This window comes from Burkholderia sp. MSMB617WGS (assembly GCF_001532025.2).
Classification (GTDB): Bacteria; Pseudomonadota; Gammaproteobacteria; order Burkholderiales; family Burkholderiaceae; genus Burkholderia; species Burkholderia savannae.
This window is the reverse complement of record NZ_CP013457.1, coordinates 977,009-1,092,351: the sequence shown is the minus strand read 5'-3', so window position 1 is coordinate 1,092,351 and position 115,343 is coordinate 977,009. Positions and strand designations below refer to the sequence as shown.

The 115,343-nt window shown below is 67.4% G+C and carries 94 protein-coding genes, 3 pseudogenes and 1 riboswitch (1 of these 98 cut by a window edge); of the genes and pseudogenes, 36 read left to right on the top strand and 61 right to left on the bottom strand.

Features of this window, described 5'->3' with window-relative positions; genetic code table 11:
* Window positions 1–66: 66 nt before the first annotated feature.
* From WT60_RS05415 to WT60_RS05400, 4 genes are read right to left on the bottom strand one after another with little or no spacing between them, the layout of a single operon-like run.
* Window positions 67–1,974 carry a nucleoside-diphosphate sugar epimerase/dehydratase gene (locus WT60_RS05415; protein WP_038752905.1) on the bottom strand — a complete coding sequence of 636 codons (1,908 nt, stop codon included), beginning with the start codon at window positions 1,972–1,974 and terminating at the stop codon, window positions 67–69.
* 7 nt (window positions 1,975–1,981) lie between these two features.
* Window positions 1,982–2,995 (bottom strand): glycosyltransferase family 4 protein, encoded by a 1,014-nt coding sequence (locus WT60_RS05410; RefSeq protein WP_060355540.1) that lies wholly within the window; start codon window positions 2,993–2,995, stop codon window positions 1,982–1,984.
* 14 nt (window positions 2,996–3,009) lie between these two features.
* Complete coding sequence (locus WT60_RS05405) at window positions 3,010–3,972, bottom strand: SDR family oxidoreductase (protein ID WP_060355560.1); 963 nt, start codon at window positions 3,970–3,972, stop codon at window positions 3,010–3,012.
* Window positions 3,969–4,808 (bottom strand): glycosyltransferase family 2 protein, encoded by an 840-nt coding sequence (locus WT60_RS05400; RefSeq protein WP_060355561.1) that lies wholly within the window; start codon window positions 4,806–4,808, stop codon window positions 3,969–3,971. Before WT60_RS05400 ends, WT60_RS05405 begins: the two co-directional genes overlap by 4 nt.
* A gap of 326 nt (window positions 4,809–5,134) precedes the next feature.
* Between WT60_RS05400 and WT60_RS05395 the strand changes: the two genes are divergently transcribed.
* Window positions 5,135–6,514: a hypothetical protein gene (locus WT60_RS05395; RefSeq protein WP_145986735.1), complete on the top strand. Its 1,380-nt coding sequence runs from the start codon at window positions 5,135–5,137 to the stop codon at window positions 6,512–6,514.
* A 129-nt stretch (window positions 6,515–6,643) separates the two neighbouring features.
* Here the strand turns inward: WT60_RS05395 and WT60_RS05390 are convergent, their stop codons facing one another.
* The 6 genes from WT60_RS05390 to WT60_RS05365 all read right to left on the bottom strand — a co-directional run bounded on the left by WT60_RS05390 (window position 6,644) and on the right by WT60_RS05365 (window position 16,987).
* Window positions 6,644–9,358, bottom strand: a complete 2,715-nt coding sequence (locus WT60_RS05390; protein WP_081989987.1) for a glycoside hydrolase family 99-like domain-containing protein — start codon at window positions 9,356–9,358, stop codon at window positions 6,644–6,646.
* 80 nt (window positions 9,359–9,438) lie between these two features.
* Entirely contained in the window at window positions 9,439–10,572 is a 1,134-nt protein-coding gene (locus WT60_RS05385; protein ID WP_231752879.1) for an FkbM family methyltransferase, read from the bottom strand.
* Between the two features lie 300 nt (window positions 10,573–10,872).
* A complete protein-coding gene (rfaE1, locus tag WT60_RS05380) occupies window positions 10,873–11,817 on the bottom strand; it encodes a D-glycero-beta-D-manno-heptose-7-phosphate kinase (RefSeq protein ID WP_231752878.1) in 945 nt (314 codons plus the stop codon).
* A gap of 173 nt (window positions 11,818–11,990) precedes the next feature.
* Entirely contained in the window at window positions 11,991–14,882 is a 2,892-nt protein-coding gene (locus WT60_RS05375) for a glycosyltransferase (protein WP_060355537.1), read from the bottom strand.
* Window positions 14,883–14,898: 16 nt separating this feature from the next.
* Window positions 14,899–16,251: an ABC transporter ATP-binding protein gene (locus tag WT60_RS05370; protein WP_060355536.1), complete on the bottom strand. Its 1,353-nt coding sequence runs from the start codon at window positions 16,249–16,251 to the stop codon at window positions 14,899–14,901.
* A complete protein-coding gene (locus tag WT60_RS05365; RefSeq protein WP_231752847.1) occupies window positions 16,241–16,987 on the bottom strand; it encodes an ABC transporter permease in 747 nt (248 codons plus the stop codon). Before WT60_RS05365 ends, WT60_RS05370 begins: the two co-directional genes overlap by 11 nt.
* Before the next feature lie 965 nt (window positions 16,988–17,952).
* Between WT60_RS05365 and WT60_RS05360 the strand changes: the two genes are divergently transcribed.
* Window positions 17,953–18,885 carry a glycosyltransferase family 2 protein gene (locus WT60_RS05360; protein WP_081989989.1) on the top strand — a complete coding sequence of 311 codons (933 nt, stop codon included), beginning with the start codon at window positions 17,953–17,955 and terminating at the stop codon, window positions 18,883–18,885.
* A 7-nt stretch (window positions 18,886–18,892) separates the two neighbouring features.
* Here the strand turns inward: WT60_RS05360 and rfbD are convergent, their stop codons facing one another.
* Genes rfbD through rfbB form a run of 4 tightly spaced genes read right to left on the bottom strand, consistent with a single transcriptional unit; the run spans window position 18,893 to window position 22,301 of the window.
* Window positions 18,893–19,789 carry a dTDP-4-dehydrorhamnose reductase gene (gene rfbD / locus WT60_RS05355; RefSeq protein ID WP_038752918.1) on the bottom strand — a complete coding sequence of 299 codons (897 nt, stop codon included), beginning with the start codon at window positions 19,787–19,789 and terminating at the stop codon, window positions 18,893–18,895.
* Between the two features lie 9 nt (window positions 19,790–19,798).
* Window positions 19,799–20,350 (bottom strand): dTDP-4-dehydrorhamnose 3,5-epimerase, encoded by a 552-nt coding sequence (gene rfbC, locus WT60_RS05350; RefSeq protein WP_060355535.1) that lies wholly within the window; start codon window positions 20,348–20,350, stop codon window positions 19,799–19,801.
* A complete protein-coding gene (rfbA, locus tag WT60_RS05345; RefSeq protein ID WP_038752929.1) occupies window positions 20,335–21,228 on the bottom strand; it encodes a glucose-1-phosphate thymidylyltransferase RfbA in 894 nt (297 codons plus the stop codon). Before rfbA ends, rfbC begins: the two co-directional genes overlap by 16 nt.
* A gap of 11 nt (window positions 21,229–21,239) precedes the next feature.
* A complete protein-coding gene (gene rfbB, locus WT60_RS05340; RefSeq protein WP_059583572.1) occupies window positions 21,240–22,301 on the bottom strand; it encodes a dTDP-glucose 4,6-dehydratase in 1,062 nt (353 codons plus the stop codon).
* 377 nt (window positions 22,302–22,678) lie between these two features.
* Here rfbB and WT60_RS05335 point away from each other — a divergent pair, with 377 nt between their 5' ends.
* A complete protein-coding gene (locus tag WT60_RS05335; protein ID WP_059583570.1) occupies window positions 22,679–23,527 on the top strand; it encodes a symmetrical bis(5'-nucleosyl)-tetraphosphatase in 849 nt (282 codons plus the stop codon).
* An 82-nt stretch (window positions 23,528–23,609) separates the two neighbouring features.
* On the opposite strand, the gene WT60_RS05330 is transcribed toward WT60_RS05335, so the two are convergent.
* From WT60_RS05330 to WT60_RS05295, 8 genes are all read right to left on the bottom strand, one after another.
* Window positions 23,610–24,479: a lysophospholipid acyltransferase family protein gene (locus WT60_RS05330; protein ID WP_038752935.1), complete on the bottom strand. Its 870-nt coding sequence runs from the start codon at window positions 24,477–24,479 to the stop codon at window positions 23,610–23,612.
* 13 nt (window positions 24,480–24,492) lie between these two features.
* Entirely contained in the window at window positions 24,493–25,770 is a 1,278-nt protein-coding gene (locus WT60_RS05325) for a dihydroorotase (RefSeq protein WP_038752936.1), read from the bottom strand.
* Window positions 25,771–25,871: 101 nt separating this feature from the next.
* On the bottom strand, window positions 25,872–26,903 hold the full coding sequence (locus WT60_RS05320; protein ID WP_038752938.1) for an aspartate carbamoyltransferase catalytic subunit: 1,032 nt from the start codon (window positions 26,901–26,903) through the stop codon (window positions 25,872–25,874).
* A gap of 81 nt (window positions 26,904–26,984) precedes the next feature.
* Window positions 26,985–27,503 (bottom strand): bifunctional pyr operon transcriptional regulator/uracil phosphoribosyltransferase PyrR, encoded by a 519-nt coding sequence (gene pyrR / locus WT60_RS05315; RefSeq protein ID WP_038752940.1) that lies wholly within the window; start codon window positions 27,501–27,503, stop codon window positions 26,985–26,987.
* Window positions 27,490–27,930: a Holliday junction resolvase RuvX gene (ruvX, locus tag WT60_RS05310; RefSeq protein WP_038752943.1), complete on the bottom strand. Its 441-nt coding sequence runs from the start codon at window positions 27,928–27,930 to the stop codon at window positions 27,490–27,492. The genes pyrR and ruvX overlap by 14 nt, the downstream gene beginning before the upstream one ends.
* Window positions 27,927–28,505 carry a YqgE/AlgH family protein gene (locus WT60_RS05305; protein WP_038752945.1) on the bottom strand — a complete coding sequence of 193 codons (579 nt, stop codon included), beginning with the start codon at window positions 28,503–28,505 and terminating at the stop codon, window positions 27,927–27,929. Before WT60_RS05305 ends, ruvX begins: the two co-directional genes overlap by 4 nt.
* 195 nt (window positions 28,506–28,700) lie before the next feature.
* On the bottom strand, window positions 28,701–30,011 hold the full coding sequence (locus tag WT60_RS05300) for a hypothetical protein (protein WP_231752877.1): 1,311 nt from the start codon (window positions 30,009–30,011) through the stop codon (window positions 28,701–28,703).
* 119 nt (window positions 30,012–30,130) lie between these two features.
* A complete protein-coding gene (locus WT60_RS05295; protein ID WP_004186709.1) occupies window positions 30,131–30,301 on the bottom strand; it encodes a rubredoxin in 171 nt (56 codons plus the stop codon).
* 217 nt (window positions 30,302–30,518) lie between these two features.
* Here WT60_RS05295 and WT60_RS05290 point away from each other — a divergent pair, with 217 nt between their 5' ends.
* Entirely contained in the window at window positions 30,519–31,367 is an 849-nt protein-coding gene (locus tag WT60_RS05290) for a hydroxymethylpyrimidine/phosphomethylpyrimidine kinase (protein ID WP_038752949.1), read from the top strand.
* Between the two features lie 274 nt (window positions 31,368–31,641).
* Here the strand turns inward: WT60_RS05290 and groL are convergent, their stop codons facing one another.
* From groL to WT60_RS05275, 3 genes are all read right to left on the bottom strand, one after another.
* Window positions 31,642–33,282: a chaperonin GroEL gene (gene groL, locus WT60_RS05285; RefSeq protein WP_038744520.1), complete on the bottom strand. Its 1,641-nt coding sequence runs from the start codon at window positions 33,280–33,282 to the stop codon at window positions 31,642–31,644.
* 47 nt (window positions 33,283–33,329) lie between these two features.
* Window positions 33,330–33,623 carry a co-chaperone GroES gene (gene groES, locus WT60_RS05280; RefSeq protein WP_009889537.1) on the bottom strand — a complete coding sequence of 98 codons (294 nt, stop codon included), beginning with the start codon at window positions 33,621–33,623 and terminating at the stop codon, window positions 33,330–33,332.
* 642 nt (window positions 33,624–34,265) lie between these two features.
* Window positions 34,266–36,164 carry a hypothetical protein gene (locus WT60_RS05275; RefSeq protein ID WP_100185241.1) on the bottom strand — a complete coding sequence of 633 codons (1,899 nt, stop codon included), beginning with the start codon at window positions 36,162–36,164 and terminating at the stop codon, window positions 34,266–34,268.
* A gap of 829 nt (window positions 36,165–36,993) precedes the next feature.
* Between WT60_RS05275 and WT60_RS35070 the strand changes: the two are divergent.
* Window positions 36,994–37,146: pseudogene (locus WT60_RS35070) on the top strand (zinc-binding dehydrogenase); the annotation flags it as partial.
* A 40-nt stretch (window positions 37,147–37,186) separates the two neighbouring features.
* On the opposite strand, the gene WT60_RS05260 reads toward WT60_RS35070, so the two are convergent.
* From WT60_RS05260 to WT60_RS05230, 6 genes are all read right to left on the bottom strand, one after another.
* Complete coding sequence (locus WT60_RS05260) at window positions 37,187–38,203, bottom strand: hypothetical protein (protein ID WP_060355532.1); 1,017 nt, start codon at window positions 38,201–38,203, stop codon at window positions 37,187–37,189.
* A gap of 487 nt (window positions 38,204–38,690) precedes the next feature.
* Window positions 38,691–39,206 (bottom strand): hypothetical protein, encoded by a 516-nt coding sequence (locus WT60_RS05250; RefSeq protein WP_038751877.1) that lies wholly within the window; start codon window positions 39,204–39,206, stop codon window positions 38,691–38,693.
* Between the two features lie 115 nt (window positions 39,207–39,321).
* Window positions 39,322–40,146, bottom strand: a complete 825-nt coding sequence (locus WT60_RS05245; RefSeq protein ID WP_059583566.1) for an OmpW family outer membrane protein — start codon at window positions 40,144–40,146, stop codon at window positions 39,322–39,324.
* A 78-nt stretch (window positions 40,147–40,224) separates the two neighbouring features.
* Window positions 40,225–41,478: a DUF2957 domain-containing protein gene (locus WT60_RS05240; protein WP_060355559.1), complete on the bottom strand. Its 1,254-nt coding sequence runs from the start codon at window positions 41,476–41,478 to the stop codon at window positions 40,225–40,227.
* A 59-nt stretch (window positions 41,479–41,537) separates the two neighbouring features.
* Window positions 41,538–43,136, bottom strand: a complete 1,599-nt coding sequence (locus WT60_RS05235) for a DUF2957 domain-containing protein (protein WP_060355531.1) — start codon at window positions 43,134–43,136, stop codon at window positions 41,538–41,540.
* A 737-nt stretch (window positions 43,137–43,873) separates the two neighbouring features.
* Window positions 43,874–44,320 carry a helix-turn-helix domain-containing protein gene (locus tag WT60_RS05230; protein ID WP_059583564.1) on the bottom strand — a complete coding sequence of 149 codons (447 nt, stop codon included), beginning with the start codon at window positions 44,318–44,320 and terminating at the stop codon, window positions 43,874–43,876.
* Between the two features lie 282 nt (window positions 44,321–44,602).
* Here WT60_RS05230 and WT60_RS05225 point away from each other — a divergent pair, with 282 nt between their 5' ends.
* The 7 genes from WT60_RS05225 to WT60_RS05195 all read left to right on the top strand — a co-directional run bounded on the left by WT60_RS05225 (window position 44,603) and on the right by WT60_RS05195 (window position 52,390).
* The gene (locus tag WT60_RS05225; RefSeq protein ID WP_082717245.1) at window positions 44,603–45,835 is read left to right on the top strand and encodes an MBL fold metallo-hydrolase; all 1,233 of its coding nucleotides are present in this window, start codon (window positions 44,603–44,605) and stop codon (window positions 45,833–45,835) included.
* Window positions 45,836–46,060: 225 nt separating this feature from the next.
* Window positions 46,061–46,648: an XRE family transcriptional regulator gene (locus tag WT60_RS05220; RefSeq protein ID WP_038751867.1), complete on the top strand. Its 588-nt coding sequence runs from the start codon at window positions 46,061–46,063 to the stop codon at window positions 46,646–46,648.
* Entirely contained in the window at window positions 46,645–47,172 is a 528-nt protein-coding gene (locus tag WT60_RS05215) for a GNAT family N-acetyltransferase (RefSeq protein WP_059583560.1), read from the top strand. Before WT60_RS05220 ends, WT60_RS05215 begins: the two co-directional genes overlap by 4 nt.
* A gap of 283 nt (window positions 47,173–47,455) precedes the next feature.
* The gene (locus WT60_RS05210; RefSeq protein WP_038751861.1) at window positions 47,456–48,070 is read left to right on the top strand and encodes a LysE family translocator; all 615 of its coding nucleotides are present in this window, start codon (window positions 47,456–47,458) and stop codon (window positions 48,068–48,070) included.
* Between the two features lie 363 nt (window positions 48,071–48,433).
* Window positions 48,434–49,570, top strand: coding sequence for a glycerophosphodiester phosphodiesterase (locus tag WT60_RS05205; RefSeq protein WP_059583557.1), 1,137 nt, complete (start codon window positions 48,434–48,436; stop codon window positions 49,568–49,570).
* 127 nt (window positions 49,571–49,697) lie between these two features.
* Window positions 49,698–51,140: a DHA2 family efflux MFS transporter permease subunit gene (locus WT60_RS05200; RefSeq protein WP_060355530.1), complete on the top strand. Its 1,443-nt coding sequence runs from the start codon at window positions 49,698–49,700 to the stop codon at window positions 51,138–51,140.
* Window positions 51,141–51,595: 455 nt separating this feature from the next.
* Window positions 51,596–52,390, top strand: a complete 795-nt coding sequence (locus WT60_RS05195) for a sulfite exporter TauE/SafE family protein (RefSeq protein ID WP_038751855.1) — start codon at window positions 51,596–51,598, stop codon at window positions 52,388–52,390.
* A 363-nt stretch (window positions 52,391–52,753) separates the two neighbouring features.
* On the opposite strand, the gene WT60_RS05190 is transcribed toward WT60_RS05195, so the two are convergent.
* The 3 genes from WT60_RS05190 to WT60_RS05175 all read right to left on the bottom strand — a co-directional run bounded on the left by WT60_RS05190 (window position 52,754) and on the right by WT60_RS05175 (window position 57,794).
* Window positions 52,754–54,601 (bottom strand): peptidase S1, encoded by a 1,848-nt coding sequence (locus WT60_RS05190; protein WP_038751853.1) that lies wholly within the window; start codon window positions 54,599–54,601, stop codon window positions 52,754–52,756.
* 607 nt (window positions 54,602–55,208) lie between these two features.
* Complete coding sequence (locus tag WT60_RS05180) at window positions 55,209–57,308, bottom strand: D-(-)-3-hydroxybutyrate oligomer hydrolase (RefSeq protein WP_038751850.1); 2,100 nt, start codon at window positions 57,306–57,308, stop codon at window positions 55,209–55,211.
* A gap of 117 nt (window positions 57,309–57,425) precedes the next feature.
* Window positions 57,426–57,794 (bottom strand): BON domain-containing protein, encoded by a 369-nt coding sequence (locus WT60_RS05175; protein ID WP_059583674.1) that lies wholly within the window; start codon window positions 57,792–57,794, stop codon window positions 57,426–57,428.
* A gap of 438 nt (window positions 57,795–58,232) precedes the next feature.
* Here WT60_RS05175 and WT60_RS05170 point away from each other — a divergent pair, with 438 nt between their 5' ends.
* The 3 genes from WT60_RS05170 (at window position 58,233) to WT60_RS05160 (ending at window position 61,432) form a co-directional block, all read left to right on the top strand.
* Window positions 58,233–59,669 carry a TAXI family TRAP transporter solute-binding subunit gene (locus tag WT60_RS05170; protein ID WP_038751845.1) on the top strand — a complete coding sequence of 479 codons (1,437 nt, stop codon included), beginning with the start codon at window positions 58,233–58,235 and terminating at the stop codon, window positions 59,667–59,669.
* Between the two features lie 97 nt (window positions 59,670–59,766).
* A complete protein-coding gene (locus WT60_RS05165) occupies window positions 59,767–60,405 on the top strand; it encodes a 2-hydroxychromene-2-carboxylate isomerase (protein WP_038751842.1) in 639 nt (212 codons plus the stop codon).
* A gap of 79 nt (window positions 60,406–60,484) precedes the next feature.
* Window positions 60,485–61,432 carry a LysR family transcriptional regulator gene (locus WT60_RS05160; protein WP_060355529.1) on the top strand — a complete coding sequence of 316 codons (948 nt, stop codon included), beginning with the start codon at window positions 60,485–60,487 and terminating at the stop codon, window positions 61,430–61,432.
* 593 nt (window positions 61,433–62,025) lie between these two features.
* Here the strand turns inward: WT60_RS05160 and WT60_RS05155 are convergent.
* The 8 genes from WT60_RS05155 to xdhA form a co-directional block, all read right to left on the bottom strand.
* Window positions 62,026–63,105 carry an iron ABC transporter permease gene (locus WT60_RS05155; protein WP_038751837.1) on the bottom strand — a complete coding sequence of 360 codons (1,080 nt, stop codon included), beginning with the start codon at window positions 63,103–63,105 and terminating at the stop codon, window positions 62,026–62,028.
* Window positions 63,102–64,136 (bottom strand): ABC transporter substrate-binding protein, encoded by a 1,035-nt coding sequence (locus WT60_RS05150; protein WP_059583546.1) that lies wholly within the window; start codon window positions 64,134–64,136, stop codon window positions 63,102–63,104. The genes WT60_RS05155 and WT60_RS05150 overlap by 4 nt, the downstream gene beginning before the upstream one ends.
* Window positions 64,130–64,921: an ABC transporter ATP-binding protein gene (locus WT60_RS05145; RefSeq protein ID WP_038751832.1), complete on the bottom strand. Its 792-nt coding sequence runs from the start codon at window positions 64,919–64,921 to the stop codon at window positions 64,130–64,132. Before WT60_RS05145 ends, WT60_RS05150 begins: the two co-directional genes overlap by 7 nt.
* A gap of 39 nt (window positions 64,922–64,960) precedes the next feature.
* On the bottom strand, window positions 64,961–67,237 hold the full coding sequence (locus WT60_RS05140) for a TonB-dependent receptor (protein WP_060355528.1): 2,277 nt from the start codon (window positions 67,235–67,237) through the stop codon (window positions 64,961–64,963).
* A gap of 547 nt (window positions 67,238–67,784) precedes the next feature.
* Window positions 67,785–68,189 carry a nuclear transport factor 2 family protein gene (locus tag WT60_RS05135; protein ID WP_038751827.1) on the bottom strand — a complete coding sequence of 135 codons (405 nt, stop codon included), beginning with the start codon at window positions 68,187–68,189 and terminating at the stop codon, window positions 67,785–67,787.
* A gap of 596 nt (window positions 68,190–68,785) precedes the next feature.
* Window positions 68,786–69,571, bottom strand: coding sequence for a substrate-binding domain-containing protein (locus WT60_RS05130; RefSeq protein WP_038751888.1), 786 nt, complete (start codon window positions 69,569–69,571; stop codon window positions 68,786–68,788).
* Between the two features lie 305 nt (window positions 69,572–69,876).
* Window positions 69,877–72,240, bottom strand: coding sequence for a xanthine dehydrogenase molybdopterin binding subunit (gene xdhB / locus WT60_RS05125; RefSeq protein WP_060355527.1), 2,364 nt, complete (start codon window positions 72,238–72,240; stop codon window positions 69,877–69,879).
* Between the two features lie 30 nt (window positions 72,241–72,270).
* Window positions 72,271–73,788: a xanthine dehydrogenase small subunit gene (gene xdhA / locus WT60_RS05120; protein WP_060355526.1), complete on the bottom strand. Its 1,518-nt coding sequence runs from the start codon at window positions 73,786–73,788 to the stop codon at window positions 72,271–72,273.
* Between xdhA and WT60_RS35650 the strand changes: the two genes are divergently transcribed.
* Window positions 73,762–73,986 carry a hypothetical protein gene (locus WT60_RS35650; RefSeq protein WP_082759280.1) on the top strand — a complete coding sequence of 75 codons (225 nt, stop codon included), beginning with the start codon at window positions 73,762–73,764 and terminating at the stop codon, window positions 73,984–73,986. The genes xdhA and WT60_RS35650 overlap by 27 nt on opposite strands.
* 81 nt (window positions 73,987–74,067) lie before the next feature.
* Window positions 74,068–75,282, top strand: a complete 1,215-nt coding sequence (locus WT60_RS05110) for an MFS transporter (protein ID WP_059671255.1) — start codon at window positions 74,068–74,070, stop codon at window positions 75,280–75,282.
* Window positions 75,283–75,942: 660 nt separating this feature from the next.
* On the opposite strand, the gene WT60_RS05100 is transcribed toward WT60_RS05110, so the two are convergent.
* On the bottom strand, window positions 75,943–76,833 hold the full coding sequence (locus WT60_RS05100; protein WP_038753424.1) for an EamA family transporter: 891 nt from the start codon (window positions 76,831–76,833) through the stop codon (window positions 75,943–75,945).
* Window positions 76,834–76,979: 146 nt separating this feature from the next.
* On the opposite strand from WT60_RS05100, the gene WT60_RS05095 reads away from it, so the two are divergent.
* Window positions 76,980–77,927 carry an AraC family transcriptional regulator gene (locus tag WT60_RS05095; RefSeq protein WP_038753468.1) on the top strand — a complete coding sequence of 316 codons (948 nt, stop codon included), beginning with the start codon at window positions 76,980–76,982 and terminating at the stop codon, window positions 77,925–77,927.
* Between the two features lie 27 nt (window positions 77,928–77,954).
* Here WT60_RS05095 and WT60_RS05090 read toward each other — a convergent pair whose 3' ends face one another.
* Window positions 77,955–79,169 carry an alanine--glyoxylate aminotransferase family protein gene (locus tag WT60_RS05090; RefSeq protein ID WP_038753420.1) on the bottom strand — a complete coding sequence of 405 codons (1,215 nt, stop codon included), beginning with the start codon at window positions 79,167–79,169 and terminating at the stop codon, window positions 77,955–77,957.
* 934 nt (window positions 79,170–80,103) lie between these two features.
* Between WT60_RS05090 and WT60_RS05080 the strand changes: the two genes are divergently transcribed.
* From WT60_RS05080 to WT60_RS05055, 5 genes and pseudogenes are all read left to right on the top strand, one after another.
* Entirely contained in the window at window positions 80,104–81,084 is a 981-nt protein-coding gene (locus WT60_RS05080; protein WP_010105992.1) for a LysR family transcriptional regulator, read from the top strand.
* Window positions 81,085–81,131: 47 nt separating this feature from the next.
* Complete coding sequence (locus tag WT60_RS05075; RefSeq protein ID WP_038753417.1) at window positions 81,132–82,136, top strand: 2-hydroxyacid dehydrogenase; 1,005 nt, start codon at window positions 81,132–81,134, stop codon at window positions 82,134–82,136.
* 243 nt (window positions 82,137–82,379) lie between these two features.
* On the top strand, window positions 82,380–83,039 hold the full coding sequence (bluB, locus tag WT60_RS05070) for a 5,6-dimethylbenzimidazole synthase (protein WP_059671256.1): 660 nt from the start codon (window positions 82,380–82,382) through the stop codon (window positions 83,037–83,039).
* A gap of 180 nt (window positions 83,040–83,219) precedes the next feature.
* On the top strand, window positions 83,220–84,323 hold the full coding sequence (locus WT60_RS05065) for an MFS transporter (protein ID WP_236860861.1): 1,104 nt from the start codon (window positions 83,220–83,222) through the stop codon (window positions 84,321–84,323).
* Between the two features lie 809 nt (window positions 84,324–85,132).
* A pseudogene (locus WT60_RS05055) lies at window positions 85,133–85,966 on the top strand (MFS transporter); the annotation flags it as partial.
* Window positions 85,967–86,882: 916 nt separating this feature from the next.
* On the opposite strand, the pseudogene WT60_RS05050 reads toward WT60_RS05055, so the two are convergent.
* Window positions 86,883–87,973, bottom strand: a pseudogene (locus tag WT60_RS05050) (IS5 family transposase).
* Between the two features lie 162 nt (window positions 87,974–88,135).
* Here WT60_RS05050 and WT60_RS05045 point away from each other — a divergent pair.
* The 5 genes from WT60_RS05045 to WT60_RS05020 all read left to right on the top strand — a co-directional run bounded on the left by WT60_RS05045 (window position 88,136) and on the right by WT60_RS05020 (window position 94,333).
* Window positions 88,136–89,116: a LysR family transcriptional regulator gene (locus WT60_RS05045; RefSeq protein ID WP_010105992.1), complete on the top strand. Its 981-nt coding sequence runs from the start codon at window positions 88,136–88,138 to the stop codon at window positions 89,114–89,116.
* A 47-nt stretch (window positions 89,117–89,163) separates the two neighbouring features.
* Entirely contained in the window at window positions 89,164–90,168 is a 1,005-nt protein-coding gene (locus WT60_RS05040; RefSeq protein WP_038753417.1) for a 2-hydroxyacid dehydrogenase, read from the top strand.
* Window positions 90,169–90,411: 243 nt separating this feature from the next.
* Window positions 90,412–91,071 (top strand): 5,6-dimethylbenzimidazole synthase, encoded by a 660-nt coding sequence (gene bluB / locus WT60_RS05035; RefSeq protein WP_059671256.1) that lies wholly within the window; start codon window positions 90,412–90,414, stop codon window positions 91,069–91,071.
* Between the two features lie 115 nt (window positions 91,072–91,186).
* A complete protein-coding gene (locus WT60_RS05030) occupies window positions 91,187–92,356 on the top strand; it encodes an MFS transporter (RefSeq protein ID WP_059644424.1) in 1,170 nt (389 codons plus the stop codon).
* A gap of 795 nt (window positions 92,357–93,151) precedes the next feature.
* Window positions 93,152–94,333 (top strand): MFS transporter, encoded by a 1,182-nt coding sequence (locus WT60_RS05020; protein ID WP_348982044.1) that lies wholly within the window; start codon window positions 93,152–93,154, stop codon window positions 94,331–94,333.
* Between the two features lie 626 nt (window positions 94,334–94,959).
* On the opposite strand, the gene fahA is transcribed toward WT60_RS05020, so the two are convergent.
* From fahA to WT60_RS04985, 6 genes are read right to left on the bottom strand one after another with little or no spacing between them, the layout of a single operon-like run.
* A complete protein-coding gene (gene fahA, locus WT60_RS05010) occupies window positions 94,960–96,267 on the bottom strand; it encodes a fumarylacetoacetase (RefSeq protein ID WP_060355524.1) in 1,308 nt (435 codons plus the stop codon).
* Entirely contained in the window at window positions 96,264–97,598 is a 1,335-nt protein-coding gene (hmgA, locus tag WT60_RS05005) for a homogentisate 1,2-dioxygenase (RefSeq protein WP_038753466.1), read from the bottom strand. The genes fahA and hmgA overlap by 4 nt, the downstream gene beginning before the upstream one ends.
* An 18-nt stretch (window positions 97,599–97,616) precedes the next feature.
* Entirely contained in the window at window positions 97,617–98,969 is a 1,353-nt protein-coding gene (locus WT60_RS05000; protein ID WP_038753405.1) for an MFS transporter, read from the bottom strand.
* Window positions 98,966–99,196 (bottom strand): DUF2783 domain-containing protein, encoded by a 231-nt coding sequence (locus WT60_RS04995; RefSeq protein ID WP_038753403.1) that lies wholly within the window; start codon window positions 99,194–99,196, stop codon window positions 98,966–98,968. The genes WT60_RS05000 and WT60_RS04995 overlap by 4 nt, the downstream gene beginning before the upstream one ends.
* A gap of 36 nt (window positions 99,197–99,232) precedes the next feature.
* Window positions 99,233–100,894, bottom strand: a complete 1,662-nt coding sequence (locus WT60_RS04990; protein WP_038753464.1) for an FAD-dependent oxidoreductase — start codon at window positions 100,892–100,894, stop codon at window positions 99,233–99,235.
* Window positions 100,895–100,911: 17 nt separating this feature from the next.
* Window positions 100,912–101,868, bottom strand: coding sequence for an MBL fold metallo-hydrolase (locus WT60_RS04985; protein WP_038753401.1), 957 nt, complete (start codon window positions 101,866–101,868; stop codon window positions 100,912–100,914).
* 256 nt (window positions 101,869–102,124) lie between these two features.
* On the opposite strand from WT60_RS04985, the gene WT60_RS04980 reads away from it, so the two are divergent.
* Window positions 102,125–102,931 (top strand): EAL domain-containing protein, encoded by an 807-nt coding sequence (locus WT60_RS04980; protein WP_038753400.1) that lies wholly within the window; start codon window positions 102,125–102,127, stop codon window positions 102,929–102,931.
* Window positions 102,932–103,312: 381 nt separating this feature from the next.
* Here the strand turns inward: WT60_RS04980 and WT60_RS04975 are convergent, their stop codons facing one another.
* On the bottom strand, window positions 103,313–103,720 hold the full coding sequence (locus WT60_RS04975) for a GFA family protein (protein ID WP_038753461.1): 408 nt from the start codon (window positions 103,718–103,720) through the stop codon (window positions 103,313–103,315).
* Between the two features lie 220 nt (window positions 103,721–103,940).
* Window positions 103,941–104,732 carry an IclR family transcriptional regulator gene (locus WT60_RS04970; protein ID WP_059644410.1) on the bottom strand — a complete coding sequence of 264 codons (792 nt, stop codon included), beginning with the start codon at window positions 104,730–104,732 and terminating at the stop codon, window positions 103,941–103,943.
* A 76-nt stretch (window positions 104,733–104,808) separates the two neighbouring features.
* Between WT60_RS04970 and WT60_RS04965 the strand changes: the two genes are divergently transcribed.
* Complete coding sequence (locus tag WT60_RS04965) at window positions 104,809–105,996, top strand: acyl-CoA dehydrogenase (RefSeq protein WP_038753398.1); 1,188 nt, start codon at window positions 104,809–104,811, stop codon at window positions 105,994–105,996.
* 215 nt (window positions 105,997–106,211) lie between these two features.
* Here the strand turns inward: WT60_RS04965 and WT60_RS04955 are convergent, their stop codons facing one another.
* Window positions 106,212–106,850: a peroxiredoxin gene (locus WT60_RS04955; RefSeq protein ID WP_038753397.1), complete on the bottom strand. Its 639-nt coding sequence runs from the start codon at window positions 106,848–106,850 to the stop codon at window positions 106,212–106,214.
* 327 nt (window positions 106,851–107,177) lie between these two features.
* Between WT60_RS04955 and WT60_RS04950 the strand changes: the two genes are divergently transcribed.
* From WT60_RS04950 to WT60_RS04940, 3 genes are all read left to right on the top strand, one after another.
* Window positions 107,178–107,480, top strand: coding sequence for a YqjD family protein (locus WT60_RS04950; protein WP_038753396.1), 303 nt, complete (start codon window positions 107,178–107,180; stop codon window positions 107,478–107,480).
* A 115-nt stretch (window positions 107,481–107,595) separates the two neighbouring features.
* Entirely contained in the window at window positions 107,596–107,985 is a 390-nt protein-coding gene (locus WT60_RS04945) for a phage holin family protein (protein ID WP_038753395.1), read from the top strand.
* A gap of 115 nt (window positions 107,986–108,100) precedes the next feature.
* Window positions 108,101–108,517, top strand: coding sequence for a DUF3318 domain-containing protein (locus WT60_RS04940; protein WP_186448566.1), 417 nt, complete (start codon window positions 108,101–108,103; stop codon window positions 108,515–108,517).
* Window positions 108,518–108,550: 33 nt separating this feature from the next.
* Here the strand turns inward: WT60_RS04940 and WT60_RS04935 are convergent, their stop codons facing one another.
* The 7 genes from WT60_RS04935 to glyA form a co-directional block, all read right to left on the bottom strand.
* Window positions 108,551–109,003 carry a type IV pilin protein gene (locus tag WT60_RS04935; protein WP_060355522.1) on the bottom strand — a complete coding sequence of 151 codons (453 nt, stop codon included), beginning with the start codon at window positions 109,001–109,003 and terminating at the stop codon, window positions 108,551–108,553.
* Between the two features lie 18 nt (window positions 109,004–109,021).
* Window positions 109,022–109,621: a pilus assembly protein gene (locus WT60_RS04930; RefSeq protein WP_059671260.1), complete on the bottom strand. Its 600-nt coding sequence runs from the start codon at window positions 109,619–109,621 to the stop codon at window positions 109,022–109,024.
* Complete coding sequence (locus WT60_RS04925) at window positions 109,618–110,403, bottom strand: type IV pilus assembly protein (protein WP_059671261.1); 786 nt, start codon at window positions 110,401–110,403, stop codon at window positions 109,618–109,620. Before WT60_RS04925 ends, WT60_RS04930 begins: the two co-directional genes overlap by 4 nt.
* Window positions 110,400–110,810, bottom strand: a complete 411-nt coding sequence (locus WT60_RS34910; protein ID WP_081990026.1) for a hypothetical protein — start codon at window positions 110,808–110,810, stop codon at window positions 110,400–110,402. Before WT60_RS34910 ends, WT60_RS04925 begins: the two co-directional genes overlap by 4 nt.
* Window positions 110,807–111,367: a GspH/FimT family protein gene (locus WT60_RS04915; protein ID WP_038753390.1), complete on the bottom strand. Its 561-nt coding sequence runs from the start codon at window positions 111,365–111,367 to the stop codon at window positions 110,807–110,809. The genes WT60_RS34910 and WT60_RS04915 overlap by 4 nt, the downstream gene beginning before the upstream one ends.
* Before the next feature lie 185 nt (window positions 111,368–111,552).
* On the bottom strand, window positions 111,553–112,032 hold the full coding sequence (gene nrdR / locus WT60_RS04910) for a transcriptional regulator NrdR (protein WP_038753389.1): 480 nt from the start codon (window positions 112,030–112,032) through the stop codon (window positions 111,553–111,555).
* A 6-nt stretch (window positions 112,033–112,038) separates the two neighbouring features.
* A complete protein-coding gene (gene glyA / locus WT60_RS04905; protein WP_060355521.1) occupies window positions 112,039–113,286 on the bottom strand; it encodes a serine hydroxymethyltransferase in 1,248 nt (415 codons plus the stop codon).
* A 142-nt stretch (window positions 113,287–113,428) separates the two neighbouring features.
* Window positions 113,429–113,529: riboswitch (ZMP/ZTP riboswitch) on the bottom strand.
* A gap of 207 nt (window positions 113,530–113,736) precedes the next feature.
* Here glyA and WT60_RS04895 point away from each other — a divergent pair.
* From WT60_RS04895 to tolQ, 3 genes are all read left to right on the top strand, one after another.
* Entirely contained in the window at window positions 113,737–114,483 is a 747-nt protein-coding gene (locus WT60_RS04895; RefSeq protein ID WP_059644390.1) for an SDR family NAD(P)-dependent oxidoreductase, read from the top strand.
* A 102-nt stretch (window positions 114,484–114,585) separates the two neighbouring features.
* On the top strand, window positions 114,586–115,068 hold the full coding sequence (gene ybgC / locus WT60_RS04890) for a tol-pal system-associated acyl-CoA thioesterase (protein WP_038753385.1): 483 nt from the start codon (window positions 114,586–114,588) through the stop codon (window positions 115,066–115,068).
* A gap of 189 nt (window positions 115,069–115,257) precedes the next feature.
* Window positions 115,258–115,343 carry the beginning of a protein TolQ gene (gene tolQ, locus WT60_RS04885; protein WP_006025431.1) on the top strand. It continues 592 nt past the right edge of the window, so only the first 86 of its 678 coding nucleotides appear in the window; it begins with the start codon at window positions 115,258–115,260; the stop codon falls past the right edge of the window.

The following is a 115,343-nucleotide window of genomic DNA, read 5'->3' as shown; positions in this document are numbered from 1 at the left end:
GCACGTTCTCGGCCGGGCGCGCGCCTATACGCCGGCCCCGCCCGCGGCCCTGCTGCTCGGCCGGCGTCACGCCTCGCGGCCGATGCCGGCGACGAGCCCGTTGCCGGTCGGCACGCTCTGCAGCGTCGGCCCGGCAGCCGGCTGATACTCGGGCACCCAGCGCCGCAGATCGCGCCGCACTTCGTCGTCGCTCAGCACACGGTGCTGCATCAGCCACGGCAGCAGCTCGTCGAGCAGGTGATCGGGCACCTCGCGCGCGCGCGCGGTGCGCAGCTTCGGATGCGGCGTGCGGGTCGTCGTCTCGTCGTCGGCGAGCAGTTCCTCGTAGAGCTTCTCGCCCGGACGCAGCCCGCTGAACTCGATGCGGATGTGATCCTCGGTGAAGCCGTAGAGGCGGATCAGATCGCGCGCGAGATCGACGATCTTCACCGGCTCGCCCATGTCGAGGATGAAGATCTCGCCGCCCTGCCCCATGCTCGACGCCTGCAGCACGAGCTGCGACGCCTCGGGAATCGTCATGAAGAAACGCGTGATCTCCGGATGCGTGACCGTTACCGGGCCGCCCTTCGCGATCTGCTGCTGGAATTTCGGAATCACGCTGCCCGCACTGCCGAGCACGTTGCCGAAGCGCACCGTCTCGAACTGCGTGCGCGCGCTCGTCTGCTGCAGCGCCTGACAGGCCATCTCCGCGAGGCGCTTGCTCGCGCCCATCACGTTCGTCGGGTTCACGGCCTTGTCGGTCGAGATCAGCACGAAATGCCGGACGTCGTGGCGGATCGCCGCACGCGCGACGCGATACGTGCCGAGCACGTTGTTGCGCAACGCCTGCCACGCGTTGAGCTCCTCCATCAGCGGCACGTGCTTGTACGCGGCCGCGTGGAACACGATGTGCGGCGCATAGCGCGACATCACCTGATCGAGCAGCAGCGAATCCTTCGCATCCCCGATGATCGGCACGACGGGCAGATCGGGAAAGCGCTCGCGGAGCTCTTCGGTCAGGCGATACATCGCGTATTCGGACAAATCGAAGGCGATCAGTTGCGCGGGCTGGAATTTCAGGATCTGGCGGCAGAGCTCCGAGCCGATCGAGCCGCCCGCGCCCGTCACCATCACGACGCGGCCGCGCAGCAGCGCTTCGACGTGCGGCGTGTCGATCGTCACGGCCTCGCGGCCGAGCAGATCCTCGAGGTCGATCTGACGGATCTGCGACAGGAAGCCCTGGCCCGGCATCAGCGCGGTCAGCGACGGCAGCACCATCGCCTTGACGCCGGCGCGCACGCAGAGCGTGGCGACGCGGCGCTGCGCTTCGACCGAAGCGGACGGGATCGCGATGATCGCGTATTCGGCCTTCGCGGTCTCGGCCCAGTGCGCGACTTCGCTAATGGGGCCGAGCACCTTGTAGCCGTAGACTTCACGCCCGTGCTTCGCGGGATCGTCGTCGAGCAGGCCGGCGAGACGCCATTCGCCGGAGCGCGACAGCTCGCGCGCGAGGCTCGCGCCCGCGTTGCCCGCACCCAGGATCAGCACCGGCTTGCCTTGCCCGATCAACCCGCCGTACAGGTAGAACTCCTTCGTCGCGCGGTAAAGCGCGCGCGCGCCGCCCATTGCAAGGAACAGCAGCATCGGCGACAGCACGAGCACCGATCGCGGAATAATCGGAATCGGCTGCAGCATCACTGCGCCGATCATCACGATCAGGGAGCCGCCGATGACGGCCTTCGAGATGCGCAGCAGGTCCGGCAGGCTCGCGAACACCCAGAGGCCGCGGTACAGGCCGAAAATGTGAAACAGCAGGCCATACAACGGGACGATCCAGGTCAGCGCGAAGAAAGCGCCTCTCAGGAATTCGGGCGGCACCGAACCGTTGAAGCGGACCACGTATGCGATGAGCCATGCGCATACCACTGCCATCAGGTCGAACAGGAAGGCGCCCAGTGACAGCCATGAAGCCTTGGGGCGAAACGCTCGCGTCATATTGCGATTATTTTGATGTGAGTATTTGGAAGCGGTTCCAGCGAATGTCGATGGCCACGCCGATGAGAAATAGCATCAATCCCCAAATTGCGATGGCCACCCACTGGACCGCATCAGATCGCGCCAACACCGAAAGCGACACGACGGCGCCGATCAGCATGATCGCGTACCAGCATAGCGCCGTTAGCGCATGCCCGACGCCCAAGCGCACCATGCGCTGATAATAATGCTCCCGGTGCGCTTCCCAGAACTTTTCCCCTCGTAACAAACGTCGCAATAATGTTACAGATGCATCTGCAATAAAAGGGGCAAAAACGGCAACCGGAAACCACAGCGGCCAGACTCCATGGCGCCATCCCCAAAAGCCGAGGGCGCCGGCCAGAAAACCGAGCGAAATCGAGCCCGCATCGCCCAAGAAAAGCTTGGCCGGATGAAAGTTGAGCAGCAGGAACCCTGCCGCCGCGCCAGCGACGGCGGCACACGCCCACCCCAGCCCGACGGATGCGTGCGGCCCCGCCAGCGCCGCAAGCGCGTAGCTGCCGAAACCGAAAACGGCCATGCCGCCCGCGAGGCCGTCCGCACCGTCCATGAAGTTATACAAATTGATCAGCCAGGCGAGCGCGAAGACGAATATCGGCAGCCAGAACCACGCCAGCCCGCCCGAATACAAGACGACGGCCGCGATCGACGCGGCGAGGTGCGCAACGAACCGGACGCGCGCGGGCAATCCGCGTCGATCGTCGACATGCGAGACGGCCGCGAGGAACAGCATCGACGCGACGATCCCCCACAGGTGCGGCGCGGCGGTTCCGATCGCCACCGCGCCCACGGGCACGATGCCCCAGCCGCCCATGCGCGGCGTCGGCCGCGTGTGCATCGAGCGATCGTTCGGCACGTCGGTCGCGAGCCGCCACGCCCACCCGCTCGTGAGCAGCCATTTGAGAATCAGCGCGCAGGCGATCGCGGCGATTGCTGCGATTGCGGCCGCCGATTCCATCGGCGAATTCAACTGGAACGTCATGTCTCTTCCAATGCCTAGCGTCGCTCGAGTGACTTGAACCAGCGAGCGGTCTCGGCAAGCCCCTCTTCGCTCGTGTACGGCGGACGCCAGCCGAGCGCGCCGCGAATGTGCGCGGTGTCGAGCCGCAGATCGTTTGTCAGACGATCGATCTGCGCGGTGCGCCCCGTGAGCGCCCCGACCATGCGCAGCAGCCGCTCGGGCACGGGCAGCAGGCGCGCGGGCCGTCCGAGATGACGCCCGATGCCGTCGAGCAGTTCGGCAACCGTCGGCGCGCCGTCGTCTGCGACATGAAAGCACTCGCGCGCGGCAGCGGGGTCGGTCGCACAGCGCATCACCGCATCGGCAAGGTTGTCGACGTACACCATGCTGCGCCGCGCGCGAACCGATCCCAGCGGCAGCGGCAGCCCTCGCGACACCGCTCGCATCAGGCTCAGGAAATTCGCGCGAACCTCGGGACCATACACGAGCGGCGGCCGCACGATGACCGTGTCGAATCCAAGCTCGTCGCGCAATTGCACGAGCGCGCGTTCGGCTTCGAGCTTCGAGCGTCCGTAAGCGTCCTGCGGCGCGGGAAGCGCGTCTTCGCGCAACGGGACGCCGCCATCGGTCTCCGCAATCGCCTTGATGCTGCTCAGGAACACGAACCGCCGCGCGCGATGCCGCTGGGCGGCGCGAGCGACACGCAGCGTCGCCGCGACGTTCGATGCGCGAAATGCCGCATCGGGATCGAGCGCTCGGTCACGCATCACGTGGACGCGCGCGGCGAGATGCACGACGGCGTCCGCCTGCAGATCCGCCGGCCAGCGATCGGCGACGCCCTCGAAATCGTCCGCTTCGTGGACCCACTCCGATACGCCCTCGATGCAAACGCCTGCGCGGCGCACGAGCCCCGTGACGTCGTGCCCGGCCGCGAGCAGCGCGCGGCAGAGCGCGCGTCCGACGAAGCCGTTCGCCCCCGTGACGACGATCCTGCTCATCGCCACTTCCAGCCGAAGCGATTGTAGAACTTGAACGCGGACGCGACGAACATCCGGACGTGCGCGACGCCCTTGCGCGCCGCGCCGCCGCCGTGATGCAGTACGCGCACCATCGGGACATAGGCGACGCGAGCGAGCTCGTGCGTACGCAGGCTCAGATCGTAGTCCTCGAAATAGAGGAAGTAGCGGGCGTCGAAGCCACCAAGCCGTTTCAACAGCTCGGTGCGAAAGAACATGAAGCAGCCGGTGACGATGGGCGGATCCCATGCGACGTCGCGCTCGGTGATCTGATCGCGCATTTCGTAGCGGGCGAGGCGCACGGCGAATCGCCCGCGCATCGAGGCGGGCGCGAATCCACGCAGAAACAGGTCGAAGAGCGCCGGATAGCGGCGACAGAGATACTGCAGACGGCGCTCGTCGTCATCGACGCGCGGCGTCACGAGCCCGACGTCGGGATGCGTGTCGAAGAAATCGATCGCTTCGATCAATGCGTCGCGGCACATGTCGATGTCTGGATTCAGCACGAGATGATAGCGGCTGCGCGCCCGTTCGATCGCCAGGTTGTGCCCGCGGCCATAGCCCACGTTGCCGTGGCCTCCGATGGTCGTGCACGTGATGCCGCGTTCGCCGAGCGCGCGAAGCTCGGACGACAGATCGGGGGTTGCGCCGTTGTCGACGAGATAGAGCTGCGCGGTACATGCCGGACGGGCCGCGCGCAGTGCGATCCATGCGTTTTCGAAACTCGCGAGGGTACGCGAAAGCAGCGCACGATCCGGATGATAGGTGACGATCGAAACCGACAAATCGTCGATCCCGACATGAACGGCCGCATTCATCCGCGAAACCATCGCACGCAAGCTCGGACACCGCCGTCGGAGCGAATGCAGGCAAAAAGCGTCGTCGCGATTTCAGACTCGAGTCGGTCGATCAAGGGCAAAAGCTCCTAGCTATGTATGGATACTCCCAGGCATACGCCACCCTCGCCCCGGTGTCACCGTCCTTCAGCAGGCCGGTATTGTACCGAATCCGGATTGACGAACGCCGCAATTGCGCAGGCATGCGATCGCGTGCGCCCTCGGCCACGCGTGTGAGCGCCGGGGGCCGCTGAGTTCAGCGTACGAAGATTCAGTGGCCGAGCGAACGCGGTGCGACGCACCATCCGTTGCTGCGCCCGCTCGATTGCCGCCACGGCGCGCCCGCGGCTCCGCGCAGCGAGCGAGGCCTCATTGATCGATTATTCAGAATTGCTCACGCGTTCCCCGTCATCGCGCGCCGCGCGCATTCGCTTCGCGACGCCACAGTGTTACTTTGTAATATTCTGGTAATTTTAGTGCGGCACGCAAGCATTTACCATTCCTCGCATGAACGAAATACCCGGCATTCGATGGAAGATTTTTTTCGCATGATGCGCACCCGACATTGTTACCTGCATATCGGCACGCACAAGACCGGTACATCGTCCGTCCAGGACTCATTGACGCGTGCCCCACAGCAGCTGGAAGAGGCCGGATTCTACTTCCCCCGCACGGGACAGTGGGAATCCGGCTCGGGCCAGCACGGCCTTGCCGCGCAGGCGCGATCGAACGCCCACGACGCGCTGGTCGAAGCCCTGATTCGCGAAATCGAAACGATTCCGCATCACATCATCTTGTCGAGCGAAGAGTTCTCGCACATGCTCTGGCGCAACACGGCGGGCTTCCAGCATCTCGTCGACCGGCTGTCCGGCATCGCCGACAAGATCACCGTGATCCTATATTTGAGGCGCCAGCCGGACTTCATCGAAAGCAACTACCTCGAGCGGCTGAAAAGCCGCTTTCACCTCGGCTTTTCAACTTACGCGCACGCGCGCATGCATCACGATCTCGCCGAATTTCCGCTCGATTACCGCAAACTGATCGAGCGGCTCGATCACGTGCGCGGCATTCGCATCGAGGTGCGTGCATATGACTCGGCATCGAAGCCCGGCATACTGCAAGACTTTCTCGGCGTCATCGGCTGGCCGTCGAACGTTCCGCTTGCCGAGAGCCGCATCAACGGATCGCTTCCGCTCGTCGAATCGCTGAAGAATTTCTGCCGCGCGCAAGAGCAGCGCGAGTTGACGGAGTCCGAGGAACGGCTGATCGAATTGATCTCGCTCTCTCTCCCGCCTCGGCCTCGCATGAACGGCAGAACGCGCCGCGCGCTGGTGCAGCGCTATGCCGAATCCAATCGCGAACTCGCCGAGCGCTTCGGCCTGCCGTCGCTGATGGAGACGCCGGAATCCAACGACCCGCTCGACGCGGATGTGGAACTCGCGATCGACGACACGCTCGCGGCAATGCCCGATGCGAACGGCGCAACGCTCGATCATCTGTTTTCGAGCGTCTTTCTCGATATTGTCCGATCCGTTGCGGAACGCTTCGGCGCAACCCAGGCAGCGCTCGCGCAAACGCAATTGCTCGCGCTCGAGCGATATGCCGAGATCGAAGCGTTGCGTGCACGACTCGGACGGGCCGAAGCCGAATTGAACGCGCTGCGGTGCGCGTCGTTGCGTACCGAATGACCGGATGACGGACATCCCGCCGGGAAGCGGAATGCACCGCCCGCCGGCGCGTCGGCTCCGCCATCCGTGTCCGGGCTCGAATCTGACCGGCCGACGGCCGGCCGGCATCGATGCCGGCCCTTCGCGCGTTTATCGCCCTCGCGCCGCCCGCAGAATCTTCCGCGCGACGCGGTGCATCAGCGAAGCCGGCGGCGCGGCCTGCTGAACGTTGCCCGCCGCGAGTGCGGCGATTTCGGCATTCTGCACCCCCAGTTTGGCCTGCAGCGCATCCCGTTCGTGCCACAGCGCGGCCGTCCTCGCGTGTGCGGCCTGTAGAATGCGGAATGCGGCTTCGTCCTTGCTGCGTTGCCCTTGCTGCAGTTGCTGGATCGCCCTCGCGATCTCGGGCGTGCCGCCGATCGACAGCGCATTCGTCGCACTGTCGATCGCCTCGCGCGTCTGCCGCAGGTAGCTGCGGCCGAGCTTGCCGTCCGGCTCGAGATACGTGCCCTCGCACCACTCGTTCCAAGAATGCAGCAACACGATGCGCTCGTCGGCCGGGAAACGGTTGTACGTATCGATCATCGCCTGCGCGAGCCACTGCTTGTAGCCTTCCCCAACGGTATTCACGTGCACGATCGCGCGCGAGCCGTAACGAGGCGTGTTGTCCCACGGCAGCATGACAGTCCGGAAACGACGGTATTCCGTCGGCGGCCGGCCCGCATGGAACTGCGCAAACTTCTGGTAGTCGACGATGCGGCCCGTGAAATCGTCGCCGAGGCCGAGCGAATCGACGTCGTCCGCGAGCACTTCGGCTGGAATCACGTTGGACGGGATCTCGTAGCTCGCGTCGAAGCCGAGCGTACGCGGCTGGATGGGCTCGGGTGTCCAATCATCGACCATCACGAGATAGAGCCCCGGAAAACCGCGCTTCGCCGCCTCGTCGCGCCAGGTTTCCACGGTCGCCAGCATGTTCGGGAACAGATGTGCCTTATAGATCATCAGCAGCGGCTTGCCGCCGATCTTCGTGTAGCGATCGTCCTCGAACACCGGAAACAGCTCACGAATGAACGCGAGGTCGTCTTCGTGCGAGTGCTGCTGCGCAATGATCACCTCCTTGTCGCCGCCGTCCCAGCGCTTGCTCCAGTTCTCGTTTGCCCACAGGAAGAAGAACGGCGCTTTCAGATCGGACTTGATGTAGTTCTCGATCGGCTTGTAGAGCAGCTTCTTGCCGTGGAAATAGTAGTAGTAGAAACAGAAACCGTTGATCCCGTGCTCCAGCGCGAGCTCGACCTGCTCGCGCATCACGTCGAACGCGCGCAGATCGTAGTACCCGAGCTCGCCGGGAATGCGCGGCTGATAATGCCCGTTGAACAGCGGCTTCGCCTTGATGACGTTGTTCCACTCGGTGAAGCCCTTGCCGTGCGCCCAATCGTTTTCCGCGATCGGATGGAATTGCGGCAGATAGAACGCGAACGTGCGCGGAATTTCCGACGCCGGGATCGAATGGTCGAGCGGACGGGCGGACGCGTCGCCGAGTGCGGACGACAGCTGAATGCCGCTCTCGCCCGGCAGATCGCGGATCGAGCTCTTCGGTTCGGCCGGCAGGCCGCCGACCGGCTCGACAGGCCGTGACTCGCGCGCGCCGAATCGGAGATAGTGCAGCAGCGGATTCACGCCCGCCGTCGCTACGTCCGAGTTGTGGCGCAGGTAAGCGTTGCTGCAGAACATCGGCCCCGGCGAATAGCCCTTCGCGCCGCCCACGAGGATGAAGTGATCCACCGCGCTCAGCGACGAACGCTCGATTTCCGGATAATGAATCGCGTACCAGCCCGCGTCGAAGAACGGCGACCCGAGCACGGCGGCGCGATCGTCTTCGGACACGATGCCGCGAGACGAATCGTCGGTTGCCGCAACCGCGGTGGCGTCGGCCTCACGCGCGCCGGTCGCGGTGTTTTCGCGTTCGTCGAGCAGCGTGTTCACGTACCGCACCGCATCGACCACCTCGTCCAGTCGCAGCGTGCGGGCGGGGCCGGTCAGGTTGCGCACCAGCTTGACGTCGGGTCCGTCGCTGCCGTAGAGGCCCGTGTACGGCGTGTACTGGCGGAACGCGCCCATGCGCCCCAGAAGCACGATTCCGGGCGTTTCCACCGCATTCGCGAGATGAGCCGGCCCACTGTCGACGCCGATGAAAAAGCGTGCGCGGCGAATCACTTCGGCCGTTTCCATGATGGACGTCTTGTTCAGCAGATCGATCGAATCGCCGATCAGAGGCGACGACGTCGCGCCGGCCTTGCCGACGCCGATCTCGACGATCTGCAGCTTCAGCTCGCCGCTGATCCAGTCGGCGAGGCCGCGCCAGTTCTGGTTCGTCCAGTCCTTTTCGAGGTTGTTCGATTCGCGATGAATGACACAGAAGCGCTCGGGGAGCCGCAACGCATCGACCGCTTTCCTGTGCTGCTCGCCGAGATAAAGGCGCGGAGCGGCAGACAGCTTGGGCAAGCCGGCGCCGATGCTGAACGCTTCGAGCAGCGCGCCGTGATCGAGCCATTCGTACGCGTTGATGTACGGATTGCCGTGCTGCTTGACGAGCGGGATGCGGCAGTGCGAGCAGACGCGATAGTTGACATGCAGATCGACGACCTGGTCGTATTTGCCGTGCCGGGAAATCTTGATCCAGTCGGTCAGGCACTCGACGGGTATCGTTTCGTCAACGTAAGGATTGGAATCGATAATCTCCCGATAGCCCTCGGCAACGACCCACGACAGCTTGCATTCCGGATATCGCGTCTTCAGGTATCGAGCCACCGGCTCACAGGCGACGATGTCGCCGATATGTTCCACCAGACCGATAACGATTTTCATCCCAACTCCAGTTTACGTGCTTGAACTACAAGCTTTCCTATTGCCAAATTAATGCGCTCGACTGCCGCGGGCATTCGCGTTCAGCGCCAGAGCGCCCTCTTCAACGAGCGAAGTGGAGCAGTCAGCCGCCAGCTCCGTGACCGATAGATCTGCGCGAGCGCACCCTCGAGGGACGCGACCTGTTCGGCGAACCGTCTTTCCTCGTCCCGGCACTCGCCGAGATCACGCCGGAGCGCGTCCCGTTCCGCCGCCTGCTTGCCGTCCAGCGCGGCGAGATCCACCGCGTGCTGCTCGCGCAATGCATGGATTTCGGCCGCGTGATGCTCGCGCAACACGTCGATCGCGCGAACGAGTTCGGCAACGCGAGCGTCTTCGCCCCGGGCTTCGTACTTCTCGTCCAGACAGACCGTCCCGCCGCTCCGAGCCGCCGCGCACGCACGCAAAACCTCGTGCTCGTATTGCGGCTTGTTCATCAATGCGAGCGCGAGATCGTCGGCCGTCTCGATGTCGAGGACGAGCTCGCACGCGCGGGGCGCGTATTGGCGCAGCGGGTCGTGTTCTCCGCGAGGCGTTCCGACGAGCGCCACCTCACGCGCGCGGCCGAAAATATTTTCGGATTCCCCACGAAAATTCTCCGCATTGTATGCGAGGACGACGTGGGCCCGGACCCGGTAATCGAACTCCTTGAGCACGTTCAGCGCGCGCAGGCCGTCTTCGAGCGAGTTGCACTCCGCATAGACCACCGGTTCGCAGCGACGGATCGTCGACACGCCGCCGCGCAGAACCATGTCCTCCATGCCCTCGACGTCGATCTTGATCAGCGCGCAAGACGGCACGCTCAGGTCGTCGATCGCGACCGATCGGGACGTCAGGCTCTCATGCGGGCCGTCGATCGCCTCCTGCCCGGCAAACGATGCGCGAGGATTCAGCGCGTCTCGCAACGACGCGCTTCCGTAGCTGCCCGGCGACATGATGTCGATCGACGGAATGTGCTCGTCCTTCGCCGTCGCCGACGCGATCGCATTCTCGAGCCGGACGTTGACGAGCCCGTTCGCATGCATGTTCCGCGTCAGCAACTCGAAGCTGCGCGGCTGCGCCTCGATCGAGACGACTTGGCCGGCCGCGCCGACACGCCGCGCGAATGCGAGCGAGTGCGTGCCGATGTAAGCGCCGACGTCGATCACCGTATCACCCGCCCGGATCGTCGACAGCATGAAGCTCAACTCGTTCTCGGCCCATTCCCCGTACTTGCGCAGCGACTCGCTGAGCGCGCCGGTATCGTTGGCAAAGAGGGTCAGCTCGCCATGCCTGGACGAAATAGTCTCGAACAATACGTCACGATCCTTCACGATGCTCACCTTGATTTCTTAATAATGTTGATCGCCGAGGATGTCCCCGGCCTTGGCCCCTCGAAATACTTCGCGTCGCACCTGCATCCGTCGCGCGTGGAGACGACGACGCGCCCACCGCGAGGACCAAGCGGCGGACCGCCTGCATCATTGCCGTCCGCGCGTTCAATCCGCACCGTTTCCGGCCTCACGGTTCACACCGTCGTCGAAGAGTTCGTCGTACGACACCGTGGCCGTGCCCAGCTTGCCGACCACGATCCCCGCGGCGCGATTAGCGTGGCGCACGGCCTCGACGAGCGGAATCCGCGCGCCGAGCATCGCCGCCAGCGTCGCGATCACAGTGTCGCCTGCGCCCGAAACGTCGTATACCTCGCGAGCCAGTGCGGGCTCGTGCACGATGCCGTCGTCCGTAAAAAGCGTCATGCCCTCCTCGGAGCGGGTGAGCAGGAGACATGCAATGTCGAGCCGAGCCCGCAGGCCGTTCACGCGCGACACGAGATCCGCCTCCGAATCCCACTGGCCGATGACCTGGCGCAGCTCCGCCCGGTTAGGCGTTATCACCGTGGCGCCGCGGTAACGCTCCCAATCGTCGCCTTTCGGATCGATCAGAACCGGCTTTCCGGCCCCTCGCGCCGCTTCGATCATTCGCGTCACGTGAGTGAGGCCGCCTTTCGCGTAATCGGAAAAGAGCACGACGTCCTGCTCATGCAAGATCGATTCGAACGTCGCGAGCCCGGCGAGCAGCACCTCGTGGGCGGGCGTATTCTCGAAATCGACCCGCAGCAACTGTTGCTGCCGCGACAGCACACGCAGCTTGATCGTCGTCGGCAACGCGGGGTCGCGCCCGAGATGCGCGGTGACGCCGCTATGCTCGAGCAACTCGACGATGCGCTCACCCGGCTCGTCGCTGCCGACGACGCAAAGCAGGCCGGAGCGAGCCCCGATCGCGACGACGTTGCGCGCAACGTTGGCCGCCCCGCCCAGGCGATCCTCGGTACGCTGAATCCGCACGACAGGCACGGGCGCTTCGGGCGAAATGCGCTCGACGTCGCCGAACCAGTATCGATCGAGCATCACGTCGCCGACGACGAGCACGCGAGCTCCCGCCAGCGTCTCGTGCCCGACGTGCGCCGCGCCGTTTCGCGTCGTTCGGACTGTCTGTGCCTCAGATGTTTGGGCCATACGAATTTCAAATGGAAGATCATCATCGACGGAACCGTGCGCATGCATCGGACAACCGCCCCTTCGTCCGCCGCCGGGCGCGACGAAGCCCGGCCGGCCGCTCACCGCCGACGACGCAAGCGTCTGACTGCCTGCAGACTGCGTCGCGCGAGCGGCTTCACGCCGGGCACGCGCAGCGCCCTTTCGATCGACGCCTCGACCCGCAAGCCGATGCGCCGCGCCATCGTCGGCACCACCGACGCGGACGCTCCCGCATGCACGAGTTCGTCGAGCCGGCGCAAGCGCTCGACGAGCGATTCATACGACGCCGTCGCGCGCGCCTGCTCGAGCGCATGGAAGACTTCGCGCGCCGAACGATCCCAGCCGTTCTTTTCTCCGGGCCGGCTCGGCGTGATCCAGCGCACACCGTTCTCGCGCAGGTCATCGACGAGATCCGCCAGCGAGCGGAAGTAGTGAATGTTCTCCGCGCCCTCGATTCCGCACGCGAGTTCGCGGTACAGCGACGACTCGCGCACGTAGATCGGCCGCTTTCGCGCGATCGAATGGAGAATCGGGAATCCGAAGCCTTCGTAGTGGCTAGGGAAGATCACGGCCTCGGCATCGGAATAGAAGCGTTCGAATGTTTCGTTCGACAGGTTTCCGCTCTCGTGCGCCGCGATGTTCGGGTAAGGCGACGGCTCGTCGCCGTATCCGACCGCCACGACCTTGCGCTCCGGAAACGCGGCGGCAATGGCATCCGCCGTCTGGCGCACGAACTTGTGGCAGAAATGATTGCCGATCACGAACAGGTGCGGCTGCGTACCGGGGGTGCGCTCGCTCGGCTTCGCGTACTCGGTCACGTCGAGCGAGTGACGCGATGCTCGTCGCAGCACTCTCCGGCCGATCGGGAAACGAGCGGCGATGCGATCGAGGGTGTAGCGCGAATTCGTGAACAGCACGTCGATCTGATCGAAGACATAGCGCCAGACCCTGTGATCGAACGTCAAGGTCAGGTAGCCGCAATCGTACGAGATCGTGTCGAGCATGAAGATGCCGACCACAGGCGCGCGTCGGACGATGCGCTCGACCGTATCCACATCGAACGGCTGGCCGACGCGCACGATCGCCGTCACTTTTGCGCGCGCATCGTGGACGTCGAGCCGGCGCACACCGCTTAATTTGTCGAGCCCGTGAAACTTCCACGCGGCCGGGTCCATGTAGACCGCGATCTCGCAATGCTGCGGCCACGTGCGCACGGCGGCCTCGAGCAGCTTGATGCCTGACTCGAAGGTGCCGTTGTAGTAAGCGCCGAACGTCGAGAAGTCAAACGCGAACGTGAGCTTGCCGTCGTCGCTCTCGAGGTATTCGACGAGCGCTTCCGCTTGATGCTCGGGCGAGCTGAAATAAGCGCGGATCAGCGGCAGGTATTCGGGGTAGCGTGCCTGCAGGATCGGAGCGTTGTTGTCCTCGCGCGCCGCGCGCGAGCTCGCCGACTCGGCGAACGACTGCTCCCCTTCGTGCCACACGAACGCGTGATTCGCGAGGACCGCGCGATAGCCGCATCGGTTGGCCCGGTAGATCAGGTCGTTCTCCTCGTTGTAACCCTTGCCGTAGACGGGATCGAACGAACCGAGTTCGGCGAAGATCGCCCATTTCACATGCAGGCAGAAGCCGACCGCGGTCGGCACATACGAATACCGGGGAAGATACGACGATTGCCTGAGAAACCCCGCATATCCGTCGTCCGGCGCGACATGACGATCCAGGAACGAATGCGGCAGCGTCGCGATGGTCGCGTTGTTGCTGCGCGGAGATACGAAGCCGATCATCGGATCGAGCCGGCTCACCGCACACACCTCGCGCAGCGCGCCAGGGAAAACGATCGTGTCGGAGTTGAGAAGAACGATGTCCGCACGCTCGCGCTTCGCCGCTTCGAACGCGCGGTTGCACGTTCCGATGAATCCCAGGTTCTGCTCGTTGCGCACGATGTGCAATGCAAACTGGCAGGCCGCGCCGACGCACCGATCGAGCTCGGCCTGGAGCGCCGGGTAATCGGGGCTGTCGTTGAAAAAGAAGACCGTCGCGTTCAATTCGCGCAATTCGTCCGCGACCGCGTTGAGTGCGGCGAACACTCGCGCGACGAGTTCCTCCTTCTTGTAGAAGGGCACGACCACATGCAACCGTTCGCTCGCGCGCATGTCGTCGCCGGCGAACGTCGCGGGCTCCGTGTCGGGATCGATCAGCGTTTCCCGCAATCCGTAGATCACGCTCCGCAGCGTGATCGTCCGCGCGTTCGCAGCGGCGTCGGCCAACGCATCGCCGTGGGCAGACGACACGACCGGCGCGATCGCGGCAGCGGCTTCGCCCAGCGGGAGCAGACCGCGATAGTCGAAATGTGCCGCTTTCTCGGCCGGCACCAGGATCAACGCGCGGTCGACGCGCTCGCCGAAGACATTGACCACGCAACGGCGATAGTTGTCCGGATTGAACGCGTGGCTGTCGCACGCGTATGCGGCATACCCTTGCCCCACGGCCGGCGTGAGCGCCGATGCCAGATCGGCGAGCTGCGAATCGGCAACCACGACGACAGGACGATGCTTGGCGATCAGGTCCGCGCATTCGCGCAGCGCGCGCCCCGCCTCCTCGCCGTCGCCGACGTATACGACGTCGGCCGCCGTCATGCCGGCGGCGGTCAGCGCAACGCCGCTCGCGTACGGAATCACGTTTGACGTCAGTCGATTGAGTTCAATGTTTCGCGCCAACAGTTCCGCTTGACCGACGCGTGACTCAACCGCGTACACGCGCCCCTGCTTGCCGACCCTGCGGGCGAACGCGAGCGCGCGAGCGCCGATCGACGCGCCCAGATCGAAAACCGTCGCGCCCGGTGCGACGAAGCGCCGGACCGACAGCAACTCGCGCTCCGCCCACTCGCCGTAGAGCCGCAGCGATTCCGACGTCGAACAGCCGTCGGGAAGGGTTTCGAACAATCCGTATCTACATTGCAGTTGCGTCATCACGCGGATCTCTGAATCAATTAATGTCGAAGGTCACGGACAGCCCGGGCGCGCCGAATTTCCCATGGACGAGATTCGTGCCAAGCGCCGTCAGCACGATCACGTCGTGCATCAGATGGTGCTGCACGTGATCGCTGCCCGGACCCTCCGCAATGGCGACGTCGATCAGGTATTCGCCCCGGATCATCGCCGGGAAGCGCATCCTGAACACCGCTTCGACCTCCTTGCCCTCCTCCACCGAGATCGCATGATGTCGGAAGTAGCTGTCCGTACTTTCCGCCATCAGCTTTTGCCCCTTGTTGTCCTTGAGCACGAAGCCGATGGCAGGATACGTCATGGGTTTCTTGACGTCGGCGCGAACCACGAGGCTCACATCCTCCTCGGACATGAATTCGCTGACGGCCCTGCCTTGCGCGTCGCGGAAAAAGACCGCCGTGATCGTCGCGCCGCCGAGACCCAAGCTTTCCGCATCAGGCCGGAACGCGGACGCGTGATAGTGAACCGGCGGCACGGAATCCGTCACGTACCTGCGATGCCCGTCGCGCCGCGGCGACTCGAGTGCGGGCATCGCCGCCGAATCGCCGTTCGTCGAGGCATCGGCGATTACCTGGCCGTTTGCCCTTTCCGAATAGAGATCGCGCAGATAGACCATCGCGATCTCTTTCGGCGCGCCGGTCTGATACAAGTATTCGTCGCCCTCGCGCCGAAGCAGGATCGCCGACTCGCACAGCGCGTTCACCGCGCCCATGTCGTGACTCACGAACAACAGCGTTCCGCCGCCTTCCTTGAAATCGAGCAGGAAGCGAATGCACTTTTGCTGGAAGAATGCGTCGCCGACGCTCAGCGCCTCGTCGACGATCAGAATGTCCGCGTCGACGTGCGCGATCACCGCGAATGCAAGACGGACGAACATTCCGCTCGAATACGTCTTGACCGGCTGATCGACGTAATCGCCGATGCTCGCAAACGCGACGATCGTCTCGAAGCGCGCGTCGACTTGCTCGCGCGTCAGACCGTAGAGCGACGCGGCAAGATACACGTTCTCGCGGCCTGTGAACTCGGGGTTGAAGCCCGCGCCCAATTCGAGCAACGCCGCCACCTTGCCGTTGACCGTGATGCGCCCTTCGGTGGGCGTGAGCGTGCCGCAGATCATCTGCAGCAGCGTGGACTTGCCCGCGCCGTTGCGGCCGATAATCGCGACCGTCTTGCCCTTCTCCACCGTGAAGGACACGTTGCGAACCGCCCAGAACTCGCGGAAATAGGTTCTCCGACCGCGAAAGATCATCTGCATCAAGCGATCGCGGGGCTTGTCGTAAATGTGATAGCACTTGCTCAGATTTTCGATCTGAATGGCAACTTCAGAGGACATCCGCAAACCCCTTTCTCGTCTTCTCGAACCACGTGTATCCGCCCCACAGCACGATCAGCGAGACGGCGAGAACGGGCAGGAACGCATCCAGCGCGATGCCGTCGCGCCACATCAGCACGCGCCGCACTTGCTCGATGATCGGCACGAGCGGATTCAGGCCGGCGATTGCACGGAACCGCGCCGGAATCGCTTGTGCAGGATAGAAGATCGGCGTCATGAACATCAGCACCGTCGTGACGAGACCGGTGATCTGCGCGGTATCGCGAACATAAACGCCCAGCGCGGAAAAAAACCACGCGATGCCGAGTGAAAAGAACACGAGGGGCAGCAGCGCAATCGGGAAGAGCAGCACCGTGATCGACGGCACGCCGATCGCCGCGGCGTAGAAAATGAGCCAGACGACGAAGCTCACGAACATGTGGAACAAAGCGACGGCAACCGTGACGCAAGGCAACACTTCGAGCGGAAACACGACGCGCTTCACGTAGTTCGCGTTCGACAGGATCAGCGTCGGTGATCGGTTCAGGCACTCGGCAAACATGTTGAACACGAGCAGCCCCGCAAACAGGACGAGCGCGAACTCGCTCGTCGAGCCGGTGCCGCCGGGCCAGCGCGACCGGAAGATCACGCCGAACACGAACGCGTAGACGGCGAGCATGAGGATCGGCTGGAATACCGACCAGAACATTCCGAGGAGGGAGCCGCGATACCGTCCCAGCACTTCGCGAACGGTCAAGGCAATGATCAGACTTCGGTGCTCGCGCAGCGAACGCAGCATTCGCACCGGTGAGGTAAGTATAGGCAACATATTTTCCAGTCAGACCTGTCGGCGAAGTCACGAACGCACGGCGGCACATGTTGCGTGCCCGGCGCAGTGCTTGCGGCCAAGGTTGTTGTCGAAACGGGCGACGCCTTCCGCTTCAAGATACGCTCGCACGTCCGCTTCAGTCATGTCCGCGAGTGCTCGATCCCGGCCGTCGAGCCGACGCTATACACCGAGCCGGGCCCGTATCGCGGTTCGTCGTGACGCAAACGACGCGGCGGCGATGCCGGCACGCGCGGCGCCGGCGATCGGCCACCCATATGCCGACGTCGGCAAGAGGAAATGCGGCGGGCGCGACACCGGACCGAATCCCAACGGCGAGACCGATCGAATGCCCCGCTAGCGAAGCCGCTTCGGAAGCGTTCGCCTTCGCAAGAAACGCTGCAATGGGAATCGCACTCGCACCGGTGCCGACGAACCCGAGAACGGCCAAGCGTGCAACGCCATCGATGCGTCGCATCGGCGCGGTTGCGACCGCACGGGATTCGGGGGCAGCCGCCGTCTTCGAGCCGATCATTGCCGTCGAGCCGCCGCCGGAACGAGCCGCCTGCTGCGGCGCGACGAATTCAGCACATCGGACGACGCGTACTCGCAAATCTTCGCCGCGCGATGAAGGCTCCTGGCGAGTTCCTGCGCCACCACAAGACATCATTGGAAGAATCGACATATCGCAGGGCTAAATTGCTTACGTCCAAACTTACAATTGCGGTAGCAGTCTAGACTCTCGATAATTGTAGAATTATCGCACGACATGAGACGGGAACTCATGTGCTCTGCTCCGCCTGCGCCGCGCTGTCGCGTCCATGCCGCACCGTGTCTCGGCACGCGTTGAATCGTCTTGTCGCGCGTCCATCGAATCCATCACCAGGTAGCTTGTCTTGTCATTGCGCTCCGACGCCATCGTCGTCACATACGAACCGGATACTGCCGCGCTGCTGCGCCTCGTCACCACTCTTGCACCGCAAGTCGGCAAGATCACGATCGTCGACAACGGCTCGGCCAACCTGTCGCAGTGGCGGGAGCGGCTGCCGGCCTCGCAGGTCGAGCTCATCGCGCAACCCGTCAACGCGGGCATTGCGCTGGCGCTCAATCAGGGCTTCGCCGCCACGCACCAGCGGGGCACGGCCGAGTTCGCGGTGTTGTTCGATCAGGACAGCACGCCTTCCGCGGACATGGTCGACCGCCTAGAACACTACTACGACGAGTTCGCGGCCCGCGGTCCCGTCGCCCAAGTGGGCCCCTACTTCTTCGAGCAGAACCGCGGCCAATATCTGCCTTTCATCGAGTTCAAGGCAGGCTTCCCGCGCCGCAAGCACGCGACGGGCACACGAAACTGGACGACCGCCGACTACCTGATCACGTCCGGCGCGCTCGTCTCGCTACGCACGATCGCCGAAGTCGGCCCGCTCGACGCATCACTGTTCATCGACTACGTCGACATCGAATGGGGTCTGCGCGCGAAGGCGGCCGGCTTCCAGAGCTATGGCGTCTTCGACGTCCGCATGCAACACGCGATCGGCGAAAAAGCACTCAATCTCGGCGCGGTTCGCATCGCGATGCACAGGCCCGTTCGCCGCTATTACTACTACCGCAACGCCATCCTGTTATGCCGGCGACGCTACGTGCCGATCAGCTGGAAGCTCCACGAAACGACTCGCCTCTTCGTGAAGTTCTGGATCTTCGCGCTGTTCTCGAGACATCGGATAGCCGACGTACGCATGATGTTGCGCGGAACGTTCGACGGCCTGGCCGGACGCACCGGCAAGTATGGCGAGCGAGGCGCAGATCGCGCCCCCGGCCAGGCGCGTTGAAACGCGCTTACCGCTCTTCGAGACAGAGCCGCAACGCCTCCCGCCAATCCGGAGCCCTCAGCCCGAACACCGCTTCGAGCTTGTCGCCGGACATTCGCGAATTGGTCGGACGCTTCGCCGGCGACGGATAGGCCGAAGCCGGAATCGGCTGCACGTCGGGCCGCCTGTCCAACTGCGACAGCTCGAAGATCGCCGACGCGAAGCCGTGCCACGACGTTCCGCCGCCGGCCGTCATGTGATAAACGCCCGAGCGCTGCCGCCACCATTCCGGATCGTCCGCCGCAAACGCCTGTGCGACCACGTGCGCAGTCAGCGTCGCAATCGTGTTGCTCCAGGTCGGCGCGCCGAATTGGTCGGAAACCACTTTCAATTCAGGCCGTTCGGCGCCGAGCCGCAACATCGTCAGCAGAAAGTTCTTACCGCGCGTGCCGTACACCCAGCTCGTGCGAAACGTGAAGTAGCGCCCGCCGACGGCCGCAATCGCCTGCTCGCCCGCGAGCTTGGTCCGGCCATAAACGTTTTGCGGATCAATAGGATCGTCCTCGACATAGACGCCATCCTTGTCGCCGCTGAACACGTAATCCGTCGAATAGTGGATCAACGCCGCGCCCAGTCGTTCAGCCTCTTCGGCAAGCGCGCCCGGCGCTTCGCCGTTGATGCGCATCGCGAGCTCCGGCTCGCTTTCGGCCTGGTCCACGGCGGTGTAGGCGGCGGGATTGACGATCAGGGCCGGCCGCACGTCGCGCACCACGGTTCGCAGCTGATCGAGATTCGCGAGATCCAGCTTCGCGCGATCCAACGCGACGATCCGCCCCAGTCCCTGCAGCGTTCTCGCGAGTTGAAATCCGACCTGACCGCTGACGCCCGTCACGAGGATCGTTCGCTTGCTGGTTTGAGCGCTCATGAACACCTCTTACGCGAAGACTTCGGCATCGGCAAGCAGCTTGCCCGCCGCATCCTTCGCCGCAAGCAGCGGCTCGAAATCGATCGGCCATTCGATCCCGATCGCCGGATCGTTCCACACGATGCTCCGCTCGAATTCGGGATACCAGTAATCGGTCGTCTTGTAGAGGAACTGCGCAGCCTCCGACAGCACGACGAAGCCGTGCGCGAAACCGGGCGGCACCCACAACTGCCGATGGTTGTCGCTCGACAGCACGACGCCCACCCATTTGCCGAAATTCGGCGAGCTCTTGCGGATGTCGACCGCGACATCGAACACTTCGCCTTCGACCACGCGCACGAGCTTGCCCTGCGCATGCTGGATCTGATAGTGCAGCCCGCGCAGCACGCCCCTCGCCGAGCGCGAATGATTGTCCTGGACGAACTCGACGCCCTCCTCCACCTGCTCGGCGAATTCCCGCGCGTTGAAGCTTTCGAAGAAGAAGCCCCGCGCGTCGCCGAACACCTTCGGCTCGATGATCTTGACTTCAGGCAGCGCCGTCGGCGTTACTTGGATGGCCATGCGACTTGATCCGTGAGAATGTGTTTCAGATATTGTCCGTAGCCGTTCTTCGCGAGCGGCTGCGCGAGCTTCAGCACCTGCTCCGCGTCGATCCACTGCCGGCGGTACGCGATCTCCTCGGGACACGCGACGACGAGCCCCTGGCGCTTTTGCAGCGTCGCGATGAACGTCGCCGCTTCGATCAGCGAATCGTGCGTGCCCGTATCGAGCCACGCATAACCGCGCCCCATGATTTCGACGTTGAGCGCGCCCGCGGCGAGATAGCGGGAATTCACGTCGGTGATCTCCAGCTCGCCGCGCGCGGACGGCTTGATGTCCGCCGCGATGTCGCACACCTGGTCGTCGTAGAAGTACAGCCCCGTCACCGCGTAGTTCGAACGCGGCTTCGCGGGCTTCTCCTCGATCGACAGCGCGCGGAAATCGCGGTCGAACTCGACGACGCCGTAGCGCTCCGGATCGTGCACGTGGTAGGCGAACACCGTCGCGCCCGATTCCTGCTCCGACGCCCGGTCGAGCTGCTTCGCGAGATCGTGGCCGTAGAAGATGTTGTCGCCGAGAATCAGCGTCGACGGATCGCGGCCGACGAATTCGCGGCCGATGATGAATGCCTGCGCGAGCCCGTCCGGCGACGGCTGCACCGCATAGCGGATGTTCATCCCCCACTGGCTGCCGTCGCCCAGCATCGCCTCGAAGCGAGGCGTGTCCTGCGGCGTCGAGATGATCAGCACGTCGCGGATGCCCGCCACCATCAGCGTCGACAGCGGGTAATAGATCATCGGCTTGTCGTAGACCGGCAGAAGCTGCTTCGACACGGCGTGCGTGATCGGATACAGCCGCGTGCCGGAACCGCCGGCGAGAATAATGCCCTTGCGTGCCATCGATTCAACCTTTACGCGCGTTGCGCGTAGTTCGTTTCGACCCACTTGCGGTAATCGCCCGACACCACCTCGTCGACCCATTCCTGGTTGTCGAGGTACCAGCGCACGGTCTTCGCGAGGCCCGTCTCGAACGTCTCGGCCGGCTTCCAGGCGAGCTCGCGCTCGAGCTTGCGCGCGTCGATCGCATAGCGGCGATCGTGGCCCGGGCGATCGGTCACGTACGTGATCTGATCGCGGTACGACCCCGCGGCTTTCGGCCGCGCTTCGTCGAGCAGATCGCACAGCGTGTGCACGACGTCCAGGTTCTTCTTCTCGTTCCAGCCGCCGACGTTGTACGTCTCGCCCGGCACGCCGCGCGCGAGCACTTCGCGAATCGCGCTGCAGTGATCGCCGACATAGAGCCAGTCGCGCACGTTCTGGCCGTCGCCGTAGACGGGCAGCGGCTTGCCGCCGAGCGCGTTCGCGATCATCAGCGGAATCAGCTTCTCGGGGAACTGATACGGACCGTAATTGTTCGAGCAGTTCGTCGTGAGCGTCGGCAACCCGTACGTGTGATGGTACGCGCGCACGAGATGATCGGAGCCCGCCTTCGTCGCCGAGTACGGGCTGTTCGGCGCGTAAGGCGTGGTTTCGGAGAACTGCGGATCGGTCGCGGACAGCGAGCCGAACACTTCGTCCGTCGACACGTGCAGGAAACGGAACGCGGCCTTCGCATCGGCGTCGAGCGCGCCCCAGTACTGGCGCGCGGCCTCGAGCAGCGTGAAGGTGCCGACCACGTTCGTCTGCACGAAATCGGCCGGGCCGTGAATCGATCGGTCGACGTGGCTCTCCGCCGCGAAGTGCACGATGGCCCGCGGCTTGTGCTGCGCCAACAGAGCGTCGATTGCAGCGCGATCGCAGATGTCGACGCGCGCGAATACGTGCTTCGGATTCCCCTGCAACGACTTCAACGTGCCGAGGTTGCCCGCGTACGTCAGCTTGTCGACGTTCAGCACCGCTTCGCCGGATTGTGCCAGCCAGTCAAGCACGAAGTTGGCGCCGATGAAACCGGCGCCGCCCGTTACCAAGATCATGGGATTCCTTTGCTGAAATTGGGAGTCGGTCAAACAACCGGCGTGATGTCAGCATGGCCGGCATGTTCGGGAGAATGCCGTTGGTCGCTCGAGTGTCACCGCCGGTTGCGGCCGCGAGGCTCGATCGAACCATGCGCCCAAGTCGGCAGCGCACAGCTACTGCCCCACAAGGCCGCAATTATACGGGCAAGGAAGTGAAAAAACATCCCTCTAACATCTTGAAACAGCTCGGGAAGTGTGCTTGCGACACGATATTTTCGAGAACGTTTCTACCGCAGCGGCCAATGCCGGATCGCATTTTTTCTGCCACCGATCCGCCCGGATCGATGGGGTTTCTTGTGATACCGTGAACCCGGTTTGGTCTCGAATGCAAAGGAATGACATCTATCTCCAGCGGCCCGCCGATCGCCTTCGGCGACCTCCAAGGTTGCCACGACGCCTATCGGCGGCTCCTCGACAAGCTCTCCCCGGCGGCCGACACGCCGCTCTGGTTCGCAGGCGACCTCGTCAACCGGGGCCCCGCGTCGCTCGCGACGCTGCGCGAGATCGCCGCGCTCGGCGAGCGCGCGGTCGCAGTGCTCGGCAATCACGATCTGCACCTGCTCGCGGTCGCGGCCGGCATCCGCACGCTGAAGCCGGGCGACACGATCGGCGAGATCCTCGACGCCCCCGACGCCGACGATCTGATCGAATGGGTGCGCCACCGGCCGTTCGCGCATTTCGAGCGCGGCATGCTGATGGTGCATGCCGGCGTGCTGCCGCAATGGGACGCGACGCTCGCGCTCGAGCTCGCCGACGAACTGCAGCGCGCGCTGCGCGCGCCGAACTGGCACGACACGCTGCGCAACCTGTACGGCAACGACCCCAATTGCTGGAGCCCGAACCTGAAGAGGACGGATCGGTTGCGAGTCGCGTTCAACGCGTTCACGCGCATTCGCTTCTGCACGCCCGCAGGCGCGATGGAATTCAGGGCGAACGGCGGCCCGGCGGCCGCGCCCGCCGGCTATCTGCCGTGGTTCGACGCGCCCGGGCGAAAGAGCGCGGACGTCACGGTCGTCTTCGGCCACTGGGCCGCATTGGGACTGATGCTGCGCGACAACCTGGTCGCGCTGGATTCGGGATGCGTATGGGGCAATCGGCTGTCGGCCGTGCGGCTCGCGCACGAGCCGGCCGAGCGCGCGGTTACGCAGGTCGCGTGCGAACGCTGCGGGGCGGCGGACGAATAACCAACCGTCTCGGCAAGCCCGACCGTGCGGGAATGCGGCCGGCGGGCGCCGCCGCCTCCCGCCGATCGATGCCTCATTGCGCCTACCCTTCGCGGCGCGGCATCGCGTCGACGCTTACCTCCGGCTCGGCCTCGCCCTCGGATTCGCCGGCCGGCTCGGCGGGCGTCGGATGCGCGGCGGCGGCAAGCCGCGCGAGATCCGCATCGAGCGGCCGCTCGACGTCTCGCTGCATCCGTGCAAGCGCATCGGCGATCGCCGCGCGCGCGCGCGCGGCCATTTCTCGCCGGTCGCCCGTCGCGGCGATCGGCTCGCACACGTAGAGATGCGCGGTGAGCGGCCCGCCGCTCAGCACCATGTCGAGCGACCTGGCAAGCGACAGATCGCCGACGTATGCCGGCGCAACCGACTGGCGCCCGCGCCCGTCTTCATACATCAGGCAGATCGGCTGCACCGCGCAGCCGGCCGACACCACCGCCTGAAACAGGTTCGAATGGAACGGCAGCAGCCCGAGGCCGTCGGACGTCGTGCCTTCCGGAAACACGCACATCAGCTCGCCCTTGTCGAGGCGCTCGGCAAGCTCGTGCATGATCCGCTTCGCCTCGCTGCGTTTCTCGCGCTGGATGAACACGGTTCCGAGGCGCTCGGCGAGCCAGCCGACGACGGGCCACGCGCGCACCTCCGCCTTCGACACGAACGGCGTCGGCCGCCACGCGTTGATCACGTAGATGTCGAGCCACGACACGTGATTGCCGACGACGAGCGCGCGCTCGTCGAGCCGCGCCGCGTCGTTGTGCACGACGAGCCGCATTCCGCAAAGCTGCAGCATCTTCACGGTCCAGCGCCGCGTGATGTCCAGGCGGCGCGCGGGCGTCACGCGCTCGAAGAACAATGCGACGACCGCCATCCCGCGCAGCAGATGCAGGACGAGGCGCGTCTTGCGTAGGGCTCTCATGATGGGGCTCGCGTCAGCGGCGCTCGAACGCGACCTGGCCGCCGACGAGCGTCGCGCACACGCGCGCGGGCAGCTCGTAGCCGAGGAACGGCGTGTTGTGGCCCTGGCTCTTCAGCGCGCGGGGCTCGACGCGCCAGTGCGCATTGGGATCGAACACGCACAGGTCGGCGAGCGCGCCTTCTTCGACGCGCCCCGCAGGCAGCTTCAGCACGCCGGCGGGCGCCGAGCTGATCTTCGCGAGCGCGCGCGCCATCGGCACGCCGGCTTCCCGCGCCCATTTGACGGTCAGCGACAGCAGCAGCTCGAGGCCCGTCGCGCCCGGCGTCGCCTCGGCGAACGGCAGCAGCTTCTCGTCGTCGTCGACGGGCGTGTGGTCCGAGCAGATCGCGTCGATCGTGCCATCGGCGAGCGCGGCGCGAATCGCTTCGCGGTCGCGCTCGGTGCGCAGCGGCGGATCGAGGCGAAACTGCGCGTCGAAGTAGCCGATGTCGACGTCGATCAGATGCAGGTGGTTCGCGGCGACGTCGCAGGTCACGGGCAGGCCCTCGGCCTTCGCCGCGCGCACGAGCGCGACGCCCGCCGCCGACGACAGCCGCGCGACGTGCACGCGCGCCCCCGTCACGCGCATCAGCTCGAAGAGCGTGTGCAGCGCGATCGTCTCGGCCGCGACCGGCACGCCCGACAGGCCGAGCCGCGACGCGACAGGCCCGCTCGCCGCGACGCCGCCCTTCGCGAGGAACGCGTCGACGGGCCGCAGCCACACGGCGTAGCCGTAGGTGCTCGCATACTGCAGCGCGCGCAGCAGCACCTGCGTATCGGCGACGGGCGCATCCGCCTGCGTGAAGCCGATGCAGCCCGCTTCGGTCAGCTCGACCATCTCGGTGATGGTCTGCCCTTTCAGGCCGACCGTCAGCGCGCCGAGCGGATACACGTGCGCCTGGTGCAGGTTGCGCGCGCGGAACTTCAACATCTCGACGAGGCCCGGCTCGTCGAGCACGGGATCGGTGTCGGGCGGGCACACGAGGCTCGTCACGCCGCCCGCGACCGCCGCGGCCATTTCGGATTCGAGCGTCGCCTTGTGCTCGTAGCCCGGCTCGCGCAGCCGCGCCGACAAATCGACGAAGCCCGGCGCGACGATCTTCCCGGCCGCGTCAATCGTCTTCGCCGCGTTGAAATCGGCGGGGGCCGCGCCGATCGCGGCCACCTTGCCGGCCGCGACGAACACGTCGGCCTGCCGCTCTATGCCGGCCGCCGGATCGATGAGCGTGCCGCCTTTGATATGAATCTTCATGCGCTGTCTGTTGATGCGTTGAATGCGTTGATTTCGTCGGGTCCGGCACGCGGCGCGGGGCGCCCGCGGCGCCTGGACGGCGCGATGCGTCAGTCGTTCCGTCAGTCGTTCGTGCCCGCGACTATCCCCATCACGGCCATCCGCACCGCGATGCCGAACGTCACCTGGTTCAGGATCACCGATTGCGGACCGTCGGCCACCTGCGAGTCGATCTCGACGCCGCGGTTCATCGGCCCCGGGTGCATCACGATCGCGTCGGGCGCGGCGAGCGCGAGGCGCTCAGGCGTCAGGCCCCAGCTCTTGAAATATTCCTGCGCGGACGGCAGCAGCGCGCCGCTCATCCGCTCGTTCTGCAAACGCAGCATGATGATCACGTCGACGTCCTTCAGGCCTTCGTCGAGGTTGTGGAACACGCGCACGCCCATCTGCTCGAGCCCGCCCGGCAGCAGCGTGCGCGGGCCGATCGCGCGCACTTCCGGCACGCCGAGCGTCGTGAGCGCATGGATGTCCGAGCGCGCGACGCGCGAATGCAGGATGTCGCCGACGATCGCGACGCGCAGCTTCGTGAAATCGCGCTTGTAGTGGCGGATCGTGTACATGTCGAGGAGGCCCTGCGTCGGGTGCGCATGGCGGCCGTCGCCCGCGTTGATCACGTGCACGTGCGGCGCGCAGTGCTCGGCGATCAGGTACGGCGCGCCGCTCGACGCGTGGCGCACGACGAACAGGTCGGCGTGCATCGCCGACAGGTTGTTGATCGTGTCGAGCAGCGATTCGCCCTTGCTCGTCGACGACGCGTTGATGTTCAGGTTGATCACGTCGGCGGACAGCCGCTTCGCGGCGATCTCGAACGTGGTGCGCGTGCGCGTCGAATTCTCGAAGAACAGGTTGAACACCGACTTGCCGCGCAGGAGCGGCACCTTCTTCACTTCGCGGTCGGTCACGCTGACGAACTGCTCGGCGGTGTCGAGGATCTGGTTGACGATCGCGCGGGGCAGCCCCTCGATCGTCAGCAGATGCTTGAGCTCGCCGTTCTTCGTGAGCTGCGGGTTGCCCTTCAGGAAGCCGTAGCGAAAGCGCTCGGCGGGCGCGGCCGCGGCGGGGTTGCCGGTGCGGCCGGTGGTGTCGGTCGTCATGATGTGCGTGATTCCAACGTGTTGCCAAACGGCGCCCGGATGCGCGATGCGCGCGGGCGGCCGGAATGCGTGTGGCGCGCGTCAGCCGGCGCGCGCCTCGGTGCGAAGCGTGAATTGTCCCGCGTCGGTGCGCTCGAGCACGAGCGTCGCGTCGGCGTCCACGGCGAGCGTGCCCCCGGCGAAACGCGCCGCAATCGGCAGCTCGCGCCCGCCGCGATCGGCGAGCACCGCGAGCTCGACGGCGGCGGGCCGCCCGTAGTCGTACAGCTCGTTGAGCGCCGCGCGCACCGTGCGCCCGGTGTACAGCACGTCGTCGACGAGGACGATGCGCCGCCCTTCGACCTCGAACGGCAACGACGTCGGGCTCGCCTGGCTGTGCAGCCCCTTCTTCGCGTAATCGTCGCGATGCAGCGCGACGTTGACGACGCCGAAACCCGGCGCGGCAAGATCGCGCGCGAGGCGCTCGGCGAGCCATGCGCCGCCGCTGTAGATGCCGGCGAGCACGGGCCCGCCCGCTTCGGCGAACGCGGCTTCGCCATAGGCGCCGCGAATCTGGTCGAGCAGGACGCGGTAAAGCGCCTCGGCGTCAATTGAACTCATGATGATCGGGCAGTTCGTCGAGGTATTGTTGGAGGATGACACGGGCGGCCTCGGCGTCGACGCGATCCGCGCCGGCGCCGCGCGCGCGCAGGCCCGCACGCGCTTCGACCGACGAATAGCGCTCGTCGACCCAGCTCACCGGCAGGTTGAAGCGGCCGTTCAACTGATTGCCGAAGCGCAATGCCCGCTGCGTCATCTCGTGCGGCGCGCCGTCCGGATGCAGCGGCAAACCGACGACGAGCGCGTCCGGCTTCCATTGCGCGATCAGCTCGCCGACCGCCTTGAAGCGGTGCTCGCGGTTCAGATTGGGAACGATGACGAGCGCGCGGGCCGTGCGCGTCAGCGCATTGCCGACCGCCACACCGATGCGTTTTTCGCCGTAGTCGAACGCCAGGAGCGTCGCGTCGCGCGCAAGCGCCGCGCTCATGCGTGCCCTGCCTCGCCGGAAAGCATCGACGGGCTCACGCCGAGCAACCCGAGCGCCGCTTCGAAGCGCTCCTCGGCGGGCGTGTCGAACACGATCCGCGGATCGGCCGCGACCGTGAGCCAGCCGTTCTTCGAAATCTCTTCTTCGAGCTGTCCCGCGCCCCAGCCGGCATGGCCGAGCGTCAGCAGGAAACGCTTCGGGCCCGTGCCCGTCGCGACCGCCTCGAGCACGTCCTTCGACGTCGTCATCTCGAGCCCGCCTTCGACCGTCATCGACGAGTTGTACGCGCTGCCCGCGACCGGCTCGTGCAGCACGAAGCCGCGCTCGGTCTGCACCGGGCCGCCGAAGTAGACGGGGATATGCAGGAGGGGCTCGATCTCGAGCTTCAGGTCGATGCGGTTGAACAGCGACTCGAGATCGATGTCGGTCGGGCGATTGATGACGAGGCCGAGCGCACCGCGCTCGCTGTGATCGCAAAGATAGACCACCGTTCCTGAAAACGTCGGGTCCGCCATGTTCGGCATGGCGATCAGGAACTGGTTGGTAAGGTTGATGCGATCGGAACTCTTTGACATGGTTTGAATTTTAGCAAAGACCTCGCGGCGCGACGGACGCCGCGTATCGCGGCCTCGTACGCCGCGCGGGTCGACACGACATATCACTCACTCTATCACGCGTTCGCGGCCAATCGGCATGCGCGCCGCGCGTGATTGCGCCACATCGGCCGAAAGCAAGAAGCCAGCCGAGCAGTTCACTCGCCGCCCGTCCCGTCATGCGTTCCGGGCCGCGCCCGACAATGCGCCCGCGAGCGCCGCGCACGCGTCCGTCAAGTCGGGCGGCGCGATGCCCGCCGCGATCCTGTGCAACGCGGCGCGCAGCGCTTCCGCGGCCTGCCGGCACGCCGCCGCGCCGGCCTCGTCCGTCGCGCCGACATGCGCGCGGCGGCGCCACGCGAGCCCGAGCGCATCGGCGAGCAGCGCCGTGTGCCCGAGCCCGAGCGCACACGCGGCAGAGCCGACACGATACGCAGCCTCCGCCGCCTGCCATGCGGCGCCCGCGTCGGCCGCGCGCGGATCAAGCGCCAGTTCGGCCATCGACGCATCGGCCGTCTGCAGAAAATCTTCATATGCATGGCCGTTGACGGTGACGACACCGAGCTCTCGCGTCGGCGCGGCGCGCACCGCTTCGGCCTCGGCGCGCGCGGCGCCCGCCTCCCACAACGCCTCGGACGCCTGCGTAGCCGCGACGTGCCACGCGACGGTCAGCCCGTAGTCATGCAACAGCTCGACGTCGCTCACGTCCTCGGCCGCCGCGCCGTAAAGCGCATAGTCGCGCCAGAAAAGCGCGAGCGCCTCCCGGACAAGTGCGGCCGGCGCGATCCGCAAGCCGCGTGCCTGCTCGCCGAGCAGCAGATTGCAGCGCGCGAGAAAGCGCTTGAGTTCGACGCCGCCGTGCACGCGCAGCACCCGCACGCACGCGCCGGCGAGTCGCCAAAAGTCGTACGGAAACGGGCCAGCCAGTTCGGCCGTGCATTCGGCGAGCCCGTCGAGCGCCGTGTCGGTCGCCGCCTCGGACGCGCGCAACGCGCCGAGAAGCGCCTGCTCGTAGCGCGCGCGCAGGTGCGCAAGCGCATGCGGCGACAGCGCATACAGCGTCGCGGGCGGCACCGCCCGGCCGGCGAGCGCGAGCGCGTCGCGCGGCGTATCCGCGCGCAAGTCGCTCGCGGCCTGCGCGCACAGCGCGCCGTAATGCTCGAACAGCAGCGGCGAGCACGCGAGCTCACGCAGATTGTGCCGCTCGAGCGCGGCGCGGAAATCCCGCAACGCGGACTCGAACGCGATCGGCTGAACTTCGGTCGCCGCAAGCGGCGCGGCATGCGCAAGCGCGACGGTGAAGCGCTGCGCGGCGAGCCAGCCCGCCTCGTGCAGCGCCGCGGAAGCGACGGCAAGCGGCTCGGCCGGATCGGCTCGCCGCTCGAACGCCTGTTGCGCGGCGCGCAGCGCCGCCTCGGCCGTGGGGACGGCGCCGCCCCGCGGATTGGGCAAGGCGTCGAGGATCGGAACCGTTGCGATTTCAGAAATGATGGCCACGAGCGTCAGCACCTGAAACGAAGCCGCGCCGCAAGCGGCGCCTCAACCCGTCGATGCCGCCGCGCCGACGCCGCCGGCTCGCTCGCTCGCGAACCGGCGGCGCGAGACGGTCAGATCTGGACCATCTCGAAATCTTCCTTGCGCGCGCCGCACTCGGGGCATGTCCAGTTGATGGGAACGTCTTCCCAGCGTGTGCCTGGGGCAATGCCCTCCTCCGGCAACCCAGCTTCTTCGTCGTAAATCCAGCCGCAGATCAGGCACATCCAGCTTTTATATTCCATCTTAAGCCGCGTAAAGGAAAGTCCGTTGATTTGAAGAGCCATGATGGTACCGTGTCGGCGCCGGACTGCCTAGCAATCGGCCTCTAGACACGTTTGCTCGCTGCGACGCGATAAAAAAACGCTTCGAACGAACGGAATCCGCCGCATAATTGACTGCGCGGGCGCACCTGGCTGGTGCATCCGCCAACCGGCTTCATCGTTTCCTCTTTCCATTTCCATGTCCAGCAACACCCCTCCGATCGTCCTCACTTTCGGCCTGTCCGATCCGACGGGCGGCTCCGGCCTGCAAGCCGACCTGATGACCCTCGCGAGCATGGGCTGCCACGGCGTGTCCGTGCTGACGGGCTACACCGTGCGCGACTCCGCCGCCTGCGACGAAGTCACCGGACTCGATCCCGACACCGTCGCCGCCCAGGCTCGCATGCTGCTCGAAGACATGCCCGTTGCCGCGTTCAAGATCGGCGCGGCGACGCGGGCGGAAGTCGTGAGCGCGATCGCGGAAGTGGTCGCCGATTACGACGGCGTGCCGCTCGTCCTCGCACCGGACTTCACGCTCGACGACGAGCATGTGCTAGCCGCCGACGACCTGCGCGAATCGATCGCCGATCTGCTCGCGCCGCAAACGACGCTCCTCGTCGCCGATCAAGCGACGCTCATCGCGCTCGCGCAGCCGGACGGCGACGCCGAAGCGCCGAATCTCGACGCCGCGCTGTCGCATCTGCTCAGCCAGGGCTGCGAATACATCCTGGCGACCGAGACCGGCTCCCACCGGCTCGTCAATTCGCTGTACAGCGAGGAAGGCCAGATCCGGCAGGATTTGTGGGAGCGCACGCCGCATCGGCTGATGGGCATCACCGACACGCTCGGCGCGGCGATCGCGGCGCTGCTCGCGAACGGCCAGGAGCCGCCGGAGGCGGTGCGCGAGGCGCAGGAGTATCTCTATCAGGCGGCGCGCGACGCGTTTCGGCCCGGGATGGGCGCGTACCTGCCGGATCGCTTCTTCTGGGCGCGCAGCAATGAGGACGAATCGCCCGCGCCGACCGGGGTCGGCAAGCGCGCGAACTGAAGTGGCGATGCCCGGGCGCGGCATTGGCGGCGCCCGGGAGATCCGGACGGTGCCGGCGAGCGGCGGGGGCTTTTAGCTTCTGGCTTCGCCTCCCCCAGCTTCGGAGCTCGAACCCCGGATCGTTGGCGCCAGCCCTCGGACTTCGGACCTCAAACTCCGCCACCGTCGCCCGATACCGTCGCCCCAAACGAAAACACCCGCATCGCTGCGGGTGTTTTCGTTTGGGAGAACGCGCGTCGCCGCGCGTCCTTCGATGTAATCGGCCTCAGGCCAATTACATGTCCATGCCCATGCCGCCCATGCCGCCCGGCATGCCGCCCGGCATCGGAGCGTCTTCCTTCGGCAGTTCCGCGACGGCTGCGTCCGTCGTCAGCAGCAGGCCGGCGACCGATGCCGCGTTCTGCAGCGCGGTGCGCGTAACCTTGGTCGGATCGACGACGCCGGCTTCCACCAGGTCGCCGTACTCGCCCGTCGCTGCGTTGTAGCCATAGTTGCCTTGGCCGGCAGCAACCGCCGCGACCACGACGCTCGCTTCTTCGCCGCCGTTCGTGACGATCTGGCGCAGCGGCTCTTCCATCGCGCGCAGCACGATCTTGATGCCGGCGTTCTGGTCGGCGTTGATGCCGGTCAGAGCCGCGATCGCGGTGCGTGCGCGGATCAGCGCGACGCCGCCGCCCGGGACGATGCCTTCTTCAACGGCAGCGCGGGTTGCGTGCAGCGCGTCTTCGACACGTGCCTTCTTTTCCTTCATTTCGACTTCGGTCGCAGCGCCGACCTTGATCACCGCCACGCCGCCGGCCAGCTTCGCCACGCGCTCTTGCAGCTTTTCACGGTCGTAGTCCGACGTCGCTTCCTCGATCTGCGTGCGGATTTGCTTCACGCGCGCTTCGATGTTCACGGCTTCGCCTGCGCCGTCGATGATCGTCGTGTTTTCCTTGCCCACTTCGATGCGCTTCGCCTGGCCCAGTTCGGCCAGCGTCGCCTTCTCGAGCGTGAGGCCGGTTTCTTCCGCGACGACCTGACCGCCGGTCAGGATCGCGATGTCTTCCAGCATCGCCTTGCGACGATCGCCGAAGCCCGGCGCCTTGACCGCAACGGTCTTCAGGATGCCGCGGATGTTGTTGACGACCAGCGTCGCGAGCGCTTCGCCTTCGACGTCTTCAGCGATGATCAGCAGCGGACGGCCTGCCTTCGCGACTTGCTCGAGCACCGGCAGCAGATCGCGGATGTTCGACACCTTCTTGTCGTGCAGCAGCACGAACGGGTTGTCGAGGACGGCGACTTGCTTGTCCGGGTTGTTGATGAAGTACGGCGACAGGTAGCCGCGGTCGAATTGCATGCCTTCGACGACGTCCAGTTCGTCAGCCAGCGACTTGCCGTCTTCGACGGTGATCACGCCTTCCTTGCCGACCTTGTCCATCGCTTCAGCGATGCGATCGCCGATCGACGAATCGCTGTTCGCCGAGATCGAGCCGACCTGTGCGATTTCCTTGTTCGTCGTGCACGGCTTGCTGATCTTCTTCAGCTCTTCGACTGCTGCCGCGACGGCCTTGTCGATGCCGCGCTTCAGGTCCATCGGGTTCATGCCCGATGCGACGTACTTCATGCCTTCGCGAACGATCGATTGCGCGAGGACGGTTGCCGTCGTCGTGCCGTCGCCGGCGTTGTCGCTGGTCTTGGAAGCGACTTCCTTGACCATTTGCGCGCCCATGTTCTGGAGCTTGTCCTTCAGCTCGATTTCCTTCGCGACCGACACGCCGTCCTTGGTGACCGTCGGGCCGCCGAAGCTGCGCTCGAGCACGACGTTGCGGCCCTTCGGGCCCAGCGTGACCTTCACTGCGTTGGCGAGAATGTTCACGCCTTCGACCATCTTCGCGCGGGCGGAATCGCCGAATACGACGTCTTTAGCTGCCATCTTCTAACTCCTTGAAATCTCTGAGATTGTGATCCGTTGGTGAACGCTTACTGAGCGTTGACCACGGCCATGATGTCTTCTTCGCGCATCACCAGCAGTTCCTGGCCGTCGACCTTGACGGTTTGGCCAGCATACTTGCCGAACAGAACACGATCGCCGACCTTTACGTCGAGAGCGATCGGTGCGCCCTTGTCATCGCGCTTGCCCGGGCCGATGGCCAGAACTTCACCCTGATCCGGCTTCTCAGCGGCTGCGTCGGGAATGACGATGCCCGAGGCGGTCTTGGTTTCCTGATCCAGGCGCTTGACGATCACGCGATCGTGCAACGGACGAAGGTTCATACTCACTCCTCTCTTGATTGAGACTGAAGAACGCTGAGGGAAACTACCGGACGGCTCGCCGGCCGGCAGGAATTGTTAGCACTCTCGTGCAGCGAGTGCTAATTATATGGACGGGTTTTGACAAATTCAAGAAGTGGAATCGCGCGCGATTCGGGGACGATCCGGCGGGTGGGAAGGCCGGGAAAACGGCTGCACGGCGACATCGCGCCGCACACAAATTACAAAAAAAACAAATACTTGCAAAAACATCGCGTGATGCGACGGGACGCGTCGCGCGCCGCATCGTGGATTTCCCGAGCGGATCGACGGCGCATCTGCCGCGCCGACTCGGTCGATGCGGAGCACAAAATCATCGCATACGAAATCCTTACGGCCAAGCCGATTCGCCGTGACGGCAGGTCGCGGATCTGGCGGCCAGCACGGCCAATGCCGGCGACGAACCGCCGCCGCGCCCCGCCCCGTGGCACTTCGCGACGCATCTCGCTCCGAAACGACAAGGCGGCATGGCCTCTTCGCCATGCCGCCTTGCCTCGCCTTCTAGCCAACCACCTTCCGGCCGGTTACCGCCTGCCGCTGCCCCCTATATATAGGAAGGAGAGCGAAGGCGCGTCCCGCAGCATCGCCCGGACGCGCCGCGCGCCATTACTTCGGCAGCGCGCCGGCGAGCGTCGCGATCGACGACGCGACCGGAGCGAGCGGGCTCGACGCGGGTGCCGTCGACTTCGACGACGAGACCGTCAGGTTCGGCAACGACCCCACCACCGCACCGACTGACGAACTCACCGAGTTGACGACCGTGCTCGCGGCGGCGGCGCCCGTCGACAGCAGCGAGCCGGTCGAGGCGGCCGTGCTGCCGAACGCGTTGCCGCCCGACGTCAGGACCTTCCCTGCCGAGTTCGCGCCCGAACCCATCAGGGCGGAGCCGACGCTTCCGAGTTGCGAGCCCGTCGCGACGCCCGTGCCGGCCGCCCCCGTCAGGGCTCCCGTCAACGCACTCGCGCCGCCGCCGACAGCGCCGCCGATCACAGCAGCCGGACTGCCGCCCGCGACCGTCGCGATCGCGCTTGCCGCGTTGTTCGCTGCGCTCGTCAGCGCGCCAGCCGGATTGCTGACGGGCAGCGCGCTCACGAGGCCAGCGACCGCGCCCGTAACCGGGTTGCCGTTCGCCGCTCGCGCGAGCGTGCCCGCGACGTTGTTGACAGCGCCCGTCAACACGCCCGTCGGATTGGCGACGGGCAGCGCGTTAATCAGGCCGCTCACGACGGTCGTGATCGGCGTGATCGGATTGCTGCCGATCGCGTTCGCGAGCGTACCTGCCACGTTGTTCACGACGCCCGGCAGCGGGTTGTTGGCCGCCACGCCGGCGAGCGCGCCGGCCACGTTGCTGCCCGCGCCTGCGAGCACACCCGTCACGTTGCCGACGGCCCCGGCCAATGCGCCCGCGCCGTTGCTCGCCGCGCCCGCCAATGCGCCGGCCGTGTTGCCAAGGGCGCCGGGCAGCGTGTTGCTCAGTCCACCGATCGCGCCTGCGAGCGGATTATTGCTTGCAAGCCCGGTCAACGTTCCCACGGCGTTGCTCAGTGCACCCGGCAGCGGATTGTTGTTCGCCAGATTCGTCAGCGTGCCCACCGCGTTGTTCGCGACACCGGACAGCGGGTTGTTCGCCACCGCGTTTTGCAGCGTGCTCGCGGCGTTGCTCAGCGCGCCCGGCAGCGGATTGTTGTTCGCCAGATTCGTCAGCGTGCCCACCGCGTTGTTCGCGACACCGGACAGCGGGTTGTTCGCCACCGCGTTTTGCAGCGCGCTTGCGGCGTTGCTCAGTGCGCCCGGCAGCGGATTGTTGTTCGCCAGATTCGTCAGCGTGCCCACCGCGTTGTTCGCGACGCTGGGCAGCGGGTTGTTCTCCACTGCGTTTTGCAGCGCGCTTGCGGCGTTGCTCAGTGCGCCCGGCAGCGGGTTGTTGTTCGCCAGATTCGTCAGCGTGCCCACCGCGTTGTTCGCGACACCGGACAGCGGGTTGTTCGCCACCGCGTTTTGCAGCGTGCTTGCGGCGTTGCTCAGTGCGCCCGGCAGCGGATTGTTGTTCGCCAGATTCGCCAGCGTGCCCACCGCGTTGTTCGCGACACCGGGCAGCGGGTTGTTCGCCACCGCGTTTTGCAGCGTGCTCGCGGCGTTGCTCAGTGCGCCCGGCAGCGGATTGTTGTTCGCCAGATTCGTCAGCGTGCCGGCCGCGTTGCTCACGACGCCCTGAACGGGGTTGTGGCTCACCGCGTTCGCGAGCGCGCCCGCCAAGCTGTCGAGTGCGCCGCTGCTGATCGACGCGTCGGCCGAACCGAGCGCGCCGGCATGGATCGCCCCATGCTGCGCGTCGCCTGCGAGCGCCAATGTCGCGCCGCCGGAGCCGGCGCTGCCGAGATCGCCGGTCGATGCGGAGACCGGAAGAGTATTCAGCCCCCCTGCGACGGCCGGCGTCGCAGCCGCGACCCCAAACGCGACTGCTGCGGACAGTGCAATGCTCGTCAACTTGAAGTTTTGTTTCATATGTGACCTCGTGTGGATAGGTACCGCCGTCATTACGGCGCGGAGGTCATCGCACGGAGCATGCCAGCATGTGCGCCGAGTCGATCGCGCACTGTTTTCTTCAAAAATGCAAATCGTCGGCGAATTTAATTGCTCGATATGTCGAACGGGCAGCATAGTTAACGTGTCGCCATACAGTCGTTACGAACGCCGTAACGTAACAATGCATTGCATTCCGTTACATTCAATCTCAAGAAATATAATTATTCAATTCATACATAAATTCCTTAAAAATCCAATGAAAATTCAATAAAAAATTGCGTTGATATTTCATGAAAAATATGTCCTTCGCCACTCCCTCGAGACGACGACGTGCGATCATCGTCAGGATCGAGGATCGGCCTCTCATTGCGCAGATCCGTTGGGGATGGCAGGGCACTCGGAGCGAAGCAAAACTCCTTCCCGCGCGGCCAGAAAGATCCGGAGACTCGAACATCCCTGCCTCTTCCTCACGGCTCCGTCGCCCAGACGATCTACGACATGGTCAGGCACGGCCGCACATGCGGCGACGTTTGCACGCCCACTCGCCCGCACACATTCAATCGGCGACCGCCAGCCATCATCTTTCATGTCGAAATGAAATATCGATTTCATTCGCTCGACATTCTTTCTTCTTCCACATGAAATGCACTTTGAATTGAATAAAAAATGTCGACTTGACTCCTCCCAAGGTTCGTGATTTCGCTCAAAAAAAATCGAACGAATTCGATGCCGTTCACGAAACGGACATCTTCATCAAGATCGCGCGCCGAACATCGCACCCGGCGATCCGACGACAGGGCTCGCGAGAAGCACGAAGGATCAGATCGACGTGGCGCGCACGATCGATGCGACCGGCATCAAGCCGGCGATCGATCGCACGTTCGCGCTCGACGACATCGCCGGCGCGTTTCGCCGCCAAGCGGCCGGCAGACACTTCGACAAGATCGGCCCGTCGATCTGAGCGCGAACCGCGTGGGCCGCCCGCGCGGCCGGCTCGGCACTCAGCGCATCGATCTGCGCTTCGTGTGAACGATCGGGTTGTACCGCGACGTGAAGCTCATCGTTGCGGACAACCGCGCAAGCGCAGCCGCGCCCGCACCGCCGACCTCGCTGTGCGCGGGCGAGGCGAGAAGCGCAGCGAGCCACGCGTTCAGCGCGTCGCCATGAAAGCGGCGAGCCATCGCAGTCACGATGTCGGGCGCCGCGATCATCACGCCCGCGAGCAGGTAGCACGCCCAGAAGCTGCCGGCGCCCGTCAGGCGATCGAGCCGGCAGACGGCGAGCGCGGCGAGCAGCCCCTCGGTCGAAGCGAGATCCTGTCGCTCGCCGCGAATCGCGGCCGCAACGCCATTGTGTTCGCCGCCGTACGCGGCGAGCGTGATGGGCACGTTCGCCGCGAGCGTTGCCGAAAACGCCGCGAGTGCAGCCATCGCGTCGATGCTCTTTTCGTCCGCGCCCCACATGCGTCCGATCGCACGGTCGATCACGCGGCCCGCCGCCCGTCCGTCGAAGCGCACCAGACCGCGCATCGCGTCTTCGGCGACTTCGCTGTCCGGGGCGAGCCCGCGCCCGACGCCGAACTCGATTGAGTCGAGCGCGGCCCAGCCGATTTCGGGACCGACGTAGCCGCACGCGTCGGCAATGCCATACGCGCCGTCGAACACGGCTTTCGAACCGGGCAGATGGCGATCCACGGCCGCAAGCAGCCGCTTCGTCGGCATGCGCTCGAATGTGCCGAAAGCCGTGGCGAGCGCCGTGTCCGCAGACACGCCGCCTTGCAGCGCCGCGAGCAGTTCGTTCAGAAGATCGGCGGCGGCCGCCGGGCCGTGCCGCGCGTTCGCGCCCGCCCGCGCGAGCGTGTCGCGCGCGGCGGTTGCGATGCGCGCCTCGCGGCTCGCCGCCGCCGAGGATGCGAAGCACTCCGCATGATCGAGGAGATGCCGAAGCCATGCTGCCGTGCGCAAGCTGCCGAGCGACAGGCCTTGGGCGTCGACGCGATGATTATGATTGTCAGGCATGGGTCATCCGAGAAATAGCGATGCGGATCGTGTCCGCACTCGGGCGACGGCAACTGTCGCTGCACGTCGCGCACGAGCCGCCTTCGCCCATGCGTCGAAGGCTCGACTCCGCGCGCCGCGTCGATGCGCGAACGCGTCGCCCCATTCTTTTCGACGACGGCCGCCCCGCTTTCGATCGGGCTCCGAAACGCCGGCGCGACGGCTGTTTCGCCTTCGCACCCGTTTCGCGCGCCTGCGCGCCACCCGCGCACGCATCGCGCGACGCGCATCGCGGCCCCACGCGCCTACCCCTTCAGCGCGATCGCGATGCTCGCCGGGCCGCGCATCCCGGCATAACGGCATGCGCGGCTGCCCTCGCGTCAGGCGGCCTTTCGGTCGCACTTCGTCTCGCGAACGCGGCGGCTCCTGGCGGCCGCGTTCGCGCAATGCACGCGCAGCGGCTCATGATCGACGAGCCGCCGCACGCAGGAACCCCGACGAACGCGAATTACTGCACGCGGAACTTCGGCGACGTCACGACCGTCCCCGTTACCTTGCAGTCCGGCGTCAGCACCGCATTGCTGAAGGTCAGCGACGAATTCGCATCGCTCCACGTCGTGACGATCTTGCTCGGGCCGCACTGGCCGAGCAGCGTCACGTTGACCTGCGCGTTGTTGATCGTCAGTTGCGTCGCGCTGTCGGCCTGGCCCGTCCACGGACTCGTGCCGCTCGCGCTGCCCTTGATGAGCCCGCACAGGCTGTTGCTGCCGGTAAACGTCGTCGACGTGATGTTGACGATGCCCGCGGGCGTGATCGTGCCGTTGAACGTCGCGACGCAGTTCGCGGAAATCGAGCCCTTGGTCAGCAGCGTTTCGTTGGGAGACGACGTCGCCGAGAACGGCTCGCCGTTCGGATTCATCGGCTGCCCGTCGACGCGAGATACGGTGACGGCGAGCGCTGGCGTAGCTGCGGCCGCTGCGAATGCCAACGCGACAACGAACGGAACAAATTTACGGTTACGCATGGGTCTGCCTCACTTGACGAATGGCGGCATGCCGCCAGTGACGTGACGTCGCAGCCGACGAATCGCGACCGCTCGGTCACAGGAAGCCCGGGCGCCGGCGCCGCGCGCCCATGGCTCAGAACTTGTAGGAAATCCCGACGAACGTGATGAGCGGATCGGCCTTCAGCCGCGTGCGTGTCGTCGCGAGCGTCGTGCCGTCGGCCGCCTTGATGACGAGCGACGAGTACGTCTTGAGCGGCATGTACGACAGCGTCGCCGTCAGCGCCCAGTTCTTCGCGAACGCATAGCTCGCGCCGAGGTTGTAGACCGGCGTGAACGACGACGAAGCCTTCCCCTCGACCGACGTCGGCCCCGGCTTGCCGGCGCCCGCCGCGAGCACGCTGCCGAGGTTGTCGTTGATGTCCTTCGCGAAATTGCCGTTGAGCTCGATGTTCGAGAACCAGCTGTACGCCACGCCGATGCCGACGAACGGCCGGAACTTCGCGGTCGGCGAATTGAAGTAGTAGTTCAAGATGATCGTCGGGCTCCATTGCCGCGCATTTTTCACGGCGGGCTGATTCGCCGGATTGCCGAGATCGACGCTGCCGAGCGATCCGGACGGACCGGGCGGCCGGATGACGCCATGCCCCGTCAGTGCGAACTCCGGCGGAATCCCGAGCACGGACGTCACCGCGATATGGTCGGTGAAGAAGTACGTGAACGTGAGGCCTACCGTGTCCGCGTTGTTGACCGTGAGGCTCGTGCCCGGTGACGTGAACGATCCCGGCAGCCGCAGCGGCCCGTTGATCGGCGAATTGACGACGTTGGTGGTGAGGCCGTTGGTCGAATCCTGCGGCATCACGTGCAGCCAGCCGAGCGTCGCGACCAAATCGCCCGCCCCCTGCGCGAAAGCGCTCGTCGATGCACCGGCAACGACGCACGCGGCAATCAGCTTCTTCATGAAGTCTCCTGATACTCCGGTCGGTCGACGCGGGCTGCAAGCCGCGCGTCGCCGTGTGTCTCCTGTTGCGCGCGGCGCTCACTGCACGAACGCGCCCACCGTGAAATACGGGTTGTTGACGTCGCTCATGTCGAGAAAGCCGAACACGCCGCCCGTGAAGATGAACTTGCCGGTAGGCGGCCCCGACGCGGCATTCGTCTGGACCGTCGTGACGACGCCCGGCACGGCCTGCGTGTAATCGAGATCGAGCGAGCGCGTGAGCGCGACCTGCGACGCATGGAACGGATCGAGCAGCGTCGCCTGCGCGCCGACGAGCGCCGTCGCACGGTAGTCGAGCACGCTGTCGACCCCCGTGTACTCGCCGTTCTGCGAGCCCGACGCGATCGTCGCCTGCGGGCTGAGGATCGAGATCCCTGATTCGTCGTCCGCGACGGGCGAGCCTTGCGTCAGGTCGGCATTCGCCGCGCCGGTGCGGATGAAGATCGGCACCAGCTGATTGCGCAGCTTGCCAACGATCAGGATGCCCTTGCCCGCCTTCGTCGGATCGAGCGACGGCAGCGTCGCCGCAATCTGCGGCTGATAGTTGAGCGACTGGAACGCCGGCGCGTCCGCGCGCAGCGTCAGTTTCTGATTGACGGTCGCGCTCGATGCGAGCGGCTGGCCGCCGTTCTTCTTGCCGAAGTTGTCAGTCTCGACGTACGTGCCGTCCGCGTTGATCGTGACCTTCGCGTCGACCGCCGCCGGCGCGAAGTTTTGCGACGGCACCTGGTGATAGCCGAGCTGGTTGTAGTTGCCCGCGATCTTCGAAAGATCGGTCTCCTGATCGGAGAAGCTGATGAACGGGTAGTACGGGAACGTCGTCTTCGGAATCTGGCCGACGCCGATCACGCCGCCGAACTGGATCGTCGCGCCGGGTATCGCGCCGCCCAGCACGCCTTCGCCGAGAAACACCCGCGCCGGACGGTTCGGATCGAGGCTCGCGCTGTTCAGCCGGAACGTGCACTGATTCAGCTTTTCGGTCGGCAGCCCCGTTTCGTCCGTCAGCGTGCCCGTCACGACGTTGTTCGGCGGCGTATCGCGCGTCGGCTGCACGGTGCCCGTCGCCGCCGGCACCGGCGACGCCAGATACGTGATCTGAAACGTCATCTTCGTCGTGTCGAGCTGCACGCGGACCAGTTCGCCCGAACCCGAGCCGCCCGTGAACACGGTGTTGTAATCGATCGTCTTCGGGCACAGACGGACGACGGGCGCGGGCGGCGGATCGTCCCCACCGCCGCAGGCGGTCAGGACGGGAGCCAGTACGGCGGCGGCCAGCGATTTTCTCCAATACATAGGAATCCTCGATATCGTGAAGTCCGCGGCGGCGCCCGGCGCCGCCGCCATGTCATGCGTTACTGAACGAATGCGCCGACCGTGAAGAACGGGTTGTACTGGCTGTTGTTGACGACCATTCCGTACACGTCGCCGACCTTGATGAGCCAGCCGTAGTCGCCTTTCTTGAAGATCGCGACCGCGCCCGTGCTGCCTTGCGCATTGAAGTCGCGCGTCGCCGTCACCTTGATCTTGCCGGGCGTCGTCTGCGTGTAATCGAGCGAGAACTGCGAGCTCACGGACGACGTCATCGGATCGAGAAATGCCGCAGTCGCGCCCTGGAACAGCGTCGACGTATAGTTCGCCGCGAGCGTCGACACGGCCGAGCCGTCCGTGCAGTTTCCGGCGGACGGATAGAAGAAGCCGTCGTGATACGTGCCGGGCAATTCGGGATGAGGCGTCGTGTTGTCGAACGCGGAGCCGCTGTTGGCGGGCGCGTTCGAAGTGCCGCCGAAGCTCACGACGCCGCACGCAACCGCGCTCGTCGCGCCGATGAAGCCGCCTTGCAGCGAATTCGCCGCGAGCGGCGTGACGGGCGCGAGCACCGAGATGCCGATCTCCGCATCGGCGACCGACGCGAGCGGATTGCCCGCGTTGACGTTCGCGTAGCCGACGCGAATGACGATTGGCACGAGCCGGCCGTTGAGCTTGCCGACGATCATCACGCCCTGCGCCTGGCTCGGCGTGATGATCACGAGCGGCTGCCCCTGCCCCGCGGACGGATACGGCTGGTTCGGTTGCGGATGGCTCACGAACACGTTGTCGGGCGAGCCGTCCGCGTTCGTGCGCAGCGTCCAGGGCGTGCCGGTCGTGCGGCACGAGTAGTCGCTGCCCGGCGTGATCGTGCACGAGCCGTCCGCATTGAGCGTCTGAGTCCAGTTCACGACATCGGGCTGCCAGCCTTGCGGCGCGGCCGTCTGGAACGACGTGCCCGTCGGCAGCAGGTGCACGCCGACTTCGTTGTAGGCGCCCGCTACTTTCGTGAAATCCGTTTCGGTGTCCGTAAAGCCGATGAACGGATAGAAATCGAACGTGCGCGACGGCACCGTGCCTATCGTGAAGCCGGGAAACAGCTGAAGGCCCGAGAACGCGACCGTCGCGCCCGGAATGCCGCCGCCCACGACGCCCATGCCGACGAACAGCATCGGCGGATCGGCGCGGTTGATCGTCACCGAATAGGCGCCGTCGCTCGTCGCGCCGTTGTCGAGCACGAACGCACAACGGTTCTGCTCGGCGGTCGGCAGGCCCGTTGCGTTGTGGAACGTGCCGTTGATCGTGAGACCGGCGCGCGTGTTGTTGATCTGCCCCGCCGACGTCGGCACCGACGACGCGACGAACTGCATCTGATACGTCTTCTTCGCGGTATCGAACTTGACCTTCACGTATTCGCCGCTGCCCGACCCGCCCGTGTACGTCGTCGAGTAATCGAGTGCGTCGGGGCAGAGCTTCGTCACCGTGGGCGGCGTCGTGCTCGGGCCGCTCGGCGGGCACGAGCCGCCCGAACATTGCCCGACCTGTATCGGGCTGGGATCGTCGCCGCCGCCGCAGCCGGCGACGAACGGCATCGCGGCGACCACACAGGACAACACGGCAGCGCGAAGATTAGGAATGCAAAACATCACCCCTCCTTTTTGATCGAATCCGGTCTCGTCCGGCGTGACCTTACCGCCCGCCGGATGGTTGGTATCTCGGTGTCGCCGACTGGCGACGCGGCGATTCGCGACGCTTGGCCGCGAACGCGCGGTCAGTGCGGAATCGACCCGCGGAATTCAATGCGCGCGCCGATTCGCGACGCGGCATGGCGATGCGGCGCCCTCAAGCGGAAATTGAATGAATATCGACGGCTAATTAGCGATGCGATTGCGCGGGAAAGCAATGCGCGCGACGACTGCCCGAATGGGAATTTGAAAAGACAACTGCTCCGCCGACCCCTCGTATGTGCGTATCATCCTCAGTCTCCGTAAGTACGCTCGTAGTTATCGTGCTGCTTTATTTGCCATGACTATGATCCGATGAATGGGCCGTGTAAACCGACACATGGTTCCAAACATCCGAGCCACGACAAACCTCGACCACTCAATGTTCTCAACGTTTTTTCAAACGTCGTACTTGGCGATGTCAAATTCCGATCGAACAGCTTTCGCGTTGCTTTCTCGCAAGCATGATGAATGACGCGGCGCATCAAAGCAACCCTTTCCGCATTTTTCGCTCGTTTCGTACGATGCAGGAAACAATGGCGTTGTTTCGATTCGCCAGAAAAAACATCAGTCGGGAATAAAAATCACATTGCGCCGGCATTTATTTTTCTCGATATTTCGCGGCGCCGATTACGAACCGGCCGAACGCTTGCGATCGCTCAGTCGGTCGCGCCGCTTTTCTGGGCGTCATAGGCCGTGCGCGCGTCGAGCACGGCGTCGATGTGCGTCTCCGCCCACACGATGATCGGCGAGATCGAATGCGCGAGCGTGTGGCCGAGCGGCGTCAGCGCATATTCGACCGATACCGGCACCGTCGCGTAAACGGTGCGGGCGACGAGACCGTCCCGCTCCAGCCGCTTGAGCGTTTGCGACAGCACCTTCTGCGACAAGCCTTCGATGTGCCGCAACAACGTGTTGAAGCGCAGCGGCTGATGCGACAGCAGCGCGAGGATCAGCACGGTCCATTTGTCCGCGATGCGATCGAGCACAAGCCGCGTCGGGCATTCCGACGCGTACACGTTACCCTTGCGCAGCGCGTCGAGAAGCGAAGGTTTCCTCTCGGTAATCTGCTCACCTTTCGGTGCGTTCTTCCTCATCGTTGCCATCCAGTCTATAGTTTCCACCGGTAACTACCTGTTCCGCAGATACTAGCACCAATTGCACGACGGTTCGCTTCCGTCGCGCGACGCGCGCGGCGCAAGGCTTCCGGTTTTCGGGACGACCGGCAACGCAGCCGGTGCCGTGTCGATTTGTCGATTCGTTTTGCTAACTTTTCAGCGAGGTGACGCGCCCAGATTCCGATTCGATGATACCGTCCTGCTTCGACGACGCCGCATCGCTTGCCCACGCGTCGCCTTCACAAAACCAATACTCTCAGGGAATCCTTCATGTTCAAGCGCTCCCTCGTGGCGCTCGCCGCCGCAGCCGCTTCCTTGTTCGGCGCAAGCCCATCTCATGCGGCGGACGCCGCCGCACCGCTTCAGATCGACGTCTACAACCCCGGCGAGAAAAGCCTCTTTCCCGTGTCGTCGGAAATCGTCACCGGCAAGACCGGCACGATCCTCATCGACGCACAGTTCCAGCGCAACGACGCCGAAGCCCTCGTCAACAAGATCAAGGCGACCGGCAAGCCGCTCAAGCTCGTCTACGTGAGCCACAGCGATCCGGACTACTACTTCGGCCTCGATACGATCAAGGCCGCGTTCCCGGATGCGAAGATCGTCGCGACGCCGCAGACGGTCGCCGCAATCCGGGCGAACAAGGACGACAAGCTCGCGTACTGGGGGCCGATCCTGAAGGACAACGCGCCGCGCTCGCTCGTCGTGCCGCAGCCGCTCAAGGGCGACAAGCTGACGCTCGACGGTCACGAGCTGCGCATCGTCGGGCTCGACGGCGCGTCGCCCGACCGCACGTTCGTGTCGATCCCGTCCGCGCGCGCGGTCATCGGCGGCATTCCGGTCGCGGCGAACATCCACGTGTGGATCGCCGATACGCAGACGCCGGAATCGCGCCGCAACTGGATCAAGACGCTCGACAGGATCGCGGCGCTGCATCCGAAACTCGTCGTGCCCGGCCACTACCTCGCGAATTCGGACGGCAGCGAACCGTACACGCTCGCGTCCGTGAAGTTCACGCGCGATTATCTGGTCGCGTTCGACGCGGAAGCCCCGAAAGCAAAAAATTCCGCGGAGCTGATCGCCGCGATGAAGGCGCGCTATCCGAACCTCGCCGACGTGTCGTCGCTCGAAATGAGCGCGAAGGTCATCAAGGGCGAGATGCAATGGCCCGTCGCCGGCGCGGCGTCCGCCTTCCCGGCCGCGGGGAGGAAGGCGCTCGTGCAGTTCGGCGACATCGGCTTTCGCCTCGACTTCAAGGACGACCACACGATGACGTTCGTCGGCACGTCCGGCCAGTACCAAGGCGCGACCGACACCGTCGAATACAAGGCGACGCAGATCCGGCCGCAAGTATTCATGGTCTATTGGCACGAGCCGAAGAGCGGTGACAACGTCGTGCACGTCGAAGATTTCGAGAACGGCGTCGTCTACACGAACATCGCGCATCGCAACGGCGAGTCCCTGCATCTGAAGGGGACGATCCGCCTCGAGGACGCGAAGTAAAGCCGAGCGTCGCACCTCCGGCCGCCTGAGCCGGGGGCGGCGGTGCAGCGGTGCGGCCGTACGACGGTGCGAGCGGCGCGGCGCTTCGCCAACGCGGCGCGCCGCGCCGCGCCGCGCGAGCGATCCGCTCGATCCGGCCGCCGAACGCGCCTTCGATGCGCACGTGATCGCATCGCCCGACACGCCATCTAGTATTCTGGATTTTTATCCAATATACTGGATTGCATGGACGTCAACCAACTGATCGCGCGCCGTGTGCGCGCCCTCCGCGACCTTCGCGGCTACTCGCTCGACGCGCTCGCAGAACGCAGCAAGGTGAGCCGCTCGAACATCTCGCTCATCGAACGCGCGCAAAGCAGCCCGACGGCCGTCGTGCTCGAACGGCTCGCGAATGCGCTCGGCGTGTCGCTCGCGTCGCTGTTCGAGGACGATCGCGACGCGCACGCCGCGTCGCCGCTCGCTCGCGCCGCCGAGCAGCCGGTCTGGAAAGATCCGGCGTCGGGCTACGTGCGCCGCAGCCTGTCGCCCGCGGTGGCGTCGCCGCTGCAGCTCGTCGAGGTGAGGTTCCCGCCCGGCGAGCGCGTCGCGTACGACACCGGCGAGCGAGACGCGGATTGGCATCAGCAGATCTGGATGCTCGAAGGCGAAATGGACATCACGAGCGGCGACGACACGTGGCGCGTCGCCGCCGGCGACTGTCTCGCGATGCGTGTCGATCGCCCGACCCTCTTCTTCAATCCGGGCCGCAAGGCCGCGCGCTACGTCGTCGCGCTCGCCGCTGCGAACGCGATCCGTGCCGGGAGAATCGAATGAGCGACTCGATCGACGTGCGCTGCGTCGGGCCGAACGAAGCGGCCGCGTGCATCGACGCGCTGTCCGACGTGCTGATCGATTGCGTCGAAGGCGGCGCGTCGGTGAGCTTCATGGCGCCGCTCGCGCGAGACAAGGCGCGCGCGTTCTGGCGCGACGTGGCCGATGGCGTCGCGCGTGGCGATCGCACGCTCTTCGTCGCGCAACACGCTGACGGCCGCATCGTCGGCACGGTCCAGATGATCACGCGCTTGCCGGAAAACCAGCCGCATCGCGCGGACGTCGCCAAGATGCTCGTGCATCGCGACGCGCGGCGCCGCGGCGTCGCGCAGCGGCTGCTCGACGCGCTCGACGGTGCCGCGCGCGCGGCCGGCAAGACCGTCCTAGTGCTCGACACGGTGACGGGCGGCGACGCCGAGCGGCTCTACCGGCGCGCGGGATGGCAGCGCGTCGGCGTCGTGCCCGATTACGCGCTGATGCCCGACGGCGCGCCGTGCGCGACGACGTTCTTCTACAAGCGGGTCTGAGCCGCGGCGCCGGGATCGCGCGCCGCGCCAGCCGCACGTGCGACGCCTGCGCCAGCCGTCCCGTGCCCGCCGCCATCTTTCGATTGCCCGGCAACGCCGCCGTGCCTTAAGCTCGCCTGATCGGCCGTTTCGTCTGCAGATTGCACCACGTGCCACGCATGCCGCAGGCGCGCTTGCATGCGGCATCGGCGCGCCGCGGTCGGTCGATACGCGCCGTGGCCGATTCGAGCCGCAGAGCATCGCCGCCCGGCCGGTCCCGCGTTTCCTCGACGAGCGATTCCCCATGACGGTCAACCCGACTTTCGCCTTCATTGTCACCTGTCTCGGCTTCGGCTTCATCCCGGGCCCGGCGCTGCTGCAAACGGTCTCGCTGACGCTGCAGCACGGCCGACGCGCGGGCGTGCTGTCGGCGCTCGGCATCCATCTCGGCGCATTCGTCCAGATCTGCGCGGTCGCGGTGGGCGCGGTCGTCGTCTTCGACACGTCGCCGTGGCTCTATCACGCGCTGCGCGTCGCCGGCGGCGCGTATCTGGTCTGGCTCGGCGTCGAGCGCATCCGCTCGCGCGCGGGCGACGACGGCGCGCCGTCCGCCGTGCCGAGGAACGTGATCTCGTCGAGCGCGCTCATCGAGGCGTCGAATCCGAAATCGGCGCTGTTCTATCTGTCGTTCCTGCTGCAATTCGTCGATCCGGCCGCGCCGCTCGGCGTCGGCTGGCAGCTCTTCCTGCTCGGCGCGAGCGCGAACCTGCTGTTCTCGCTCGCCGACCTGACCTGCATCGCGCTCGCGCATCCGCTGCGCACACGCGCGACGCCGGGCGGCGCGGCGATGATCGCCGGGCGCTATCTCGCGGGCGCGCTCTTCATCGCGCTCGGCGTCGCCGCGATCGTCGAGCGCTGACGCGGCATTGCACGGGCAGCCGGACGGGATCGCGCGCGTTCCCTCGCATGGAGCGCGACGCCGCGGCTTCGATCGGCGGCCCATCGCGCGTTCGCGCGCGCCGACGACGTGCTCGCATCCGCATCGCCGCGCCTTCGTCGCCGGTTCCGACGCGCGCGGCACCCGGCTTTGCGCCATCAGCCCGGCGCACGAAAATAGACAGCAATACGTAATACATATGTAATCATTCGCTGCGACGATCGCATCCCGGCCGGCCCAGGCCGCGCGGAATGCGCCGCGCTCGCATGCGGCGCGCGGGCGCAAACGCCCGCCGCCGACGCCACCCTTTTTCGAAGCCCGTTTTCGTTTCACAGGATCGACGACATGTTCTTCAAGCGCTTGTTCGCTTTCTCCCCGGTCGCGCTCGCGTGCGCGGCGACGCTCGCGCTCGCCGCCTGCGGCGGCGACGACCCCGCCCCCACGCAGCCGATCTCGGCGAAGGTGCAGGTGGTCGGCCATCGCGGCGCGAGCGCGCTGCGCCCCGAGCACACGCTCGCGTCGTACCGCAAGGCGATCGAGGACGGCGCGGACGTGATCGAGCCGGACCTCGTCGCGACGCGCGACGGCGTGCTCGTCGCGCGCCACGAGAACGAGATCTCGGGCACGACGAACGTGTCGGCGCTGCCGCAGTTCGCGAGCCGCAAGGCGACGAAGACGATCGACGGCGTGCCGCTCACCGGCTGGTTCACCGAGGATTTCACGCTCGCCGAGCTGAAGACGCTGCGCGCGCGCGAGCGCATCCCGCAGTACCGTCCGGCGAACACCGCGTACAACGATCAGTTCGAGATCCCGACGTTCGACGAGATCGTCGCGCTCGCGAAGCAAATGTCCGCGCAGGTCGGCCGCACGATCCATCTCTATCCGGAGACGAAGCACCCGACCTACTTCCAGTCGATCGGCCTGCCGCTCGAGGACCGCCTCGTCGACGCGCTGCGCCAGGACCCGTACACCGCGCGCGACGCGACCGTCTACATCCAGTCGTTCGAAGTCGCGAACCTGAAGGCGATCCGCAACCGCATCGGCGCGAGCCAGCCGAACTGGAAGCTCGTGCAGCTAATGGACGAGCCGAAGCAACGGCCGTACGACTTCGTGAAGGCGGGCGATGCGCGCACCTACGGCGATCTGTCGACGCAAAGCGGGATGCGCGAGATCGCGACGTATGCGAACGCGCTCGGGCCGTACAAGACCTCGATCATTCCGGTGGGCGCCGACGGCGCGCTGCAGCAGCCGACGAACTATGTGCGCGACGCGCACGAGGCGGGGTTGCTCGTGCATCCGTACACGTTCCGGCCGGAAAACAACTTCCTGCCGGGCTCGCTGAAGGACGGCGGCGCGCCGAGCGCACGCAACACGGCGGGCTCGGTGCGCGAGATCCAGGCGTATCTGCGCGCGGGCATCGACGGCTTCTTCACCGACGATCCCGCGGTCGGCCGCGCCGCCGTCGACACGTTCCGCCGGTGAGCCTGCGCGCGCGGGCCGCGCGTCGCCGCGGCCCGCGCGCGAACGACGCGTCGCCTGTCAGCAACCGGCAGCAAGACGCCTCACAGCGAGCTTACAATGCAGCCTCCCTTCCTTCGGAGGCCTCCCCATGACACACGGCCTGCACGGCCCGAAGCGCTGGTACGCGCTCGTCGTTCTCTGTCTGGGCGTGCTGATGATCGTGCTCGACTCGACGATCGTCAACGTCGCGCTGCCGTCGATCGGCGCGGACCTGCGCTTCGCCGAAACCGCGCTCGTCTGGATCGTGAACGCCTACATGCTGACGTTCGGCGGCTGCCTGCTGCTGGGCGGCCGCCTCGGCGACCTGTACGGCCACCGCCGGATGTTCCTCGCGGGCCTCACGCTCTTCACGCTCGCATCGCTCGCGTGCGGGCTCGCGCAGACGCAGGCCGTGCTGATCGCCGCGCGCGCGGTGCAGGGGCTCGGCGGCGCGGTCGTGTCGGCCGTCGCGCTGTCGCTCATCATGAATCTGTTCATCGAGCCGGGCGAGCGCGCGAGGGCGATGGGCGTCTACGGCTTCGTCTGCGCGGGCGGCGGCAGCCTCGGCGTGCTGCTCGGCGGCTTCCTCACGAGCGTGCTCAGCTGGCACTGGATCTTCCTCGTGAACCTGCCGATCGGCGTCGTGGTCTACGCGCTGTCCGCCGCGCTGCTGCCGAAGGCGCGCGCGCAGGCGGCCGACGCGCGGCTCGACGTCGAGGGCGCCGTCGCGGTGACGGCTTCGCTGATGCTCGCGGTCTACGGCGTCGTGAACGGCAACGAGGCCGGCTGGCTGTCGACGCAAACGGTCTCGCTCCTCGCCGGCGCCGCCGCGCTCTTTGCGGCGTTCGTCGCGATCGAGGCGCGCGTCGCGCATCCGCTGATGCCGCTCGTGCTCGTCGCGAAGCGCAACGTCGCGGCCGCGAACGCGATCGGCGTGCTGTGGGCGGCCGCGATGTTCGCGTGGTTCTTCCTGTCCGCGCTCTACATGCAGCGCGTGCTCGGCTACGGGCCGCTCGAGGTGGGCCTCGCATTCCTGCCCGCGAACCTCATCATGGCCGCGTTCTCGCTCGGCTTGTCCGCGAAGATCGTGATGCGCTTCGGCATCCGCGGCCCGATCGCGGCAGGGCTCGTCGCCGCCGCGATCGGCCTCGCGCTCTTCGCGCGCGCGCCCGCCGACGGCGGCTTCGTCGCGCACGTGCTGCCGGGCATGGCGCTCCTTGGCATCGGCGCGGGCGTCGCGTTCAATCCGGTGCTGCTCGCCGCGATGAGCGACGTCGCGCCGAGCGATTCGGGGCTCGCGTCGGGGATCGTCAACACCTCGTTCATGATGGGCGGCGCGCTCGGCCTCGCGGTGCTCGCGAGCGTCGCGTCCGCGCGCACCGATTCGCTCGTCGCCGCGCACGCGGCGCTGCCCGTCGCGCTCAACGGCGGCTATCGCGTCGCGTTCGCGTGCGGCGCCGTGTTCGCCGCCGCCGCCGCGTGCCTCGCGTTCGCGCTGCGCATCCGCGCGCAGTCGAACGCCGCGGCCGAGCTGCGCGGCGCAGCGCATTGAGTGGCGCGAAACACGCGGGCTGCGCCGGCGGCGCGCATCGCTCGCGGCGGGGTGCGGCTCGCCTGTTGCCGATTGTCGGTTGTCGGTTGTCGGTTGTCGGTCGCCGGTCGCCGGTCGCCGGTTAAGCGTTGCGCCGTGCGTGCTCGCCTTCGAGCGCACCGCCGCGCGACACCTTCCAAGCGCATCGTTCGCGGCTGGCGATCGAGCTCCGGCGCCGGCGGCTGCGCGCGGGCGGCTGCGCGCGGGCGGCGGGGTGCGGCCGCGCCGTCCGCCGCCGCCCTCTTCACGCCCGATCTCGCATCGCATGCCGCGCGCGGCTGACTGCCTTCGTCCGCTCGACGCCCTCGCGGTTCTTCCCCGATCTTTTTGCGCATTTCCGCATCGACTCGCGAGTTTTGCGACAATGTCGGATTCGCCTCGCGCCGTCGCTTTCAAACGCCTAACGTTCTCCGCCGATGTCGTTGCCTCATATCGATCCGCTCTACTCCCTGTCCGGCCTCCTCGTCGGTTTCCTCGTCGGTCTGACGGGCGTCGGCGGCGGCTCGCTGATGACGCCGATCCTCGTCCTGCTGTTCAACGTGCATCCGGCAACCGCAGTCGGCACCGATCTGCTGTACGCGGCGATCACGAAGGCGACGGGCACCTTCGTGCACGGGCTCAAGGGCACGGTCGAATGGCGGATCACCGGGCGCCTCGCGGCGGGCAGCGTGCCCGCCGCCGCGATCACGCTGTGGTTCCTGCATTCGCACGGCATGCACTCGCAGGAAACGAGCCGGATGATCCAGCTCGTGCTCGGCGCCGCGCTGCTCCTCACGTCGCTGTCTCTGCTGTTTCGCCCGCAACTCGCCGCATTCGCCGCGCGGCGCACGCGCGCGCTGCCGCCAAGCCCGGCGCGCACGCTCGCCGCGACCGTGCTCACGGGCGCCGTGCTCGGCGTGCTCGTGTCGCTGACGTCCGTCGGCGCGGGCGCGATCGGCGTGACGGTCCTGCTGCTGCTGTACCCGGCGCTGTCGACGACGCGCATCGTCGGCTCCGACATCGCGCACGCGGTTCCGCTCACGCTCGTCGCCGGCATCGGGCACTGGATGCTCGGCTCGGTCGACTGGTCGATGCTGGTGTCGCTGCTGATCGGCTCGGTGCCGGGCATCGTCGCCGGCAGCCATCTGTCGGCGCGCGCGCCCGAAGGGCTGCTGCGCCGGCTTCTCGCGACGACGCTCGTCGCGGTCGGCGCGAAGCTCGTGCTTTCCTGACCCGCATCGCGCGCGCCGGGCGTTGGTCGGGCGCGCCGCGATCGCGCGGTGCGGTGCCGCGCCGGCCATCGCAGCCCATCGCTGCGCCTCGCCACCCTTCGCAGCCGTCGTCTCCTCGTCTCCTCGTCTCCTCGTTCCCTCGTTCCCTCGTTCCGTCGTCCCTTCGTCTCCTCGTCCCTTCGCTGTCTCCGACGCGGCTCGACGCAGCCACTCAGCCTTCGCGCAACCGCCACGCAAAAAAACCTCGCGAGCGCGATGCGCCCGCGAGGCAACGATCGCCGCGAAGCCACCGCCCCCCAGCGTTGGCCGCCCGCCGTCGCGAGACGACGGCGAGCGGCCTGGCCGAAAACGGCTAGCCCCGCGTCACTGCCCCTGCTGTTGCTTCTGCTGCTTCAACTGCAGCGCCTTCTGCTGACGCAGCAGCACGCGCTGCAGCGCCGTGCGGTCCGCCAGGACGCCGTCGTAGAACGTGGCGAGATCCGCCTTCATCGCGATCCGCGAATGATCGTTCAGATAGATCATGTGGCCCGACGGATAGTATTTCATCGTCAGGTTCGCCGACTTGAGCGACGGATCGAGCGGCATCTGCTGCAGCGTGAGCTCGGTCTGATGGAACGGCGTCACCGCATCGAAGTAGCCGTTCGCCGACAGCACCTTGAGGTCCGGGTTCAGGCTCATCGTCGCGGCAAGGTCGCCCGCCGTGTACAGCGTATTGCCGCCGCCGCGGCTCGCGCCCGTCGGATCGGTGTGGCTGAAGTCCCAGTTGTTGAACACCTGGTCGTTCAGATCGACGAACGACGACGTCGACACGTACTTCAGGTCGTTGTTGATGTAGTCGTTCCACAGCACCGTGTACGCGCCGCCGACGTTGCTGATCGACGGATCGTTGCTGCCCGAGTTCGGTAGGATGTACGGCGCGATGCCCTTGCCCGTGTAGTTCGCGCGTCCGTCGTACTGGCCGATCTGGATGCCCGGCACGAGCGTCAGGAAGAACGTGTACGGCGGGTTGTCGTCCGACGACGGCACGTTGCCGAGCGCGGCCGGATTGCCGAACGTCTGGATCAGCGAGACGGGATCGGTGCCGATGTATGCGCCCATCTGCTGCGCGGCCGCGAGGTTCAGGTTCAGGCGCACGTTGACGAAGCCCCCGTCCTGCGGATTCGGCGCCTGCGCGAGCGGCGTGAGCACGTTGTCCGCATAACTGCGCGCCTGCGCCATGTACGCGTCGAGATCGGCCGGTTTCGGGCTGACGGTCGTCTTGTTCCAGTAGAACGCGTCGGCCGCGAGCGTCGGGAAGATGCCGATCGCGCTCACCGCGTTCGAGTAGTCGAGGATCGACGATTGCAACGTGATCCCGTTCAGCTCGATGCCGTCCTCATGCAGCACCCATGACGTCACCGCGCTGCGCGCCGTGCCGTACGATTCGCCGAACAGGAACTTCGGCGAGTTCCAGCGCGCGTACTTCGTCAGGTAGCGCTGGATGAAGCGGTCGATCGAGTGCGCGTCCTGGTCGACGCCCCAGAAATCCTTGTTCTTCGCCGGCGCGATCGCGGCCGAGTAGCCGGTGCCGACCGGGTTGATGAACACGAGATCCGAGCGGTCGAGCAGGCTCTCCGGGTTGTCGCGCAGCCGGTACGGCGCGGGCGGCGTGAAGTTCGGGAACGACGACTGCAGCCGCTTCGGCCCGAACGAGCCGAGCAGCAGGTAAACCGCCGACGAACCCGGGCCGCCGTTGTAGAAGAACGTGACGGGGCGCGGCTTCTTCGGATCGGGATTGTCGAGCGTGTACGCGACGTAGAACATCTTCGCGTTCGGCTTCGACGTGATCGGATCGATCGTCACGAGGTGGCCGGCCGTCGCCGTGTAGGTGAGGGTCTGGTCGCCGAGCTTCACCTGCCGGTGCACGAGCGCCGCGCCTTCCGTCGCGTCCGTCACGGAATCGTTCGGGCCGGTGCCGTAGACGTCGTTGTCGATGTACGGCTGATCGGGCGGCAGCGCGGCGTTGGTCGTCGCGTCGGCGGCCGTCGTCGCGTTCGCGGACGTCGCCGAGTTCGCGACGTTCGCGGCCGCGAGCGACGGGCTGCCGCCGCCTCCGTCATCGCCGCCGCACGCGGCGACGAACAGCGCGGCAAGGGCGGCAGCGGCGACCGGTCGCGCCGCCCTGCCCAATCTGAGCGCGAAACCGTCTTCCAAGGACTTCTGTGTCTTCATTATTGCCCTCTCGAATAGAACGATAAATTCCGCCGATTGAAACGGATGATTTCATCGACGTTCCTCGCTTGGAATGCGACCGTTATGCGACGCGCACCCGAGCATTTTCGCCATGCGCAGCATTGGCGCACGGAATTATTTACCCGCTCGAATTTCCGGTTCGACGCACTGGAATCAACTCCAGAATAAAATCGGCAATCGAAATGCCAACCGCGCGGGACGCCCCCTGTGTTCCGAGCAGACAAGCCCGCCCCACTGCCAGCAGCCAAGCGGCCGCGGGCATTGTTCTTTTACAAAAAATAATCCCCACCCGATTTTCGATTAATCATCATCCGCCAACGGAATCCGATTTTTCGAGGACCGAAAAATATTCCAGAAAGGATTAATTAATGAAACAGAAATATATTAGTCACATGTAATTTTTAAAAATATGAGCAAATATCGGCGCATATTAGAAGCGCCGGTCTGCAACGTAAAGTAAGAATTTGTTACAGGAAAAATGACGAATCGCGGCGATCCGGCCGATGCGGTTCGCCAATGAAAAACGGCCGGCCGCACGTGCGTGCGGGCCGGCCGTCGCGGGCAATCAGGTGCGTGCGACGCCGCGTCAGAGCGGCACGTCGATCGCCCCCGCGCTCACCGTGATCGCGTTCGCGCCGGGCGACTGGACGATGGGCGGCAGATTCGCCGTCGACAGCGCGGGCGCGGCCCCCGGCACGCCGCCGCGCGGCACCGTGCGAATCACCTGCGACGGCGGCAGCGGCGCGCCGTTCTTCAGGTGGTTCCACATCAGGTTGAGCGCCTGCTCGTCGTAGTAGTGAACGGGCACGAAGCGCGTGTCGAAGCCGGGCACGGGCAGGAACGCGTCGAAATGCTGGCCGTTCGTCACTTCGTAGAACGACAGCTGGCTCGCGTTGCCCTCGGTCGCGCTGTTCTGCGCGACATACGCGCGCGACGCGTGGTTGACGGGCACGAGCGCGTCGCTGCGGCCGTGCACGATGATCGCCGGCTTGTGCTGCAGGTTCGCGTTCACGCGCACCGCGTCGACGTTCGCGCCGATGCCGAGCTGGTTCGCGCTCCAGAGCTGACGCAGGCAAAACGCGCCCGCGAAGCTCGCGTCCGGCGTCGCGAGCCGGTGGTCGACGCCGCCCGACGCGCCGTTGAACACGAGATTGATGCCGTTCGTCGGCGGCACGCCGTTGCCCGCGCCGAACAGGTTCGTCATCGGCGACGTGGCGGGCGCGGCGACGGCGCCCGTCGCCGGGTTCGTCGTCGCGAAACTGAAGTTGCACAGGTTGTCGCTGACGCGCGAGCGCGTGTACGCGTTCGCGTACGTGACCGCGATCGCCGGCGTCGCCTGCGAATCCCACATCGGCGCCTGCAGCAGGTCCGAGTCAGCGAGATAGCCGGCCGCGTGAAGCTGCGCGAGCGCGTCGTTCGCCTGGCTCTGCGTATCCGCGCCCGACACGAGCCCGGCCGCGGCGAGCGTCGCGCAGCGCTGGATGCGGATCGACTGCGTGACGCCCGTCGGCAGCGCGCTGAGATAAGGCGCGCCCGTCGCGGCGGGCGCCGCGGCCGCGCACGGCTGCAGCAGGTTCGCGAGCGTCGCGTAATCGGCGAGCGGCCGGCCGAACGACGGCACGGGCACGCCGCCCTGCTCGACCGTCACGCCGGAGCTCAGGCGCACGTTGATCTGCGGCTCGCCGACGACGACCGCGGTGATCCAGCCGCGCGTATCCTGCTCGGCCGCCGCGAGCGCCGCGCCGCCGCCGTTGCTGACCGACGCGGCGATCGTCGTGATGTCGCCCGGGCGGTAGCGGATGCCGCGGCGCGTGCCTTCGACGACGGGCCCGAACTGCTGGTTCAGCGCCCAGTACGCGAACTCGACCGCCTGCAGCGTCACGCGCCCCCAGTCCTGCTCCGGGTTCTGCTGAGAATGCGCGTGCTTGTACGCGTAGCGATTCGGAAACGCGCTGTTGAACGAAGCGAGCGCGCCGCTCGACTCGCTCGCGGTGAAGAGGCTCGCGCTGCCGGCGCTCGCCGCGCTCGCGAGCGTGCCGTCGATCAGCGTGACGAGGCCCGTGCCGATCTCGTGCGCGCCGTTGCCGCCGCCCTTGTCGTTGTACGCGACCGCGCAGCCGCGCTTCAAGCCCCATTCGCCCGCCGACGCGATCGCGCCGTAGACGCCGCGCGAGCCCGACGCCGTCGCCGTCACGATGCACGGATTCGCCGGATCGAAGCTCGCCGGCACCTGCACGAGCAGCGTGACGTTCTTGCGGCCGGTGCCGTCGTCGGAGTACGCGAGATATTCGGTGCCGGCGATCTTGCCTTCGCCGAGCGTGTCGTTGCCGGCGAGATCGACGTTCGGCCCCCAGAAGCGCCCGTAGCCGCCGTTCGGCGTGACGTCGACGAGCGCGCGGTAGTTCGAGTAGATCGCGAGACGCCGCAGCTCCGCCGCCGTCGGCTGCGCCGGATTCGCGAAGCCGGGCCGCGTGTCGCCGCCCAAGCCCGTCTTGCCGAGGCCGGCCGTCAGCAGATCGTCGCTGACGCCGTCGAAGGCCGTGGTGCGCACGCTGCCCGAAACGAAGCCGGGCAGCACGTTCACCTGTGCGTTATCGTCGCCGTGGCATGCGCCGAGCAGCACGCTGCCGAAGAGCGCGAGCGCCAGCATCGACGCGCGCTTCGATCCGCCCCTGATCGTCGTCATTGTTGCCCCTAGTCAGCTTGATTGGTTCTAGCCGCCCGATCGTCGAGCGGCGCGCGCCGAGCCGGGCCGGCGCGCACGGCGGGCGGGCGGCGCAGCGACGCCGCCCGCGCATCGCCGTCACTGCGGCTGAACGGACAGCTTGTTGTTGACCGACGCGACGCCCGTCACGCCTTTCGCGGCCTCGACCGCCTTGTCGATCTGCGACGCATCCGGCACCGATCCCTCGAGCGTCACGACGCCGCCCTTCGCGCGCACCGTGATGTTCGACACGTTCACGCCGTTCACCTTCGAGATCGCCTTGCGCACCGCGTAGCCGAGCTTGCGGTTCGATTTGCGCGCGGTCTTCGCGGCCGCCTTCGACGCGTTCGTCGCGGCGGCGGGTTCGCTCGCCGCCGCGGCGGGCTCGCTCGCCTGCGCAAATGCGTTGCCGCACGCGAGCGCCGCGACGATCATGCCTGCGACAGCCTTCGATACGATCGATTTCATGCGTTCTCCTGATTCTGATGGTTTCGACGGGAACCGCGACAGCAGGCGATGCTCGGTCCGCGAGCGGACCGCGATGCGGCGTCGCGCGACGCCGCACGTCGGCTGCGCGAGATGATGCGGGACGTGCGCCGGCCGGGAATCGGGCCGGATGCGAACCGGCGCGCGGCGGATCGGAACCCGTCCGCTGCGCGCCTCGCCGCGCCGCCGCGCCGGAACGCTGCGCGACGACGGGCGCGGCCGTTGCGGCGCATGCGGCCGCATCGGCCGGCGCCCGGGCACGCGTTCGACAGATGAACACGCGCCCGGGCACCCTGCACAATGTAATCCACAGTCCGCGTGCGCGCCAAGTTCTCTTGCCGCGGCGCGACGCAGCGCGCCGCCGCAGAGCCGCCGAACTCGGGTACCATCGCCGCGAACAGACCGCCAGCCGTCAGTCTCATGAAGCCAGACCAACCTCGCCGCCGTCATCGGCCGCACCGCATCGTCGCCCGTTTCGTCGCGGTGTCGTGGCGCGATCTCGCGATGTCGATCGGACCGACCGTCGCGCTGTCGATCGCCGCGATCTGGCTCGCGATCGCGCTGATCCAGCCCGCGCCGCCGACGTCGCTCGCGATCTCGGCCGGCCCGCCCGGCAGCACGAACTGGCGCGCCGCGCAGCGCTACAAGCAGATCCTCGCGAAGAACGGCGTGACGCTCGACGTGCTCGAATCCGAAGGCTCGGCCGAAAATCTCGCGCGGCTGTCGGACCCGGCGCAGAAGGTCGACGTCGGCTTCGTCCAGAGCGGCATCGAGCAGAAGGAGAAGCAGGAGAATCTCGTGTCGCTCGGCAGCGTCGGCTACGTGCCGCTCGCGATCTTCTATCGCGGGCCCGTGATCGAGCGGCTGTCGCAGTTCAAGGGCAAGCGGCTCGCGCTCGGAGCCGAGGGCGCGGGCGCGCACGAGCTCGGCCTCGCGCTGCTGAAGATGAACGGCATCGCGCCGGGCGGCTCGACCGAGCTGCTGCCGCTCGCGGGCGAGGACGCGGCGCGCGCGCTGACCGAAGGCAGGATCGACGCCGCGTTCCTGTCCGGCGACTCGACGCAGATTCCGGTGATGGCGAAGCTGTTCCGCGCGCCCGGCGTGCATTTCTATTCGTTTACGCAGGCCGAGGCGTACACGCGGCGCTTCCCGTACCTGACCGACATCACGCTGCCGATGGGCGTCTACGATCCGGGCACGAACCTGCCGCCGTCGGACATCCACACGCTGTCGCCGACCGTCGAGCTGATCGCGCGCGACACGCTGCATCCGGCGCTGTCGGACCTGCTCATCGAGGCCGCGCGCGAAGTGCACGGCCACGCGACGATCCTGCAGCGCGCGGGCGAGTTCCCGTCCTCCGTCACGCACAGCAGCTTTCCGCTGTCCGACGACGCCGCGCGCTACTACAAGTCCGGCAAGACGTTCCTGTACCGGAAGCTGCCGTTCTGGGTCGCGAGCCTCGTCGACCGGCTGCTCTTCATCGTCGTGCCGCTCATCGTCGTGCTGATTCCGGGGCTGCGGCTCGTGCCGGCGCTGTACGGCTGGCGCGTGCGCTCGCGGATCTACCGCTGGTACGGCGCGCTCATCGCGCTCGAGCGCAACGCGCTCGGCGAGCACACCGCGCAGGAGCGCATCGAGCTGCTCGACAAGCTCGACGACGTCGAGGAATCGGTCAACCGGATGAAGATGCCGCTCGCGTACGCCGGCCAGTTCTACGTGCTGCGCGAGCATATCGGCTTCGTCCGCGAGCGGCTGCTCGCGCGCGAACACGAGACGCCGTCGCCCGCCGCGCCGGACGCGCGAACGCAAACGCAGCCAAGGCCCGCCGGCAGCCCGCCTCCGTCAACCGGCGCTTGAGCCGAAATTCCGTCGCGGCGGCTGCATTTGCCCGCGCCGCCGCGTAACATTGAACAACGGGGCCGCGCGTTGCGTCCTTTTCCTCAGGAGACTCTCCATGACCGTCGGCCTCGACGCCTCCCAGCCGATATGGTTCTACGACTTCCTGTCGCCGTTCTCGTATCTGCTGCTGGAGCAGCACGGCAAGTGGCCCGGCATCGCGTTCGCGCTCACGCCGGTGGCGCTCGCCGAAATGCATCGCCGCTGGGGCCACCGCCCCGCGTCCGACGTGCCCGCGAAGCGCGTCTTCACCTATCGGCACGCGCTCTTTCGCGCGGAGCAGCTCGGCATCCCGTTCAGGATGCCGCCCGCGCATCCGTTCGATTCGACGCGCCTGCTGCTGCTCGCGATCGCGCTCGATTCGGACGTCCACGCGATCCGCGAGATCTTCCGCTTCGTCTGGCGCGAGGGGCGCGACCCGACGGCGCCCGACAATTTCGCCGAGCTGTGCGGCCGCGTCGGCATCGCGCACGACGACGACCGCATCACGTCCGACGAAACGCTCGCGCAGCTGCGCCGCAACACCGAGGACGCGATCAGCCTCGGCGTGTTCGGCGTGCCGACCTTCTGGCTGAACCGCCAGCTCTTCTGGGGCGAGGACGCGCTGCCGATGGTGCTCTACTGCGCGCGCACGCCGAGCTGGCTCGAATCGGACGAAGTGAGACGAATCAGCGCGCTGCCGTCCGGATTCGCATGACGTCGCCCCGCTTGCCGCGCCGCGGCCGCGCGATGCGCCGCGCCTGCGCCTGCGCCTGATGCCGCCTTCCCCGCCGCAGATGCAACCGGATCAAGACCCCGCCGCGTCGCTCGACGTGTGGCTCGTGCGCGTGCTGCGCACGCTGCTCGTCGAGCGCAGCGTGACGCAGGCCGCGCTGCGCCTGAACCAGACCCAGCCCGCGGTGAGCGCCGCGCTGCGCAAGCTGCGCGACGCGCTCGGCGATCCGCTCCTCGTGCGCGGCAAGACGGGCATGGTGCCGACCGAGTACGGCGCGTCGCTCCTCGGCGCCGCCGAGCGCGCGCTGCACGACATCGACTTCGTCGCGACGCCGCACGGCCCGTTCGATCCGGACACCGCGCGCCGCACGTTCCGGATCGCCGCGCCGGATTACCTGAACGACTTCTTCATGCCGACGCTGATCGCGCGCTTTCGCGCGGCGGCGCCGCACGCGCGGCTCGAAATCGATTCGCTGAATCCGTCGCTCGATCACGCCGCCGCGCTCGATGCGGGCGCGCTCGATCTCGTGATCGGCAACTGGCCGAAGCCCGATCCGCGCTTCGTGCGCACCGATCTGTTCTCGGACTCCGTCGTCTGCCTGATGCGGCGCGACCATCCGCTCGCGCGCGCGCCGCTCACGCGCGCGGCGTACGCGAACGCCGCGCATCTCGCGCCCGCGCCGTACATCGGCGCGCGGCACAACGCGATCGAGATCGGCCTCGCGCGCGCGGAGATCGCGCGGCGCGTCGTCGCGACGCTGCCGTACTTCGGGCTCGTGCCGCAGGTGCTGCTGCAGTCGGACCTGATCTTCACGACGACGCGCCGCTTCGCGATCCATTACGCGCAACTGCTGCCGCTCGTCGTCGCCGAGCCGCCCGTGCCGTTTCCGCGCATTCGCTGCTATCAGCTCCGGCATCCGGCGCCCGATCGGCCAACCGACGTCGATTGGCTGAGCGCGCTGATGGACGATGTGTCGGCGGCGTTGACGGTACGGGGAAAGCGGCGGTAAGGAGCCGGCGGCGAATGTGCCGCGCGAGCGTGATGCGCGACGCCGTCGGTATCGGTATCGGCATTCGCGTCGGCGTCGGCGTCGGTATCGAGCCGTCGATGGTTACTCCGCGCGTCGCTCGTTCGCCAACGAATGCATCGCAGAGCGAAACGCCGACAAGCAGCCGGACCGCATCGCATCGACACGATGCACGCCCCGCGGATACGTCGCGCACGCATCCGTCGAAGGCCCTCGCCCGCGCCATTGCACCGCGCACGCACCGCCGAATCAGCGCGATGAAGAGCGCTCCGCTGAGCGCAGCGGCAACGTCTGCCAACGTCGGCGCGGTCGGCCCGCGGCGATGCGCGAAGAGGAGCCGCACCGCGAACGCCGCTCCGCGCACGGGCACGCCGAGCCAATCCCAGCACGCACCAATCGCAGCGCGCACTCGACGCCGCCCAGCAAGCAATGAGGGGTTTGTCGCGACCTTATCGTGACCTTATCGCATCTTGTCGCGACCTCATATACTGAATTTCGTGCCTTCCCCGCCGAACCGCGAATCGTCGATTCGCGGCCCCATGCGCCCACGCCCACGCCTTCGCCTACGCCTTCGCTCACCGCCGCCGCATCAGCGCGATGAAAAACGCACTGCCGAGCGCCGCGGTGACGATCCCGATCGGCAGATCCTCCGGCGCGGCGAGCGTGCGCGCGGCGACGTCGGCCCACACGAGCAGCGCCGCGCCGCTCAGCCCCGCGACGGGCAGCAGCCGCCCGTGCTCCGCGCCGACGAGACGCCGGCACAGATGCGGCGTCACGAGCCCGACGAAGCCGATCGCGCCGCTCACGGCGACCATCGCGCCCGTCGCGAACGACGCGATCACGAACACTTCGCGGCGCATCCGCGCGACGGACACGCCGAGCGAGGCCGCCGCGACGTCGCCGGACATCAGCGCGTTCAGCTCGCGGCGACGCGCGAACAGCAGCAGCGCCGCGAGCGCCGCGCAGCACGCGGGCGCGCCGAGCAGATCCCAGCGCGCGAGCCCGACGCCGCCCAGCATCCAGAACAGCACCGACGACGCGGCGCGCGGATCGCCGAGATACAGCAGCAGGTTCGCGACCGCGGTCATCACGAACGACACCGCGATGCCCGCGAGCAGCAGGCGATCCGATTCGAGCCGGCCGCGCCGGTACGCGAGCGCGATCACGAGCGCGGTTGCGGCGAGCGCGCCCGCGAACGCCGCGAACGACAGCGTGAGCGGCCCGAACGCCGCGCCGAAGCCGAGCGTCGCCGCGACCGCGCCGAGCATCGCGCCCGAGCTCACGCCGAGCAGATGCGGATCGGCGAGCCGGTTCGCGGTCGCCGCCTGCAACGCGACGCCGACCATCGCGAGCGTCGCGCCGACGAGCGCCGCGAGCAGCGCGCGCGGCAGCCGGATCTGCCAGACGATGCTGTCTTCGGCGATCGACGCGCCGTGCGGCGCGAGCGCATCGATGCGCAGCAGATCGGCCACGTGCGCGGCGACGATCGCGACGACGCGCGCCGGCGCGATCGGTGTCGCGCCGAGCGCGACCGCGGCGACGATCGAGCTCGCGACGAGCGCCGCGAGCGCGGGCAGCACGAGCCGCGCGCGCCATCGGCGGCCGCTCGATGCGGCAGACCCATGCGATGCATCGACGATCGTCGCGTCGCTCATCGCGCCGCCCTCGCGAACGCGTCCGGATGCAGGCCGCGCGCGATCGTCTCGACGGCCGTCGCGTTCTCGACGCCGGGCGTCGCCGCATCGTACGGAATCACGATGAAGCGGCGCGCGCGTATCGCGTCCACTTGCGCGAGCGCCGGCTGGCTCAGCAGGAACCGCTTCTTCTGCTCGGCCGTCACCGCCGAATAGTCGACGATCACGATCGCCTGCGGATTGCGCGCGACGACGCTCTCCCAGCCGACCTGCGTCCAGCTGCGCGGCACGTCGTCCATCACGTTGCGCCCGCCCGCCGCCGCGATCAGCGCGTTCGGCATCGCGAGCGCGCCGGCCGTCAGCGGCTTGTCGGTGCCGCTGTCGTAGACGAACACGCGCGGCGGCGCCTTTCCGCGCGCCGCGCCCGCCCCCGCGAGCGCGCGGCGCACCGCGTCGATGCGCGCGCGCATCGCGCCGACGACCTGCGCCGCGCGCGCGTCGACGCCGAAGATCCGGCCGAGGTTCGTCAGATCGCGATAGACGTCGTCGAACGACGCGGGCGGCCGGCGCATCACGTCCGAGCACGACTCGCTCAGCTCGTACGTTCGGATGCCGAACCGTTCGAGCGACGCGGGCGTGACCGGGCCGCCCGGATTCATCCCGTAGCCCCAGCCGGCGAAGTAGAAATCCGCGCGCGCGTCGATAAGCGCCTCGAGCGACGGATAGTGCGTCGCGAGCTCGGGCACGCCCGCGAGCGCCGCGCGCAGCCGCGCATTGCCGGTCTTCCAGCCGGCGATGCCGGTGTAGCCCGCCATCCGGCTCTTCAGGCCGAGCGCGATCATCATCTCGGTCAGGTTCGCGTCGTTGCTCACGGCGCGCGCGGGCGCGCGCTCGAACGTCACGTCGCGATCGCAGCTGCGCACCGTCACCGGAAAGGCGATCGCATCGCCCGTCGTCGCAGCGGCGGCGATCATCGCGGCCGTCGCGAACGACAGCGTGCGGGCGGCGTGCGCGCGCGCCGCGCCGGGCGAAGCAGCGCTTCGTTTCAACATCGTTCGGCATCCTCCGGATAGATCAGCGTGACCCGCGGGCGCCCCGACACCGGGTGCGCGTCGACGATCGCGTCGACGCCGAACACGCCGGCAATGAGCGCGCGCGTCAGCACGTCGGCGGGCGCGCCGCTCGCGACGATGCGCCCGCCCGCCAGCACGTGCAGCCGGTCGCAATACGCGGCGGCGAGATTCAGGTCGTGGATCGTCGCGAGCGTCGTCACGCGCAGCGCGCGCACGCGCGCGAGCAATTCGAGCTGATGGCGCACGTCGAGATGGTTGGTCGGCTCGTCGAGCAGCAGCAGCGCCGGCTGCTGGACGAGCGCGCGCGCGAGCAGCGCGCGCTGCTTCTCGCCGCCCGACAGCGACGCGAAGCGCCGCTCGCGCCGCGTCCACAGATCGACGTCGCGCAGCGCGGCTTCGACGATGCGCGCGTCGTCCGCGGTGTCCGCATCGAACAGGCGCTTGTGCGGCGTGCGGCCCATCCGCGCGACTTCCTCGACCGTCAGCCCGAAATCGTCGGGCGCTTCCTGCTGCAGCACCGCGATTCGCTGCGCGCTCCAGCGCGGCGACGCGCGCCACACGTCCTGCGCGTCGAGCGTCACCGTGCCCGCCTGCGGCCGTGCGAAGCGGAACGCGCAACGCATCACGCTCGTCTTGCCGCTGCCGTTCGGGCCGATGAGGCCCGCGAGCTCGCCCGCGCGCACGGTCAGCGACAGTTCCCGCAGCACGCCGGGCGCGCCCGGCGGCGACCAGCTCAGGCATTCGATGTCGAGTGTCGCGGACATGGGCGGGCCTCGTCGAGGGTCGTCAGGATGGGCGGCGCGCTAGAAGCGCAGCGTCGCGACGAGCTCGGCCGAACGCGACGGCCCGAGCAGCCATTGCGCGCCGCCGTTCGACGTCGACGCCGCGTACGTTCGGTTCGCGAGATTGCGCGCATAGAGCGCGACGTCGACGTCGCGCGTCGCCTGCCACGCGAGCGACGCGTCGAACACCGTGTACGACGGCACCGGCACGAGGTTCGCGTCGTCGCCGTAGCGGCGGCCGACGTAGCGCACGCCCGCGTTCGCTTGCCAGCCGGGCGCGAACGCCCAGCCGATCCACAGGTTCGCGCTCTGCTGCGGGATGTCGTGCGGCACGTTGCCCGCGCGCTGCACGGCCGCATCGCCTGTGCGCTGACTGAAATCGTCGTAGCGCGCGCGCAGCCATGCCGCGTTCGCATCGATCGTCACGCCGCCCGGCAGCCGCACGCCGCCCGCCAGCTCGACCCCGCGCGACGACTGGCGGCCGACCTGCTGCGCACGCGCCGGATTGAGCACATCGGTGCTGACGAGACCGCGCTTGACGATGTCGTACACGGCGAGCGTCCAGTACGCGCGGCCCTCCGCGATCTCGTGCTTGACGCCCGCTTCCCACTGGCGGCCGGTCGCGAGCGTGTAGTTCGCCTGCGACGCCGACAGCGTGACGAGCGAGCCGACGCCCTCCGCGCCCGTCGTGTATTGCGCGTACGCGGCGAGGCTCGGCGTGATCTCGTAGACGAGCCCGCTGCGCCAGCCGGTGTGCGCGAAGGTCTTGTCGAACGTGCCGCCCGCGATCAGATCGTCGCGTCGCAACGACAGATGGTCGTAGCGCAGCCCGCTCACCCACGCGAGCCGCGGCAGCACTTCGAGCCGGTTCTCGACGAACGCCGCCGCCTGGCGCGTGCGCGTGCGAAAGCGCGGCAGCGTCGGATCGGGGCTCGCGAACGCGCCGGGATCGAAGCCGTATGCATCGACCGTCGATGCGCCGCGATACGGCGAATTGTTCGCGCCGTCGAACGCGATCTGGTTGAACTCGACGCCGATCACGAGCCGGTTCGCCCGGCCGAGCACGCGCGAGTCGATGCGCGCCGTGAGCCGCTCGCCGAACTGCCGCTCGCGATGGAAGATCTCGAGATAGTCGCCGCGCGCGACGGTGCGCGACGCCGCGTCGAGCGCGTACGATTCCGCGTCGCGCCAATGGCGGCGCGTCGCGAGGTAATAGAGCTGGCCGTCGAGCGTCACGCCGTTGCCCGCGCGATACGTCGCGGCGAGCCGCGTCCACGTGTCGTGATAGGCGATCGTCGCGTCGCCGACGTTGTAGTTGCGCTCGCGCAGCGCGCGATCGAGTACGCCGTTCGTCACCGGCGCGCCGAAATAGGTCGCGGGCTTCTGGCGGCCGTAATCGAAATCGAGCGCGATCGACAGACGCGGGTCGACGTCGAGCTTCAGCGCGCCGCCGACGGCCGTCGTGTGCGCGTCGCCGCGATCGACGAAACCGCGCGTGCGCTCGTCGCTCAGGTGGAAACGATAGGCAAGATGCGAACCGAGCGCGCCCGTCGTGTCGAACGCGACGCGCTTGCCGCCTTGCGTGCCGATGCCCGCCTGCAGCGTCGTCGAACGCTCGCGGCTCGGGCGCTTCGTCACGACGTCGACGACGCCGCCGATCGCCCCTTCGCCGTACAGCACGGACGCGGGCCCGCGCAGCACCTCGATCCGCTCGGCGGACCACGTCGAGAACGGGAACGTGGCCGTGCCCGCGGCCGGATAGAGGCGCACACCGTCGACGAGCGTCGTCACCGATTCCTGCCCCGCGAAGCCGCGCACGCTGAGCGCGGTGCCGCCGTTGCCGGGCGCCGCGGCCGTGCTGAAGCCCGCCGCGCGCGTGACGGCGTCGACGATCGTGCGATCGCCGCGCGCGGCGATCTGCTCGGACGTGATCGCCTCGACGCTCGCGGGCGTGTCGAGGCTCGCGAGCTTCAGACGCGAGCCTGCCGAAAGCGGCGTGGACAGCGCCGGCGGCGCGTGCGGCGCGCCGCTCGTCACGTGCACGGTCGGCAGTTCGCGATGGCTTTCGCGCGCGGGCTCGGCCGGGTCCGCGTCGGCGGCGAGCGCGCCGGACGCCGTCATCGCGCACGCGAGCGCCGTCACGCAGCGCTCGATAGTCGTGCTGCGCCGTGACGGATCGGCGCAGGCCGCCTGGTCACAATGCACGGCGTGGGCGGCGTGGGCGGTGCGCGCGCCGGCCGCTGCGGGCGTCCGGCGCAACGCGCGGCGACGCGACGGCGCGTGTGGAATCCGGCTCATCGGCGAACCGCCTCGGCCGTCATCGATGCCGGGGCGCGCATCGTGCGCCCCGCTGTCGTCCCCGCTGTCGCCCCCGTTTCGCGGTCCCGGATGCGCCCCGCCTGTTTCGCTACGTTCACTGCTCGTCGACTCCCGCAACCTTGATCGGCATCGCGCGGGCGACTCGACGCCGTCGATCGGCGGCAGGGACGACGGCCCCGCCGCATCGGCGTCGCGCACGCGCGCTTGTGTGCAGGCGACGCGCGCGTCGCGCGATCGCGATTGCTTGCGGTTCGCCTACACGGCGGGGACGATGATATAACATATCATCCTACTTTTGCACGGGGATCGAGGTCGAGGAATCGAGGAATCGAGGAATCGAGGAATCGGGACAACCGGGAGAACCGTCGGAATCGGCGCGGACGATACATTCGACCGCGATCGGCACATCACGAGCCCGCCCGACGTCCGCGCGAGCGATCCGGACCGACACATGCCGATCACGGAACAAAGCGTTCGACGACATGCCGCCTGCATGCTGCAGGCGCGCGTGCCGGCCCGCACGCGCTCACTTCGCGCAGAAGGTTTCCTGCAAATGCGTCCAGCGCACCGCGCCCGTCTGCGAATCGCGCTCGAACACGACGGTCGAGCGGCGCGTCGGCAACTCGCCCGTCGCGTCCGTCTGATACTCGCAGTAGCTGACGACGCCGTGCGTCGACTCCGCCGCGAGCGCGCGCATCTCCGAAAACGTGATCTTCAAGCCGGGCTTGCGGCCGGCGAGCCGCGCGAACAGCGCGCGCATGGCCGCGTGATCGTAGACGTTGCCGTCGGTGCCGATCATCGTGAAGTGCGGCGCGAAGCGCGCCATCAGCGCGTCGAGCGCCTCGGGCCCGGATACGTCGCCCGACAGCCAGCCGCCGATCGCGTCGCAGCCGGCGACGACTTCATCGAAATACGGTTGATGCGCTTGCATGGGCTTCTCTCGTCAAGGCGCGCGACACATGGCGCGCGAATCCGCGAGTCTACGCGATGCGCGCGGCGCGCGCATTCGATGCGATCCACGCGTCGGCTATTTTCAATGGCGACGAACGCTGGTTTCCCGCGTGTGCCGCTCGGCACGCGCATGTCGCGGCCGGTGCGCGAACTTTTCCGCAAACATGCCGTTCGCGCTCGAAGGCGCAACGCGCCGATGCGCTTGGGTGCGATCGCGCGCACGACCGAACGCCGACAGTCGACTCGAGCGCCCGCGACATTCCACCCCCGATCAGCACGCCGGGCGGCCGACGCGTGTCTGCGCCGCTGCACGAAATTCGACATCGCAAACGGTGGCGCTCCACGTCGACGCGCCAAAACCGGATCGAGAGATATCGAGCGCGCCGCGAATCGACGCGCCGCGCTCGATCGCAGGCACTCCATCTGCGTCCGTTGGGGCCAGCGCATGCCCACGCCGCTGCAAGACGCGCGACGTCGCAACGGGCACGGCTCCACGCCGATGCGTCAAAGCGGGAACGAGAGATATCGAGCGCGCCGCCGCAAGACCCGCGCCATCGCGGCCCGCGACGCAGCGGCTCAGCGCGCCGGAACCGGATCGAGGCCCGTCTTGCGCACGTCGTCGGCCGACGCGGGCGACGCCAGGTAATCGAGCAACGCGCGCGCCTCGCGCGGATGGTTCGCGCCGACCGGAATCCCGCCCGCGAACCGCGTGACCGATTGCAGCGCCTCCGGAATCTTGCCGACAAACGTCACGCCCTGCACCGGCAGCAGTTCGCTCACCTGCTGGAAGCCGAGCGCGTAGGTGCCGTCGGCCACCTTCGACGCAACCGGAATGCGCGGCACCATCGTCGCCTTCGGCCTGACCTCGGCCTCGACGCCGAGCCGCTTGAACAGCTCGTTCCCGATGTAGACGCCGCTCGCGCTGTCCGAATACGCGACCGACTTCGCCTGCAGCAGCGCGGCCTTCAGCGCGTCGGGCGAGCCGATGTCCGGCACCGGCTCGCCCGCGCGCACGACCGCGCCGATCCGCGAATCGGCGAGCTCGACGCGCGAGGCCGGATCGACCTTGCCTTCGCGAATCAGCGTGTCGAGCGCGTAGCCGACCATGATCACGACGTCGGCCGGTTCGCCGCGCGCGAGCCGGTTCGGGATCGCTTCGGGCGTCGCGCCCATCGACGGGCCATAGGCGATGTCGAGCGTGTTGCCCGTCGACGCCTCGAACTTCGGCGCGAGCAATTTGTACGCGGCGGTGAAGCCGCCGGAATTCATCACGTGCAGCTCGGCTGCATGCGCTTGCGCGAGCGCGGCGGCGGCCGCGGCCAGCAGCGCGACGCCGATCTGCTTCGTCAGGGCGTGTCTCATCGTTGTCTTCGTGTTCGGGCGATCGTCGGATGGGAAGCGACGGTCATCTTCGCGGAAACCGGTTTCGCTGAATAGCGCTGGTTTGTACGGATCGGCCGGCGACGGCGCACTGTTGCCGCTCGCATTCGCGCAACACACGCGAAAGGGGCGGCTTCGGCGCGATTCGGTCTGATGCGATTCGATGCAATGCAGTGAAATGCAATTCGACGCGATGCGATGCGATGCGATGCGGCGATCGTCACACCGCGCGCCTCGTGCGCGCCGACGCGCGATGCCCGCTCACGCCGCCGCGCAATCGCCGCGCGTCACGCTCCCGCCCGCGCCGCGCGCACCGCCTGCGCCGCGCGCAGGATCGACTCGCCCGTCGCGGGCGCGGCGAGCGGCGGATTGATCGCGTACTCGCCGAGCGCCGCAATCGCGTCGCGGATCGCGAAAAACACCGAGAACGGCAGCAAGAGCGGCGGCTCGCCTACCGCCTTCGACCGGTGGATGCTGTCCTCCGCGTTGCGGTTGTCGAACAGCCTCACACGGAAATCCGGCGGACAATCGTTGACGGTCGGAATCTTGTATGTCGACGGCGCGTGCGTCTTCAGCTCGCCGCCGTCGCTCCACCACAGCTCCTCGGTCGTGAGCCACCCCATTCCCTGGATGAACGCGCCTTCGACCTGCCCGATATCGAGCGCCGGATTCAGCGACGCGCCGACGTCGTGCAGCACATCCGCGCGCAGCACGCGCATCTCGCCCGTCAGCGTGTCGACGACGACTTCCGACACCGCCGCGCCGTACGCGTAGTAGAAGAACGGCCGCCCGCGCAGCGCCGCCTGATCCCAGTGCAGCTTCGGCGTCGCGTAGAAACCGTCCGACCAGAGCTGCACGCGCGCGCGATACGCCTGCGCGACGACTTCCTCGAACGGCACGGCCGCATCGCCCACCCGCACTTCGTCGTGCACGAAGCGCACGTCGGCCGCGCTCGCCGCGCCGGCGCCGAAGCGCTCGGCCGCGAACGCGGCGAGCCGCTCGCGCAATTGGCGCGCCGCGTCCTGCGCGGCCTTGCCGTTCAGATCGGAGCCCGTCGACGCGGCCGTCGCCGAGGTGTTCGCGACCTTGCTCGTGTCGGTCGCCGTCGCGCGAATCCGCGCGAAGCCGACGCCGAGCTCGTGCGCGACGACCTGCGCGACCTTCGTGTTGAGCCCCTGGCCCATCTCGGTGCCGCCGTGATTCACGAGGATCGAGCCGTCGGTGTAGATGTGGACGAGCGCGCCCGCCTGGTTGAAATGCGTGACGTTGAACGCGATGCCGAACTTCACCGGCGTGAGCGCGATGCCCTTCTTCAGCACCGGGCTCGCCGCGTTGAACGCGCGCGTCGCCGCGCGGCGCTCGCGGTACGCGCTCGTCGCCTCGAGCTCGGCGATCAGCTCGGGGAGCACGTTGTCCTCGATCGTCTGCCCGTAAGGCGTCACGTTGCGCTCGGTCTTGCCGTACAGGTTCGCGCGGCGCACGTCGAGCGGATCGCGGCCGAGCGCGCGCGCGACGCTGTCGACGACGTACTCGATCGCGAACGCGCCCTGCGGGCCGCCGAAGCCGCGAAACGCGGTGTTCGACTGCGTGTTCGTCTTCCCGCAGCGGCCGACGATCGACACGTCGGGCAGCCAGTACGCGTTGTCGAAGTGGCACACCGCGCGCGTCATCACGGGCCCCGACAGGTCGGCGGAGAAGCCGCAGCGCGACGTCATGTCGACCGCGACGCCTTCGATCACGCCCGCATCGTCGTAGCCGACGTCGTAGCGGTAATGAAAGTCGTGGCGCTTGCCGGTGATCATCATGTCGTCGTCGCGATCGGGGCGCAGCTTCACCGGGCACTGCAGCTTCCACGCGGCGAGCGCCGCGCAGCACGCGAACAGGCCCGATTGCGATTCCTTGCCGCCGAAGCCGCCGCCCATCCGCCGGCATTCGACGAGCACGTCGTGCGACGCGAGCCCGAGCGCGCGCGCGACGAGATGCTGCATCTCGCTCGGATGCTGCGTCGAGCTGTAGACGTGCATCGCGCCGTCCTCCTTCGGCACCGCGTACGCGATCTGCCCTTCGAGATAGAACTGCTCCTGGCCGCCGAGCGTCATCTCGCCCGACTCGCGATGCGCGGCGCGCGCGATCCGCGCGGCCGCGTCGCCGCGCGCGAGCTTCATCGGCGGCAGCACGTACGAGCCGGCCGCGCGCGCGGCCTGCGCGGTCAGGATCGCCGGCAGCTCGTCGTATTCGATCTGCGCGAGACGCGCGGCGCGACGCGCCGCATCGTGCGACGTCGCGACGACGACGAACATCGGCTGCCCGACGTACTGGACGACGCCGTCGGCGAGCACCGGATCGTCGTGGACGATCGGGCCGCAATCGTTCGCGCCAGGAATATCGGCCGCGGTCAGCACCGCGACGACGCCCGCCGCCGCGCGCACCGCGTCGAGCCGCATCGACACGATCCGCGCGTGCGGCTTCGCGGACAGGCCGAGCGCCGCGTGCAGCGTGCCCGCGACGAGCGGGATGTCGTCGGTGTAAGTCGCGCGCCCGCTCACGTGCAGATGCGCGGACTCGTGCGGGCGCGACACGTGGACCTGCTTGAACGCGTCGCGCTCGGCGTCGGCGGCGACGCTCAGGAAGGGTTCGGCTTGCTGGTTCATGATGCGATGGCTCCGCTTGGCGTCAATCGGTCAGGAGGCGGCCGGCTCGGCGGCGACTTCGCGCACGTTCACGGCCGATGCGGGCAGAGGATCGTGCGGGCGGGTCTCCAGCCAGAAGCGGTACAGCAGGTTCTTCGCGGTCTCGAGCCGATACGCGCTCGTCGCGCGCATGTCGGTGAGCGGCGCATAGTCGCTCTCGAGCGCGCGCATCGCGGCGAGCGCGGCGGCCTCGTCCCAGACGGCGTTCTCGAGCGCGCGCTCCGCGTGCGGCGCGCGCTTCGGCGTCGCGGCCATCCCGCCGAACGCGACGCGCGGCGCGCGAATCGCGTCGCCGTCGGCGATGAACGCGAACGCCGCGCAAACGGCCGAGATGTCGGAATCGAAGCGCTTCGACACCTTATACGTGCGAAAGCGCAGGTTCGCGCGCGCGCCGGTGCGCTTCGGCACCTTCAGCGCGGCGACGAACTCGTGCCCGGCCATGTCCGTCTTCTGGTAGCCGAGATACAGATCCTCGAGCGGCAGCTCGCGCACGGCCTCGCCGCCGCGCAGCACGACGCGCGCGCCGAGCGCGATGAGGCCCGGCATCGAATCGCCGATCGGCGAGCCGTTCGCGACGTTGCCGCCCATCGTGCCCGCGTTGCGGATCGGCAGCGACGCGAAGCGCTTCCACATCTCCGTCAGTTCCGGGTAGTGCGCGGCGAGCGCCGCGTACGCGGCCTCCACCGTCGCGCCCGCGCCGATCTCGATCCACTCGTCGCGCTCGACGATCCGGCGCAGCTCGCCCACCTGGCCGACGTGGATCACGTCGCCCAGCTCGCGCAACTGCTTGGTCACCCACAGGCCGACGTCGGTGCTGCCCGCTAGCACGCGCGCGGCCGGTTTGTCGGCCTTCAGCCGCGCGAGCGCGTCGAGCGTGCGCGGCGCGTCGAACGACTGGCCCGCGTGCTCGTAGTGGAACGTGTCGTCGCGGCGCAGCGACGCGAGCGTGCGCGCGAGCGCGGCGACGTCGACGCTCGCCTTCGGCGGCGGTGCGTCGAACATCCGCACGGCCGCGTCGACGATCGGCCGGTAGCCGGTGCAACGGCACAGATTGCCCGTCAGCGCGTCGGCGATCTCGGCGCGCGACGGCGTCGTCCGGCCCGTGCGCGACGCTTCGTGCCCGTGCGTCTCGTACAGCGCCCACATCGACATCGCGAAGCCCGGCGTGCAGAAGCCGCACTGCGAGCCGTGGCATTCGACGAGCGCGTCCTGCACCGGATGCAGCGTGCCGTCCGGCTGGCGCAGATCCTCGACCGTGAAGAGCGCGCGGCCGTCGAGCGTCGGCAGGAACTGGATGCACGCGTTGACCGCCTTGAAATCGACGCCGCCCGCGTCGTTCAGTTCGCCGACGACGACCGTGCACGCGCCGCAGTCGCCTTCCGCGCAGCCTTCCTTCGTGCCGGTGCAACGCGCGTCCTCGCGCAGATACTGAAGCACCGTGCGGGTGACGTTCGCGCCGCCGATTTCGCGGATCGCCTGACGATGGTAGAAACGGATCGGCTCACTCATGTTGCGTCGTTCTCGAAAATGGGGACACGCCCGGACGGCGGCGGCGCGCGCCGTGCTCAAGCGGCGCGCGCACCGCCGCCGTCGGCGTCTTCGTCATATTTCGCACGCTATCACCGTCAAATTCCGGAACCCATAGCCGAGCGCGCATGCGGCTTATATCGCTGCGACGATATGCCGCTTTGCACACCGGTTAACTAAGCGGTACATGCAAGAAAACCGGTTCCATGTAAAAATTCGGCTTTCGCATCAAACGGATGCGCGTCTTCGTTCCGTCCCCCAATGTCCGCCGATTCCGCCCCCTCCCCGCGCAGCGCGTTCGCGACGACGCTGCAGATCGTTTCCGTCGTTTCGTTTACGTTCGTCTGCTACCTGACGATCGGCCTGCCGCTCGCGGTGCTGCCCGGCTTCGTCCATGACGAGCTCGGCTTTTCCGCGATCATCGCGGGCGCGGCAATCAGCGTGCAGTACTTCGCGACGCTCGCGTCGCGGCCGCTCGCCGGACGCTTCGCGGACACGCTCGGCCCGAAGCGCACCGTGCTGCGCGGGCTCGCCGCATGCGGCGCGAGCGGCGCGCTGCTGCTGTCCGCCTTCGCATTCGTGCGCTGGCCGGCCGCGAGCATCGCGCTGCTCGTCGCGAGCCGGCTCGTGCTCGGCGTCGGGGAAAGCCTCGTCGGCACGGGCGCGATCCTGTGGGGAATCGGCCGCGTCGGCACCGCGAACAACGCGCGGGTGATCTCGTGGAACGGCATCGCGACGTACGGCGCGCTCGCGATCGGCGCGCCCGTCGGTGTCGCGATCTCGCATGCGCTGATTCCCGCCGTGCTCGGCGTGCTCGTGATCGCGCTCGCGGCGCTCGGCTATTACCTCGCCCGGCTGATCGCGCCCGTGCCGCTCGTGCATGGCGAGCGGATGTCGTACGCGAGCGTGTTCACCCGCGTGCTGCCGCACGGCCTCGGCCTCGCGCTCGGCTCGGCCGGCTTCGGCTCGATCGCGACGTTCATCACGCTCTATTACGCGGAGCGCCACTGGCCGAACGCGGCGCTGTCGCTGACCGTGTTCGGCATGCTCTTCATCGGCGCGCGCCTGCTGTTCGCGAACACGATCAAGACGCACGGCGGGTTCCGCGTCGCGATCGTGTCGTTCGCGTTCGAATCGGCGGGCCTGCTGATGTTGTGGCTCGCGCCCGTGCCGCACGTCGCGCTCGTCGGCGCGGCGCTGACGGGCTTCGGCTTCGCGCTGATCTTCCCGGCGCTCGGCGTCGAGGCGGTCGCGCTCGTGCCGCCCGCGAGCCGCGGCGCGGCGCTGTCCGCGTATTCGGTGTTCCTCGATCTGTCGCTCGGGATCACGGGGCCGCTCGCCGGCTACGTCGCGGGCGCGTTCGGCTATCCGCAGGTGTTCCTGTGCGCGGCCGTCGCGGCGGCGGCGGGCGTCGCGCTGTCGACGGTGCTGTATCAGCGGCAGGCGCGCTTGTCCGGCAGCGGCGCGGCGGCCTGAACGCCTGCCGCACGGCGCTCGACCGGACGAATGGCCGGCCGCGACTCGACCATAGAGCGAGAAAACCAAGAAGCCGCCCGCGCATCTCGGGCGGCTTTGTTTCATGCGGCCATCGCGCCTTCGCGCAAGCGAGCTTGCGGGCCGCCGGGGGGTGTTGGCCTAGCCGCTGCGTCGGCCCGTCGCGATGCGCGAGCGCGCCCGCGAGTGATGAATCGAATGGAAACGGCGGCCGGTGGCTAGCAGGCTATTGAAATTCTCTCGCGAGAACTACAGCTGACAATTTCCGCCCTCGTAAAACGCTCTACAAGCCGCTCGCGCAACTTCGGGAAGAGGTAGACGACCCGCGAAACCGTCTGCGAGCCCCCCCTTCAAAGTAGTTTTTCAACAGCCTGCCAGAGGCTCGCGATTGAGTGGCGATTAACGATCGACGGCGGCTGGTCGTCCGTGGGCGCGCTGACTGTCGGCAGGCTTGAACGACTGGCGTTTAGTTGTTGGGCGATTGGCGACAATCGCGGTTGGCGGTTGGCGGTCGGCGGTCGGCGGTCGGCGGTCGGCGGCGCAACAGTATCCGTCGCAGACGACTTCGACCGCACGCACCGCGCCGCCGTCCCCGCATCGGATGCACCGCACGGACCGCGCGCCGCACGGTGCGCCGCCCGTTCAGGCGGCTCGCACGAAGAGCCGCCGCGTCAGATCGAACGCGACCAGATTCCCGGCGACGACGAGCATCAACCCGAGCACCGCGAGCGACGACCATCGATATCCCTCGAACACGGTCGATACGGCGAGCGCGACGATCGGAAACAGCACCGTGCAATAGGCCGCGCGTTCCGGCCCGATCCGGCCGACGAGGGTCAGGTACGCGGTGAACCCGATCACCGAGCCGGGCACCGCGAGATAGACGAGCGCGCCGAGATAGCGCGGACTCGTGTCGATCGCGAGCGGCAGCCCGGCCGCGACGCTGCCGACGGTCACGATCGTCGCGCCGATCAGCATCGCCCAGCCGTTGGTCGCGAGCGGATGAAGTCCCATCGACTGCATGCGGCTCGACAGCAGATTGCCCGCCGAGAAGCACATCGTGCCCGCAAACGCGATCGCGAGGCCGATCCAGGTCGCGCGATCGTCGACGTGCCCCGCCATCTGCTGCCAGAACAGGCACGCGATGCCCGCCAGGCCGAGCAGCGCGCCGGCAACCGCGGACGGCCGCAGCGGCCGCCCCATGAACACGCGTCCGTTGATCGAGTTCAGCAGCGGCGCGGTCGAGAACACCACGGCGACGAGGCCGCTCGGCACGACCTGCTCCGCATAGTAGAAGCACAGGAAATTGAGACAGAAGAGCGCGAGGCCCTGCGCGGCGAGATAGCGCCACGCTTCGCGCGGCGGCCGGACCGGCCGGCGCATCACGCGCAACAGCACGAACATCGCCGCCGCCGCGAGCCAGAAGCGCCACGCGATCGACACGGGCGGCGGCACGCTGCCGAGCTGCCATTTGATCGCGATCCAGGTGGTGCCCCAGATCAGCACGGTGACGACGTAAAGCGACAGATTCATGGCGGATTCGAAAGCAGAAACGGAATCGGATTCGGAAACACGATTCCGACTATGCCGCCGCGCATCCGGCGCCGATTGTCTGGAATTGCGGTCATTTGCACCTGGGCGGGCCGTGCACGCGCGCGCACGCTTATACTCGCCCCATCATGCATACGCCCTCCACGCCTGCGCTCGATGCGCGCCTGTCCGTGCCCGCCGCCGATTTCGTCGGCGACGAGGTGCCGTTCGGCCTGCAGTCCGTCTGCCGGACGCTCGCCGAGGCGAACGCGACGCTCGAACGCTTCGCATGGCTCGGCGATCACCTCGCGATCGCCGAGTGGACGCGCATCACTGAGGAAAGCGAAACGGTCTACGCGCAGCCCGGCCATCACACGCTGTCGTGCTATCTGGACGGCGGCTACCGCACCGAGCGGCAGAAGGTCGCGCGCTACGGCGCGCCGAGCCTGCTCTGCGCGCTGCCTGGCGATCATGAATCGCGCTGGTGGGTGCGCGGCGAAATGCATTTCGTCCACCTGTACTTCCTGCCGGAGCACTTCGCGCAGCGCGCGATCCGCGAGCTCGACCGCGAGCCGCGCGAGCTGAAGCTCGCCGATCGCACGTATTTCGAGGATGCGCGCGTCGCCGCGCTATGCCGCTCGCTCGCGCTCGAGCGCTGGGACGACGCCGACGGCCGGCTGCGCGTGAACGAAACCTCGCACGAAGTGCTGAGCCTGCTGTTGCGCGGGCAAAGCATGACGTGCGCCGACACGCCGTTCAAGGGCGGGCTCGCGCCGGCCGTGCGCCGCCGCGTGCGCGACTACATCGACACGTACCTGACGCAGCCGATGACGCTCGGCGAGCTCGCGGCGCTCGCATCGCTGTCCGAATACCACTTCTCGCGCATGTTCCGCGTATCGTTCGGCCGTGCGCCGCACGCGTGGATCGCGCAACAGCGCCTCGTTCGCGCGCGCACGCTGCTGCGCGCGACGTCGCTGCCGCTCGCGCAGGTCGCCGCGCGGTGCGGCTACGCGAACGCCGCGCACTTCAGCCACCGCTTCCGCGATGCGCACGGCGCGACGCCGGGCGAGTACCGCCGGGCGATGCAGGCCGCGTAGCCGGCCCGGACATCGCCGCGCGTCGCGTCACTCGCCGCGCCCCGACAGCGCCTGCTCGAGCGCCGAGACGCCCGCCGGCAGATCGACGGGTGCCTTCAGATCGATCATCGTGCGGCCGAACGCGTGCAGCGTGCGGAACAGATTGTGCTCGCGGCACTGCTCGCCCATCTGGCCGATGCGCACGATCGGCAGGCCGAACGAGCCCGAAATCTCGACCTGGTACTGCTTCGAGATGTGTCCGCAGATGAGCCCCGGCGTGAGCCCGTCCGGCACGGCGATGCCGACCACCGAGTTCAGCCGGCACGACTCGGGCGCGTAAAGCTCGAGCCCCATTCCGGTGATGCCCGCCTGCAGCGCGAGCGAGCAGCGCAGATGCCGCGCGTAGCGGTTCTCGAGCGTCTCCGCGCAGACGAGCCGCAACGCCTCGTGCAGCGCGAGCACGCCGGACACGGGCGCCGTGTAGTGATAACCGGCGTTGTGCCAGAAGTTCTCGGCGAGCGCCATGTCGAGGCACCAGTGCGTGTTCGGCGCCGGGCGGCTCTTCATCCGCTCCCACGCGGCGTCGGAGAACGCGATCAGCGACACGCCCGGAATCGACGACAGCCCCTTCTGCCCGCCCGTGATCACCGCGTCGATGCCCCACGCGTCCATGTCGAGCGGCATCGTCGACAGCGTGCAGACGGCGTCGACGACGACGAGCGCGCCCGCCGCCTTCGCGATCGTCGCGATTGCCTTCAGATGGCGGTTCCACACCGTGTTCGACGTCTCGCCGTGGACGATCGTGACGATCTCCGGGCGCTCGCGCGCGATCGCGTCGGCGATCTCGTCGAGGCTCGCCACGGCGCGATCTGGCACGTCGATCGACGCGACGCTCGCGCCGACGCGCGTCGCCATCTCGGCCATCCGCGCGCTGAAGAAGCCGTTCTTGACCGACAGCACCCGGGTGCCGGGCCACGCGAGATTCGAGATCGCCATCTCCATCGCCGCGGAACCGGGGCCCGCGACGCCCAGCACCCACTTCGTGCGCGTCTGGAACACGTAGCGGGCCATTTCCTTCACCTGCTCGATGATCTTCGCCATCGTCGCGCCCAGGTGATTGATCACGATCGTGTTCGCCTTCGCCACCGCCGCCGGGATCGGCACGGGGCCCGCGCCCATCATGAGGAGCGGTTCTTCGGGCAGAATCGCGTCGAGCGGGACGACGACGGGACAGGGAATCGGCGAATGATCGGTCGTGGACATGAGCTGAGCGGAACAACGGGTTGAGAATACGGTGATCGATCGATCATTCCGCGAACCGTTGCAATACGCAAGTGTTTTGATCGACGCGAGCTTCGGATGGGCGCGACGGCGGCGGCGGGCAGCGCGGCGACGCATCCTGCCGGCCCGCTTCGCCCGCGCACCTGCGTTGCCGCGAGCCGGCCGCGGCCGCCCCGGGCCGCGGCGAACCGGGTTCGCCGCTCGCCGCGCCCGCCGTCGCCCGCGGTCGTCGACGGCCCGCCTGCGACGCATCAGCACTTGACGCCCGCCGCGGCCCGCCTTTCTTCTTATTCGGCCGCCGGCGCTTTTCTCGCGCGACGCCCCCGGAAAATTCCCACCCGCGCCGTCCGAATAGGCCAAATCGTCATCAAATCCGCCTCCCACTAAATCGAAAAATCATTTTTTGCAACCCGAACCGTCAAGCTTTTCGAAAAAGCTTGCATTAACCATTCGATGCGATGCAGCAAATTTATTTGTTCCGCGCCGGAAAAGAACCTTAGACCGCATTGCAATCCGCTCACAAAAATCCCCGGAAAAATGCTCGAACGGCGTGCGCCGCACGGCGCTGCGCACTCCGAACCAGCGGAGTACCGTACTGGAAACGGTACCGCGCCGGCCGCGCCGCGCGGACGCCTCGCAGGGATTAAAACTGTCGCATTCGTCGAATATCATCCGCGCAAATCTCGGAATCGGTTCACACCCCGAAAATAGGGATCGCCGATCCCGACGACCGATTTATTACATTCGAGATGAAATAATTATTTAGTTGACTGATGCACTCAGCTTATTGAACAATTTGCCCAGCCTTCGATGATTCGATATTTAAGACAAGTTCTGTGCTGATCCGACAGCCGGCGGCTTGCCATGATCGAAGGCGAAAAACACAACATAATCATTTAATGGGCCAACGAAAGCTATGAACCAAATCCAGACCATGCGTGTTTTCGTATGTGTTGCAGAACTGCAGAGCTTCCGGCGAGCGGCGCGGAAACTCGGCGTATCGAATGCGCTCGTCACGCGTTCGATCGCGATGCTCGAGACACATCTGAACACGCGCCTCATCCATCGCACGACGCGCAATCTGTCGCTGACGGAAGCGGGCATCCGCTACCTCGACGGCTGCCGGGCGCTGCTCGAGGAGTTCGATCAGCTCGAGGCATCCGTCGAGCGGGCGGTTCATGAGCCCGTCGGCACGTTGCGCGTCGCCGTGTCCGGGTTGCTGTCGCCCGGCCGGGTCACGCCCCTCGTCGACAGCTACCGGCGTCAGTACCCGAAGGTCCGCGTGCAGCTGACGCTGACCGAAGGGCCGCTCGACGTGATCGAAGCCGGCTACGACGCCGGCCTCGTCACGGGCGGCCGCCTCGACGGCAACCCGGCGCTGATCGGCCATCCGCTGATGCCGAACACGCTCGCGCTGTGCGCCGCGCCTTCGTACATCGAACGGCACGGCGCGCCGCACCGGCCCGACGATCTCGTCCGCCATGCGTGCATCGCGCTGCCGGCCGACCAGCACTCGTCGACCTGGCGCTTCGTCGATCCGGATCACTTCACGCACGTCGTGTCGCTGCAGCCCGTCTACACGGTCAACAGCGCGTCGATGGTGCGCGCGGCGACGCTCGCCGGCACCGGCATCTCGGTGCTGCCGGAAAGCTACATCGCCGACGCGCTCGAAAGCGGCGAGCTCGTGCGGATTCTCGGCGACTACCGGATCGACGATCCCGACACGCAGCTGTCGATCGTCTATCCGAACCGCCAGTTCCTGCCGGCGCGCACCCGCAGCTTCGTCGAGCACGCGCTGTACCACCTCGGCGGCCAGAAGACCGAGACGAACGGTCACTACTTCATGCGCGAGGCCGGCACGGCGAAGCGCCCCGACGTCGTCACGGGGCTCCAGTGACGCTCGGCTGAAGTAAACTAATGCGCACCCTTTACCGGAGGCAAAGCGTGCGCGTGATTCTTTTCAGCAGCCGGCAGTACGACCACGATTCGTTCGATGCCGCCAACCAGTCGTTCGGCTACCGGCTGCATTTCCAGCCTTCCCATCTCGACGCGGAGACGGCGATCCTCGCGCGCGGCTACGAGGTCGTCTGCCCGTTCGTCAACGACACCCTCGACGCCGCCGTGCTCGAGGCGCTCGCCGCGGGCGGCACGCGCCTCATCGCGCTGCGCTCGGCGGGCTTCAACCATGTCGACCTCGCGGCGGCGGCCCGGCTCGGGCTCATCGTCGTGCGCGTGCCCGCCTACTCGCCGCATGCGGTCGCCGAGCACGCGGTCGCGCTGATCCTCGCGCTCAACCGCCGCCTGCCGCGCGCCGTCGCGCGCACCCGCGAAGGCGACTTCTCGCTGAACGGGCTGCTCGGCTTCGATCTCTTCGGCAAGACGGTCGGCGTAATCGGCACGGGCCTTATCGGCAGCGTGTTCGCGCGGATCGTGGCGGGCTTCGGAATGCGCGTGCTCGCGCATTCGCTGCCGCCGCACGACGACGCGCTGATCGCGCTCGGCGTGCGCTACGTGCCGCTCGAGCAGTTGCTCGCCGAATCGGACATCGTGAGCCTGCACTGCCCGCTGATGCCCGCCACCCATCACCTGATCGACGCCGGCGCGCTCGCCCGGATGAAGCCGGGCGCGATGCTGATCAACACGAGCCGCGGCGGCCTCGTCGACACGCAGGCGCTGATCGACGCGCTGAAGACGGGCCAGCTCGGGCATCTCGGGCTCGACGTCTACGAGGAGGAAAGCGGGCTCTTCTTCGAAGACCATTCGGATCGCCCGCTGCAGGACGACGTGCTCGCGCGGCTGCTCACGTTCCCGAACGTGATCGTCACGTCGCACCAGGCGTTCTTCACGCGCGAGGCGCTCGCGGAGATCGCGCATACGACGCTGTCGAACATCCGCGCATGGCAGGACGGCGCGCCGCGAAACGTCGTCGACGCGGTGCAGCAGGGCTGACGGCGAGCGGGGGCGGACGCGCCGTGGGCAGTGCGGCGTAGGCCATATGGGCCTTGGATCTTGGGCCTTGGGCCTTGCGCCTTGGGCCTCGCGCCTCACGCCGTGGGCCGCGGACCTTGCGTCGTGCTCCGGCACGCCGATTCGGCGGGTCGGGCCCCGTCGGCTAAACCCCTTATTGGCGCGCCGCGCGAGTCTGCTATCGTTGCGGCGATTCTTCGCCTCCACCCGTTTCGCCAGTTCACCATGCGTTTCGACGAACCCGCGATCGCCGCCGTCTACCGGGCGATCTTCGAGCGGCGCGACATGCGCCATTTCACGTCCGCCCCGGTCGATCCCGCCGTTCTCGCGCGCTTGCTGCGCGCCGCGCATCACGCGCCGAGCGTCGGCTTCATGCAGCCGTGGCGCTTCATCCGCGTGACCGACCCCGCGCTTCGCGAGCGCATTCACGCGCTCGTCGACGCCGAGCGCCGCGCGACCGCCGACGCGCTCGGCGAGCGGCACGACGAATTCATGCGGCTGAAGGTCGAAGGCGTGCGCGAATGCGGCGAGCTCCTCGTCGCCGCGCTCGCCGACGGGCGCGAGCGGCACGTGTTCGGCCGCCGCACGCTGCCGGAGATGGATCTCGCGTCGGCCGCTTGCGCGATCCAGAACATGTGGCTCGCCGCGCGCGCCGAGGGGCTCGGGATGGGCTGGGTGTCGCTCTTCGACGTCGACGCGCTACGCCGGCTGCTCGCGATGCCCGACGGCGCGAAGCCGATCGCCGTGCTATGCCTCGGCCACGTCGACGCGTTCTACGCGAAGCCGATGCTCGAGGAAGAGCGGTGGGCCACGCGGATGCCGCTCGAGGAATGCCTGTACGAGAACGGCTGGGACACCGCGCCGACGCCTGCGCGCAACACCTGATCAGGCCCTAAACACAGGGGTTTTCCCTGAGATAAAATCGCGGCTGTCCCGCTCGCTTCCATCGGCGCGCCGCATCCCGCGGCGCCGGAGGCGGCGGCCCTCCCGCGAGTCGTCCATGCCGCTGCCCTCTTCGCCCTTGCCGTTGCCGCGTTTGGTATCGGTACCACCGAGTTCGTCATCATGGGCCTCCTGCCGAACGTCGCGCGCGACCTAGGCGTGTCGATTCCGGCGGCGGGCATGCTCGTGTCCGGCTACGCGCTCGGCGTGACGATCGGCGCGCCGATTCTCGCCGTCGTCACCGCGAAGATGCCGCGCAAGGCGGCGCTGCTTTCGCTCATCGGCGTGTTCATCGTCGGCAACCTGTTTTGCGCGATCGCGCCCGGCTACACGGCGCTGATGATCGCGCGCGTCGTCACCGCGTTCTGCCACGGCGCGTTCTTCGGCATCGGCTCGGTCGTGGCGAGCAGCCTCGTCGCGCCGAACAAGCGCGCGCAGGCGATCGCGCTGATGTTCACCGGCCTCACGCTCGCGAACGTGCTCGGCGTGCCGCTCGGCACCGCGCTCGGCCAGGCGTTCGGCTGGCGCGCGACGTTCTGGGCCGTCACCGGCATCGGCGCGCTCGCGGCAGCAGCGCTCGCCGTCTGCGTGCCGAAGCGCCTCGAGATGCCCGCCGCCGGCATCGCGCGCGAATTCGGCGTGCTGCGCAATCCGCAGGTGCTGATGGTGCTCGGCATCAGCGTGCTCGCGTCGGCGAGCCTCTTCACCGTGTTCACGTACATCACGCCGATCCTCGAGGACGTGACGGGCTTCACGCCGCACGACGTCACGCTCGTGCTGCTGCTCTTCGGCCTCGGCCTGACGGTCGGCGGCACCGTCGGCGGCAAGCTCGCCGACTGGCGGCGGATGCCGTCGCTCGTCGCGACGCTCGCGGCGATCGGCGTCGTGCTCGCCGCGTTCGCGGGCACGATGCGTACGCCGATGCCCGCGCTCGTGACGATCTTCGTGTGGGGCGTGCTCGCGTTCGCGATCGTGCCGCCGCTGCAGATCCTGATCGTCGACCGCGCGAGCCACGCGCCGAATCTCGCGTCGACGCTCAACCAGGGCGCGTTCAATCTCGGCAACGCGCTCGGCGCGTGGCTCGGCGGCACCGCGATCCACGCGGGCGTGCCGCTCGCGAAGCTGCCGTGGGCGGGCGCCGTGCTCGCGATGGCGGCGCTCGCGCTCACGCTGTGGTCGGCGTCGCTCGAACGGCGCGCGGTGCCGGGGCCGGCCGAATGCGCCTGATGCGCGGAGCGCGCGAGGCAGCGATTCGCTGCGCGGCGCGCCCGCGCGCCGGTCGTGTGACGAACGGCGCGCGCGGCAGGCCGGATGATGCGCCGCCGGCAACGGATCGATCGCCCCGTTGAATCGCGCTCGACGAACGGCGCGCTGCCGATCGACGTGGCCGTCGGCCGCGCGACGTGATCGCATGCGCGGCGCGCCGGTCCGGCTTGGGCGATTGGCTCGCCGCGCAAGCGAACGTCGACGCATCGAAAGGCGCGAATCGCGTCGCGCCGTCAAGCATCGGGCATTTCCGCTTTTCGCCGAAGTCTCGTATCACGCGCGCTCCCGGTTGGGCTCCGCGCATTCGAATGCCGGTTGGGCGGCGTGCGCGACCTCGAATCGCGCCGCCGCGCAGCGAGCATCCCGCTTTTCACCGAAGTCTCGTATCACGCGCGGCTCCCGGTTAGGCTCCGCGCATTCGAATGCCGGTCGGCTGGCGTGCGCGACTCGCACCGCGCCGCCGCGCGTCGGACATTTGCGCTTTTTCGCACATGCCGAGAATGCCGCGCGTCGCGTGCGATCATCGGCCCGGTACGGCATGCGTGAATCGGGCAGGCACCGCCGTCCGTCCATACGACCGCGCGACACACGGCCGGCGCAGCATCGAGCCCGCTGCCTCCACCACGCCACGCTCCGCCTCCGCCTCCGCGCAGCCCGGCATCGGCATCGGCATCGGCATCGGCATCGGCATCGGCGTCGGCGTCGCCGCGTCGCGCGGCACGCATCTCGATGGAGCGATTCCGCTCCCCGGGTGTAGCATCACGGCCGTCATGAAAACGATCCTCACCCGCGATTTTCTCGCGCTCATTCTCAGCGTCGCCGTCGTCGGCCTCGGCACGGGCGCCACCCTCCCCTCACCGCGCTCGCGCTCACCGAGGCGGGCCACGGCACCAACATCGTCGGCATGCTGACCGCCGCGCAGGCGGGCGGCGGCCTCGTTCGTCGTGCCGTTCGTGTCGGCAATCACGAAGCGCTTCGGCGGACGGCAAGTGATCGTCGCGTCGGTGCTCATGCTCGCCGCGGCGACCATCCTGATGCAGTTCACGTCGAGCCTCGCCGTCTGGGGCGTGCTGCGCGTCGTCTGCGGCGCCGCGTTTGATGCTGCTCTTCACGATCGGCGAAGCGTGGGTCAACCAGCTCGCCGACGATGCGACGCGCGGGCGCGTCGTCGCGATCTACGCGACGAATTTCACGCTGTTCCAGATGGCGGGCCCCGTGCTCGTCAGCCAGATCGCCGGGATGACGAACGTGCGTTTCGCGCTGAGCGGCGCGCTTTTCCTGCTCGCCTTGCCGTCGCTCGCGTCGATCCGCAAGACGCCTGTCGGCGACGAGCCGCATCACGAGGCGCACGGACCGCTGGACGCGCGTGATGCCGAAGATGCCCGCGCTCGTCATCGGCACCCGCGTTTTTCGCGCTGTTCGACACGCTCGCCCTCTCGCTGCTGCCGCTCTTCGCGATGGAGCGCGGCGTCGCGAGCGGAACGGCCGTGCTGCTCGCGGCGATCCTGCTGTTCGGCGACACCGCGATGCAATTCCCGATCGGCTGGCTCGCCGACAAGCTCGGCCGAGAGCGCGTGCATATCGGCGCGGGTTGCGTCGTGCTCGATCGACGCGAGCTTCGGATGGGCGCGACGGCGGCGGCGGGCAGCGCGGCGACGCATCCTGCCGGCCCGCTTCGCCCGCGCACCTGCGTTGCCGCGAGCCGGCCGCGGCCGCCCCGGGCCGCGGCGAACCGGGTTCGCCGCTCGCCGCGCCCGCCGTCGCCCGCGGTCGTCGACGGCCCGCCTGCGACGCATCAGCACTTGACGCCCGCCGCGGCCCGCCTTTCTTCTTATTCGGCCGCCGGCGCTTTTCTCGCGCGACGCCCCCGGAAAATTCCCACCCGCGCCGTCCGAATAGGCCAAATCGTCATCAAATCCGCCTCCCACTAAATCGAAAAATCATTTTTTGCAACCCGAACCGTCAAGCTTTTCGAAAAGCTTTGCATTAACCATTCGATGCGATGCAGCAAATTTATTTGTTCCGCGCCGGAAAAGAACCTTAGACCGCATTGCAATCCGCTCACAAAAATCCCCCGGAAAAAATGCTCGAACGGCGTGCGCCGCACGGCGCTGCGCACTCCGAACCAGCGGCAGTACCGTACTGGAAACGGTACCGCGCCGGCCGCGCCGCGCGGACGCCTCGCAGGGATTAAAACTGTCGCATTCGTCGAATATCATCCGCGCAAATCTCGGAATCGGTTCACACCCCGAAAATAGGGATCGCCGATCCCGACGACCGATTTATTACATTCGAGATGAAATAATTATTTAGTTGACTGATGCACTCAGCTTATTGAACAATTTGCCCAGCCTTCGATGATTCGATATTTAACAGGCCGTTGAATTACTGTCCGTCCTGACGTATTTTCCCTTCCGCCGTTCACGACGATCACCGCGAAGCGTTCGATTTCGGCTCGCTCTGCCGATTTCAATGCGAATGGATCAACGTCGTGGGCTTCCCGGTGCCCACTCTGGTACCTCAGGCGCTCTGCGGGCGCAACGCGGCCAGCGATCTCAACCGCGTCAGGTTGTAGGCTGCCATCGTCAGAGTCAGCAGTTGGTCCACTTTCTCGAGACCACGAACCATGACCTGTCGCAGCGGGCCTATCGTCTTGCCCCAGCCGAAGCACTGCTCAATGCATTTCCGTTTGCGCTGGCTCAGCGCGTAGCCCAGGTGCCGCGTCGTGCGTTTATCGATCGCGCTGCCGCCGCTGCGTTTCGTGTTCGCGCCACATGCGGCGTCACGTTCGCGTCCCGGCAAGCCTTGATGAACCCGCGCGTGTCGTAACCCTTGTCGGCCCCGACCGTGATGCGTCGATCTGGTCGCGCGACGTCCTGCAACATCTCGGCGGCAACGTCGCGTTCGGCTCGGCCATTCGCCCGGCTGGCCTGTACATTGACCACCAGACCGTGCCGATTGTCGGTCAGCACATGACCGAGATAGCTCGGCAGCGCCGGTGCAACATTGCTCTTTCGGTACAGGCGGCTGTCACCGTCGCTCTTCGATTCATGCGTTTCGTTGCTGCGCGGCTGGCCGTGCCAGTTGCCTGGCGGCCGGTCGTCGTCGCTACCATCTTTGCGACGGATGCTCTTGTGGCTAGCCCAGGCCTGAATCAGTGTGCCATCGACGCTGAAATGTTCGCCCGACAGCAGGCCCCGTTTCTGCGCCGTTTCCACCGTCGCGTTGAACAGCTCCGTCACCGCGTCGAATTCCAGTAGCCGATCCCGGTTCTTGCTGAACACCGAGTGGTTCCAAACCGCATCCTCGATCGACAGGCCTACGAACCACCGGAACAGCAGGTTGTACGAGATCTGCTCGACCAGTTGCCGCTCGCTGCGGATGCTGTACAGCACCTGCAACAGCATCGCCCGCATCAGTTTCTCAGGCGCGATGCTCGGTCGGCCTCCCTTCACGTCGACTTCGTACATCGCCGAGAACTTCGCATCCATCTTCGACAGTGCTTCGTTCAGCCACGTCCGGATCTGGCGCAGCGGATGCGCCTGCGGAACAAATTCCTCTAGCCTCACCGTGCTGAACAACGATTCGTTGTAACCGTCCGCGCCTCGCATCTGCCTGCTCTTCCTTGATCTCGGGAGCCTACATCGTGCAGGACGGACCGACGTATTTCAACGGTCTGTTAAGACAAGTTCTGTGCTGATCCGACAGCCGGCGGCTTGCCATGATCGAAGGCGAAAAACACAACATAATCATTTAATGGGCCAACGAAAGCTATGAACCAAATCCAGACCATGCGTGTTTTCGTATGTGTTGCAGAACTGCAGAGCTTCCGGCGAGCGGCGCGGAAACTCGGCGTATCGAATGCGCTCGTCACGCGTTCGATCGCGATGCTCGAGACACATCTGAACACGCGCCTCATCCATCGCACGACGCGCAATCTGTCGCTGACGGAAGCGGGCATCCGCTACCTCGACGGCTGCCGGGCGCTGCTCGAGGAGTTCGATCAGCTCGAGGCATCCGTCGAGCGGGCGGTTCATGAGCCCGTCGGCACGTTGCGCGTCGCCGTGTCCGGGTTGCTGTCGCCCGGCCGGGTCACGCCCCTCGTCGACAGCTACCGGCGTCAGTACCCGAAGGTCCGCGTGCAGCTGACGCTGACCGAAGGGCCGCTCGACGTGATCGAAGCCGGCTACGACGCCGGCCTCGTCACGGGCGGCCGCCTCGACGGCAACCCGGCGCTGATCGGCCATCCGCTGATGCCGAACACGCTCGCGCTGTGCGCCGCGCCTTCGTACATCGAACGGCACGGCGCGCCGCACCGGCCCGACGATCTCGTCCGCCATGCGTGCATCGCGCTGCCGGCCGACCAGCACTCGTCGACCTGGCGCTTCGTCGATCCGGATCACTTCACGCACGTCGTGTCGCTGCAGCCCGTCTACACGGTCAACAGCGCGTCGATGGTGCGCGCGGCGACGCTCGCCGGCACCGGCATCTCGGTGCTGCCGGAAAGCTACATCGCCGACGCGCTCGAAAGCGGCGAGCTCGTGCGGATTCTCGGCGACTACCGGATCGACGATCCCGACACGCAGCTGTCGATCGTCTATCCGAACCGCCAGTTCCTGCCGGCGCGCACCCGCAGCTTCGTCGAGCACGCGCTGTACCACCTCGGCGGCCAGAAGACCGAGACGAACGGTCACTACTTCATGCGCGAGGCCGGCACGGCGAAGCGCCCCGACGTCGTCACGGGGCTCCAGTGACGCTCGGCTGAAGTAAACTAATGCGCACCCTTTACCGGAGGCAAAGCGTGCGCGTGATTCTTTTCAGCAGCCGGCAGTACGACCACGATTCGTTCGATGCCGCCAACCAGTCGTTCGGCTACCGGCTGCATTTCCAGCCTTCCCATCTCGACGCGGAGACGGCGATCCTCGCGCGCGGCTACGAGGTCGTCTGCCCGTTCGTCAACGACACCCTCGACGCCGCCGTGCTCGAGGCGCTCGCCGCGGGCGGCACGCGCCTCATCGCGCTGCGCTCGGCGGGCTTCAACCATGTCGACCTCGCGGCGGCGGCCCGGCTCGGGCTCATCGTCGTGCGCGTGCCCGCCTACTCGCCGCATGCGGTCGCCGAGCACGCGGTCGCGCTGATCCTCGCGCTCAACCGCCGCCTGCCGCGCGCCGTCGCGCGCACCCGCGAAGGCGACTTCTCGCTGAACGGGCTGCTCGGCTTCGATCTCTTCGGCAAGACGGTCGGCGTAATCGGCACGGGCCTTATCGGCAGCGTGTTCGCGCGGATCGTGGCGGGCTTCGGAATGCGCGTGCTCGCGCATTCGCTGCCGCCGCACGACGACGCGCTGATCGCGCTCGGCGTGCGCTACGTGCCGCTCGAGCAGTTGCTCGCCGAATCGGACATCGTGAGCCTGCACTGCCCGCTGATGCCCGCCACCCATCACCTGATCGACGCCGGCGCGCTCGCCCGGATGAAGCCGGGCGCGATGCTGATCAACACGAGCCGCGGCGGCCTCGTCGACACGCAGGCGCTGATCGACGCGCTGAAGACGGGCCAGCTCGGGCATCTCGGGCTCGACGTCTACGAGGAGGAAAGCGGGCTCTTCTTCGAAGACCATTCGGATCGCCCGCTGCAGGACGACGTGCTCGCGCGGCTGCTCACGTTCCCGAACGTGATCGTCACGTCGCACCAGGCGTTCTTCACGCGCGAGGCGCTCGCGGAGATCGCGCATACGACGCTGTCGAACATCCGCGCATGGCAGGACGGCGCGCCGCGAAACGTCGTCGACGCGGTGCAGCAGGGCTGACGGCGAGCGGGGGCGGACGCGCCGTGGGCAGTGCGGCGTAGGCCATATGGGCCTTGGATCTTGGGCCTTGGGCCTTGCGCCTTGGGCCTCGCGCCTCACGCCGTGGGCCGCGGACCTTGCGTCGTGCTCCGGCACGCCGATTCGGCGGGTCGGGCCCCGTCGGCTAAACCCCTTATTGGCGCGCCGCGCGAGTCTGCTATCGTTGCGGCGATTCTTCGCCTCCACCCGTTTCGCCAGTTCACCATGCGTTTCGACGAACCCGCGATCGCCGCCGTCTACCGGGCGATCTTCGAGCGGCGCGACATGCGCCATTTCACGTCCGCCCCGGTCGATCCCGCCGTTCTCGCGCGCTTGCTGCGCGCCGCGCATCACGCGCCGAGCGTCGGCTTCATGCAGCCGTGGCGCTTCATCCGCGTGACCGACCCCGCGCTTCGCGAGCGCATTCACGCGCTCGTCGACGCCGAGCGCCGCGCGACCGCCGACGCGCTCGGCGAGCGGCACGACGAATTCATGCGGCTGAAGGTCGAAGGCGTGCGCGAATGCGGCGAGCTCCTCGTCGCCGCGCTCGCCGACGGGCGCGAGCGGCACGTGTTCGGCCGCCGCACGCTGCCGGAGATGGATCTCGCGTCGGCCGCTTGCGCGATCCAGAACATGTGGCTCGCCGCGCGCGCCGAGGGGCTCGGGATGGGCTGGGTGTCGCTCTTCGACGTCGACGCGCTACGCCGGCTGCTCGCGATGCCCGACGGCGCGAAGCCGATCGCCGTGCTATGCCTCGGCCACGTCGACGCGTTCTACGCGAAGCCGATGCTCGAGGAAGAGCGGTGGGCCACGCGGATGCCGCTCGAGGAATGCCTGTACGAGAACGGCTGGGACACCGCGCCGACGCCTGCGCGCAACACCTGATCAGGCCCTAAACACAGGGGTTTTCCCTGAGATAAAATCGCGGCTGTCCCGCTCGCTTCCATCGGCGCGCCGCATCCCGCGGCGCCGGAGGCGGCGGCCCTCCCGCGAGTCGTCCATGCCGCTGCCCCTCTTCGCCCTTGCCGTTGCCGCGTTTGGTATCGGTACCACCGAGTTCGTCATCATGGGCCTCCTGCCGAACGTCGCGCGCGACCTAGGCGTGTCGATTCCGGCGGCGGGCATGCTCGTGTCCGGCTACGCGCTCGGCGTGACGATCGGCGCGCCGATTCTCGCCGTCGTCACCGCGAAGATGCCGCGCAAGGCGGCGCTGCTTTCGCTCATCGGCGTGTTCATCGTCGGCAACCTGTTTTGCGCGATCGCGCCCGGCTACACGGCGCTGATGATCGCGCGCGTCGTCACCGCGTTCTGCCACGGCGCGTTCTTCGGCATCGGCTCGGTCGTGGCGAGCAGCCTCGTCGCGCCGAACAAGCGCGCGCAGGCGATCGCGCTGATGTTCACCGGCCTCACGCTCGCGAACGTGCTCGGCGTGCCGCTCGGCACCGCGCTCGGCCAGGCGTTCGGCTGGCGCGCGACGTTCTGGGCCGTCACCGGCATCGGCGCGCTCGCGGCAGCAGCGCTCGCCGTCTGCGTGCCGAAGCGCCTCGAGATGCCCGCCGCCGGCATCGCGCGCGAATTCGGCGTGCTGCGCAATCCGCAGGTGCTGATGGTGCTCGGCATCAGCGTGCTCGCGTCGGCGAGCCTCTTCACCGTGTTCACGTACATCACGCCGATCCTCGAGGACGTGACGGGCTTCACGCCGCACGACGTCACGCTCGTGCTGCTGCTCTTCGGCCTCGGCCTGACGGTCGGCGGCACCGTCGGCGGCAAGCTCGCCGACTGGCGGCGGATGCCGTCGCTCGTCGCGACGCTCGCGGCGATCGGCGTCGTGCTCGCCGCGTTCGCGGGCACGATGCGTACGCCGATGCCCGCGCTCGTGACGATCTTCGTGTGGGGCGTGCTCGCGTTCGCGATCGTGCCGCCGCTGCAGATCCTGATCGTCGACCGCGCGAGCCACGCGCCGAATCTCGCGTCGACGCTCAACCAGGGCGCGTTCAATCTCGGCAACGCGCTCGGCGCGTGGCTCGGCGGCACCGCGATCCACGCGGGCGTGCCGCTCGCGAAGCTGCCGTGGGCGGGCGCCGTGCTCGCGATGGCGGCGCTCGCGCTCACGCTGTGGTCGGCGTCGCTCGAACGGCGCGCGGTGCCGGGGCCGGCCGAATGCGCCTGATGCGCGGAGCGCGCGAGGCAGCGATTCGCTGCGCGGCGCGCCCGCGCGCCGGTCGTGTGACGAACGGCGCGCGGCAGGCCGGATGATGCGCCGCCGGCAACGGATCGATCGCCCCGTTGAATCGCGCTCGACGAACGGCGCGCTGCCGATCGACGTGGCCGTCGGCCGCGCGACGTGATCGCATGCGCGGCGCGCCGGTCCGGCTTGGGCGATTGGCTCGCCGCGCAAGCGAACGTCGACGCATCGAAAGGCGCGAATCGCGTCGCGCCGTCAAGCATCGGGCATTTCCGCTTTTCGCCGAAGTCTCGTATCACGCGCGGCTCCCGGTTGGGCTCCGCGCATTCGAATGCCGGTTGGGCGGCGTGCGCGACTCGAATCGCGCCGCCGCGCAGCGAGCATCCCGCTTTTCACCGAAGTCTCGTATCACGCGCGGCTCCCGGTTAGGCTCCGCGCATTCGAATGCCGGTCGGCTGGCGTGCGCGACTCGCACCGCGCCGCCGCGCGTCGGACATTTGCGCTTTTTCGCACATGCCGAGAATGCCGCGCGTCGCGTGCGATCATCGGCCCGGTACGGCATGCGTGAATCGGGCAGGCACCGCCGTCCGTCCATACGACCGCGCGACACACGGCCGGCGCAGCATCGAGCCCGGCTGCCTCCACCACGCACGCTCCGCCTCCGCCTCCGCGCAGCCCCGGCATCGGCATCGGCATCGGCATCGGCATCGGCATCGGCGTCGGCGTCGCCGCGTCGCGCGGCACGCATCTCGATGGAGCGATTCCGCTCCCCGGTGTAGCATCACGGCCGTCATGAAAACGATCCTCACCCGCGATTTTCTCGCGCTCATTCTCAGCGTCGCCGTCGTCGGCCTCGGCACGGGCGCCACCCTCCCCCTCACCGCGCTCGCGCTCACCGAGGCGGGCCACGGCACCAACATCGTCGGCATGCTGACCGCCGCGCAGGCGGGCGGCGGCCTCGTCGTCGTGCCGTTCGTGTCGGCAATCACGAAGCGCTTCGGCGGACGGCAAGTGATCGTCGCGTCGGTGCTCATGCTCGCCGCGGCGACCATCCTGATGCAGTTCACGTCGAGCCTCGCCGTCTGGGGCGTGCTGCGCGTCGTCTGCGGCGCCGCGTTGATGCTGCTCTTCACGATCGGCGAAGCGTGGGTCAACCAGCTCGCCGACGATGCGACGCGCGGGCGCGTCGTCGCGATCTACGCGACGAATTTCACGCTGTTCCAGATGGCGGGCCCCGTGCTCGTCAGCCAGATCGCCGGGATGACGAACGTGCGTTTCGCGCTGAGCGGCGCGCTTTTCCTGCTCGCCTTGCCGTCGCTCGCGTCGATCCGCAAGACGCCTGTCGGCGACGAGCCGCATCACGAGGCGCACGACCGCTGGACGCGCGTGATGCCGAAGATGCCCGCGCTCGTCATCGGCACCGCGTTTTTCGCGCTGTTCGACACGCTCGCCCTCTCGCTGCTGCCGCTCTTCGCGATGGAGCGCGGCGTCGCGAGCGGAACGGCCGTGCTGCTCGCGGCGATCCTGCTGTTCGGCGACACCGCGATGCAATTCCCGATCGGCTGGCTCGCCGACAAGCTCGGCCGAGAGCGCGTGCATATCGGCGCGGGTTGCGTCGTGCTCGCGCTGCTGCCGCTGTTGCCCGTCGTCGTCGCGACGCCGTGGCTCTGCTGGCCGCTCCTCTTCGTGCTCGGCGCGGCGGCGGGCAGCGTCTACACGCTGTCGCTCGTCGCGTGCGGCGAGCGCTTCCGCGGCTCGGCGCTCGTGACGGCGAGCTCGCTCGTGTCCGCGTCGTGGAGCGCGGCGAGCTTCGGCGGACCGCTCGTCGCCGGCGCGCTGATGGAGCAGCTCGGCGGCGATGCGCTGGTCGGCGTGCTGATCGTGTCGGCGCTCGCGTTCATCGTCGCCGCGCTTTGGGAGCGACGAACATTGCCGATGCACGCGGCTCGGCAGGAGCGGTGACGCAAATCGGAGCTGCGGACGTTCGCGGCCGCGAGTCCGCTGTCGTCAGCGAAAGAATGGACGAGCGCGCATGGTCGCTCGGGATTTGGCAATGTCTTGCGCGGTTTGAAACTTCTCGCTTCCGGCGTTCGAATGCTGAATGCTGAATGCTGAATGCTGAATGCTGAATGCTGAATGCTGAATGCTGAATGCCGAGCCGAGCCGAGCAACGCACGGTGCAGAATACCTTGTGCCAAGCTCCAACTTCGGAATTTGCAATTTCCGACATCGAGCTCTTGGCTTCTGGCTTCTGGCTTCTGGCTTCTGGCTTCTGGCTTCTGGCTTCTGGCTTCGAGGTTCGAGGTTCGAGGTTCGAGGTTCGAGGTTCGAGGTTCGAGGTTCGAAATTCGAAATTCGAAATTCGAAGCATACGACGCATGAAGCGCCGCGCATGACGCAGCAAACGACATCCCGCCACCGCGTTGCAACGCCCCCTCCGCCCGGACACCGGACCGCCCCGACGCACCCGCCCAAACGACACGGGCGCTTGCAGCACCGAAGCCGCAAGCGCCCGATTCGACCTCTCGCACAGCCCACCCCGCGACACTGCTCGCCGGGCGGCACGACCGTCTCCCCTCACTACGCTGTCACCCCTTCGACGCCGGCAGAATCTTCCCGACGCACGTCCCGAAGCCGACGCGATACCCGTCGCCCTGGCACCAGCCGGCGAGCGTCAGCTCGTCGCCGTCCTCGATGAACGCGCGCACGCCGCCGCTCGCGAGCGCGACGGGCTCCTTGCCGTTCCACGTCAGCTCGAGCAGGCTGCCGAACGAATCCTTCGTCGGCCCGCTGATCGTGCCCGAGCCCATCAGGTCGCCGACCCGCGTGTTGCAGCCCGACACCGTGTGATGCGCGAGCTGCTGCGCCATCGTCCAGTACATGTGCTTGAAGTTCGTGCGCGAGATCGTCGTCGCGCCGGCCGCGCCTTCCGGCTTCAGCCGCACTTCGAGCTCGACGTCGAACGCATGCTCGCCGCCGTGGCACAGATACGCGAGCGGCTCCGGCGCCTGCTTCGGCTGCGCGGTGCGGAACGGCTCGAGCGCGTCGAGCGTGACGATCCACGGCGAGATCGACGTCGCGAACGTCTTCGCGTTGAACGGCCCGAGCGGCACGTATTCCCATTGCTGGATGTCGCGCGCGCTCCAGTCGTTCAGGAGCACCACGCCGAAAATGTGCGACTCCGCGTCCTCGCACGCGATCGGCTCGCCGAGCGCGCTGCCGCGGCCGACGATGAAGCCCGTCTCGAGCTCGATATCGAGCTTGCGGCACGCGCCGAACACCGGGCGGTCGCTGTCCGGCAGCTTCAGTTGCCCGTTCGGCCGGCGCACCGGCGTACCGCTCACGACGACCGACGACGCGCGGCCGTTGTAGCCGATCGGCATCTCGGACCAGTTCGGCAACAGCGCGTTCTTCGGATCGCGAAACATCGAGCCGACGTTCGTCGCGTGTTCCTTCGACGAATAAAAATCGGTGTAACCGGGAATGTCGACGGGCAGATGGAGGGTCGCGTCGCGCTGCGCGACGAGCGCGCGCGCGCGCAACGCAGCGTCGTCGCGCAGCCGCGCGCAGCCGCACTCGAAAAGGGCGCTCAGCTGGACGCGCACGCTGCGCCACGCATCGCGGCCGAGCGCGATGAAATCGTTGAGCGCCGGCCGCTCGAACACGGCCGCCCCGCCCTCCACCGTCAACAGGCCCGCGCGCGCGAGCTCGGCGAGATCGACGATCGCATCGCCGAGCGCGACGCCCGCGCGCTTCTCCGGATGGCGCGCATCGCTGAAGATGCCGAACGGCAGGTTCTGGATCGGGAAATCGCACGCGGCGTCGTTCGCCGCGTCGAGCCAGCTCTTGCGCGAAGGATCGAGGCTCGCGCGCAGTTCGTCGGGGGTAGCGCTCATCGTTGCTCCGGATTGAAGTGTTTCTTGAGGCCTTGCCAGCATTCGAAGTAATTCGCCTGCAGTTGCGCGGTGTCGAGCGCGAAGCGCGTCGGGCGAATCAGCGTGCGGGTCTCGAACATGAACGCCATCGTATCGCCAACCTTGTTCGGCTTCGACGTGTCGATCGCCGACGCCTTCTCGAACGTGTCCGCATCCGGCCCGTGGCCCGACATGCAGTTGTGCAGGCTCGCGCCGCCCGGCACGAAGCCTTCCGCCTTCGCGTCGTACGCGCCGTGCACGAGCCCCATGAATTCGCTCGCGACGTTGCGGTGGAACCACGGCGGGCGGAACGTGTCCTCGGCCGCGAGCCAGCGCGGCGGGAAGATCACGAAGTCGATCGCATCGACGCCCGGCGTGTCGCTTTGCGACTGCAGCACGAGGAAGATCGACGGATCGGGATGGTCGTAGCTGATCGAGCCGATCGTGTTGAAGTGACGCAGATCGTACTTGTACGGCGCGTAGTTGCCGTGCCACGCGACGACGTCGAACGGCGAATGATCGATGTCCGCGCGCCAGAGCCGGCCGTTGAGCTTCGCGACGAGTTCGAACGCGCCTTCGCGGTCTTCGTACGACGCTCTCGGCGCGAGAAAGTCGCGCGGATTCGCCAGCCCGTTCGAGCCGATCGGCCCGAGGTCCGGCAGCCGCAGCAGCGCGCCGAAGTTCTCGCAAACATAGCCGCGCGCGTGCCCATCCGGCAGCGCGACCGCAAAGCGCACGCCGCGCGGAATCACCGCGATCTCGAACGGCTCGACGTCGAGGCGGCCGAGCTCCGTCATGATGAAAAGCCGCCCTTCCTGCGGCACGATCAAGAGCTCGCCGTCCGCGCTGTAAAAGAAGCGCTCGCGCATCGAGCGGTTCGCCGCGTACAGGTGGATCGCGCAGCCGCTCATCGCGGCGGCCGAGCCGTTGCCCGCCATCGTCACCCAGCCGTCGACGAAATCGGTCGGCTGCGCGGGCATCGGCAGCGGGTCCCAGCGCAACTGGTTCGGCGGAGTCGGCGGCACGTCGTCCGAATCGCCGAAGTCGGCGACGATCCGGCGCTCGCCGGACACGAGCTCGAACGGCCGATGCACGGCGGCGGGCCGGATTCGGTACAACCACGACCGGCGGTTGTGACCGCGCGGCGCGGTGAACGCGGTGCCGGACAACTGCTCCGCATAGAGCCCGTACGGCGCGCGCTGCGGCGAGTTGCGCGCGTGCGGCAGCGCGCCCGGCAGCGCCTCGGTCGCGAATTCGTTCGCGAAGCCGCTCTGGTAGCCGGCTTCGCCCGGTTTCGATAAATCCAGTGTCATGATTGTCGTTCTCTCCATTCAAGCGACGTTCGGCGCGGCCGCGCCGCGCCGCCGCGTCACGCTCGCGAGGCCGATCACGAGGACGGCCGAGCACAGCACCGGCACGGCCGCCGCGTGGAACAGCGCGTCGTTCGACCAGCCGAGCGCGATCAGTTGCCCGCCGACGAGCGGCCCGAGCACGGAGCCGGCGCGGCCCACGCCGAGACTCCAGCCGATGCCCGTCGAGCGCAGCGACGTCGGGTAATAATGGCCCGCGAGCGCGTTGACCGCGGGCTGTCCGCCGACGACGCAAAAGCCGCCGACGAACACGGCTGCGAGCAGCCAGACGAACGCATGCGCGACCGAGCCGATCATGCCGACCGCGATCGTCGCGCACGCGAAGCACGCGAACAGCACGCGCATGAAGCCGTGCCGTTCGATGAACCAGCCGAGCGACAGCGTGCCGATCACGCCGCCCGTCTGCAGCACCGTGCCGACGATGACGGCCGTGCCGCTTGCGTAGCCCGCGTCGCGCATCACGGTCGGCAGCCAGTTCGACAGGAAATACAGGTCGATCAGGTTCATGAAGTTGATCGCCCACAGCAACAGCGTGACGCCCGCGCGCCCCGCGCGGAACAGTTCGGCAACGGGCGCGCCCTTCGGCGCCGCCTCGCGCACGACGAGCCGCGTGTCGGGCGGCACGGCGAGTTGCGGCGCGAACCTCGCGAGCCACGCGCGCGCCGCTTCGTGCCGGCCCCGCAGCACGAGCAGTTGCGGCGATTCCGGCAGGCGAGCGACCATCGCGGCCGCAAGCGCGAGCGGCACCGCGCCGCCGACGAAGAACACCGCGCGCCAGCCGAACGCCGGAATCAGCGCGGCGCTGACGAAGCCGCCCAGCGCCGCGCCGGCCGTGAAGCCGCACGACACGATCATCATCCGCTTCACGCGGTGCGCGCCCGGGCTGCATTCGCCGACGAGCGCCATCGCATTCGGCATGATGCAGCCGAGCCCGAGGCCCGTCACGAAGCGCAGCGCGATCAGCATCGGGATCGACGTCGCGAACGGCGTCGCGAGCATCGTAAGCGCGAAGAACAACGTCGCGCCGATCAGCACCGGCCGCCGGCCGATGCGATCGGCGAGCACCGACAGGCCGAGCGCGCCGAGCAGCATGCCGAACAGGCTCGCGCTGAAGACGGGCCCGAGCGCCTGCTTCTTCACGCCCCACTCGGCGATCACGCTCGGCGCGACGTAGCCCATCGCCTGCGCATCGAAGCCGTCGATCACGAGACACAGCCCGCAGAGCGCGAGCAGCATCGCGTGAAACGCGGGCCGATGCATGTCGTCGATCACGCGCTCGATTTCGAGCACGCGCGCGCCGGCCGCCGCCGTCATTGCAGCGCCGGCGCGCCGGGCGCGCCGTCGAGCGTGGCCGCGCCGCTGCGCGCGAGCGCCATCGCCTCGCGCAGCACGTCGAGATCGCCGACCTGGTTCGCGAGCAGCAGGATCAGCTTCGCGTTGACGATCTGGCTCTCGCTGTCGGGCAGGTCGCGGTGCATGTCGATCAGCGCCTCGTAGAACGCGTCCGGATCGGATAGACGCAAGCGGGTGTCGAGGTGCATCGTGTGTCTCCTGGTCTCGGTCGGTAGCTGGTTCGGTCACGCGTTGCAGATCGCGCGGGCGAGCGCCGCGCGCACCGCGCCCGCGTCCGCCGTGCGAAAGCGCGCGCACACGTGCTGGTCCGGGCGCAGCAGATAGAACGTGCCGGGATGCGCGTCGTAGCGCTGCGCGGCGAGCCCTTCGCTGTCCTCGATCACGTCGACGCCCGCCACCGCGCGCGCGCCGCCCTTCGGCACGACGAGCACGGGCGCGACGGGCAGCGCGTGGCCGCGCGTCGCGTCGGCGAGCGCGGGCGCGTCGCCGATCGAGCCGAACAGCAGGCCGACGAAGCCGCCTTTCAGATGCTGCAGCAGCCAGCCGGGCTCGCCGTCCGCGAGCACGGGCGCATCCGGCGCGACCGCGCCCGGAACCGGCGCGCGCTCGAACGTGTCGCCCGCCTGATCGGGTGTGTTGAGCCGCGAGTCGGCGAGCACGGCGGGCACCGACAGCCGGCCGCTGTTGACGAGCTTGCGCGCGAACTCGCAGTCGCGCGCGAGCTTGAGCGTCGCGTCGCGGAACACCCGCGAGATCGGGCTCTTCGGCGTGATGAAATCGGTCGAGCGCGTCGAATTGCGGATATTCTCGTCGGCCGCGAATTCGCGCTCGCGCGCATACGTGTCGAGCAGGCGATCCGGCGCGCGGCCGTCGAGCACGAGCTTCAGCTTCCATGCGAGGTTGTCGGCGTCCTGCACGCCGCTGTTCGCGCCGCGCGCGCCGAACGGCGACACGCCGTGCGCGGAATCGCCCGCGAACAGCACGCGGCCGTGGCGGAAGCTGTCCATCCGCTGGCAGCGGAACGTGTAGACGCTCACCCATTCGAGCTCGAACTCGACGTTCGGCCCGAGCAGCGCGCGCACGCGCGGAATCACGCGCTCCGGCGCCTTCTCGGCGACGGGATCGGCGTCCCAGCCGAGCTGAAAATCGATGCGCCACACGTCGTCCGGCTGCCGGTGCAGCAGCACCGACTGATTGCGATGGAACGGCGGATCGAACCAGAACCAGCGCTCGGCCGGAAACGGCGCGCTCATCTTCACGTCGGCGATCAGGAAGCGGTCCTTGAACGTGCGGCCGCGGCTGTCGAGGCCCATCATCGCACGCAGCGGGCTCTTCGAGCCGTCGGCCGCGATCACGTAGCGCGCGCGCAGCGTGTACGGCCCGTCCGGCGTGTCGACGTCGAGCTCCGCGTGATCGGGCGTCTGCCGGATGCCCGTCACGCGGCTCTTCCAGCGCAGGTCGAGGTTCGGCAGCTCGAGCGCGCGCTCGGCCAGATAGCCTTCGACGTAGTACTGCTGCAGATTGACGAACGCGGGCCGCGCGTGCCCCACTTCCGGCAGCAGATCGAACGCGTAGATCAGTTCGTCCTGCAGGAACACCTTGCCGACGTGCCAGCCCACGCCCTTCTGCGCGACCCGCTCGCCGCAGCCGAGGCGATCGAAGATCTCGAGCGTGCGCTTCGCGAAGCAGATCGCGCGCGAGCCGCTCGACAGCGTGTCGTCGTCGTCGAGCAGCACGACGGGCACGCCCTGCTGCGCGAGATCGATCGCGGCCGCGAGCCCGACGGGCCCCGCGCCGACGACGACGGCCGGATGCGGCTCGCCTTCATCCGCACCGGCCGCGCGCGGGCGATAGTCGAACTTCAGCGTCTGATAATCGATGGTCATGATGCCGCCCGCCGCGCTCAGCCTTCGAGGGTGTGCCACATTTCCTTGTCGCGCTCGGCCGTCCAGATCCGCGGGTCCGGATGCTGCGTGGCCTCGTCGAACGCGCGCGTCACGTCGAACGGCATGCAGTGATCGAAAATCACCCAGTCGCCGAACTTCGGCTTGAGCGCCGCGTACGTTTCCTTGTAGATCGCGTTCAGGTCCTTGCCCGACGCCGCGCCCGACTTCACCTTCGCGTACAGCTCGCTCACGAACGCGCGCGTGCCGGCGAGCCCGTCCGCGACTTCCTCGCGCGTCTTCAGCGCCGCGCCGCGGCCCGGCACGAGCTTCTCGGGCTCGAGCGCCGCGATCGCGTCGAGCGTCGCCGGCCAGTCCTGGAAGTACGCGTCGCCCGCGTACGGCGTCGCGCCGTACTCGACGAGGTCGCCCGACAGCAGCACCTTCTCCTGCGGCAGCCAGACGACCGTGTCGCCCTTCGTGTGCCCGCGCCCGAGCTGCATGATCTTCACTTCGAGCTTGCCGAGCCGGAGCGTCATCTCGCCCTTGAACGTGAGCGTCGGCCACGTGAGGCCGGGCACCGATTCGACCGAGCGGAACAGGCGCGGAAAGCGCTCGATCTCGCTCTTCATGTCGGCCGCGCCGCGCTCGACGATGAGCTCGTACGTGTCCTGGCTCGCGATCACGTGGTCGGCGCCGTACGCGGATGCGCCCAGCACGCGCACCGCGTGATAGTGCGTGAGCAGCACGTACTTGATCGGCTTGTCGGTGACTTCGCGGATTCGGCGGATTACGTCCTCGGCCATTACGGGCGTCGCCTGCGTGTCGGCGACGAGCACCGCGTCGTCGCCGATGATGATCCCCGTGTTCGGATCGCCTTGCGCCGTATACGCGTACGCATGCTCGGACAGGCGCTCGAACGTCACCTGCTTCTCGGTCAGGTCCGCCTGCGATGCAAATTTCTTGTCACCCGCCATCTGTCGCTCCTTGCTCCGTATTGAGGGATGCGCCGCTTTTGTCGGACAAGCCGCGCGTTCGAATGCTTGATCTGCGTCAATATTGCGATTTACGAATAGTAAAACCAATTACGATTAGTGAAATCAATGTATACCCTAACCGCCAGCGCGGAACCGATATCGATATGAGCAATTCACGCAGCCAATCACGCGCGGCGCTGCTACTATCGTTCGTATGCGGCGGCCGTTTCGGCCGCCTTTCTTCCTTCCGGAGTCCATGGTTCCGCCCACCATTCCCGAGCTCGTCGCCCGCGCGGGCAAGCTGCCGTTCCTGTGCGACCACCTCGCGCTCGAGGACGGCGCGCAAAGCGCGTACGCGCACCTTCGCGACCTGAGGCTGGCGAGCGTCTACGAGCCGATCTACGACGTGTCGATGCCGGGTGCGCCGCAATCGACGTCGCTCACCGACGCGATCGAGCGCTACGGCGACGAACTGGGTTTCCAGGCGGTCACGTACCTGGGCGGCGCGCCGTTCGATCCGATCGACGCCGTCGCCGACGATCAGGAGCTCGTCGCGCTCGACCGGCTCGCGCGCAGCCTGCACGCGATCAACTTCTTCGGCGCGCAGCGGCACGGGCTGCTGTTCCTGCGCGTGCACGAGCGGCTGTTGAAGAGCGTCAAGTACGACCACGGCAAGCACTTCTCGACGGTGCTCAAGGGGTTCGGGCTGCCGCCCGAGCGCGTCGTGATCGAGCTGCCGGCCGCGGCCGTCGCGCACAAGACGTTCCTCGGCTATCTGACGAAGAGTTATCAGCACTACGGCTTCAAGGTCGCCGACAAGCTGCCCGATCCGGGGCGCATCCTCGCCGTCGAGTCGGACATGGCGCGGCCGGACTACATCAAGATGGATGCGGCGATCGCGCTGCGCGAAGGGATGGTGAAGGCGCTCGTCGGCTATGCGCAGCGCGTGCGCATTCCGCTCATCTTCGATCACGTCGTCGACGAAACGCAGTTCGAGCTGCTGCGTCAGTACGACGTGCGGCTCGTGCAAGGGCCGGTGTTCTCGCAGCCGGCCGCGGTCTGACGGAGGCGGCCGCGTACGGCGCGCCGTGCGCCGCGCGGAACGCGCACGCCGCGGGCAAGATTGCGCGGCGCGATGCCGCGCCGGGCGGCGTGCGAGGAATCGGGGCGACGCGGTCGCCGCCACCGCCGGGCGCCGGTCACGCCTCGCGTTTCCCGACACGCGCGATGACACCTCCGTGATTGTCGCGTCGCGGCCGCGCATCGGAGCATCGGTGCATCGGCCGCCGCGATCGGGGCGAGGCGATTGCCGACCGCGCGAAGCATAAGCGTCGGCTTTCCCGACGCGCGCGACGCATGCGCCGCATTTGCGTCGCGACGCGCGCATTTCGCAATGCCTGGGGTCTGCATCGCCATCGCTCGGCAACGCCCGCGCAACGCCGGTTCAATGGTCGCCGTCGTCGCGCACCGCCAGATCGCCCGCCACTTCGAGCCCCGGAATACGGCTCGCGTACCACGTGTGCGCTTTCGGCCGAATCACCGACGGATCGTCGAGCGTCGCGTAGTTGACCTCGACCGTCGTGGGCGCATCCGAGCGCCGATATTCGAGCTGCGCGCCGCACTGCGCGCAAAAGCGCCGCTCGCCCCACGCGCTCGACGCAAACACGCGCGGCGCGCCCTTCACATACTCGAACGCGCCGATCGGCACCGTCGCCCATGCGAGCACGGCGGCGCCCGTCGTCCGCTGGCACAGCCGACAATGGCAGAAACCCGCGTCGGCGGGCACGCCGGCGATCCGGTAACGAATCGCGCCGCACGCGCACCCGCCTTCCAACGATTCCGAGCCCGGCATCACGGACATCCTGTTCACGTTGCACCTGAACGGTGCGATAGAAAGCGGGGTCTACGATACAACCGATCGCGCCAGGCTGTCGCGTTGCATCGAAGTGCGCGGCGGCGCGTCGAAATGCGGAAAGCAAGCGTTGGAATGCGCAGCGCCGAATGACCATGCCGCATTACATCATGCGCCAGCGCGCGGCCGGACGGCGCGCGGCGGCGCGCCAGCGCGCGACTCAGCCCAGTTGCCCGAGCCGCCGCGCGAGCGCCTTCAGCTTCGGGCCGACCCGGTTGCGAAACACGTCCTCGCTCATCGACGACGCCGGCCCGCTGCAGCTCAGAATCAGCCAGCGCCCTTCGCGCGGCTCGCGAAACGGCACCGCGACCGCGTTCACGTCCCCGTGCCAATCGCGAAACGAGTAGCAGCAGCCGTCGACGGCGAATTCGCCCACCGCGCGCTCCGCCGCCTCGACGAGCGCCGCCCCCGCCCGCCCCTTCCCCGCCGTCTTGCGCAGCTCGGCGAAGAGCGCGGCGCGCGCGTCGGGCGGCTGCACGGCGAGATACGCGCGCCCCATCGAGCTCGTCAGCATCGACAGCCGCGACCCCGACGCGAGCCCGAGCGTCAGCGCCGTCTCGCTGCGGATCGTCTCGAGGTAGATCATGTCGAGGCCGTCGCGGCAGCCGAGCGACACCGCCGCGCCGATCTCGCGCGCGAGCGCCTGCATGTGCGGCCGCGCGAGCGCGAGCGTGTCGGAGCCCGCGAGCAGCGCATAGCCGAGCGACAGCACGCCCGCGTCGAGCGCGTACTTGCCGAGCGCGTCGTCGTAGCGCAGATAGCCGAGCACGGTGAGCGTGTACGCGAGCCGGTTGACGGTCGCCTTCGGCAGCCCGGTCCGCTCGGCGAAGTCGCGGTTGCCGAGCATCGTTTCGCCGGGCCTGAACGCACGCAGCAGATCCAGCCCCCGCGCGAGGGCGACGACGAACTTGCGTTCGTCGAGCGTGTCGGCATCGATGGTCGAAAAATTCATGCGGTGATACACTGGGTTCAATTTGCAAAACATTGTTCCGCACAGCGGAACTATAGTCAAGTGAGGAGATGACGAGATGGCTGCCGCAACCTTTCATTGGGACGATCCGCTGCTGCTCGCCCAGCAGCTCGGCGACGACGAGCGCATGGTGCGCGACGCCGCGAACGCCTACGCGCAGGACAAGCTCGCGCCGCGCGTGACGCAGGCGTTCCGCCACGAAACCACCGATACGGCGATCTTCCGCGAGATGGGCGAGCTCGGCCTTCTCGGCCCGACGATCCCCGAACAGTACGGCGGCCCCGGTCTCGGCTACGTGAGCTACGGCCTGATCGCACGCGAGGTCGAGCGCGTCGATTCGGGCTATCGGTCGATGATGTCGGTGCAGTCGTCGCTCGTGATGGTGCCGATCTTCGAATTCGGCTCCGACGCTCAGAAGGAAAAGTACCTGCCGAAGCTCGCCACGGGCGAATGGATCGGCTGCTTCGGCCTGACCGAGCCGAACCACGGCTCCGATCCGGGCGGCATGGTCACGCGCGCGAAGAAGGTGCCGGGCGGCTACTCGCTGTCGGGCTCGAAGATGTGGATCACGAATTCGCCGATCGCCGACGTGTTCGTCGTCTGGGCGAAGCTCGACGAGGACGGCCGCGACGAAATTCGCGGATTCATTCTCGAGAAGGGCTGGAAGGGCCTGTCGGCGCCCGCGATCCACGGCAAGGTGGGGCTGCGCGCATCGATCACGGGCGAGATCGTGCTCGATGAAGCGTTCGTGCCCGAAGAGAACATCCTGCCGGGCGTGAAGGGCCTGCGCGGCCCGTTCACGTGCCTGAACTCGGCGCGCTACGGCATCGCATGGGGCGCGCTCGGCGCGGCCGAATCGTGCTGGCACACCGCGCGCCAGTACGTGCTCGATCGCAAGCAGTTCGGCCGGCCGCTCGCCGCCAACCAGTTGATCCAGAAGAAGCTCGCCGACATGCAGACCGAAATCACGCTCGGCCTGCAAGGGGTGCTGCGGCTCGGCCGGATGAAGGACGAAGGCACGGCGGCCGTCGAGATCACGTCGATCATGAAGCGCAACTCGTGCGGCAAGGCGCTCGACATCGCCCGCCTCGCGCGCGACATGCTGGGCGGCAACGGCATCTCGGACGAATTCGGCGTCGCGCGCCATCTCGTGAATCTCGAGGTGGTGAATACGTACGAAGGCACGCACGACATCCACGCGCTGATTCTCGGCCGCGCGCAAACGGGCATTCAGGCGTTCTTCTGAGCCTCGCGCATACGCGATCCGGGCCGGCTTTGCGCTTTGCGCTTTGGCCGACGCCCGCGCCGCCGAGGCCCGCGCGCGTTGCGCGGCAGCCACGCGCCGGCCGGGGCCTCCGGATCGCTTCGGTGTCGCCGCAAACGAAAAAGCCCCGGCACGCTCGCCGGGGCTTTTTCGTCACATGACAGTCACGCCGCGAAAACGCGCGGCGCGCACGCCGCTCACTTGTTCGGCTGCGGCGTCAGGCGCAGGTACGGACGCACCGCCTTGAAGCCCTTCGGGAAGCGCTGCTTCAGCTCTTCCGGGTCCTGCAGCGACGGCACGATCACGACGTCGTCGCCATCCTTCCAGTTGCCGGGCGTCGCGACCTTGTAGTTGTCGGTCAATTGCAGCGAGTCGATGACGCGCAGCACTTCGTCGAAATTGCGGCCGGTGCTTGCCGGGTAGGTGATGATGAGGCGCACCTTCTTGTTCGGGTCGATCACGAATAGCGAGCGCACGGTGAGCGTCTCGTTCGCGTTCGGATGAATCATGTCGTACAGCTCGGAAACCTTGCGGTCGCCGTCGGCGATGATCGGGAAGCCGACGCTCGTCGCCTGGGTCTCGTTGATGTCGTCGATCCAGCCCTTGTGCGACTCGACGCTGTCGACCGACAGCGCAATCACCTTCACGTTGCGCTTCTCGAATTCGCCCTTGAGCTTCGCGGTCAGGCCGAGCTCCGTCGTGCAGACGGGCGTGTAGTCGGCCGGATGCGAGAACAGGACGCCCCAACTGTTGCCGAGCCATCCATGGAATTTGATGCGACCGAGGCTCGAATCCTGCTCGAAATCCGGCGCGGTGTCGCCAAGACGTAGACTCATGTTGCAGCTCCTTGAACTTGCATGGGTTGGGTGCCCCGGCGCACGATGCGCACGGGCAAGCTTTTAGCTTAAGGGATTCCGCGGCCGGCGCGAACGATTATTCCGTCAGATATTCATGCCTTTTCGTCATTCTTGCCGAGAGGCGTTTGACAATCCCGGAAACTTTTTCGTTCCGGATCGGCTCTCTATTGTCATTGCAAGTCGTTTACCATGCTACACAAGCGCGATCTTGCGCCGCCTGTACGCTGAGCCGCCGCGCTCGCCCGCAGGCACGGGTTTCGCTACGATGTGCGTAGGACAACCCGCCTCGGCAAGAAGGGAGTCGCAATGTCTGAAGTCAACAAGGAGAAACTGATGTCGGATATCAAAACTGTTCTCGCGGACGCGGAAGACCTGCTGAAGCAGGCCGCGAGCAGCACGGGCGACCGTGCGACCGAGCTGCGCGAGAAGGCGCTCACGCGCCTGAAGCAGGCGAAGGAGAAGGCGGCCGACGTTCAGGTGGTCGTGGTCGAAAAAGGCAAGAAGGCGGCGCGCGCCACCGACGATTACGTACACGAGCATCCGTGGACGTCGATCGGCATCGCGGCCGGCGTCGGCGTGCTGGTCGGCCTCTTGATCAATCGCAAGTAACGCGGCGCGCCAACGCGAGAGACAGCCCCCGGCGGCGCGCCCGTGCGCGCCGCCGGGATTACGCGCTCCGGCCCGTCGCGGCGCCGGCCGTTCTCCGCGCGCAAGCGCTTCATCCATGACGACAGAAACCTCATCGCATCAGTCCGCGCACGGACCGCTGCGCCGCCTGCTCGGCTCCGTGTTCGCGCTCCTGCAGACCCGGCTGGAACTCGTCGGCATCGAGCTCGCCGAGGAGAAGGAGCGCCTGATGGGCGTGCTCTTCCTCGGACTCGCCGCAATGATGCTCGCGACGATGGCACTCATCAGCCTCACGGTGCTCGTCACGATCGCGTTCTGGGACACCTACCGCTGGCAGTCGCTCGCCGTCATCACCGCGCTCTACGCGCTCGGCGCGCTCTTCTGCGGACTGAAGGCGCGCTCGGGACTACGCAATGCGCCCGTCGTGTTCGAGGCGACGCTGAACGAACTGGAAAAGGACCGCGAGCTGTTCCGCGGCAAGTCGTGAACGCGCGGCCGCGCTCCTCGCCGCGCCCTTCTTCTTCTCGCCAATCTCCCGTCGACGCGCCATGAGTTACTCCGCTCCGGAACAACGATTCCGCACCGCTTCGCAGAAGCGGCACATGAGCGCGGCCCAGTACCGCGCGCTACGCAAGGAACTGCTGATCCTGCGCTCCGACGTCGAGCGCCTGGAACTCGCACAGGCGGGCGCCGAGCTGCGCCAGTCCGTCACGCATTTCAAGTGGCTGAAGTTCCTCGTGCCCGGCGTGTCGGGCGGCTCGCTCGGCAAGTCGGCGAGGAACGTGAACGCGACGCTCGGCGCGCTCGTCAGCCAGTATCCGTTGTTGAGCTCGCTCGCATCCGTCGTGCTGGCGAAGCCCATGCGGGCGCTGCTGCGGGCAGGCGCGCGCCCCGCACTCAAATGGGGTGCCGTCGGCTTCGCGGTGTGGGAGGCGTATCAGATCTGGAGGCAGGCGAAGAGCAGCGACGACTCATCCGCCCCATCCGACGCGCCGGCGCCGCGCGATCGGCGTGCGTAGCCGCAATCGGTCGAGCCTCGGGCCGAATCGCGCCTAACCCGTTCGCCAACAAGCGTCGGCGTTCGGCATATGCCGGCCGGCAGCATTCGCTCCGGCCACGCGATTCTCGCGCGTGCCGTCCGCGTGCAGCACATAGGCTCCGCAGCGGTCGTCCCGCATCGCACCATTGGCGGTCGGGCTCGCCTCCAGCGCATAACCACCACGCGCGCCGTCGAACATGATCCGCAACGCATAGACGGCGTTGTCCGAATCGGGCACCCGGTTCATTTCTTCCGGCAATGTGGCGGGCGCCCCCTCGCCGAACGCGTCGACATACTGCGCGGCGCGATACAGCGCGGCAATCGCGCTCAACCGGTTCCCGCGTTCGACATGGCCGCGATACGACGGCACCGCAAACGCCGCCAGCACGGCCACGATCGCAAGTGCGACGATCACTTCGATCAGCGTGAAACCGCGCAAATGCGAACTGCGTTCAACATACTTCATTACCGCTTCCCTCTCCATCTATGCCGGCCGTCCCACAACCCGGCGCCAACGGCGTTCGATGCGACTGCTGTCGATCGCAACCTGCAGTTGCAGCCACTCGACCGTATCCTTCATCGCACCCACGCCACGCGCGGTCACGAGGTATGCGCGCGCGTTGGGACGACCCGGCAGCTTCCACGCTTCGATCACGCAGCTCGGCGCCTGCGCCGCGCCCGGCCATCCGGCGTATGGCCTGAACGCGCCGCCGCCGTCGAACGCGCCCGGTTGCCGCCACCCATCCGGCTCGCGTGCCGTCGTCGCATCGCCTCCCGCGGGGGCGAATGGCGCCGTACCGCTCGACAGCGCATCGGCGCACGCCTCGAGCGCGGCGTCCGCTGCGCGAAATGCAATCGCTCGACTCGCGACGTTCGTCGTGCGCCGAATTTCCGTCTTCGCAATCTCGAACCACGCGGACGACATCACGATCAACGAAGCCGTTACGGCAAGTACACCTGGCAGCGCAACACCGGGCGAGCCGCGCGTTGCGCGCTCGCGCCGCCACGCCGCTTCGCGCCGCACCGAATGGCGGCGAACGATCCGCACGCGTTTTGCCCGAAGCACGGCTGCGAAACGCATCATGCGCTTTCTCGATTGCGAACGGCAACATACCGTCGCACCGAGAACCTCGTGCGCGTGTCCTGCGCGCTCGCCGTTCGCCCTTCGCAATCGACGTAACGCACGAGTCGCCCCGTGCGCATGCCCCGCACTTGCACGCAAACGGCCACGGCGGCCACATGCGCCCAATCCGCGGCGGTCAAAGCCGACGCATCGGTCCACTGCACTGCACCGCTCAGCCGGTAGCGCAAACGCAAGCGCTCGACGCCCTCGACAAGCGGCTGTGCAATGCCGGGCCTACCACTGCCCTCGCAGTACAGCTCCGGCTCGCCCGTCGATGTGCTGACGCGCGCGTAGAAGCGATTGACGATCACCGGCTTTCCGTCGGCGGCGCCGACGCCCTGGCCGAGACAGTCCGTCGCTTGGCCGCTCGTCGTCGGCCAAGTGGAATTGCCGTCACCGACGTAGCGGACGACGAGGCCGTCGGAGCCGTTCGCGAGCGGATCGCATGCGAGTTGCCCGTCGGCTCCGACAGGCCTTCCCGCGACACAGCCGAACAGCCCCTGCACGGGCAGCGCATCGTGCGCGTCGAGCGGCACGAAGCCCGCGATCTGGATCTGCTGGGCAATCAGCGCGAGCGATGCCTGTGCAGCGTCGCGCAACCGCGCGGCCTCTGCCGCCGTTGCATAGGCGGCCCGCTGCACGCGATAGAGCGAGATCGCGGCCAGCAGGATCAGCAAGCCGAGCGCCATTGCGATCATCACCTCGATCAGCGTGTGGGCACGCCAACGCGCCGCTCGCATCATGAGCGCTCCGTCAATGCATACGCGAGCGTCACGCATTGCCTATCACCGTCACGCGAAGCCGCAACATCGCCTTCACAACGCAACGGCTCCACCGCAACCGCTCCGGAGCGTTGCCATTCGACGCGCACGCTAGCAGTGCCGGCGCCTCCGCTCGTCGCGACGAGCCTCCCGTGACGCAAACGTGACATCGACAGGTCCCAATCGACGCCCGACGGCCCGCCGGCTCGCGCCATCTCCGCCCACGAATCGGCGACGAGCATCGCCTGCTCGCGCGCCGCGGCGTCGCGTTCGCCGCGTATCGTCGCGAGAAAAGCGGCGATTACGCCAAGCGCCGCGATCGCGAGCAGCGCGCATGCGATCGCCACCTCGAGCAACGAGCTCCCGCGCATCGGCCGAAATCGCATCATGTCGACGCTCCGCAACCGCCCTCGGAAAGCCGTACGCGACCGCCTGCCGCGATCCGCAAACAGCGTCGCCAACGGTCGCCGCGCCACGCGTCAGACGCATCGCTCGGCGCGAACTCGAAACTCCGGAAGCCGCCGATCACTTGGCCCGCAGGCGGCGTAAATACGACGTCGCCGCCCGCGCCCGTCACGGCCACCTGAGCGTCGCGCACAATGCGTCGCAAGACGCGCGTTCCACGCTCGCCGTCCGCGACGGCCACGGCCCAGCCGCACGACCAGTCGGTCGCTCCGTCGTCGCACGGCCGCCCCGCCGCGATGCATCTCGCGGCAGCGTCGCTGCGGCACAGCATGACGCGCATGCCGAGCCTGACCGCCTCCCCTCGCGCATACGCGAGCGATGCGCCGAACACGCGCGCACGTGCGTCGATCCGGTCGCGCATGCGCGCGCCGGCGAACGTTGGCGCGGCCAACGTCGCAACAAGTGCAACCAGCACGAGCACGACCATCAATTCGACGAGCATGAAACCCGCCGTCGCTCGCCCGCAACCTTCCGCTCGCATCGCCCGCTCCGTGAATCCGATGCGCCGACTCTACCGGGGCCGACGAACGGGCGCCATCTGCCGAATGGCCGAGTCGCACATTGCGGCCGGACGCACGACAATCGCCCTGACGAGCACGAACACCGCGTGCTACGCGGGAGAAACGTATGGAATGGGAAACGAGACGGAAAACGGAATGCGCGAGCTCAGCGCTTGCGCGGCGGCTTCGCGGGCGCCGTGCGGCGGAATTCCTCGATCACGTCCGCGAACTCGGACACGTCTTCGAACCGGCGGTAGACGGACGCGAAACGCACATAGGCGATCGTGTCGAGCTGGCGCAACTCGTTCATCACGAGTTCGCCGAGCTTTTCGCTGCGTATTTCGCGCTCGCCGGACGCGAGCAGCTGATATTCGATTCGGGCGACCGCCGCATCGATCGCATCGGCCGCAACCGGGCGCTTGCGCAGCGCCAATTGCATGCTCGCGACGATCTTGCGACGGTCGAATTCGGTGCGGCTGCCGTCCTTCTTCACGACGGCCGGCAACGCCAGCTCGACCCGCTCGTACGTCGTGAAACGCTTGTCGCAGGCCGAGCAGCGGCGACGCCGGCGGATCGCGGCGCCGTCTTCCGACACGCGCGAATCCACCACTTGCGTATCGTCGTGCCGGCAGAACGGGCAGCGCATGGCCGATCAGCGATAGACCGGGAAACGCTTCGCGAGGTCGGCGACCTGCACGCGCACGCGCTCGATCGTCGCCGCGTCCTCCGGATTCTCGAGCACATCGGCGATCAGGTTGCCGACGAGTTCGGCTTCCTGCGTGCCGAAGCCGCGCGTCGTCATCGCCGGCGAGCCGAGGCGGATGCCGCTCGTCACGAACGGCTTTTCCGGATCGTTCGGGATCGCGTTCTTGTTGACGGTGATGTGCGCATTGCCGAGCGCCGCTTCCGCCGCCTTGCCGGTAATGTTCTTCGCACGCAGGTCGACGAGCATCACGTGGCTCTCGGTGCGCCCCGACACGATGCGCAGACCGCGCTTGACGAGCGTCTCGGCCAGCACGCGCGCGTTCTCGACCACCTTCTGCTGGTATTCCTTGAATTCCGGCGACAGCGCTTCCTTGAACGCGACCGCCTTCGCGGCGATCACGTGCATCAGCGGACCGCCCTGAATGCCCGGGAAGATCGCCGAATTGATCGGCTTCTCGTACTCGGCCTTCATCAGGATCACGCCGCCGCGCGGGCCGCGCAGGCTCTTGTGGGTCGTGGTCGTGACGAAATCGGCGTGCGGCACCGGGTTCGGGTAGACGCCCGCAGCGATCAGGCCCGCGTAGTGCGCCATGTCGACCATCAGGTACGCGCCGACCGCCTTCGCGGTCTTCGCGAGACGCTCGAAATCGATCTTCAGCGCGAACGCCGACGCGCCCGCGACGATCAACTTCGGCTTGTGCTCGTGCGCGAGCTTCTCGGCGGCATCGTAATCGATGTCTTCGTTTTCGTTCAGGCCGTAGCTGACGACGTTGAACCACTTGCCCGACATGTTGACGGGGGAGCCGTGCGTCAGGTGGCCGCCGTGCGCGAGGCTCATGCCCATGATCGTGTCGCCCGGCTTGAGCATCGCGAAGAACACGCCCTGGTTCGCCTGCGAACCCGAATTAGGCTGCACGTTCGCGGCTTCGGCGCCGAACAGCGCCTTCACGCGCTCGATCGCGAGCTGCTCGACGATATCGACGTATTCGCAGCCGCCGTAGTAGCGCTTGCCGGGATAGCCTTCCGCGTACTTGTTCGTGAGCTGCGAGCCTTGCGCCGCCATCACGGCCGGGCTCGTGTAGTTTTCCGACGCAATCAGCTCGATGTGCTCTTCCTGGCGGACGTTTTCCTGCTGGATCGCTTGCCAGATCTCGGGATCGACGTTCGCAATGGTGCTTAGGGCTCTGTCAAACATACGGTTTCCGTTAAGTGTGTACAGGTTGACCGAAGTGGCCGAATGCGTCGCGCAGCCGGCGGCGCAGCCGGCTCGACGTGGCGGAGGATTCCGTGGAACGCGAGGCAGGACAGCCACCGGCAAAGCGCGCAACGCGGCGCACAACGGCTGCCCAGGCGAACGGCAAAAGCGACGCCCTGCGCTTCACGGTGGGACGCTCCACCTTGACCTCGAAAGGCCTTATCGCCAGTCACGCAGGGACATTGAGCGCGTTAGTTTATTGGATGCGCCATGAATAGGCAACCGCGCCCGGCGCCGCCCAACCATATTAAGGGACAAATCTATCGCGCATCCGGCCGGGCATTCCCGGGAATGCGTCGCGGGCGAGCGCCGCCGCGCCTTGCCGCACCGCCGCGATGCCAGTAGGCTAGCGAGTTCTCCCCAGCAAGCCTCGTTCAAGGAGCAGCAGCAATGATCGTGTTCGTCACCGGCGCGTCGGCAGGTTTCGGTGCCGCCATCGCCCGCGCCTTCGTCAATGGCGGCCACCGCGTCGTCGCCACCGCGCGCCGCAAGGATCGCCTCGACGCGCTCACCGCCGAGCTCGGCGGCGCCCTGTTGCCGATCGAACTCGACGTGCGCGACCGCGCGGCCGTCGAAGCCGTGCCGGCCGCGCTGCCCGCGGAATTCGCCGCGATCGATGTCCTCGTCAACAATGCGGGCCTCGCGCTCGGCGTCGAGCCGGCGCACAGAGCTAGTCTCGACGAATGGCAGACGATGATCGACACCAACTGCTCGGGCCTCGTCACGGTCACGCGCACGCTGCTGCCCGGCATGGTCGAGCGCGGCCGCGGCCACATCTTCAACCTTGGCTCCGTCGCGGGCAGCTATCCGTACCCGGGCGGCAACGTCTACGGCGCGACCAAGGCGTTCGTACGCCAGTTCAGCCTGAACCTGCGCGCCGACCTGATCGGCACGCCGCTGCGCGTCACCGATATCGAGCCGGGTCTCTGCGGCGGCACCGAGTTTTCGAACGTGCGCTACCGCGGCGACGACACGAAAGCCGCGAGCGTCTATGCGAACGTCCAGCCGCTCACCGCCGAGGACATCGCGGACACGATCTATTGGGTCGCCACCCGCCCCGCGCACGTGAACATCAACACGATCGAGATGATGCCCGTCGCGCAGGCGCCCGCCGGACTGACCGTCCATCGCGGCTGAGCCCGCTCCCCGCCGGACCGCCCGCGCAGCCTGCCGGGCGGCCCCGCAAAAGGCAACATTCCGTTACGAATCAGGGAAATCGCGAACGTCCGTTCCGGTAGAATGCGCGCCATGACTGAACCCAGCCGACAGCCCGACGCGGCGCCCGACTTCGCGTGGCCGGTCCGCGTCTACTACGAAGATACCGACGCCGGCGGCGTGGTCTACTACGCGAACTACCTGAAGTTCTTCGAGCGCGCGCGCACCGAGTGGCTGCGCGCGTGCGGCATCGACCAGAGCCGGATCGCCGACGAAACGGACACGATCTTCATCGTCCGCCGCGCGGAGCTGGACTACCGCGCCCCTGCGCGGCTCGACGACGCGCTCGGAATCGTCTGCAAAATCTCGCGGCTCGGCCGCGCGACGGTGGAATTCGAACAGCAGGCGTGGCGAGACGGCACGCTGCTCGTCGCCGCGGACGTGCGAATCGGCTGCGTCGACCGCTCGACGTTCAAGCCGGCCGCCATCCCGCCGTCCGTTCGCGTCGCGCTCGAGCGTGGACCGTCCGCAAGCGGCCGGCGAGCCGTGTCAACGGCGTGCGCGTGAGTGCCGTTTAGACTGAGCCGATGAACTCGACCCCGTGATCCGCCACTAAGCAAGGTTCGGCGAAAAGCTTCCGGCGACGCGCCGCCGGCGCGTGGCGCGCTCGGTCAAGCATCTTGCCGAACGCCGCCGGAGCGCGCCGGCCGGGCGTACCTGGCCAGGCCTCCCCGAAGGGACGTTACACAAATCTCTATGAACACTTCTCAAGACCTGTCGATCATTTCCCTCGTCCTCAACGCGAGCGTGCTCGCCCAGGCGGTGATGGGGCTCCTCCTCGT

Bases quoted from the DNA above. Each gene is read 5' to 3' on its own strand.
- WT60_RS05400 (WP_060355561.1), bottom strand. From the start codon at position 4,808: ATGAATGCGGCCGTTCATGTCGGGATCGACGATTTGTCGGTTTCGATC.
- WT60_RS05275 (WP_100185241.1), bottom strand. From the start codon at position 36,164: ATGAAACAAAACTTCAAGTTGACGAGCATTGCACTGTCCGCAGCAGTC.
- WT60_RS05335 (WP_059583570.1), top strand. From the start codon at position 22,679: ATGACATCTATCTCCAGCGGCCCGCCGATCGCCTTCGGCGACCTCCAA.
- WT60_RS05180 (WP_038751850.1), bottom strand. From the start codon at position 57,308: ATGACGACGATCAGGGGCGGATCGAAGCGCGCGTCGATGCTGGCGCTC.
- WT60_RS04935 (WP_060355522.1), bottom strand. From the start codon at position 109,003: ATGAAGTATGTTGAACGCAGTTCGCATTTGCGCGGTTTCACGCTGATC.
- xdhA (WP_060355526.1), bottom strand. From the start codon at position 73,788: ATGAGTGAGCCGATCCGTTTCTACCATCGTCAGGCGATCCGCGAAATC.
- glyA (WP_060355521.1), bottom strand. From the start codon at position 113,286: ATGTTTGACAGAGCCCTAAGCACCATTGCGAACGTCGATCCCGAGATC.
- WT60_RS05325 (WP_038752936.1), bottom strand. From the start codon at position 25,770: ATGAAGATTCATATCAAAGGCGGCACGCTCATCGATCCGGCGGCCGGC.
- WT60_RS05095 (WP_038753468.1), top strand. From the start codon at position 76,980: ATGCATACGCCCTCCACGCCTGCGCTCGATGCGCGCCTGTCCGTGCCC.
- WT60_RS04965 (WP_038753398.1), top strand. From the start codon at position 104,809: ATGGCTGCCGCAACCTTTCATTGGGACGATCCGCTGCTGCTCGCCCAG.
- WT60_RS05245 (WP_059583566.1), bottom strand. From the start codon at position 40,146: ATGAAGAAGCTGATTGCCGCGTGCGTCGTTGCCGGTGCATCGACGAGC.
- WT60_RS04985 (WP_038753401.1), bottom strand. From the start codon at position 101,868: ATGGCGGGTGACAAGAAATTTGCATCGCAGGCGGACCTGACCGAGAAG.
- WT60_RS05205 (WP_059583557.1), top strand. From the start codon at position 48,434: ATGTTCTTCAAGCGCTTGTTCGCTTTCTCCCCGGTCGCGCTCGCGTGC.
- WT60_RS04925 (WP_059671261.1), bottom strand. From the start codon at position 110,403: ATGATGCGAGCGGCGCGTTGGCGTGCCCACACGCTGATCGAGGTGATG.
- WT60_RS04950 (WP_038753396.1), top strand. From the start codon at position 107,178: ATGTCTGAAGTCAACAAGGAGAAACTGATGTCGGATATCAAAACTGTT.
- WT60_RS04915 (WP_038753390.1), bottom strand. From the start codon at position 111,367: ATGCGAGCGGAAGGTTGCGGGCGAGCGACGGCGGGTTTCATGCTCGTC.
- WT60_RS04930 (WP_059671260.1), bottom strand. From the start codon at position 109,621: ATGATGCGTTTCGCAGCCGTGCTTCGGGCAAAACGCGTGCGGATCGTT.
- rfbD (WP_038752918.1), bottom strand. From the start codon at position 19,789: ATGAGCGCTCAAACCAGCAAGCGAACGATCCTCGTGACGGGCGTCAGC.
- WT60_RS05045 (WP_010105992.1), top strand. From the start codon at position 88,136: ATGAACCAAATCCAGACCATGCGTGTTTTCGTATGTGTTGCAGAACTG.
- WT60_RS05330 (WP_038752935.1), bottom strand. From the start codon at position 24,479: ATGAGAGCCCTACGCAAGACGCGCCTCGTCCTGCATCTGCTGCGCGGG.
- WT60_RS05090 (WP_038753420.1), bottom strand. From the start codon at position 79,169: ATGTCCACGACCGATCATTCGCCGATTCCCTGTCCCGTCGTCGTCCCG.
- WT60_RS05370 (WP_060355536.1), bottom strand. From the start codon at position 16,251: ATGTCCTCTGAAGTTGCCATTCAGATCGAAAATCTGAGCAAGTGCTAT.
- hmgA (WP_038753466.1), bottom strand. From the start codon at position 97,598: ATGACACTGGATTTATCGAAACCGGGCGAAGCCGGCTACCAGAGCGGC.
- WT60_RS05130 (WP_038751888.1), bottom strand. From the start codon at position 69,571: ATGAGACACGCCCTGACGAAGCAGATCGGCGTCGCGCTGCTGGCCGCG.
- WT60_RS34910 (WP_081990026.1), bottom strand. From the start codon at position 110,810: ATGATGCGATTTCGGCCGATGCGCGGGAGCTCGTTGCTCGAGGTGGCG.
- WT60_RS05080 (WP_010105992.1), top strand. From the start codon at position 80,104: ATGAACCAAATCCAGACCATGCGTGTTTTCGTATGTGTTGCAGAACTG.
- WT60_RS05405 (WP_060355560.1), bottom strand. From the start codon at position 3,972: ATGAGCAGGATCGTCGTCACGGGGGCGAACGGCTTCGTCGGACGCGCG.
- WT60_RS05305 (WP_038752945.1), bottom strand. From the start codon at position 28,505: ATGTCAAAGAGTTCCGATCGCATCAACCTTACCAACCAGTTCCTGATC.
- WT60_RS04945 (WP_038753395.1), top strand. From the start codon at position 107,596: ATGACGACAGAAACCTCATCGCATCAGTCCGCGCACGGACCGCTGCGC.
- WT60_RS04940 (WP_186448566.1), top strand. From the start codon at position 108,101: ATGAGCGCGGCCCAGTACCGCGCGCTACGCAAGGAACTGCTGATCCTG.
- groES (WP_009889537.1), bottom strand. From the start codon at position 33,623: ATGAACCTTCGTCCGTTGCACGATCGCGTGATCGTCAAGCGCCTGGAT.
- WT60_RS04980 (WP_038753400.1), top strand. From the start codon at position 102,125: ATGGTTCCGCCCACCATTCCCGAGCTCGTCGCCCGCGCGGGCAAGCTG.
- WT60_RS05000 (WP_038753405.1), bottom strand. From the start codon at position 98,969: ATGACGGCGGCGGCCGGCGCGCGCGTGCTCGAAATCGAGCGCGTGATC.
- WT60_RS05220 (WP_038751867.1), top strand. From the start codon at position 46,061: ATGGACGTCAACCAACTGATCGCGCGCCGTGTGCGCGCCCTCCGCGAC.
- fahA (WP_060355524.1), bottom strand. From the start codon at position 96,267: ATGAGCGCTACCCCCGACGAACTGCGCGCGAGCCTCGATCCTTCGCGC.
- WT60_RS05235 (WP_060355531.1), bottom strand. From the start codon at position 43,136: ATGTTTTGCATTCCTAATCTTCGCGCTGCCGTGTTGTCCTGTGTGGTC.
- WT60_RS05375 (WP_060355537.1), bottom strand. From the start codon at position 14,882: ATGACGCAACTGCAATGTAGATACGGATTGTTCGAAACCCTTCCCGAC.
- rfbB (WP_059583572.1), bottom strand. From the start codon at position 22,301: ATGATCTTGGTAACGGGCGGCGCCGGTTTCATCGGCGCCAACTTCGTG.
- rfbA (WP_038752929.1), bottom strand. From the start codon at position 21,228: ATGGCACGCAAGGGCATTATTCTCGCCGGCGGTTCCGGCACGCGGCTG.
- WT60_RS04995 (WP_038753403.1), bottom strand. From the start codon at position 99,196: ATGCACCTCGACACCCGCTTGCGTCTATCCGATCCGGACGCGTTCTAC.
- WT60_RS05210 (WP_038751861.1), top strand. From the start codon at position 47,456: ATGACGGTCAACCCGACTTTCGCCTTCATTGTCACCTGTCTCGGCTTC.
- pyrR (WP_038752940.1), bottom strand. From the start codon at position 27,503: ATGAGTTCAATTGACGCCGAGGCGCTTTACCGCGTCCTGCTCGACCAG.
- WT60_RS05145 (WP_038751832.1), bottom strand. From the start codon at position 64,921: ATGTCCGCGACACTCGACATCGAATGCCTGAGCTGGTCGCCGCCGGGC.
- WT60_RS05295 (WP_004186709.1), bottom strand. From the start codon at position 30,301: ATGGAATATAAAAGCTGGATGTGCCTGATCTGCGGCTGGATTTACGAC.
- WT60_RS05250 (WP_038751877.1), bottom strand. From the start codon at position 39,206: ATGCGTAACCGTAAATTTGTTCCGTTCGTTGTCGCGTTGGCATTCGCA.
- WT60_RS05230 (WP_059583564.1), bottom strand. From the start codon at position 44,320: ATGGCAACGATGAGGAAGAACGCACCGAAAGGTGAGCAGATTACCGAG.
- ruvX (WP_038752943.1), bottom strand. From the start codon at position 27,930: ATGAGCGCGGCGCTTGCGCGCGACGCGACGCTCCTGGCGTTCGACTAC.
- WT60_RS05065 (WP_236860861.1), top strand. From the start codon at position 83,220: ATGGGCCTCCTGCCGAACGTCGCGCGCGACCTAGGCGTGTCGATTCCG.
- bluB (WP_059671256.1), top strand. From the start codon at position 90,412: ATGCGTTTCGACGAACCCGCGATCGCCGCCGTCTACCGGGCGATCTTC.
- WT60_RS05165 (WP_038751842.1), top strand. From the start codon at position 59,767: ATGACCGTCGGCCTCGACGCCTCCCAGCCGATATGGTTCTACGACTTC.
- WT60_RS05190 (WP_038751853.1), bottom strand. From the start codon at position 54,601: ATGAAGACACAGAAGTCCTTGGAAGACGGTTTCGCGCTCAGATTGGGC.
- WT60_RS05175 (WP_059583674.1), bottom strand. From the start codon at position 57,794: ATGAAATCGATCGTATCGAAGGCTGTCGCAGGCATGATCGTCGCGGCG.
- WT60_RS04895 (WP_059644390.1), top strand. From the start codon at position 113,737: ATGATCGTGTTCGTCACCGGCGCGTCGGCAGGTTTCGGTGCCGCCATC.
- WT60_RS05415 (WP_038752905.1), bottom strand. From the start codon at position 1,974: ATGACGCGAGCGTTTCGCCCCAAGGCTTCATGGCTGTCACTGGGCGCC.
- bluB (WP_059671256.1), top strand. From the start codon at position 82,380: ATGCGTTTCGACGAACCCGCGATCGCCGCCGTCTACCGGGCGATCTTC.
- WT60_RS05155 (WP_038751837.1), bottom strand. From the start codon at position 63,105: ATGAGCGACGCGACGATCGTCGATGCATCGCATGGGTCTGCCGCATCG.
- WT60_RS05170 (WP_038751845.1), top strand. From the start codon at position 58,233: ATGAAGCCAGACCAACCTCGCCGCCGTCATCGGCCGCACCGCATCGTC.
- WT60_RS05200 (WP_060355530.1), top strand. From the start codon at position 49,698: ATGACACACGGCCTGCACGGCCCGAAGCGCTGGTACGCGCTCGTCGTT.
- WT60_RS05410 (WP_060355540.1), bottom strand. From the start codon at position 2,995: ATGACGTTCCAGTTGAATTCGCCGATGGAATCGGCGGCCGCAATCGCA.
- WT60_RS05150 (WP_059583546.1), bottom strand. From the start codon at position 64,136: ATGTTGAAACGAAGCGCTGCTTCGCCCGGCGCGGCGCGCGCGCACGCC.
- WT60_RS05320 (WP_038752938.1), bottom strand. From the start codon at position 26,903: ATGACGACCGACACCACCGGCCGCACCGGCAACCCCGCCGCGGCCGCG.
- WT60_RS05110 (WP_059671255.1), top strand. From the start codon at position 74,068: ATGTCCGCCGATTCCGCCCCCTCCCCGCGCAGCGCGTTCGCGACGACG.
- WT60_RS05100 (WP_038753424.1), bottom strand. From the start codon at position 76,833: ATGAATCTGTCGCTTTACGTCGTCACCGTGCTGATCTGGGGCACCACC.
- WT60_RS35650 (WP_082759280.1), top strand. From the start codon at position 73,762: ATGGTAGAAACGGATCGGCTCACTCATGTTGCGTCGTTCTCGAAAATG.
- WT60_RS05390 (WP_081989987.1), bottom strand. From the start codon at position 9,358: ATGAAAATCGTTATCGGTCTGGTGGAACATATCGGCGACATCGTCGCC.
- WT60_RS05160 (WP_060355529.1), top strand. From the start codon at position 60,485: ATGCAACCGGATCAAGACCCCGCCGCGTCGCTCGACGTGTGGCTCGTG.
- WT60_RS04955 (WP_038753397.1), bottom strand. From the start codon at position 106,850: ATGAGTCTACGTCTTGGCGACACCGCGCCGGATTTCGAGCAGGATTCG.
- WT60_RS05215 (WP_059583560.1), top strand. From the start codon at position 46,645: ATGAGCGACTCGATCGACGTGCGCTGCGTCGGGCCGAACGAAGCGGCC.
- WT60_RS05030 (WP_059644424.1), top strand. From the start codon at position 91,187: ATGCCGCTGCCCCTCTTCGCCCTTGCCGTTGCCGCGTTTGGTATCGGT.
- WT60_RS05240 (WP_060355559.1), bottom strand. From the start codon at position 41,478: ATGTATTGGAGAAAATCGCTGGCCGCCGCCGTACTGGCTCCCGTCCTG.
- WT60_RS05135 (WP_038751827.1), bottom strand. From the start codon at position 68,189: ATGCAAGCGCATCAACCGTATTTCGATGAAGTCGTCGCCGGCTGCGAC.
- WT60_RS05260 (WP_060355532.1), bottom strand. From the start codon at position 38,203: ATGCCTGACAATCATAATCATCGCGTCGACGCCCAAGGCCTGTCGCTC.
- WT60_RS04975 (WP_038753461.1), bottom strand. From the start codon at position 103,720: ATGCCGGGCTCGGAATCGTTGGAAGGCGGGTGCGCGTGCGGCGCGATT.
- WT60_RS04970 (WP_059644410.1), bottom strand. From the start codon at position 104,732: ATGAATTTTTCGACCATCGATGCCGACACGCTCGACGAACGCAAGTTC.
- groL (WP_038744520.1), bottom strand. From the start codon at position 33,282: ATGGCAGCTAAAGACGTCGTATTCGGCGATTCCGCCCGCGCGAAGATG.
- xdhB (WP_060355527.1), bottom strand. From the start codon at position 72,240: ATGAACCAGCAAGCCGAACCCTTCCTGAGCGTCGCCGCCGACGCCGAG.
- WT60_RS05195 (WP_038751855.1), top strand. From the start codon at position 51,596: ATGTCGTTGCCTCATATCGATCCGCTCTACTCCCTGTCCGGCCTCCTC.
- WT60_RS05385 (WP_231752879.1), bottom strand. From the start codon at position 10,572: ATGCTGTCGACGATCCGGGCGGGTGATACGGTGATCGACGTCGGCGCT.
- rfbC (WP_060355535.1), bottom strand. From the start codon at position 20,350: ATGGCCATCCAAGTAACGCCGACGGCGCTGCCTGAAGTCAAGATCATC.
- WT60_RS05140 (WP_060355528.1), bottom strand. From the start codon at position 67,237: ATGAGCCGGATTCCACACGCGCCGTCGCGTCGCCGCGCGTTGCGCCGG.
- WT60_RS04990 (WP_038753464.1), bottom strand. From the start codon at position 100,894: ATGACCATCGATTATCAGACGCTGAAGTTCGACTATCGCCCGCGCGCG.
- nrdR (WP_038753389.1), bottom strand. From the start codon at position 112,032: ATGCGCTGCCCGTTCTGCCGGCACGACGATACGCAAGTGGTGGATTCG.
- WT60_RS05225 (WP_082717245.1), top strand. From the start codon at position 44,603: ATGTTCAAGCGCTCCCTCGTGGCGCTCGCCGCCGCAGCCGCTTCCTTG.
- ybgC (WP_038753385.1), top strand. From the start codon at position 114,586: ATGCGCGCCATGACTGAACCCAGCCGACAGCCCGACGCGGCGCCCGAC.
- WT60_RS05290 (WP_038752949.1), top strand. From the start codon at position 30,519: ATGTCCAGCAACACCCCTCCGATCGTCCTCACTTTCGGCCTGTCCGAT.